The sequence below is a fragment of the Cryobacterium algoritolerans genome (assembly GCF_004402785.1).
Classification (GTDB): domain Bacteria; phylum Actinomycetota; class Actinomycetes; order Actinomycetales; family Microbacteriaceae; genus Cryobacterium; species Cryobacterium algoritolerans.
In genome coordinates this window covers 1-111,783 of the sequence record NZ_SOFP01000023.1, presented here as the reverse complement: position 1 = coordinate 111,783, position 111,783 = coordinate 1, and the positions used below count along the sequence as shown (strand labels likewise).

The window sequence follows — 111,783 nt, the reverse complement described above, 5'->3', positions numbered from 1 at the left end:
TTTCGTGATGTCCCACGTATAGACCTGGCCGGGGCCGGTGGCGACCAGTTCCGGGATCGCCCGGGCCGGGTGACGGGCCAGGCGTCGGCGTTCCTTGACTTGCTTGTTCTCGGCCAATACCCGGTAGATCGTTGAGATCGACGCCAAATACACGCCCTCATCGAGGAGCTGCGCGTAGATCTGGATCGGCGGCAAGTCCACGAACCGGGCCGAGTTCACCACCGCCAGGATCCGGGCCCGCTCGAGGANAACCGGGCCGAGTTCACCACCGCCAGGATCCGGGCCCGCTCGAGGACATCGAGCCGGTTCGCCGGCACCCGCAGCGGCCCGGCGGCCGGGGTGCGGGGCGTCCGGGTCGCGGTCGCCCGCGGCAAGCCGACCAGGCTGGCGGCCGTCCGGGTCGGAACGCCACGGTCAGCGAGGTCGCGGTAGGTGGTCATCACGGTTTCGTGTGCGGTGTTTCGTCCCGCGAGCTCTTCGAAAGATTTTCGAGTAGCTCGTGCATTTTTGACATGAACTCCAACGCCACCCCCGTCGTTTCCAACCGCCGCTCCGTCAACTCGAGCTGGCGGCGAAGCCTCGCGATCTCGGCTTGCTCGGGCGTGAGCCGGCCGATCTTCTCCTCAGGTTTCTTGCCCTGCAGCACCCCCGCATCGCGTAGTTTTCGCCACTCCGTGATCTGGGTGGAATAGATGCCCTGCTCCCGCAAATACGCGCCACCCCCATTCCGGGAAATAGCGTCCTCGTAGGCGGCGAGATGATCGAGCTTCTGCTTCGGCGTGAACGACCGCCGAGGCGTGGGACCGCCCGCGCGGGGGCCGGGACTGCTGTTGTTCATGGAACTATCGTCGCGCACGGCGATCAACGAGGGGCTGGACATGGTGGGACTTCCTGATTCTCGCCCTACGTCAAACGGCGGACTTGCTCTGAGCTAATGGCCTCAACTCACCCTGACACGTAGGGCGGCGACGCGGGAGTAGACGCCGGGGATGGTGCGTCCGCCGTGTTCTTCGAGGGTGAGTTGGCCTTTGAGGGTGTCGAAGACGGACTCGACCCATTGGGNCTGCTGTTGTTCATGGAACTATCGTCGCGCACGGCGATCAACGAGGGGCTGGACATGGTGGGACTTCCTGATTCTCGCCCTACGTCAAACGGCGGACTTGCTCTGAGCTACTGGCCTCAACTCACCCTGACACGTAGGGGAGCGCGACCGCTCGCCTCCAGAACTCGACAGGGAATGGTCGTGGCATGGAAAAGCCTCTCACAGAGAGCCCGATCTTCACACCGTTTTGGGTAACCAACCCGTAGGGCACGTCATTGAGTCAACTGAACTCGGGGCAGTCCCAACCGACAGCAGTCCCAGCCGGCCAACACGGGGTAGTTCCGGGCTTGTTTGCGGAACGAGTTAGCGTTGACGAGCATTTGCCAAGCGCTTTCGCCATGTACGGTCCCCGGATTTTGTCGGAGGCGACTTCAAACGTCTGGATGCCTGGTGGAGAGCGATCGCGACACCTGTCGTGAAGAGCATTTCGACGAGAAGCGTCGCGGCCGCAAGCCCTGTGGCGCCAAAGCGAGGGACGACAACGAGAGAAAGTGCTAACGCCCCAAAACACGCACGTAGCGTTATCTGAAGCCGAACTCGAATCCTGTTAGTTCCCATTAGGTATGCGGACAGCGCGTAGTTGCCCGATTTTGGCGCGTAGGACAACGCTACGAAAGAAAAGAGCAAGATACCAACGGGGGGCTGCTGGAAGTAGTGCTCGATCACTGGTTTCAGTGCGATTACGAAGAGGGCGACAACCGCGCCGCCAAAGAAGAACATTGCCCAATACGCCCACGGCCGAGTCTGGCGATCCCTGACACGGGGAACAAGTTGCAACGATAATGTGCCTGGCACAACGTCCAGTGCCTGAACAACTCGGTAAACGATGGCCAGCGCCGCAGTGTCCGAGATCGGCAGGTAGACAGCCGCAATAAGAAGAGGTGACTGAGAGTAGAACGCACTGAGCGCACCCGTTGCCCCGAACTCAAGTATCCGACGGTAGACGCCAAGTGCGTCGCGGTCTGTCTCAGGGAGAGCTCGATGTGTACGCCTGAACGTGACGGTAGCCACCAGCAAAGACGGCAATGGAAGGAACAGCAACATGTCTAGATTCGCCGTCAGGATTGCAGCGACAAGAATCGGTAGCTTAAGTGAAAAGAGCAGAATGTCAGGAAGTGCGTACAGCGCGTCTCTCTTTGCGACCATCGTGGGAGCCCGAGTGATACGCCCGGTGCTGTCGACTGCCTGGGTCACCGCGAGTGCAACGAGTATGAGCAGGGAGTTGGACGGGAATGATCCAGCAACAGGATATCCGATGAAGACCACCGCTACGAGCCCACCAATGGCCGCCAACGTGAAATGGAAGGCGACAGCCTTTGCGTAGACTGATTTGCCAATGCGGCGGAGCGGAATCGAAAGCAAAAAATTGCCTGCGCCGGAATCCGTAATCATAGCGAAGGAGCTTAGAAGGCCGAATCCAGCGACGAGTAGACTGCGTTCTGCTCCGCTAGCTACATTCGCAAGCACGAGCATAATCCCGAGTTGAAGGATCCTCACGAGACCAGTACTTGCGGTGGGAAGCAGGAATAGAAATGGTTTGGCAGTGAGACTCATTGGTATTCTCGATTCTCTTCAAACGCCGAATTGAGCTGCCCGCTCCTTCCTTGGGCAGGCCACGGTCGTCGCCCCCACCACGAGATGTAGATCTTCAAGATCTCGGTCTTTCCCCGCAAAGACAACCCCTTCACTCTATTCCAAGGAAGGCCTGGCGCTCGGCCCATTGAGTACCCGTCCCAGAGCTGGCTATCGAAGGCTTTAGAGGCGAATGAACCTGAATTAAGGATGGGAGAGTCCGAGATCTGGACTGCCTTCGAGGTCGACCTGTTCGTGGCCATGAAGTCACAGGCCTTTCTCCGGCTGCGACTCGGGTTCGGGCTTGTAGGCTGAACTGCAGATGGCGACAACACCAGTTTCGCGACGGTTGAATCCCCGGCCAGAATCGACGCTAGTTCTAAGCGGTCAAGGCAACGCTTGCGCGCTGAAGATCTCCTGGGGAGTCTGCATGGGCGATAGTGGCGCTCGGCCACGATCTGCTCGAGTCTGGTGGTGTCGTTCAGGTTGAGATCGGTGTCTTCGAGAGATCTTTGCGGAACAGCCCGTTGGCGTTTTCGTTGGTGCCGCGCTGCCAGGTCGAGTATGCGACGCAGAAGAACACGGGATTCCCTGTCCCTGTTGTGAATCTGCGTGCCGGGCCATCTCGTTGCCGCGGTCCCAGGTCAATGTTCGGCGCATGGACGCGGGCAGCATGTTGAAGGATTCGATGAGCGCCGGGATCACCTTCTCCCTCTTCGCCTGTGCGGGAGCGTGATGGCGATCAGGATACGGCTGTGCCGTTTGACCAGGGTCACGATGTGCGACGCGCTGTAGCGTCCGACGATCATGTTGGCCCTGACCCCGTCGAGTGGACACCTCACAAGAGAGAATGTTCACTATGGCAAGATCACGTCGGGAGTTCACTCCTGAGTACAAAGACGAGGCCGTGAAGCTGGTTTTGACCACCGGCAGAGCGGTCGCGACCGTCGCCCGAGAGCTCGGGATCAACGAGGTCACGCTGGGCCGGTGGGTGTCCGCGTTCAAGGCCCGCAACGAGACTGGGCAGACCGAGGTCACGGAGTCCGAACGGGCCGAGCTGCTGCGGCTACGCAAGGAAAACGCGGACCTGAAGATGGACAGGGCGTTTCTAAAAAAAGCGTCCATCTTCTTCGCCCAGGAAGCATCGGATACGAACGTCAAGCGTTCGAACTGATGCTGGCGGAGAAGACCAACTTCACCATCACCCGCATGGTCCGCCTCCTCGACGTCTCCCGATCCGGCTACTACGCCTGGGCCGGCCGGGCCCCGTCGCCGGCGTCGATTCGGCGGGTGCACATTGAGCAGAAAGTCACCTTCTTCCATGGTGATTCCGACGAGGTCTACGGGGCCCCGAGGATCCTGGCCGATCTTCGCGCGGACGGGGAGGTCGTCTCCCGCAAGACCGTCGCCGCGACCATGCGGCGCCTGGGTTTAGTGGGCATTTGTCCGAAGAAGTGGAAGACGACGACGATCATCGATCACGCTGACGCGTACCCGGTCGACGCGGTGAAACGGAAGTGGGATACCGGGGCGTTGAACCAGGTTTGGGTGGGCGATATCACGTATCTGAGGACCTGGGAGGGGTGGGTGTTTCTGGCGACCGTCATCGACGCTCACAGCCGCCGCGTCATCGGCTGGGCCATCGCCGATCACATGCGCACCGACCTCATCGAGGACGCCCTCACGATGGCCATGGTGCTCCGCGGGGACCGTCCGGCGACGGTGATATTCCACTCGGACCGTGGCACCGTGATTTGCTGGGATAACGCCATGGCCGAGAGCTTCTTCGCGACCCTGAAAACCGAGTTCTACTACCGCCGCGTTTGGCCCACCCGGGCCCGCGCGATCCAGGGCGTCGCGGAGTGGATCGAGGACCGCTACAACCGGCGCCGACGGCACTCCTCGATCGGGCAGGTCACACCAGTCGACTTCGAGATGCAATACTCGTCACAGGCCGCAGAGATCCAACTCGCCGCTTAACCCGTGTCCACTCTCCGGGGTCAAGGCCATGTCGCCCTCCCAGCGCCTCGGTGTCTTTCGGTCGTCCGCCTCGGCGGGACGATCTTTCATTCAGGGGGACAAGGTCCGGTATCCGAGACTTCTTCCCGCCGCAGCCACGCGTTTTTCGACGAGATCGCCTTTCTCGCAGTTGAGTTCACCTTCACCGATCGGGATTCAAGTTGGGTCTCATGCAGATCCGCGCCTTTTGTCCGCGCTATTTGAATTTGTGAGCACATGCTAGTTATGAAGTGGCGATGACATCCTGTACCTTGAGACTTGGTCACCGGGTGCTAACACCTCTGGTGCGAGGTCCTGAGCGAATTCTGCCGATTTAGCTTGGGCGCCGCGCGTGAATGAGTGCTGCGGGCGAGAGCACCTGACAGTCGCCTAACTAGTCTACTTTCGGGAGTGTTCTGGGGACTCAAACCGTAAATTCTACGAGTCTTGAGGGTGTCTTGAATCAGAAACTCGGTCGGATGCTGTGGGCAGCGTGCAGTATTCTCATCGTAATTGCCGCTGTGTGGGGCCTGCTTGTCGTAGTCGGCGGTGTTCTGAATCCTCAGGTGAGTGCATTCGACGCCCGCCCTCTACTGCTTTGTATTAGCCTTAGCGGGTTCGCGGTAGTTTCATATCTCGCCTGGCCGAGTCGATGGAATATCGTTGCGCATACTCAACTCGCATTTAGCATCGTTGCTTACGTCATACCCATCCTTTTGCTTGACGGGCTATCGAACGTGTCCGGAGCTGCATTGGACCTATACGCTCAAGTCATTGTGCTCGGATTTGTCGCCTGCACGCTCGGAGTCGCAATCGGCGGATGGGTCGGGCGTTTGGGCGACTGGTCACGCGTCCTAGACCGGATCTCGTTCGCCACATTCTCAGGCTTGGGGAATATGTCGAAGCGAACGCAAATCATTGTTGTGCTTTCGATTCTCGGAATGGTTGCCTCATTCACTGTCATGGGGTTCATTCCTGCGCTTGCGGCCGACCCTTACGCGGCCAAGTTTTTCCGGGGCGAGTATGCCGTGCGGTATGGGCCGGTGGCGCCGCTGTACCGACTGGCAACATCGGCCATTTCCCTTTTGTTTCCTCTGGTGGCAATGTACGCATGGAAATACCGAAGTGCCAAGTGGTACATGATTCTCGTTGGTTCCCTTGGCGTAATGCTGTTATCACTGCAGCGCGAGCCCGCGCTCAGCGGCATATTACTGTTTGCAGGAATTCTAGTGGCAACGCGCGGACGCGGTATGTGGATTTACTTCTTGGGAATCCTCGGCGTGTATTTCGTGGGAAGCGCCCTGTACTACGTCTTGTCACTTTGGGGGGTCGATTCCTTCGCACACGGGTCCTATGCATCGACGTCGTTTCTCGCCGAGATTGCCGCTGGTTCGCCAGACGTCGCCGATCAGATTAATTTCTTCACGAAGTGGTTGGACAGGCCGGAGTACACTCACGGTCTCACTTTTGTTGGCGGTCTGATCCCGGGTAATTTCAAGTGGAATCCGTCAGTATGGTCTTTGTCGGTTATTAATCCGGGGGTCGACGTTTCCGCAATCAGTTCGGGCGGACTCAGACTCCCAGCGCCAATCTGGGGTTTCGTCAGTTTTGGTTGGCCTGGGGTGGTCGCAGTGAGCTTCGGATATGGATTCTTCACTGGCGTCTTGGCGGGATTTGCTAGGCGATTGATTCCGAGCACTAATCTGGCTCAAGCGACCGTCCTAACCGTTATCTATGTTTCGCTCTCGGATGTGATTCCAGTCTTCTTCCGGCTCAGCTACCTCTCTATTTTGCAAGTTCTGGTTGCTGTCATCCTCGTGTATTGGCACACTTCCGGAATCCGGTCAATCGAGGGCGGGTCCCGAGAAGGTCTTCGCCAAGACGACTTGCGGGCATTCCCATCGATTCGATGATTGGTCGCGGTTCCGGCGAGTGGCGCAGGGTCGTCTTACTGTTGCCCACCGCAACGACCATCATCGGTAGGCTCATTCAGCTGGCAGTGTTGATCTTGGTCGCTTCAACAGCCACAGGGGCAGAACGTGGAATGTTGATTGCAGGGATTGGACTCCTCGGCTCGTTTGCCATCCTGACCGATTCCGGTGCAGCCAATTTCATTCTTTCTACGGCTGGTGATTCCCTCTCCCGGGGTGAGTACATTCGCGTGGTGGCCTTTCACGCCGGTCTAGCGACGATTGGCTCGGCCGTGGCAATGTCGTTCGTCTTGGTATCGACTGGCCCGCACGCAACCGTTCGCGCGATAGTCTTGCTCGGCGCGGTCGCGTTGTCACAGATATTCGACGGGACCGGACGAAGCGTTCGAGCACCATTGCTCGTTGCGCGGCGCGATGGACTCTTTTCCATTCCGGATATCGTCAATTTTCTCGCGAAAGCCCCGCTAGTGCTTGGGGCGGTAATGACAAGAGACCTGTCATGGCTGCTGGGGCTTCCCATAGCCTCTTGCATAGTCACTGGAGGAACATTCGCACTTGTGGTGCGATCTATCAGAGGTGCGTCCTTCTCAAGGAATGGTCTCTTTCGGCGCGTGCTTGAGTTCGGAGCCACGGGTTCGCTAAGTGCGTTGTACTCCCAGGCGCCCTTGGTGATCGGTTCTCTCGTTTTACCATTGAACCAGGTCGCTGCTCTGGCGCTCGTCTATCGCATTGTTCAGCCGCTGGAGATGGTGCCGGGAACTGTCTCTCAGCAACTCACACCGCGAATCCGTTCGAGACCCAACGGTCCAGGCTTCTATTGGGCATCCTTCGCATGCGCTGGCCTGCTAGTCAGCGTCCTTCTTCTCATTGGTGCCCCGCTCATCGAGAAGGCTGTCGGCGGCGCTCTCGAGCCGCGGCTAGTCTTCTTGATCATTGTCGGATCGATCTCAATTAAGTGGGGGAACTACGCTCTAGTGGCATTTGTTATGGGAATTGGACTAGTTAGAGCTCGGTTCGTGCTCACTCTATTTGTTGGGATGTTCGCTGTCACCATGAGTGCGCTGCTTGCGCCCATCTATGGTGCACCTGGTCTCGCCGCTGTCACGCTTGTGAGCGAGGTGGCTCTCTCAGCTGGGTTTGGCCTCCTTTTCGCCCGGATGGGGACTGCAGGTGCGTCAGCGTGAAACTCTTATTGGTGTCTGCCGACCGAACGACGGATTCGGGCGTGCCAACCAATCTCGGGGACGCGCTTCTCACTGACGCGCTTGCTGCGGGTGTTCGATCGAGGGGTCATGACGTGAGCGTCGCAGACTTTGGGGCGCTCAGGACTGTTGGCATTGAGGCTCGTGAGAAGTTGACGGGGCCATGGGGTCTAATTCGAGAGATTCGGAATGCCGACGCTGTCATCGTTGGGGGAGGAACTCTGCTTCAGGATGACCAGCCCAGCGAGTTATTTGGAGGCCTGCCTCGACTCATCCTTTTCGTGTCCTTGATTGGATGGATCTCGCGCACGCCCGTGGTGTATTTCGGAGTTGGGTGCGATCCCATTGCTCGTTGGACCATGCGTTGCCTTGTTCGACTTGCCGTGAAGGGTCGTCGAGTGTGGGCCCGTGACCTCGAGTCTGTTCAACGATGTGCTGACCTTCTGAAGATCAAAGTGGAACTGGCTGCTGACGTAAGCCTCCTCTTTGCAGACAGGCTAGGAGATCTGATCGCAAGCTCGAATGTCGCGCAGTCGAACCAGCTAGTTCTGGCTCTTACTGCTCTTGATGCACAAACCTTAACTAGCCACGCAGTGGCCCGATTCAAATCGGAATTCGATACCATCGTTTTCGTCCCGATGCATCAGGGTGAGGATCGCGGGGACTCGGAATCGCTCTTGGACGAAGTCGGTTCACAAATCGAGGTTCTCCGTGGACTGACGTGGGAGGACACCGTGACCGTGTTTGGGCGATCCAAAATGGTGATCGCTTCACGAATGCACGCCATGTATATTTCCGCGATGGTCGGAGTCCCAGTGGCGGCACTCGGGAGTTCGCCAAAAATCGACGCGTTTATTTCCGAATTTGGCATTTCACGGATCGAAGGTATTGATGGATGGAGCGCGATTACTCCTCTTGCAGATGCGGTTTCGGTGGCAATGGCACGTGCTCGAGTCGAGGCTCAACTCGACAGTGCCCTGCGTCACTTGGGCAGCGTCTTATGAATGTTTCTAGCTGGAAGAACGATCAAGTTTTGTTAAAGGGAGTGATTTGGTGACTCTGGCCCGCTCCGTCATTCGCCGGGCGCATAGCCGCTTACGGATTCGAAGAACCATTTTCTGGGTCTCATCCGCATCGATGATTCTCCTAGCTGCCGCGACTTGCTGGGTCGCAGTTAGGGGTCTTTTGGCGAGGGACGAGTTGGTGGCTTCCGTCCCGCTTGCTTCAGAAATCCAAAATCACGTCTTCGCGAATGAGGGAGCGGCTGCGATTAGGGCGTCGACGGAACTTGGGCATCATTCGGCAAATGCTGCGAATCTGACAAGCGACGTGGTCTGGCGGGCGTTTGAAGTGCTGCCCTATCTTGGACCTAACCTCGTTACTGTGCGTCAGCTCGCCGCAGTAGTCGACAACGTTGCAAAGAACGCGATCGTGCCCTTGGCCGATGTCGTTGGTGCCATAAAGATGAACGATTTCAAACCAGTCGACGGCGCCATCGATCTGAGACCGCTTGTCGACGCGCAATCGCAATTCGCGGCGGCTGAATCGGCGCTAAGCGCGGCTGATCGACAGCTAGCGTCGATCAACACATCAGCGAACGTACCAGAAATAAGGAACGGGGCCAACGAACTCTCGGCGTCCGTCACCCAGGCGTCCCGGAGCGTGGGAGACGTGGACCGAGCTGTCCGGCTGGTGCCGAACATGCTGGGGGCCTCTGGGCCGCGAAACTACGTGCTCTTGTTCCAGAACCCGGCCGAGTTGCGGGCGACTGGGGGGATTGCCGGCGCGGTGGCGCTCCTTCATACCGAGAACGGGAAGATTGCGCTTGCGCAACAGGCATCAAGCGGAGACTTCCCCTTCTATGAAACGCCGGTGCTGCCGCTCTCCGATGAGACGCGCGGCCTCTACGGCGACATCACCGGACAGTACATCCAAGACGTGAACCTCACCCCCGACTTTCCGCAGTCGGCGCTGCTGGCGCGCGAGATGTGGAAACGGCAGTTCGGAGTGGAGGCCGACGGGGTGGTCTCCATCGACCCTGTGTCGCTGAGCTATCTTCTCAAGGCCACCGGGCCGATCACCCTGCCGACCGGGGATGTGATGACCTCGGACAACGCCGTGAAGCTGCTGCTCAGCGACGTCTACGCCCGCTACGAGAACCCCGCCGACCAGGACAAGTTCTTCGCGGCGGCGGCAGCATCCGTGTTTTCGGCGGTGTCCAGTGGCAACGCCGACCCGGTCGAGCTGATCAAGGCGCTCGCGCAGGCCGGCAGTGAGCACCGGGTGCTGGTGTGGAGCGCGCACCCGGAAGACCAGGCCGTGCTCGCCGACACCACGCTCGCCGGCGGGCTGCCGGTCAGCGACGCCACCGGAACCCGGTTCGGGGTCTACCTGAACGACGGCACCGGGGCGAAGATGGGGATGTACCTTGACACGAAAGTGACGCTGGGGCAGGTGACATGCCGAAAAGACGGCCGCCCCAATTATGGGGTCACGGTGACACTCACCAACACGGCTCCCGCGGATGCCGCGACTAGTCTCTCTGACTACGTCACCGGCGCGGGCGTCTACGGGGTTGCCCCGGGGAACGTGAAGACGGTCGTGTCGGTCTATGGGGTGCCCGGGATGCAGAACCTAGGCGTGACGCGGGATGGCGCGGTGGTGGGCTATCACCCGGCGACCGATTCCTCTTACCCGGTGAGTGCCCTCAGTGTCGAACTGGCGCCAGGCGAGAGCACCGTGCTGGAGTTCGGCTGGCTCGGGGAGCGACCTGACAAATCCTCACTGATAGCCCAGATGACACCGGGAATTAATCAAAATGAAACACGGCTCGTAGATTCATCCTGTGAATCTGCCTTATGGTAAGAACTGTGCTTCTCGACGCGGTTCGGCGTCGGCACAACTTTCACTTCACCTAGGGGGACCTCATGATGGCCAAAAAGACTTTCGCGGTGATCGCGCTCGCGATCCTCGCAGTGTTCGCAGTACCGGCCGCGGCTAACGCCGCGGGCTACGTCGCGGCCGACAAGGTCACGACCTCAGGCGCCGTCGTCGCCGGCGGAACCGTCACGGTCGGCTTCGCCGCCGGATCGTTCACGGCCGGCGAGAGCGTCTCGTTCACCTGCACCGGATCGGGCACCGCCACCCTGTCGGCCGTCAAGGCCGCCACGGTGTCCCTCACCAAGACCGCCGACGCCTCAGGCGCCGTCAGCGTGAAGGTCACCCTTCCCGCCGACGCCACCGGCACCTACACGGTGACGGCCACCGGCCTCACCTCGGCCAACATCGGCACTGCAACCCTAACGGTTGCCGCGGCTGACGCCGGCGCCGGCAAGGGCCTCGCCCACACCGGTTACGAAGCACCCATGCTGCTCATCTGGGGTGCCGCCGGCGCCCTCCTGCTCGGCATCGCACTCGTTGTCGTCATGGGCATCGTTCGCCGCCAGCGCGCGAACGCGTAACAGGCTCCTGGCCTAACCGCCACCAAGGTTCACCCTGAATGGCCCCGCACTCACGTGCGGGGCCATTTCGCATTGGGCCGGCGGCCGGGCGCCCACGGCTAGGCTTCAGGGGTGGAGACAATCGCATGATAAGTACTTCCGCACCCGGTCTCAGACGTGCTGGAACGCGTTCATGACCAGGAGCAGCGCCGTGACCGCTGCGACCGCGATGAATGAGGGCGCGGCCGAGCAGGAACCAGCGGCTGTCCTGGTTGCGTCGACGCCAACGGCGGATGCGACGCGTCCGGCGTCGGATGCTCATGGCCCGAACCCAGCCACCCAAGGGTCGGCGTGAGACGTCCAGTTCAGGTGCCCAGCGAACCGGCGGGCATGTGCTGGTTGGGGCGATATTTCACAGTCCGGCGTACTTCGCACCATCGCCCGCAAAAAAAACGCACCCCAGTTGTCGTGCCCTGAGTTTTGGGGGCACGGGGCTGATAGCGTCGTACCATGGGGGACAAGACCTGGTTTGCACGAGCCGTTGGCCTCGTCATCGCCGCAGCGGCGAGCGGTGCGGCCGCGACCCTCTGGATTGCGATCGCCGCGGATCCGCAGGCCAGCGGGCTGGCGACAAGCAAGGGCCTCGTCTTCGGCTTTGTGCCCGTGGTCTACGACATGAACGCGCCGGCCCCTCGCGTGATTCTCGCCGCGATCGCCCTGGCTGTTCTCTGCGCGGCCGGGGTGGCGCTGATGGAAAGCCGCGTGTCGAATCGATCACGCAGATCGTCGAATCCCCGGGTCACGCCCCTGTCGCCGAAGGTCGTGATGGCTCCGACGCGAGGCATCTTCGCCGGCCCGGTCACGGTGACCGTGCTGATCCCCGCGCACAACGAAGAAGCGTCGCTCCCGGTGACTCTGTCGTCGCTGCTCGCCCAGTCTCACCGGCCGGAACGAGTGATCGTTGTGGCCGACAATTGCACCGACACCACCGTGGCCGTCGCCCGGCAGTTCGGCGTCGAGGTCTTCGAGTCCGTGCGAAACACGACGAAGAAGGCCGGCGCGCTGAACCAGGCGCTCAAGGACTTTCTTCCCGGGCAGGGCGACAACGACATCGTCATGGTCATGGACGCCGACACCTCGCTGGATGACGGCTTCCTCGAGCACGCGGTGTCCCGTTTCACCAATGACCGTGCCCTCATGGCGGTCGGTGGTCTCTTCTACGGGGAAGAGGGATTCGGGATACTCGGCCAGCTCCAGCGCAACGAGTATGTGCGGTACTCGCGGGAGATCGCCCGCCGGCGCGGTCGCGTGTTCGTGCTCACCGGGACCGCGTCCATGTTCCGGCCTGCCGCCCTGCGCGCCGTGGCCGAGAACCGCGGCGTCACGATACCGGGAGCTCACGGTGACGTCTACGACACCGCGGCGCTGACCGAAGACAACGAACTCACCCTCGCGTTGAAGTCCCTCGGCGGCCTGATGACCTCCCCCTCCCAGTGCACTGTCGTCACCGAGCTGATGCCCACTTTCGGCTCGCTGTGGCAACAACGACTGCGGTGGCAGCGGGGAGCGCTGGAGAACATCGGCGCCTACGGTGTCACACCGGCCACTTTGCGGTACTGGGCGCAGCAACTGGGCATCGGCTACAGTGTCATCGCACTGACCGCATTCATGCTGCTGATGGCCTTGACCGTGGCCGCGGTGAACAACTGGGTGTGGTTCCCGTTCTGGCAGGGTCTCGGTGCCATCTTCATCGCCGAACGCGTGGTCAGCGTCTGGAAGGGGGGCTGGCGGGCACGAATCCTCGCGCTGGTCCTGCTCCCCGAACTGCTGTTCGACATGTTCCTGAACGTGGTCTACGTGAAAGGAATCATTGACATCACCCTCGGCAGGCAGGCGACCTGGGGCCATGTCGCACATTCACCCGCGACTTCAGACGAGCTGGCGGCCTCACAATGAAAACCACGGTGATTCACGCCGGAATCCTTCTACCGGAGTCCATCCTGGCCTCGGGGTTCTTTGCCGTCTTCGCGGCCTTCGTCGGAATCAACACGGTGGTCTATGTTGCGTTGGCCATCGCGAAGATCCTTCCGATGGTGTACGTCACCGACTGGATCACGGGACGGAACCGCCGCACGGAGACCCGAAGCATTTACCCGAAGTCGGCGTCGCACGCGGTGCCGCGGGTGAGCATTCTGTCGCTCCGCAGGGCGCCTCTCCGCGACGCCATGCGACGGCTGGGTGAAAGGCGCCTGAATCGCTCTTCACCGGGACAAGGCGAGCCACCCCGATCTCGCCGGCCCTGAGCCGGTTGCGGCAGGATCGCGCCGCCTGAACCAGGAGCACGGGGTGTTGACTTTGCCCGTCCGCGGCTCACAGACGACTGCACTAAACTCGAAGGTCGGATTTGAGGGGTGTTTTTGTGGTCGACCTGGAGCTTCAGCGGGAACAGAACTATGTGGCAACGCTGTATGCGCGGCTGGACGCGCTGCAGCGTGAGGCCGAGCAGCAACTGACCGCGGTGCGGCGCCTGAACGTGGGCGGCAACCACCAGGCGCGCTCCGAGAGGGACACGTTCGCCCGCCTCTACGAGGACCGCATCGTGCAGCTGCGGGAGGTTGACGACCGGCTGGCGTTCGGCCGGCTGGAGACGGCATCCGACGCAGACGACGGCTCGATCTACCGGTACATCGGCCGGGTCGGGCTGCGCGACGAAGACCTGCAGCCGATCCTGCTCGACTGGCGGGTGCCGCAGGCCAGCGCGTTCTACCAGGCCACCGCCGCGACGCCGCTCGGCGCCCGCGCCCGCCGGCACCTGCTCTCGAAGGGGCGCAGCATCATCCGGATCGAGGATGAGATCCTCGACGCCGAACTGCTCGAGGGGGAGGCGGCCACCCACCACCAGGGCGAGGGCGCCCTGCTCGCCGCGCTCACCGCGCAGCGCACCGGGCACATGTCCGACATTGTGGCGACCATCCAGGCAGAGCAGGACCGCATCATCCGCTCCGACCTCAAGGGTGTGCTCGTGGTGCAGGGCGGCCCCGGCACCGGCAAGACCGCGGTGGCGTTGCACCGCGCCGCCTACCTGCTCTACACCCACCGGGACCGGCTCAAGCACTCTGGCGTGCTCATCGTGGGCCCGTCACCGTCGTTCCTGCAGTACATCGAGGCCGTACTGCCGTCCCTCGGTGAGACCGGGGTGGTGCTCGCCAGCGTCGGTCAGCTCTTCCCCGGCGTCGACGCGACCCACGAGGATGCCCCGGCCGTCGCCGCCCTCAAGGGCCAGACCGCGATGGCCGGCGTGATCGAGCGTGCGGTGCGCTCCCGGCAGCGCATCCCCGAGCGGGACGCGCTGCTCGAGGTGAACGGCGACCGGGTCACGCTCACCACGGAGCTGATGGCGAAGGCCATCCACCGGGCGCAGACGAGCGGCAAGCCGCACAACCAGGCCAGGGTCACCTTCGTGAAAAACGCCCTCAACGCTCTGTCGCGGGAGTGGCTCGAGACGCTGAAGGCCGATGGTGCCTCGATGGACGAGAGCGACCTGCCCATGCTGCGGGAAGACCTGCGCTCGGCCGAGGCCGTGCGGGTTGCCCTGAACACGGCCTGGCTGCCGCTCACACCCCAGAAACTGCTGCAAGACCTCTACTCCCGGCCGGAGTGGCTGGCCTCCCTCACCCCCAGGTTTTCGGCCGAGCAGCGCGCCCTGCTGCAGCGCCCGCGGAACGCTCCGTTCACGATCGCCGACGTGGCGCTGCTCGACGAGGCGGCCATGCACCTCGGCGAGTACAACGTGGTCGACGCGGCCCAGAAGCGCGAGCAGAAGGAACAGCGTAAGCGCGACATCGAGAACGCGGAGGCGGCCATCGCCAACATGGCGGTGAAGGGTCTCGTGAACGCGACATCCCTCGCCGACAACTTCGCCGAGCTGGGCGACCGGGCCACCACCGCCGAGCGCGCGGCCGCGGACCGCACCTGGACCTACGGGCACGTGGTCGTCGACGAGGCGCAGGAACTCTCACCGATGCAGTGGCGGCTGCTGCTGCGCCGCGGACCGCAGCGCTCGTTCACCATCGTCGGCGACATCGCCCAGGCGGCGTCCGCCGCGGCTGCCACGAACTGGAAGGACGCGCTCCGGCCGATCCTCGGCTCGTCCCTCGAGGCGGACCGCTGGCGGCTCGAAGAGCTCACCGTGAACTACCGCACGCCCAGCCAGATCGCGTCGGCCGCCGAGGCGATGGCTCTGGCGCACAACCTGCCGATCACCCCGGCGCGGTCGGTGCGGGCCAGCGACTGGCCGATCGAGACGGTGACGGATGTGGCCGACGCCGTGCGCCGCGACCTCGCCCTGGGCGCCGGCGGCACCCTCGCGGTGATCGTGGTCCCGGCATCCGTCGCCGCCGTCAACGCCGCCCTCACCGCGGAGATCGGTGACGCCGTCGGGCTCGGCGCGCTCGGCCTCACCCGGCAGGTCGCTCTGCTCACTCCGACAGACGCGAAGGGGCTCGAGTTCGACGCGGTGGTCGTGGTCGACCCGAACGCGATCGTGGCCTCCTCCTCCCGCGGCGTCGGCGCCCTCTACGTGGCGCTCACCCGCGCCACCCAGCGCCTCTACCTCGTCACCGACGGCCCCCTGCCGGAGGGCCTCGGCTAGCTGCCCCCGTCGTGGAGCCGGTCGGCGACCTGTAATATTTCTCTATATGACTTCGCTTCCCCGGCTCGTGGCCTTCGACCTCGATGACACCCTGGCCGCTTCCAAATCCCCGCTCGACCCCCGGATGGCGGCCCTGATGGTGCGCCTCCTCGGTGCCGCCCCGGTCTGCGTCATCTCCGGCGGCCAGATCGCCCAGTTCCACATGCAGCTGATCGACAACCTCGACAACGTCACCGACGAGGCCCTCGCCGGCCTGCACCTGATGCCCACCTGCGGCACCCAGTACTACCGGCACGTCGACGGTGCCTGGATCCAGATCTATGCCGAGCTCCTCACCGACACCGAGAAGACGAGCGCGCTGACCGCGGTGGAGGCCACCGCCCGCGAGCTCGGCTACTGGGAGAGCGACACCTGGGGCCCGATCCTCGAAGACCGCGGCTCGCAGATCACGTTCTCCGCTCTCGGCCAGGCCGCCCCGGTCGCCGCGAAGGCCGCCTGGGACCCGAGCGGTGAGAAAAAGAACACCCTCCGCGAGGCCGTGCAGACGCTCCTTCCCGAGCTCGAGGTGCGGTCGGGCGGTTCGACCTCGGTCGACATCACCCGGCGAGGCATCGACAAGGCCTACGGGATGAAGAAGCTCGCCGCGCTCACCGGCGTCTCCCTCGACGAGATGCTCTTCGTCGGCGACCGGCTCGACGAGCACGGTAACGACTACCCGGTGAAGGTGCTCGGGGTCGAGTGTGTCGCCGTCGGCGACTGGGAAGACACCGCCGCGTTCCTGGAGACCCTGATCCCGCGGCTCGAGGCCGGCGCGCGCTGACCTGACGCGCTGACCTGACGCGCTGACCTGACGCGCTGACCCGACGCGCTGACCCGACGCGCTGACCTGACGCGCTGACCTGACGCCGCCGGGTGTTCAGCTCAAGGTGCTGACGCAAACTGGGGGCGGAGCGCGTAGCGGCCGATGATGATCAGATTCGAAAGGGTATCCGCCGCGGCGGGCTTCTCGACCAGTCCGGTCACCCTCACCAGGTCCGGTCGCCGGTCGGCTCGACCGCGGCAGCATCGTAGGGCTGGAGCCGCGACGGATCCACCTCCATCAGGGCGACGATGCTCGCGTTCCATCTGCTCTATTTGGCGAGCATCTTCGCGAGCAATGGGTCGCGGGCGTCGATGATGTCGTCGCTGAGCAGCCTGGCGAATGGCTGGTCCCCGACGCGTGACAAGAGTAGGTGGACTGCTGGCCAAGCGCAGCGGATTCCCCATTCCCATCAGAGGGGTACGGCGCTATTGTGTTGTAACCGTTTACCCGAGCGGTAGCTGGAGGCAACCCGAATGCCGAACGTGTCCTACGTGTCGTCGCGCCGGAAAACACCAATTTTCCGGATCGATGAACCACCCTCAAGAACCGATCGGCGAGCCGACGCTCCGCCGAGCGACTCCTGCGCTGCTGCCCGGCGGTCCGGGGGCTCTTATGTCTGAGACGCCCCTCGCCCCGCGCAAACGCCACCCCTGGCGCATCACCTGGGGTGTCTTCGAGGCGGTCCTGCTGCTGCTCGTCTCGATCGGCGGCGTCTACGCGTTCACGCTGACCCACACCTTCGACGCCCAGACCGAGAAGATATCGAACGCCTTCCCCGCGGATGCGGTGCGGCCGCCGGCGGCGCCCGGCGGCACTGCCATCGGGCCCAGCCCGCAGCCCAACATCCGGCCCGGTTCGCCAACCCCGGCACCGGGAGCCGATGCGCCGGTGGCGCAAGCCCAGAACATCCTCTTGCTCGGCTCGGATACCCGCGGCACCACCGACCGTGACCTGGCGGGCATCCGTGGCGAACGATCAGACACCATCATGGTCGTGCACGTTCCTGCCGATCGCAAGAACCTCTACGTCATGTCGATCCTGCGGGACAGCTGGCTGGAGATCCCCGGGCATGGCACGGCGAAGATCAACGCCGCTCTTTCCTGGGGCGGAGTGCCACTGGCCGTGCAGACCGTTGAGACACTGCTCGGTGTGCGGATCGACCATGTGGCGGTCGTCGACTTCGCCGGTTTCAAGGGTGTCACCGACCTTCTCGGCGGCGTCGACATCAGCAATCCGATCGGCTTTGCCTCGTACCACATGAAGGGGCACTACTTCTCGACGGGCGCGCTGCACCTGAACGGCACGGAAGCCATGGCCTTCGCCCGGGAACGTTACGCGTTTTCCGACGGCGACTTCCAGCGGGTGCGCAACCAGCAGCTCATCATCCAGGCGGTGCTGGTGGCGATGATGCACAAGTCGGTGCTCGCCGACATCGGGAAGACGACCAGCCTGGTCAACTCGGTGACGCCCTTCCTTGCGGTTGACGAGGGCCTCAACTCCGCCTACCTGACCGGGCTGGCGTGGGAGCTGCGGGCGGTGCGTGAACCGGAGGTCGAATTCTTCACCATGCCGACCAACGGTACCGGGACCTCCAGCGACGGGCAGTCGATCGTGAACATCGACTGGTCGGCACTCGCGGCCGTGCAGAACGCTTTCAAGACCGACACCCTGGGCTCCTACCAGCCGGAGGTTCAGACAATCAGGTAGCCGGGGCGGGGGCAGAGTCGGACGGGCCTCCGCACCAGGGAGTTCCCGGGGCGCCTGGCGCCTGCGGGACAGCCGGGGAGCGCTCATCGGGTTGGGCGCTTTCCGGTCAAACCGTCCGTCGGCCGCGGCGTGCGGCCTGGGCGTGCGGCCTGGGCGTGCGGCCTGGGCCGGCCGGTCCCCGCGAATGCCGGTTAGCGGGTGGGGCCCGGGTTACCCGTCCGGTGGTGCAGCAGCAGGGCAAGCGCGGTGCCGATGATCGCGCCGGAGCTGTTCGCGATGATGTCACTGACCGTGGCGAACCGGGCCGGCAGGAAGACAAGCTGGCCCAGCTCGATTGCGCAGCTCGCACCGAATCCGGCCAGCGGGCCGAGCCACCAACGCCGGCCACCGGCCAGGATCACCAGGAACAGCCCGACCGGCACGAACATGAGAATGTTCGCCGAGAACTCGATCAGGTCATAGCGCACCCACCCCGGCGCGCCGTGCCGCTGGAGCAGGTCGAGGAGGGTGACGAGGTAGCCGTGGGCGTCCTGGTCCACCGGTGACGGCCAGAACGCAATCAGCAGGAGGGCGACCAGGTAGGCGACGCAGAGGCCGACCGTCCAGCGGTGCAGCCCAGGGCGCCCGGGTACGCCCGGAGTAGATACGAGTGGGTGCAGCCCGCCCCTGGTGCGAGAGGAGCCCCGGGCGCCCGCCGGGCCAGCTGTCGGCGGAGGCGTGAGCCGGTCAGCGGTCATGCGGTTACCTCCCCGGGCCGGGCGGTCGGCTCCAGTCGACGGCGCCGGGGAACGGACCGCAACACTGCAGATTGCCCCACCCTAGACGCGTTCGCTGGGAGGAGCACGAACGGCCCAGCTTCAGGGTTTCGTCACGACGCCGTGCCGAATCCGACCCTGGCCGGGGAATCAAAACGCCCGGCCGCGCGTTGGGGGGAGAGATGCAAACGCTACCGATCAACGTGCTCGACCTGGCCAGCCGCCCCGCGGGCGGCACCAATGCGGATGCGGTGGCCGGCAGCATCCGTCTCGCGCAGGTCGCAGAGGACCTCGGTTACGACCGCTTCTGGGTCGCCGAGCACCACAACATGCCGGCGATCGCCTCGAGCGCCCCTCCCGTGCTGATCGCGGGCATCGCGGCGCGCACGGAGCGGATCAGGGTGGGCTCGGGCGGGGTCATGCTGCCCAACCACGCTCCGCTCGTCGTGGCGGAACAGTTCGGCACCCTGCGTGCCCTCTACGGCGACCGGATCGACCTTGGCATCGGGCGCGCCCCCGGCACGGATGGCGCCACCGCCATGGCCCTGCGCCGCAGCACAGAGGGCCTCGGCGTCGACGACTTCCCGCAGCAGCTCGTGGACCTGATCGGCTTCTTCCACGGCGGGCTGGCGGAGGACAACCCGCTCCGCGGGATCACCGCCTACCCCGGCCTCGGCGACGCCCCCCAAATGTGGCTGCTGGGCTCCAGCGGCTTCAGCGCCCAGGTCGCCGGCGTGCTCGGGCTGCCGTTCACCTTCGCGCACCACTTCGCCGGCGACGGCACCGAGGCGGCGCTCGCCGTCTACCGGGACCGGTTCGAGCCCAGCAGCTTCCTCGCCGAACCGCACGCGATGATCGCGGTGAGCGTGATCAGCGACGACGACGCGGAGGTCGTCCGCCGCGAATCGCTGCCCGGTCTGATCACCTACATCCGGATGCGCCAGGGCAAGAAGCCTGCGCCCGTGTCCCTGGAGGAGGCGCTCGCCTACCGCTTCTCGCCCTACGAGCAGGACCTCGTCCAGACCCGCAACCGGCGCCAGGCGATCGGCACCCCCGACCAGGTCGATGCCGCGCTGACGACCCTGCTGGGGTCGACGGGCGCCGACGAGCTGATGGTGAGCCCGCAGGCGTCCAGCCTGGCCGGCCGCATCCGCTCGCTGGAGATCGTGGCCGGCCTGCGCACCGCCGCCTGAGTCGCGCGCTCCCGCGCTTCGGTCGCGGAGAAAGCACCTTCACCTCGCCTCCGAGGGTGCTTTCTGCGTAACTCAGTCGGGTCAGTAGCGGGCATCGACCCGCTTGGGCAGCACAAAGACGAGCAGCAGCGCGAGCACGCTGAACGCAGCGCTGACGCCCATCGCGGCGGTCGCGCTGGTGGTGAAGCCCGTGGCGAGGGCGGCCGGACCGGGACCGGCGACGACGAGGGTACCGAAGAACACGCTGCCGATCACGGCGATGCCGATCGCGCTGCCGACCCGCTGCATCACGCCGACCACACCGCTGGCCGCGCCGGCCTCGGTGCGGTCCACGGTCGCCACAATGAACTGGGCGTTCGGCGCGATGAAGAAGCCGCTGCCGAGCCCCGCGATCGCCAGCGGCGGAAGCAGCTGCCAGTTGGTGATCTCCGGGCCGATCAGCAGCAGGTCGAGCCAGATCCAGACGAGTCCGACCGTGACCAGGGCCACGCCGATGACCAGCACGGTGCGGCCGAGGCTCTGGGCGAGCCGATTACTCTGGGAGGCGCCGATGATCGTGCCGAACGCGAAGGGGATCGACACCAGCCCCGACTCGAGTGCGGTGTGGCCGAGGCCGGCCTGCCAGAGGATGGAGATGGTAAAGAAGATGCTGGTGAACGCAGCGAAGTAGACCAGGGCGAGCACGATTCCGCCGGAGAACGCCGGATGCCGGAACAACCGGGGCGGGACCAACGGGCTCTTGCCCCACCGGGTGAACATGACCTCCCAGGCGCCGAACGCGACGATGAGCAGTGCTCCGGCTCCCAGGGTGAGGTAGGTCCAGAGCGGCCAGCCCTGGTCCTGGCCCTCGATCAGCGGCACGAGCAGCGCGACCAGGCCGGCGGAGATGAGGAGCAGGCCGACCCAGTCGATGCCGGAACTGGCATCGTCGGCCTTGCGTTCGGAGCCGGACGGCAGTAACAGTGCGGCGGCGATCAACGCGGCGACGCCGATCGGGAGGTTGACCCAGAAGACCAGTCGCCAGCCGTTCTCGTTGCCGAAGGCCTGGATGATCAGCCCACCGAGGATCGGCCCGAGCGCCGTGGAGACACCGATGACGGAACCCATGATCGCGAACGCCTTGCCGCGGGCCATCGGCGGGAACAGCAACTGGATCACCGCGGTGACGGCGGGCACGAACATTCCTCCGGCGAGACCCTGCACGACCCGGGCGATGATCATCTGGAGGTCGTTCTGGGCCAGGCCGCAGGCCAGGCTGGCCAGGGTGAACAGGGCTAGACCGGTGAAGAAGACCCACTTGTGTCCGATCCGGTCGCCGAGGCGCCCGGACGGGATCAAGGCCAGGCCGAAGGCGAGGGCGTAGCCGGAGATGATCCAGGAGAGCGTCGCCTCCGAGGCATTCAGGCTCGTGCGGATCGTCGGCAGCGCCACGTTCACGATGGTCGTGTCGAGCAGGGCCATGAACATGCCGGCCAGAAGCACGACGAGGGCTTGCCACGCATGGCGAGGGATGACCGCTGCGGGGCGAGCCTCCTGGGTGGGGTGTGACATTGTCAATGGTCCTTTCGGGCGTGTTCGTCCACGATGATGTCGGGTAGGACGGTGACGAGGTGGTCATGCCATGTGATTTCGGCACGGATGCGGTCGGCCTTATGGAGCATAATGAAGCGCTCGCTGGCGGTGAGGTAGGGGAGGGCCGAAGCCGTGACGGCTTCGGCGTCGGCGAGCAGGGCGCGGAGGGCGAGCAGCCGGGCGCCGATCATCAGGGGAAGCTCGTCGAGGCGGTCTGGGTCGAGGCGGGTCATGGCGAGGTCGAATGGGTCTGGTTTGATGACGATCGTGCGCAGTCCGTCGAGCCGCAGGGCTGCCAACGCCTGTCGGCCGGTCGGCGAGACCTCATAGACCTGACGCTCGGGGTAGTTGCCTTCCCGTTCGACCCGGACGACGTCGATCATTCCTTCGGCGGCGAGCCGCTTCATGGCGCCGTAGACCGCGCCGACGGAGATGTCGGTCCACAGGTGGACGTGTTCCTGCTCGGCGAGGAGCCGCAATTGGTGGCCGTGCATGGGCCCGCGTTCGGCAAGGGAGCCGAGAATGAAGAGGCGGATGGACGACATCCGTTTACTCTCGCATGAGTAGTCTCGCCGGTCAAGACCCTGGGCGTGACGATCGAGAATGCACAAAACCCCCACTCCGCAGAGTGAGGGTTTCATGTTTCTGTCGGGGTAACAGGATTTGAACCTGCGACCTCGTCGTCCCGAACGACGCGCGCTACCAAGCTGCGCCATACCCCGATGGCTCGTAAGCCTTGTCAAGTATAACCCCAACCGGGAGGTAGGTCTCGACAAGCTCGACCACCGGGGGCGTGACCACCGCCGGTGGTGGAGCCCGTCGAGACTAGGCGGACGTGAGGGTGAGCAGCGTCGCTTCAGGGGGGCAAGCGAACCGGACCGGCGCGTAGATGGAGGTGCCGAGCCCCGCCGAAACGTTGAGGTACGCGGTGTGCAGGCCGGTATTCCAGAGGCTGAGCCCCTTGACCTGTGTGCGCGGGATGTCGCAATTGGTGACCAGGGCGCCGAACCCGGGCACGCAGACCTGGCCGCCGTGGGTGTGGCCGGCGAGCATCAGCTGCGCCCCATGGTTCACGAAGGAGTTCAGCACCCGCTGGTATGGGGCGTGCGCGACACCCACGGTGAGCGTCGGTCGGGGCGCGGCGGCTTCCTCCGGATCAGGCCAGGACTCATCGGCGAGCGGGTCGTTCGCGCGCAGGTCGTCGACGGCACGGGTGATCAGGTCGAGCCTGTCGCGCCGGATGTGCGGGTCGTCCACGCCAAACAGTTCCAGGTGCGTGCCGTTGATGTCGAGCGCCTCGGCCCTGTTGTTCAGGTTGGTCCAGCCGAGATTCGCGAAGACGCGGTGCAGGCTGTCAATGTCGAGCGTTTGGTGCATGGCACCCCGCAGCTTCGACGGCGCGGCGAAGTAACGGAACGGGTTCTTGAAGATCGGGCCGAAATAATCGTTCGAGCCGTTGACGAAGATGCCCGGTATGCCGCGGAACGGTTCCAGCGCATACTCGATGCCGGAGACTCCGTCCGCGTGGCCGAGGTTGTCGCCGGTGTTGACGACCAGGTCGGGCTGGAGGTCGGCGAGGCCACGCACCCAGTCCTGCTTGTCCCGCTGCCACGGCGCCATGTGCAGGTCGGACAGGTGCAGCACTCTGATCGGGTCGGACCCGGGAGCCAGCACCGGCACGCTCACCTCGCGCAGCGTGAACAGGCGGCGCTCGACCAGGGAGCCCCAGGCGAACGCGGCGAACCCGGCCGCGGCGACGGCCCCGACGCTCACCGCGACGGCCTTGCCGCCGACGGTGGTCATCCGTGTCCCTTGTCTTTGCCGTTGCCGGTGGCGAGCGTGCCGATGACGATCGCCACTGGGCCGCCGGGTGCCGAGCCCGTTCCGCCCGCAGGTGTCATTGCCAGCACGGTGCCGACCTGTCTGGGGTCGGTGACGTCCTGTTCGGTCTTGGTCACGGCAAATCCGCTCAGGGTGGCCCGAGCCTCGGCCTCGGTCTTACCGACCACGTCGGGCACGACAACCTGGGTCCCATTGCTCGTGAACGCGGTGACGGTCGCCCCGCGGCTGGCGCTCGTACCGCCGGCCGGGTCGGTCCTGGCGACGGTGCCCGCGGGCATTTCGGAGTCCGTCACGCCGCCGTCGGTGAAGCTGAAGCCGGCGGCCTCAAGGGTGGCCTGGGCCTCCGCGATGGACTTGCCGCGCAGGTCGGGGACCGGGATCTGAACTGCCTGGAGGACCTTGGAGGAGGCTTCCGCGAACGCGTCGCCACCGTACTTGGCGTTCGCGACGCTCATGATGTCGGGCCACATCCGGTGACGGGCGGTGGCCGCCGTGCCGCCGGGGAAGCTCACCTGGCGCTGGTTGATGTCTCCGGTGACGCTGACGACTCCGACCACGGTGGCGACCTTGGTGCTCGCCCCGCTCATCCAGGTGTCCTTGTTGCCGTCTGTTGTGCCGGTCTTGCCGATCATCGGGACCTTCGGCGACGTCGCGCGGTTCGACGCGGTGGCGGTTCCCTCCGACATCACCCGCTGCATGGCATACGTCATGCCCGCGTCGACGGCAGGGTCGACGGACTGCTTGCAGGTCGACTTCGGCGCCGCGAGCTCTTTGCCGTCGGGACCGGTGATCTTGTCGATCGCCACCGGGCTGCAGGTCACGCCGTTATTCGCGATGCCCGCGAAGGCGACGGCCATGCTCAGGGGCGCGACCTCGTTGGTGCCGAGCACCGCCGAGGCACCCTGTTCAAGCGGGTCGCCGTCGGCGCGGTGAACGCCGAACGCCTCAGCCGTCTTACGGATGCCGCACAGGTCGAGTTTCTTGGCCATCCCGATGTAGCCCGTGTTGATCGAGTTGATCGTGGATTCCAGGGCACTGTAGTTTGTTCCGGCCTCATTGGAGTCGTTCTTCGGGTTGAAGCCCGGGAAGGTCTGGGGGCCGTTGCAGCTGTCCTTGAAGGTTCCCCAGTTCGACTTGCGCCGAGAGTCGACGCGCTCGTTGAGGGAATGCCCCTCCGTGAGCCACTCGCCGAGACTGAAGACCTTGTACGTGGATCCGGGCTGGAAGCCGTGCGATCCGCCCTGGTCGATATCGGTGTTGTAGTTGACTCCGGTCGCGTTGGGGTTGGTGGCGGCGACGTTCGGGTCCTGGGTGTAGTCCTTGTTCTGGGTCATCGCCAGAACACGCCCCGTGCCCACCTGAACGCTCGTGATGACGCTTCCGACGTCCCAGCCGTCATAGCTCTTGGGCACGTATTTGTTCATCGTGTCGACGGCCGCGTTCTGCAGATCGAGGTCGATGGTCGTGTAGACGTTGTAACCACCGCGACGGAAATTCGCGAAGCGCGTCCCCTCATCCGGACCGAAGGTCGGATCGGTCTGGAGGATGTTGGTGACGTAGTCGCAGAAGTAGGCGCTGGTGCCGGCGGTCGTGCAGCCCGTGCTCGGCTCGGTGATGACCGGCTCGATCGGAGCGGCGACCGCCGCGTCGTAGTCGGCCTTGACGATCTTCTTGTACTTGAGCATCTGGCCGAGGATGTAGTCGCGGCGCTGTTTGTTCGCTGCGTAGCCGTTCGCCGAGCCGTTGGTCTCGCTCTTGGGGTTGTCCAGCTGGAACTTGACCGGGTTGTTCACGATCGCCACGAGGCTGGCGGCCTGCGGCAGGGTCAGCGCCGCCGCTGTGGTGTTGAAGTAGTAGTTGGCGGCGGATTCGATTCCGTAGACCGTGCCGCCGAAGCCCGTGATGTTGAGGTACTGGCGGAGGATGTCATCCTTGGCGTACTTCTTCTCCACGCCGATGGCGAGCCGCATCTCCTTGAGCTTGCGGTCGGGGCTGGTCTCGGTGGCCGAGTTGTAGCACAGCGTGCGCTTCTTCTGGTTGGTGAGCGCTTCGCACTTCTGCACGAGCACGTTCTTCACGTACTGCTGGGTGATCGACGAACCGCCTCGGGCCGATCCGCTGGCAAGCGTGGTGACCAGGCCGGTCACCGTGCCCTGCAGGTCGATGCCGCCGTGCTGATAGAAGCGCGGGTCCTCGCCGGAGATCGCGGCATCCTTGACAAACGGGCTGATCTTGTCCCACGCGACCTCGACGCGGTTCTGGTCGTAGAACGACGCGAGGAGACCGGTCGTGCCGTCGCTGCGGGTGGCGTAGATGTTGCTTCGCTGTGCCAGCTGGTCGATCGAGAGGTAGTCGGGAAGGTTCTCGAAGACGTTGATGGTGTTCGTCGCGGTCATACCGGACAGGGCGAGAGCGGGGGTCACAGCGGCGGTGACGAGGATGCCGGCAATGGCGCTCATCCCGACGAAGCCGAGCAACCCACCGAGCGCTCCGCTAACCGTTCGATTTTTGGCAGACATACAATTGAGGTTACGCGACAAAACCTGAAAGACCGCCTGAATCGGAGCCATATGCCTGCCTGGGAGTACCTCACGACGCCGCTGATGATTCACAATACGGCCGCAATCTTGAACAACTGGGGCTCTGACGGCTGGGAGTTGGTGCAGGTCGTCCCCGGGCCGGAGGGCGGGCTCGTCGCCTACCTCAAGCGCCAGGTCGCCGCAACGGAAGGTGCATAGTCGTGTCGCACATCGAAGCGCGCCTCGCCGAACTGGGGATCGACCTGCCGAGCGCGGTACCCCCCTTGGCGTCCTATGTGCCCGCCGTCGTGTCTGGGGCGTTCGTGTTCACGTCCGGCCAGTTGCCGATGGTGTCCGGCGCTCTTCCGGCAACGGGCAAGGTCGGCGACGGCCATGGCCTCGTGCCGGCCGGGGACGCGAAGGAGTACGCCCGCCAGTGCGCCCTCAACGGTCTGGCCGCGATCAAGGCCGTGATCGGCTCGCTCGACCGGATCACGCAGGTCGTCAAGGTCACCGGTTTCGTGGCATCCGACCCAGCTTTCACCGGCCAGCCCGGGGTCGTCAACGGTGCCTCTCAGGTTCTCGGTGAGATCTTCGGCGACCTGGGAGTGCACGCCAGGTCGGCCGTGGGCGTCGCGGTGCTGCCGCTGGACTCGCCGGTCGAGGTCGAGCTGATCGTCTCGTTCGCCTAGCTGCACTGACCCGGCGCCTGTCGTCCGGTCACAAGCGAGCGCGCCACATCCGCCGCTCCGCGCCAGGCGCACTTGGCGCGAAGCGGCGCACGTGGCGCGATCGGCAGCGCGGGCGCTAGCTGTCGGCGCGGGGCCGCTCAGCGTGCAACGGATGCGCGAACGCCCGCCCGGCCGCAGCGGCCAGTTTCAGCGAGGGCTGTTCGACCCAGCGCGTCATCAGCTGGGCGAGCACGAGGCTGAGCGGCACCGAGACCAGCGCACCGAGCCACCAGAACTCCGGCCCGAACAGGTTGCCGAAGGTGACCACGATCGGGAAGTGCACGAGGTAGAGGGTGAAGCTCACCGTGCCGAGCCAGACCAGCGGGCGCGCGGTCAACGGCCGGTGCAGCGGCGGCCAGAGCGCGACGGCGGCGACGACCAGGACGGCGCCCGGCACGCGGAGGGCGAGGGTGAGCTCGCTCCACGGGCCGGTCAGGAGCGGGCGCGCGAGCCAGTGCGCGATCAGCAGCAGCGGGCCCAGGACGGTGAGGCCGATCCACGCGGCGGTGCCCCAGCGCCGCGCGGACAGGGAGGCCGCGCCCGCCTGGAGGGACTCGAAGTTGGCCGCCAGCAAGGCGCCGAGCGCGAACGCGGGCAGGTACATCAACGGTTCGATCCCGGTGACGTAGCCGTAGGCGGAGACGGCCAGGAACAGCGCGGCCCAGAGCCCGGTCCAGCGCCGGGTGGCCGCGGCGAGCACCACGCTCACCGGGAGCAGCAGCGAGAACCACATCTCCCAGGCCAGCGACCAGAGCGGCGGGTTGACGTCGGGCCGGCTGGTCTCGGTGATGATGCTCGCCTCGCGCAGCAGGTTGCCGAGGCCGAGGCTGGGGTTGTCCTGCCTGGCCAGCCACGCGCCGCCGCCCGGGTCGCCGGTGCGCGGGAAGAAGTAGATCCACGCCGCCGCCAGCCCCACCGAGATCACGACGGGAACGAAGAGCCGGATCACCCGCCGCGGGTAGTAGGCCATCCAGTCGTAGGCGGGTGCCGCGAGGGGAGACCGCACGAGCACGAAGCCGCTCAGCACGAAGAACACCAGCACGAACTCCGGCCCCGCGAAGAGCAGCTTCAGGGGCGACAGCGTCGTCCACCAGCCGACCGACAGGAACTCGAGCCGGAGCTCGACTCGTAGGCGGCCGAGACCGCCGGTGCCGTCATCGAGACGTGGTGCACGAGAACGATCAGGGCCGCGACGCCGCGCAGGGAATCGAGGGCAACCAGACGGCCGGGCGAGGGGAGTCGGGACATTGACCCCACCGTAGGGGTGCCCCTTGTGAATTCCCTCCGCGCGGCATCCGTCACCGTCCTCCGCCGAACTGTGAGCAAAGCCGCCTTCCGGGCGGTTCGGAGGCGGCTTTTCTCACAGTTCGCCGCCGTGGCGGTGGGCCAGGGCGACGGGGCGGGCCGGGGGCTACTTCAGCGTGGACATGATCGCCGTCATCACCGAGGTGTCGGCGAGGGTGGTCGTGTCGCCGATCTCCCGGCCCTCGGCCACATCCTGCAGCAGACGCCGGATGATCTTGCCGGACCGCGTCTTCGGCAGCTCGCTGACGATGAAGATCTGCCGTGGCCTGGCGATCGCGCCGATCTGCTGGGACACGTGCGCCCGCAGCACCGCGGTGAGGTCCGCGTGGGAGGACTCCTCGAGGTGGCTGTACTTGATGATCACGAAGGCCACGACGGCCTGGCCGGTCGTATCGTCGTGCGCACCGACCACGGCGGCCTCCGCGGTCATCGGATGCGCCACCAGTGACGACTCGATCTCGGCCGTGGACAGTCGGTGCCCTGACACGTTCATCACATCGTCGACCCGGCCGAGCAACCAGATGTCACCGTCCCGGTCGAGCCGGGCGCCGTCGCCGGCGAAGTATCGCGGGTTCTCGTCGCCGAACTTCTCCCAGTAGGTCTCCTTGAACCGTTCGGGGTCACCCCAGATTCCGCGCAGCATCGACGGCCACGGCTCGGTCACCACCAGCAGGCCGCCGTTGTCGCGGCCGACGTGGTTGCCCTCATCGTCGAGCACGTCGATCACGACGCCCGGGATCGGTACCTGGGCGGAGCCGGGCTTCGTCGTGGTCACCCCGGGCAGGGCGGAGATCATGATCGCGCCGGTCTCGGTCTGCCACCAGGTGTCGACGACGGGGGCGACGTTGCCGCCGATCACCTCGCGATACCACATCCACGCCTCGGGGTTGATCGGTTCGCCGACCGAGCCGAGCAGCCGGAGACTGGTCAGGTCGAAGCCCTGGGGAATCTGGCGGCCGAGCTTCATGAAGGTACGGATGGCGGTGGGCGCCGTGTAGAGGATGCTCACCTTGTACTTCTGAACGATCTCCCACCACCGGCCGGGGTGCGGGGTGTCGGGGGTTCCCTCGAACAGAACCTGGGTGGCACCGTTGGCCAGGGGTCCGTAGACGACATAGCTGTGGCCGGTGATCCAGCCGACGTCGGCGGTGCACCAGTAGACATCCGTTTCGGGGTGCAGGTCGAACACGTTCTTGTGGGTGAAGGCCACCTGGGTGAGGTACCCGCCGCTGGTGTGCAGGATGCCCTTGGGCTTTCCCGTCGTGCCGGAGGTGTACAGGATGAACAGCGGGTTCTCCGCGGGGAAGCCCACTGCCTCGTGCTCGGCATCGACCGAGGCGAGTTCCTCGTGCCACCACAGGTCGCGCTCGGTCCACTCCACCTCACCGTTCGTGCGCTTGACCACCAGCACGTTGCGCACGGTTGTGTCATTGCCGGCCAGGGCCTCGTCCACGGCCGGCTTGAGCGCGGATGCCTTGCCCTTGCGGTAGCCGCCGTCGGCGGTGATCACGAGCACGGCGCTGGCGTCGTCGATGCGCGAGCGCAGGCTTTCGGCGCTGAAACCGCCGAAGACGACCGAGTGCACGGCGCCGATCCGGGCCACGGCGAGCATGGCGATGACGGCTTCCGGGATCATCGGGAGGTAGATCGCCACCCGGTCCCCGGCGTTCACGCCGAGCTTTCCCAGCACATTCGCAGCACGCTTCACTTCGGCCGTGAGTTCGGCGTAGCTGATGTCCCGGGAATCGCCCGGCTCACCCTCGAAATGCAGGGCGACCCGGTCGCCGTTGCCGGCCAGCACGTGCCGGTCGAGGCAGTTCCAGGCCACGTTCAGCTCGCCGTCTTCGAACCACTTCGCGAACGGCGGGTTCGTCCAGTCCAACGTCTTCGTGAACGGCTTGGTCCAGTGCAGCAATTCACGCGCCTGATCAGCCCAGAACGTGAGACGATCGGCGGCAGCATCCTGGTAGAGCTGTCCGGTTCCCACGGCCTGTGCCGCGAATTCGGGTGTCGGCGGGAACCTGCGGGTCTCGTGAAGAAGATTGTCGATCTTTACGTTCATACCTGGTTCGCTCCTTTGCGATGCATTGATGGGCGCGTAGCCAGCCCTCTGAAACCCTACTCTTCGCGACTGAACGCACGGGTTGCGGCCGATTGCGACCCCTTGCAACGTCCCCGTACGGGGGCGAAAGCGCCCTGCCGGTTCCATGTCCTCATTTGTGAGGACAAAAGGGACTTGCGCATCTTCGTTTTCCTTATACACTTGGACACGTCCGAACGAAAGTTTTGACCTGCGGTGCGTTTGGTTCCCCCCAATCAGCGCGCTGCCGAGGCGGCACCTGTTCCCCCCAATAGGTGCCGCCCCCCTGTTTTTAACGGCTTCTTGTTGCCCGGCCCTCCTCCTCCACCTCCACCGCTCCTCCACAGCAGCGTCAGGCGGCAACTGCGCCCGGTCCGTCGTCTCGCTGCGGCGCCGCCGTCCGGCCGGCCTACAGTCGGTCCATGCCGGAGCCCTTCGTCGCCGTCCCGTCCTATGCCACCCCGGGCGAGGCAGAGCCGGTGACCTTTCCGGTGACCCTTCCGGTGACGGAGCCGGTGACCGAGCCGGTGACCGAGCAGGGGGAGTGGGCCGCCGCCCGCGTGTCGGCCAGGCATGTGCGGGCGGGGGGATTCGGCGCACGCCCTCCCGTGCCGAATGCGGTCGGCCGTGTCGGCCGTGTCGGCATGGCGACTCCGGCCGCGCCGCAGCGTCCACTACCACCGGCCATGTCCCCGCCCCAGATGTCCCCGCCGGGCTCGACCTGGTCTACCGCGGCCTCTCCCGTTGCGGCCTCTCCCGCTGCGGCCTCTCCCGTTGCGGCCTCGCCCGCTGCGGCGTCGCCCGGGCCCCGGGCGGACCTGTCCGGACTGGGGCCGCTCGCCGGTTTCGCCGCCGCCGACGGCGTCACCGACCTGTTCGTCAACGGCGACACCGGACTCTGGGTCGACGCCGGCCACGGTCTCGTGCGCGAGCCCGGCTGGGAATGCAGCGAGGCGGCCGTGCGTGAGCTCGCCGTGCGCCTGATCGCCCTCGGCGGGCGGCACATCGACGAGGCCAGTCCGTGCGTCGACGTGCGATTGTCGGACGGCATCCGTGTGCACGCGGTGCTGCCGCCGGTTTCGAGCGCGGGCACCCTGTTGTCCATCCGGCTGCCGCGGGTGGAGCGGCCGAGCCTGTCATCCCTCGCCGCGGCCGGGCTGTGCGGCACAGGGGAGCCGGCCCGGCTGCTCGTCGACCGCCTCCGCTCCGCGGTGCTCGACCGGGAGAACCTGCTCATCACGGGAGCGGCGGGCAGCGGCAAGACCACCCTGCTCGCTGCCCTGCTCGGGGCGGCCCCTCCGGGGGAACGCATCGTGGCGATCGAGGACGTCGCGGAACTCCGCGTCGACCACCCGCACTTCGTCGCCCTCGAGGCGCGGCAACCCAATCTGGAGGGTGCCGGCCGGATCGGCCTGGACAGTCTGCTCCGGGAGGCGCTGCGGATGCGGCCGGACCGGCTCGTGCTCGGAGAATGCCGCGGCGGGGAGATCCGGGAGCTGCTCGCCGCCCTGAACACCGGCCACGATGGCGGCGCCGGCACCCTGCACGCGAATTCCCTCCGGGACGTACCCGCGCGTCTCGAGGCCCTGGGCGCCCTCGCCGGGATGACCGCCGAGGCCGTGGCACGCCAGGCGGTCAGCGCGATCGGCCTGGTGCTTCACCTCGAACGCCGGGGCGGTCAGCGCCGGCTCGTACAGGTGGGCCGGTTCGTTCTGGACGCCGCGGGCCGGCTGGGGACCGTCCCGGCCGGAGACGGCGGGGGAACGGTCACCGGCCGAACAAACGGTGGTGCGGGGGCCGAGCCTGGGCCTGGTTCACCGGAGGCGACCCCGTGAGCCCGCGCACTCGCGAGGCCTCCCCGGCCATCGACGATGTCGCCCGGGTCGCCCAGCGGCTCGCCGTGCTGCTCTCGGCCGGAGTCTCCCCGGCCTCCGCCTGGCAGCACCTCGTCGACGCCCAACCTCCGGGATCACCGCGACCTGGTTGGCGGGGCCCGGCTGAGGAACCGCCGCTCCCGACCGCCCGGATCATCCGCGCGGCGGCCACCGCCGGGAAGGAGGGCGACAGCATCGCGGATGCCGTGGCCGCCGAAGCCGGCGCGGTGGGCGGGCAGGTGGGCGAGGCCTGGCTCGGCCTGGCCGCGGCCTGGCGGGTGGCGACCATGGCCGGGGCGCCCCTGGCGGCCTGCCTGCGAGAGCTCGCAGCCTCCCTTCGCGAGTTGGGCCGACTGCACGCCGACCTCGCGGTGGCACTCGCCGGGCCGGCCGCGACCGCCCGCATGGTCATGTTCCTGCCCATGATCGGCCTGCTGTTCGGTGGTCTGATGGGCTTCAACACCATGCGGATGCTGTTCCTCACCGTGCCGGGCTGGATCTGCCTGGTCTCCGGAGCGGCCCTGATGCTCGCTGCGGACCGGTGGAATCGGCGTCTGGTGAGCACGGCCAGGGCCAGGGACCCGACCCCGGGGCTCGAGTTCGACCTCACGGCGATCGCCATGGGCGGCGGCGGCTCTGCGGACCGCGCCCGAGCCCTCGTGAACGACACGATCGGTCGATTCGCGCTGCACCGGGCCGACTCGGCGGCCGCCATCGGGCAGGTGCTCGAGTTGTCGGTTCGTGCGGGAGTGCCGGCTGCCGAACTGCTGCGCGCCGAGGCAGAGCAGTTGCGCCGGGATGCCCGAGCAGAGGGCCAGCGCCGGGCGGCGGCGCTCGGGGTGACGTTGATGGTTCCGCTCGGGGTGTGCGTGCTTCCGGCCTTCATGCTGGTTGGCGTCGTGCCGCTGTTGATGACGGTGCTGTCTTCGACTCTCACTGGATTCTGAGGTGGCAGCCGGGAGGGCGGACAGTGCCGGGCTGACGAAAAGAGCCGGGTCAACGAAAAGAGCCGGGCCCAAGGCCCGGCTCCCGAAGTCACGGCAACTGCCGTCCAACTGCTCTAGCTGTTCCGTGCCGTTCTGATGTTCAAGGCGGCGCGCTGTACTTTCAGAGACTCCGTTGCGACGGTCTTTCCTGTGCTCTTCTTCGGTGATTGGTCTGCCATCAGCGCCCCGATTCTCCGAGCCCCGTGGCTTCGGTGGTCAAAGACTACGCCTCGCAGGGACCGGGTGGAAGAGCCGGGCGGAAATCATCCACCAACCTACGAAAATGGCAAGCCCACGCTGCTCACCGGGGACGCCGCACCTTCGTTGTGGTGCTGTTCTCCACAGCCGGTGAGGGACGATCTGTACGCACCAGTTGGACCCGGCACGGTACCGGCCCGCCCCGGCAGGTGATTCTGGTGTCCGTCATGCCTCCCGCAACCGCGTCGAGGGACGCGAGAGGAGCCGAACAGATGTCCGGAATTGCCCAGCCCGCGCACGCCAGAGGACTTCTGCGCCGATTGCGCACCGACGTCGGAGCCGCAACCGCAGAGTACGTGATCGCGACCATGGCGGCGGTCGGTTTCGCCGGCCTGCTCATCGTGATCCTCCGCGGGGATGAGGTGCGCGGCATCCTGACCGACCTGGTGCGCAATGCCCTCACCGTCGGGTGACCGGGGCACCGTCACGGCCGAGTTCGCCGCGGTGGTCCCCGCGGTGCTGTTGGTGCTCGCCCTCTGCCTCGGCGCGGTGCAGGTCTCCGGCCAGCAGATGCGACTCACCGCCGCCGCGGCCGCCGCGGCTCGTTCCCTGGCCCGCGGCGACGGTGACGAGAGCGCCGCGGGGCTCGTTCGCCGGCTGGTCGGCGCTGCGTCGATGAGCACCGAGCGGCAGGGAGAGTTCGTGTGCGTGCGTCTCCGCGCCCCGAGCGCGTTCGGCGCCTTCGCCACGTTCGGGGTCACGGTCACGGCCGGGTCCTGCGCGCTCGGCGGTGGCGGGTGAGGACGCGGCCCGGCCCGGCGCAACGGGTGGAATTCGTTCGGCGCCGGACGGCGCCGGTTCGCCGCCGGATGGCGAACCGGCGGGACGTCTGGCATGAGGCGGAGCGAGGGTCGGGTTCGGTGCTCGCGGTCGGGGTGATCGGTGCCGTACTCGCCGTGACCGTCGTGCTGCTTCCGCTCCTGGCCGTGCTCGCCGCCGGTCAGGCCGTGCGCGCCGCCGCAGACGCGGCCGCGCTCGCCGCAGCCGACACGGCGTCCGGCCTGGTCGCCGGGGTACCGTGCCAGGCTGCCGCCACGGCGGCGGAACTGGGCGGTGCCGCCGTGACCGCGTGTGCGGTGGACGGCCTGATCGCATCCGTCACCGTGGTGCGCACCGTGCTGGGCTTCGATCTCGCCTCGCGCGCCCGGGCCGGGCCTCCACCCAGCCGATAGCCCGGTGCCGCACCGGTGCCGCGCCGGTTCAATCAGAACCGGTGCAATCAGCACCGGTGGAGTCAGTCGAAGACTGCCTCGAGGTAGCGGTAGTCGACCGCGGTCGGCCGTTCCGGAAACTCCGACGAGCCAAACTCGAGGCCGGCGCCCCGCATATAGAGGTAACGTTTGGAGCCCGTGTCCGTCGGGATCTCGAGCCGGGGCCGCGGGTCACCCGATTCCAGGAACTCGGTGGTGACGGTCTTGCCTTCGAGGGGGCCGTCCGTGAGCTTCGCGGTGTACGTGCCCGTTGCTGGTGTACCCATGCCTCCATTGTCCTCACCAGCGCACAACTGGCAAGCCCCAATGCCTGTCACCGGCGCGGCCGATTAGGCAGGCACCCGATTGCTGTGTGTATGGTGTGCTTTGGCCCCTCGTTGGGTCGTTACCTATAAAGAGGAGTCTGGTGCCAGGCACTAAGAAGCTGGTCATTGTCGAATCGCCGACCAAGATGAAGTCCATTGCGGCTTATCTCGGCGACGGCTACGAGGTTTTGTCCTCGGTCGGTCACATCCGCGACCTGATCGAGCCCAAAAACCTGCCGCCCGAGCTGAAGAAGGGCCCGCTGGGTAAGTTCTCCGTCGACGTCGACAATGGCTTCGAACCGTACTACGTGGTGTCCGACGCCAAGAAGAAAACCGTCGCCGAGCTCAAACGGGCGATGAAGAACGCCGACGAGCTCCTGCTCGCAACTGATGAGGACCGCGAAGGCGAGGCCATCGCCTGGCACCTGCTGCAGGTGCTGCAGCCGAAGGTTCCCGTCAAGCGCATGGTGTTCCACGAGATCACCAAGGAGGCCATCCTCCAGGCCAAGGACAACACCCGCGACCTCGACACCGCCCTGGTCGACGCCCAGGAGACCCGGCGCATCCTCGACCGCATCTACGGCTACGAGATCTCCCCGGTGCTCTGGCGCAAGGTCGGCCCCGGCCTCTCCGCCGGCCGGGTGCAGTCCGCGGCGACCCGGCTCGTCGTCGAACGCGAACGCGAACGCCTCGCTTTCGTCTCCGCCGGTTACTGGGACCTGATCGCGCAACTCGCGCCCGGTGCCGGTGCGACGGATCCCCCCTTCCAGGCCAAGCTCGTGCGCCTCGGCGGCGAACGCATCGCCACCGGCGGCGACTTCGACGACCTGGGCCAGCTCAAGCCGAAGGTGGCCGCGGCAACCCTCGACGAGGCATCCGCCCTCGCCCTCGCCGAGGCGCTGAAGGCACCCGACGTCGCCGTGACCGTGACGAAGGTGGCGTCCAAGCCCTACCGCCGCAGCCCGGCCGCGCCGTTCACCACCTCGACGCTGCAGCAGGAAGCGGCGCGCAAGCTCCGCTTCACCGCCCGTCAGACCATGAGCGTGGCCCAGTCGCTCTACGAAAACGGGTACATCACCTACATGCGTACCGACTCGCCGTCGTTGTCGCAGCAGGCGATCACCGCCGCACGCACCCAGGCGTCCGCGCTCTACGGCCCCGAAACGGTACCGGCCCAGCCGCGCCTCTACAAGGGAAAGAGCAAGAACGCGCAGGAGGCTCACGAGGCGATCCGCCCGTCGGGCGACACGTTCCGCACGCCGGCCTCGCTCTCGTCCTCGCTCCGTGGCAACGACTACAAGCTCTACGACCTGATCTGGAAGCGCACCGTCGCGTCGCAGATGGCGGATGCGACCGGTTCGACCGCGTCGGTCACCATCTCGGCCGGCCCCACCGGCCCGGCCGAGCACCCCGCGGCATCCGGCGCGACCGCCGAATTCTCGGCAAGCGGCACCGTGATCACCTTCCGCGGCTTCCTGCTCGCCTATGAGGAATCCCGCGATGAGGAGCGCAACGCCCCCACCGACCCGACCGAGTCGAAGCTGCCACCGCTCGCCGAGGGCCAGTCCCTGACCATGCTCGAGATGGAAGCCAAGGGCCACGAAACCACCCCGGCCGCCCGGTACACCGAGGCTAGCCTGGTCAAGAAGCTGGAGGAGCTCGGCATCGGCCGGCCGTCGACATACGCGTCGATCATCTCCACGATCACCGAACGCGGTTACGTCACGCCCCGCGGCCAGTCGCTCGTACCCAACTGGATCGCGTTCTCCGTCGTGCGCCTGCTCGAGGAGTACTTCTCCGACCTGGTCGAATACGACTTCACCGCCGAGATGGAGGACGACCTCGACCGGATCGCCGACGGCAAGGCCGACCGGGTGGACTGGCTGACCAGTTTCTACTTCGGCTCGGACAAGCACCGCGGCCTGCGCCAGGTGATCGACAACCTCGGCGAGATCGACGCCCGATCGATCAACTCGATGCCGATCAGCGACGACATCACCCTGCGGATCGGCAAGTACGGGCCCTACCTCGAGGTCCCCGACCAGGACGCCGGCCCGGATGCCCCGCCGCGCCGGGTGAACATCCCACCGAACCTCGCACCAGACGAACTGACCCCGGCCAAGGCCAGGGAACTCATTGACGCGCCGGTCATCACCGACCGTGTGATCGGGCTCAACCCGGAGAACGGCAAGTCCATCGTGGCCAAGGACGGCCGGTTCGGTCCGTACGTCACCGAGCTGGAGCCGGAGCCCAAGGTGGACGAGCCCGGCGAGACCGTCGACCCGGTCACCGGCGAGGTGACGCTGCTGGCCGACTCGGCGGCTCCGGCCGCCACCGTCACGACCGCCGCGGCCAAGCCCAAGCGCAAGGCCCCGGCCAAGAAGGCGGCCGCGGTCAAGCCGCGCACCGCATCGCTGTTCAAGTCGATGGACCTGGCCACGATCGACCTGGACACCGCCCTGCACCTGCTGGCGCTGCCGAGGGTCGTGGGAGCCGACCCGGAGACCGGCGCCCCGATCACTGCCCAGAACGGCAAGTTCGGCCCGTACCTCAAGAAGGGCGTCGACACCCGGTCGCTGACCACCGAGGACCAGATCTTCGAGATCGACCTCGCCGGCGCGCTCGATCTCTACGCGCAGCCCAAGTACGGGGCGAAGCGGGCCTCGAGTGCCCTCAAGGAGTTCGAAACCCCCGACCCGGAGAGTGGTAAGGCGATCAAGATCAAGGACGGCCGTTTCGGCGCCTACGTCACCGACGGGGTCACCAACGCGACCATCCCCAAGGCCGAAAGCATCGAAGAGGTCGATTTCGACCGCGCCGTGCAGCTGCTCGCCGACAAGCGCGCCAAGGGCCCCGTCGTGAAGAAGACGGCCGTCAAGAAGGCGCCCGCCAAGAAGGCGCCCGCCAAGAAGGCGCCCGCGAAGAAGACCGCGGTCAAGAAGGCGCCCGCGAAGAAGGCGGCCGTCAGGAGGGCGACTCCGTCGGGGGCGAGCACGACCGTGCGTAAGCCGACCACCCCGGCCCAGAAAGCGGCCACCGCGGCGAAGGCCGCAGCCACCCGGGCGGCGAACGCGGCCATCAAGGCCGAGGCGGCGAAGGCATCCGCGCAGTCGTGACCGGACTCTTCATCACGCTCGAGGGCGGCGACGGTTCCGGCAAGTCCACCCAGGCAGGGCTGCTCGCCGACTGGCTCGCCGGCCAGGGGCGCACGGTGCTGCGCACTCGCGAGCCCGGCGGCACGCCCGTCGGGGTCCTGATCCGGGACATCGTACTGCACCACCGCGGCGAGGTGGCGCCCCGCGCCGAGGCCCTGCTCTACGCGGCCGATCGAGCCCAGCACATCAATACCGCGGTGCGGCCGGCCCTGGACCGCGGCGAGGTCGTGATCCAGGACCGCTACCTCGATTCCTCGGTCGCCTACCAGGGTGCCGGCCGGGTGCTCGGCGGCGCTGAGATTCGCGACCTGTCGCTCTGGGCCGCGGAGGGACTGTTGCCGCACCTGACGATCCTGCTCGACCTGGAGGAGACCGTCGCGCGCGGTCGTCTCGACGACGCCAACAAACGGTTCGACCGGCTCGAGGCGGAGAAGGCCGACTTCCACAGCCGGGTGCGCGCCTCGTTCCTCGAACTGGCGGCCGCCGAACCGGAACGATTCCTCGTCCTGGATGCCGCGGAGCCGGTCGACACGATCGCCGCGACCATCCGGGCCCGTGTCGCCACCCTCCTCGGCTAGCCCCTCGAGGGTCGGCGCGTGCGCTCAGGAGAGTGTCAACGACGAAAGGTACTCTGGTCCGATGAACGTGTGGGATGACCTGACCGGTCAGGCAGACGCGATCGCCATCTTCCGGGCGGCGGCCGCACGGCCGAGCATGAAAACGGCCGGGACACCGGATTCCACGTCGGCGGATTCCGGGACACCGGCTTCCGGGACACCGAATGCCGGGTCAGCGGGGTCCTCGATGACGCACTCCTGGCTGATCACCGGTCCGCCCGGGTCGGGCAGGTCCAACCTCGCCTTCGCCTTCGCCACGGCCCTGCTCAGTCCCGGCACGCCGGAGGGCGACGGGAGTGCCCGCCGCCTGGTCGACGCGCGCACCCACCCCGACCTGATCGTGCTGTCGACTGAGGGCGTCATCATCAAGATGGAGTCGGTGAAAGAGGCCGTGCAGCGTTCCCAGTACTCGCCGTCGGTGGGCCGCTACCGGGTGATCGTCGTCGAAGACGCCGACCGGATGGTCGAACGCACGTCGAACGTGCTGCTCAAGGCCCTCGAAGAGCCGCCCGAGCGCACCGTCTGGATCCTCTGCGCCCCGAGCGAAGCCGACCTGCTGCCCACCATCCGATCCCGGGTGCGCTCGGTGCGCCTGCGCGTGCCCAGCGTCGACGACGTCGCCGCGCTGCTGATGAGCCGCGACGGTGTCGACGAGGCCACCGCCGAACGGGCGGCCAGGGAGGCGCAGAGCCACATCGGCATGGCTCGCCGCCTGGCCACCAACCCCGAGGCGCGGGCCAGGCGTGAGGAGACCCTGCGGGCGGCCCTCGGCATCCGCGGGGTGTCCGCCGCGGTCAATGCGGCGGCCCGTCTGCTCGCCATCGCCGGCGACGACGCGAAGGCCATCACCGTGGAGCGGGACACCGTCGAACGGGAGGGCGTGCTGCGCTCTCTCGGAGTGGAGCCGGGCCAGTCGGTGCCGCCGGGGTTGCGCGGCCAGATCAAGGCCCTCGAAGACGACCAGAAACGGCGGGCCACCCGGAGCCTCCGCGACGGCATCGACCGCATCCTGGTCGACCTCACCTCGCTCTACCGTGACGTGATCATGGTGCAGTTGGGGCGCGAGCAGAGCGTGATCAACCGCGAGCTACTCACCGAGGTGCGAGGCGCCGGCGAGACCTGCCAGCCGACCGCCACGCTCGCCACCCTGGATGCGATCGCCCTGGCCCGGCAGAGAATCGAATCGAACGTGGCGCCGGCCCTTGCCCTCGAGGCGATGCTGGTGTCGGCGATCCGCCGCACCTAGCCGGTGCAGCACCCTTCAAGGAAGAGGAACCCGTTGACCAGACGAACCCGCACGCGCACCCTCCCAGTGCTGGTGGCGACCATTGCGTCCGCGCTCGCACTCGCGATGGGGCTCAGCGCCTGCGTGCCGTTGTTCCTTCCGCAGCAGGCCCGGTCGACGTCGTCGCCGACCACGGAGAAGGTCAGCGCAGGCCTGAAACCGTTCTACAGCCAGGTGCTCAAGTGGAAGGACTGCGGCTCCGGGCTGCAGTGCACCACTGCGTCTGCGCCCCTGGACTGGACTGAGCCGGCCGCGGGCACCGTTGACCTCGCCCTGGTGCGTCACCCTGCCTCCGGCAGCCGGGTCGGTTCGCTGCTGGTCAATCCCGGCGGCCCCGGCGGTTCCGGCTATGACTTCGTGAAGGATTCGCTCGACTATGCCACGGATGCGAAGCTGCAGGCAGGGTTCGACATTGTGGGCTTCGACCCGCGCGGGGTCGGCCGGTCCTCGGCGGTGAAGTGCTACCAGCCCGCCCAGATGGACGAGTACCTCTACGGTCTGACCACGGCGCCGCGGGGAACGGATGCCTGGATCCGGGAGCTGGAGACCGCCTCCGCCGACTTCGGCGCAGCCTGCGAGAAGAACACCGGGGCGCTCCTCGGGCACGTCGACACCGTGAGCGCCGCCCGCGACCTCGACCTGTTGCGCGCCGCCCTCGGCGACAAGAAGCTCAACTACCTGGGCTACTCCTACGGCACCTTCCTCGGCGCCAGCTATGCCGACCTCTACCCCGGCAAGGTCGGCCGGCTCGCCCTCGATGGCGCGCTCGACCCGTCCACCAGCAACGCCGACGTGACCCGGGTGCAGGCGACGGGCTTCGAGAATGCGTTGCGCGCCTACCTCGCCGGCTGCCTCGATGGTGCGAAGTGCCCGTTCAGCGGCACCGTCGACGACGCCATGTCCACCATTGGAGCGCTGCTCGCCTCGGTGGACGCGAGCCCGATCACGGCCGCCGACGGCAGAAAACTCGGCGCCAACACGTTGCTCACCGCGATCATCTACCCGCTCTACCAGGCCGAGGCGTGGCCCAACCTGAGCGAGATGTTCACGACCGTGCTGCGCGGCGACGCCGCCGCGGCCTTCCAATTCGCGGACGGCTACAACGGCCGGGGCAAGGACGGCAGCTACCGTGACAACTCCACCGAGGCCTTCATGGCCATCAACTGTGTCGACTACAGCTACAACGACGACCCCGCCGCGATGCGCGCCCAGGCGGCCCAGATCGAAGCCGCCGCGCCCGTCATCGGCAAGTACATGGCGTTCGGGGACATCGGCTGCGCCAACTGGCCGCACAAGTTCACCGGTCAGCGAGCGAAGATCCACGCCAAGGGTGCCGCACCGATCCTCGTCGTCGGCACGACTAACGACCCGGCCACTCCCTACGTGTGGGCGAAGAACCTGGCCAGCCAGCTCGACAGCGGCCACCTCGTCACGTACACGGGCGAGGGCCACACCGCCTACAACAAGTCCAACGCCTGCGTCAACGACGCGGTGGACGGCTACCTGCTGAGGGGCACCGTGCCTGCGGCCGACCCTCGGTGCTGACCTCCGGGCAGGAGAATCGCCCATCCGCGGACTCCGGGGTGCAGAATTGCGCACTGTGTAAGAATTGGAGGATGTTGGCAGAATACGAAGGGCCGGGCCTGCGCGAGCGTAAGCGGTTGGCCACCAGGCGGGCCATCCAGCGAGCGGTGCTCATCCTCTCCTGCGAGCGCGGAATCGACAAGGTGACCGTGGAGGACATCAGCCGGGCCGCCGACGTGTCCCCGCGCACGTTCTTCAACTACTTCTCCTCCAAGGATGCCGCCATGGTCGGCGACGAACTGGACCTGGCCTCCGAAGACGATATCGACGCGTTCGTGCACGGCGGACCGTCAGGGGACATCCTCGCCCAGCTGGCCGAACTGCTCTCTTCGAGTCTGAAGAACACCGAGGGCGACCGGGAGATCCACCAGTTGCGCCGCACCGTGATGAAGGAAAACCCCTACCTTTTCGGCCTGCGGATGGCGACCCTGCGCAACTTCGAGGCCCGGCTGCAGGAGATCATCACTGAGCGGTTTGCCGCCGACCGGCCCGACCTCGCCGCCGACCCGGTGCGGCTGCACCAGCGCGCCCTGCTGTTCACGCTCGTGGCCGTCGCGGCCGTGCGCCACGCGTGGCGGTGCTGGGCCGAGGGCGACGCTGCCCGGCCCCTGGCCGACCAGGTCACCGAGTCATTCGCGGAACTGTACGAGATGACCCTTCGGACCAGCTAGGCTTTATTGCTGTGCCACCGTGCCCTTCCGTGAGGGAGGAATCGTGCGTCACGCCGCCTTAGCTCAGTCGGTAGAGCGTCTCACTCGTAATGAGAAGGTCATCAGTTCGATTCTGATAGGCGGCTCCAGATAAATGCCCGGTCCAAGCCTGTTTCTGAGCCGGGCAAGATTGTAGATTCGGTCGTTTCCCCAGCCCGTGCACGCAACGCCGTAGGCTGGAGAATCACGATCCCGAGCTTGTCATGAGTAACATTCGACCCCTTGCCTATTCACATACGCGATAGTCTGATTGCGTATGTGAAGAGGCAAGCGCCGGCCCTCGCGGCGCTCTTTCGCTCGAACGCACAGGGTGAGATCCTGGCCCGGCTGCACCTGAACCCCGGCGAGTCGTTCACGATCTCCGAGCTGGCTCGGGCGGCGAATGCGCCCTATGCCAGTGCGCACCGTGAAGTGACCCGCATCGTGGAGATGGGCCTCGCGAGCAGCGAGAAACGGGGCCAGGCCGTCGAGGTGCAAGCTCGCAGCGATACGCCCGCGTTCCGCCCGTTGGCCGAGTTGCTCACTCTCACCTACGGCCCCTCCGTCGTCATCCCCCAGCACTTGGCCGGAATCGATGGAATCGACGACGCCTACATCTGCGGGTCCTGGGCCGCTCGCAGGCAGAGGGAGACCGGCGACGCACCCGGCGACATCCACCTGCTCATCGTGGGCAACCTGCCCCGGGATGAGGTCAACGACGCTGTTCGCGCCGCAGGCATGCCCCTCCGCCGCAAAGTCAATCCACGCATCGTGAGCGCAGCTGACTGGGAGGCCGCCTCGACTGATCCGTTCCTCAGCACGCTCACCGAGCGCCCGCTCGTGCACGTCGATCTCCCGGAGACGCGCTCGTGATCAACCGTTGGGAACAAGGGCGCGCTCAGATCGACCAGCTCATCCAGCAGGGTCGCCTCACCCGTGTCGCGGTGTCTCGACCCGGAAAGTCGAGATCCAAGTCAAGGCCCTCGGCGCCGATACTGGCATCTCGAAGTCGGAAGTGTCACGGATTTGCGCGGATCTGGAGGGGGAAGTGGCCGCGTTCCGCGACCGGGACTTCGGCGAGACCGGCTACCCGTATGTGTTCCTCGATGCCACATACTGCAAAGCCCGCGTGAACCACCGCGTCATCTCCCAGGCCATGGTCGTCGCGATCGGTGTTGCCGCTCGGCACCGTGTTCCACGGCGCGAGCTGGCAGCGCTGCCGGGTGCACCAGATGCGTAACGTGCTCTCCATCGTGCCGCGCGCGAGTCAGGAAATGCTCGCCTGCGTGCTCCGCACCATCTTCGCCCAACCGGACGCGAAGCACGTCCAAGCCCAGTTCGATGAAGTCACCCGCATGCTCGAACGCTCCCACCCCAAAGTCGCCCAAATGCTCCGAGACGCCCGCGAAGACCTGCTCGCGTTCAGATGTCCCCACCCAAACACTGGCGCCAGATCTGGTCCACGAACTCCATCGAAGAGTAAATAAGGAAATCAAGCGTCGAACCCACGTCGTGGGCGTGTTCCCCAACCCCGCGGCCCTGCTCCGTCTCGCCGGCGCCGTCCTCGTCGAGCAACACGACGAGTGGGAGGCATCGACCCGCCGCAACCTCTCCGAGGGCCCTATGCGCCAACTGGGCACCCTCAACGACGCCCTCAACAACGACGACGCCAGCGCGCTCACGGGGGTGATTACCGTTCCCGAGCTCACTGCTGCATAACCAGAAACACTGACCTGCACCGTGTCGAGAAACTCCACTCAGCGGGACGTGAACGCCGGCGCTACCACCGTCCTCGACCTGCCCTGTCAGGCGGCGATGCCCAATGTAGACAACAATGGGGACAGTGACAATTGAAACTGCAGCGTTGAGCGAGGTCATCCCATTCGTTGATTTGGCTGGAGTGCTTGGTAACGCAATTTTGGGTGGGGTTGCCGCCCGTACTGCCCGTCTTGACATCGTCGGATTCGTGGTGCTCGCTGTGATGTCTGGCCTTGGCGGTGGGATGATTCGCGACACTCTATTGCAGCAAGGGACTCCTCTCGCTCTGATCGATCCGACCTATCTTTTGTTTGCGGTGATCGGCGGTGTTATCGCGTTCTTCGTAGCTTTCAATGGCCGATGGTCCCGCCGGGCCCTGCTGCTCGTGGACGTTCTGGCGGTGGGCTGTTGGTCGGCGGTAGGAGCTCAAAAAGCTCTGGACGGGGGTCTCGGCTGGATGCCGGCGATCATGCTGGGCATCATCACGGCTGTGGGCGGGGGCATGGTGCGCGACATCATGCTGCTCAAGGTGCCAACGATCTTCGGCGGGAACACGCTCTATGCCACGAGCGCCGTACTCGCGAGCACGGAAATGGTTGTGTTCAGCAAGCTCGGTTTGGTCGCAGTGGGCACGGCAGTGGCGATCTTGAGCGCGGCAGCGCTGTCCCTGCTCGCCCGACGGTACGGCTGGGTATTGCCGCTGAGCGATGCCCGGCGGATTCCGCGGCCGATCCTTTGGCTAAATCCGCAGATTTGGCAGGCCAGACGCGCCCAAGCACGCAGGACCGGACGCGCCCAGGGCAGTAAGAAGGACCTCTAGCCACACCCCGGACCTCTAGCCACACCCCGCCGAACGGCCGTCGTAAGCGCGTCACCCGCGCTTCACCTGCCCTTCACCTGCGATACAGCGGGAACATGCGTGGGTCGATGTCGATCAGGCCCTACGGCTGGAGCGAGCGGCGATCGATGTTCGTTTGGTGTTCGACGAACGCCACCACTCAGCGGGGGTGGCACGGTCGACCCCAACGTAAATTGTGCCCAAAGGGCGCCCGGCGAGTCGTGTGAGCGATTTTTGACTTTTGTATTTCATGGTGTCGCCTCCCAGTTCTCGGTTTCGGTGGTGTGAATCGTCGTGGCGGGCGCCTGCAGCGTCTGACGGCTGCCTGCGGCCCACGGCCGCAGGGTGGTCGTCTTCCGGGGTGTTATCCCATGGCCCAGGTCCCGTTCTGACGGGTGAGACCAAGGTTCAAGAGGCGTTTCAGGTTGATGCCAGCCGCCCGATTCACGCACCACGCGTTGTTCTTCACGACGCCCCGGTAAGGGACGCGGCGGGACTTGCGTGTCATCCAGGCGATGGAACGTTCAACCATCGGCCGGTGTTGTCGATAATCGGCTTGGAAGAGCGGATCCTGAGCCCGGACCCGGTGCTCCCGGCGGATGGCGTCATGCTCGCGGAGCAGTATCTTCTTGCCGCTGGTTGCCCTCGTGCACTGCTTCATGAGGGGGCAGGTGGCGCAGGAACTACCAAAACTTGCCCCTCCCGCAGCGCTGATCGGGCCGGTCTGGCCTGCTGGGCAGGTGACCGTGTTCGTGGTCTCGTCGATGGTGAAGTCATCCACGGTGAAGCCGCCGGGAATCGCCCGTCCCAGCGGCGGCGGCTTGATAATTGGGGTGTGACCGGCGGCGGTGATCGCGGCGAGGAGCTCGCCACTGCCATAAGCCGAATCACCGAGAACATCGACGTTCTGGGTGCCGATGCTGGTGTCTTTGGTGACTAGTTCCATCCCGCGGGCCGCGTCACTGTTGGCCGAACCGACCGCTTTCGTGAGTACCGCTGCGGTGACCAGGCCCGTGTCCGGTTCGATGATGATGTGGCTTTTGAACCCGTCGACCTTCTTCTGCCGGCTCTTGTGCGCGTGTCGGGCGTCAAGATCAACCGTGGAAATGACCCGGTCCGGGGCGCCCGCCGCGCAATTTTCCACCGCCGCTCCGTTTCGCCAGAGCCATCCGCCAGCTCAACATCCTGCCCGGCGACCAACGCGAGCAATGCGAGGGCTTCCTGCTGCGGTTCGGTCAGGACCGTCGTATCAATACTGGCCAGTAAGGACAGGGCATCGGTGACCAGTGTGGAGACGAGGTCGTCGCGGGCGGCCCGGTCATCCCAGGCGATATCTGGTTTCCCTGGTTTCGCATAGTCATGACCGGTCAAAGCAGCGACGAGCACGTTCGCGCCCGGGATCTCCAGCCCCACCCGGCGGATCTGCGCGATGAGTTGCGTGACGGTGTCCTGACGCGCGACAGCGTCCTCCAAAATGGTGGAGTCCAACGTGCGTCGCTTCCGGCCCGATAACGCCCCGGACTGCTCGATGACCTCGGTCACCGCCTCAAAAATACGGTGCGGGCGGGTGCTGGCAGCCAGGCGGCGACGCCAGTACGTCAGGACCGTCGGATGAAATGACGCCTCCGTCAACGCGAACCCGCACGCCGCTTTCCACCGGAAGTCGAACGTGACTGCCTCGGCTGTTTCCCGATCCGAGAGGCTATGCAACGTCTGCAACACCATCACTGACGCGATCACATCCGCGGGAGTGGACGGGCGTCCCCGACCCGACGGGTACAAGTCCGCAAACGCGTCATTGGGGAACAACTCATGCCGATGATCGGCGAGGAATTTGAACACCGAACCCGCCGGGAGCATATGCCCCGCCATCGACTCGACATCCAAAAGCTGATGTTGACCATCATCACGACCCTGCATGAGTCAAGTCTTAACCATCCGCCCGACGCCAGCTGAAGGCGCGCCTTAATCGCCCAGACTAATCAGCGGCGTCCTAGGAGCGGCAGGTTCGTCCCTCTCGGATGTGATGCCGACCTCACGGTGGTTCAGGTCGAAGGCTGGGCGCTCGGAACGGATCCGGGGGATCGAGTTGAAGTTGTGTCGCGGTGGGGGACAGGACGTTGCCCATTCCAGGGATGAACCGTACCCCCACGGGTCATCGACGGTGACCTTGGGGGCCTTGCGCGCGGTGATGTACACGTTGAGGAAGAACGGGACCATCGAGATCGCGAGAATGACCGACCCAACGGTCGAGAGCTGGTTCATCCAGGTGAAGCCGTCTTCAGGTGAGTATGACGCGTACCGGCGAGGCATGCCGACAACGCCGAGCCAGTGTTGGATCAGGAAGGTGGTGTGGAAACCGATGAAGAGGATCCAGAAGTGCACCTTGCCGAGGCGCTCGTTGAGCATCTTGCCGGTCCACTTGGGCCACCAGAAGTAGAAGCCGCTGAACATGGCGAAGACGACGGTGCCGAATACGGTGTAGTGGAAGTGCGCCACGATGAAGTAGGTATCGGAGACGTGGAAGTCCAGCGGCGGTGAGGCGATGATGATCCCGGTCAAGCCGCCGAAGAGGAATGTGACAAGAAAGCCCAGGGACCAGAGCATGGGGGTTTCGAATGTGATCGAACCACGCCACATCGTTCCGATCCAGTTGAAGAACTTCACCCCGGTCGGCACCGCGATGAGCATCGTCATGAGGGAGAAGAACGGCAGGAGCACGGAGCCGGTGACGTACATGTGGTGTGCCCACACGCTTATTGACAGGGCGCCGATGGAGATGGTCGCGTAAATCAGCGTCTTGTAACCGAAGATCGGCTTGCGGCTAAAGGCGGGGAACACCTCAGAAGCGATCCCGAAAAACGGCAGCGCAATGATGTACACCTCAGGATGCCCGAAGAACCAGAACAGGTGCTGCCACAGGATGGGGCCACCATTGGACGGGTCATAGATGTGAGCACCGAAAATGCGGTCCGCGGCAGCACCGAGCAGTGCGGCAGCTAGCACGGGAAAGGCCATCAGGATCATGATCGAGGTGACCAGCGAGTTCCAAGTGAAGATCGGCATCCGGAACATAGTCATGCCCGGTGCACGCATAGTGATGATCGTGGTGATGAAGTTCACGGCACCGAGAATGGTGCCGAAGCCGGACAAGGCCAGTCCCATCATCCACAGATTCCCACCAACACCCGGCGAGTAGGTCGTGCTGGCTAGGGGCTGGTAGGCGAACCAGCCAAAGGACGCCGCGCCCTGCGGGGTGAGGAAACCGGCGACCGCGATCAGGCTGCCGAAGCTATAGAGCCAGTACGTGAAGGCGTTCAGCCGGGGGAACGCGACATCGGGAGCGCCGATTTGCAACGGGATAAGGGCGTTGGCGAATCCGAAAAACAGCGGAGTCGCAAACATCAACAGCATGATCGTGCCGTGCATGGTGAAGAGCTGGTTGTACTGCTCCTTGGTCTGCACAATCTGCAGGCCGGGTTCGAAAAGCTGCGCTCGAATGATCAGGGCCATGACCCCACCGAGGCAGAAGTACAGGAAAGAGGTGACCAGGTACATGTACCCGATGACCTTGTGGTCCGTGGTGGTGACGAGGGCCACCAGCACATTCCCACGGTTGGAAGGGGCGGCCTGTGAAGTGGTCGCTTCTCGACTATCAAGAATCGTCGTCACTGATGTCTACTTTCTGGGCGATTTGTAAGCTTTCCCACAGCATACGCGTGACTTCACGATATGATGAATTTATGTATTCGTGGATTAAGGTTTCAATGAGCCAAGAACAGCCCGGCTCCACCAACCAACAGATTTTCCGGAACCTGAACGCCCATCGCGCCGCCCCAATGACTGTGCGGGAGGCCACGCTCATCGTGGCCAATGCCAACGGAGGGCTCTTCCCCGCGGCGGATATTGGCATCTTGGCGGTCATTGACGAGGCGCAGCGCACGATCCGCGCAGCGAGAAGTGCATCCAGGTCGGATCTGCTTTGCATCCACCGGGGCAGAGCCATCACCGGAGTGTTGATCGGCGCCGCGACGGTAGTGATCGGTACGGTGATTTGGTTCATCCCGATCGCGACTCATCTCGCTGGATAGTTAAAAATTTTCTCCGAGACAGCCACTCGGCAAGGCGCCCCAACACGTATCGAATCAAAGCGAATGGATGAATTGAGCAAGTCAAGAGATCATAAAGATATGGATCCGTTCTCGAATGCGCACCGCCCCCTCTATGAAATCAAGGCAAACCTCTTCAAGGGCGTCGCTCATCCGGTGCGGGTGCGCGTATTAGAAGTACTGTCCCGTTCCCCGGACGTATCCGTGGGCGACCTGATGACAGACACGGGCCTGGAAGCGTCCCACATCTCACAGCATCTTTCTGTGTTGCGACGACACCACCTTGTCGTGGCCGAACGCCGCGGAAGCCAAGTGTTCTACCGACTCGCATACCCCCAGGTCGCCGACCTTCTGACAGTGTCCCGGGTACTCCTGATGGAGATACTCGAGACGACTCAGCAGCAGTTGGAGTCGACGATGAACTTGAGCGATCTGGAATCTCCAGTTCCTGCTCCCCAACTTGATGGGGCGCGACCGTGATGGTCGCCCCCGGGGCGAGAACCGGGTTGCCCCAGGCAATCGTGCGTGCCGGACAGATTCGTTCACAACGTCGGATAGAGGGAGAACGATGGTGCACTTAGAGAAACTCCTCGACAATATGATCGCCCATGTCAAAGAGCACGACCTCCACAACTCCTACAGCATCCTCGTCGGCACCGCGCCGGCCGTGGACTGCACGTTGATCCGCGGCAAAAGGGTCTACCGGTGGATGCCCATCGCCCAGACCAGTCTGATTCCGAACGACCTCGTCGTCTCGCGCCCTGTCCTGACAACTTCCGAACCGGTGACGTTGTCGAATTCCATGGCCACTTGGGCACCATGGTCATCACCGAACACCCCCGTCCCGCTCCTCTTCACAGCCCCCAGCGATGTGGCCGCACCCCCGGTTCCGCAGGCAGATAGGCACCCACAATGATCACCACACGCATCACACCTCACGACATCGGTGTCGCACACGCCCAAAAACACGGCAAGATCACAGCACCGACGCCCCGACAGGAACAACCGATGATCGGGCACCCCGACCTCACCCCGGCGCAGAAAACCAAAGAACTCATCGACCGAATGATCGATCGTGCCCAGGACGACAATCTCCTCGCCACGTACATCATCCTTGTGGGCCACAAGTCTCGATCGTCCCTCGCCCACGATGACCTCGCGTGGCTGGGTGGACATAAAATCTACCGACGATTCAAAATCGCCCAAAGCACTCAGGTCCCGGCAGAGGCAATCCTGCTCTCACCCACCGCCGACAACTACCTCGTCGGCGAAGTGACGGAGTACACCGGCCGGATTGGCTACCCGGACATTGGACGTCACACCCTCTACGCTTAGAGGTATCGTCTGGCCGGTCCTTCCACAAGCGATGTTGAGTACTTCGAGATAATCACAGGGTCCGGCGACAGTTACGGCTAAATCCAGCCCCGAGTTGCCGCCGCGATAACGTCCCGTCGAAATGGATACGATCGATGATTGTTCGAATTTGCCCGGACTGTGGCAACAGGATCGGGCTCGGGGCTTACGCGCCCGAAACGGGACGGGGTTTGCGGAGATGGACCTATCGGTGCCCCGACGGGGTATGCGGCTGGGTGGACTCAGGCATGGAAACCAGCTTGGTGGACCGAGCATAGCCAGCATTATCTGTTAACGCCGACGGATAGCAAGGCTGATATCGCGGTCGATCGGGCCTCGGGAACAGCAGCAACAACGCCGCAGCCGCGCCGACAACTCAAGTGGTTCGACACGTTCGAACGGGCGAGCTCCAGGTCGCGTGGAAGCTTGGCAAGATAACCGGGCTGATCGAGCAGGCTGAGCAAGATCCTCGAACGGGTCGGATCGGCGACGTCGAGACGCGAAGCCATGGTCAGCATGCAGTGACCATACGGCCATCGATGACCATTGGTCGATGTCGTTGAACAAACCCTGAATGCAATATTTGGGGACGCGAGTAAGCGAGGGGACTGGTCAGGAACGGCGGATGATGAACGTGGGTATCGGAGACATGTGCTCGGTGAGATGTTTTCGGTCACGTCCCGTGGAGTGTAGTTCCCGGTCTTGGGGCGTTGGATTAACAACGTAGGAAACCATCGTGCGATGCCTCAGTGAGAACCGATCAGAGAACTCACAGAAAGACACATCACACGATGGCTTTAGATCCGTCTGCCCTGCCTGACCTCCTCGCGGAACTCAAGCTCACCCATGTCCCCGACCGCATCCGCGTCGCGATCGAAACGCTGTACCAGGAACTCGTCAACCCGGAGGCCACCGCCCTCATCGGTGCCGGCCGTTTCGAACGCTCCGAAGACCGCACCACCCAACGCAACGGGACCCGCCCGCGCGTTCTGTCGACGACGGCCGGGGACCTGAACCTGAAGATCCCCAGGCCGCCGCAAGGCTCATTTTTCCCCGCTCTGCTTGAGCGTCGCCGCCGGGTGGACCAGGCACTGTTCGCCGTTGTCGTGGAGGCCTGCCTCCACGGTGTCTCGACCCGGAAAGTCGAGATCCAAGTCAAGGCCCTCGGCGCCGATACTGGCATCTCGAAGTCGGAAGTGTCCCGGATTTGCGCGGATCTGGAGGGGGAAGTGGCCGCGTCCCGCGACCGGGACTTCGGCGAGACCGGCTACCCGTATGTGTTCCTCGATGCCACATACTGCAAAGCCCGCGTGAACCACCGCGTCATCTCCCAGGCCATGGTCGTCGCGATCGGTGTTGCCGCTCGGCACCGTGTTCCACGGCGCGAGCTGGCAGCGCTGCCGGGTGCACCAGATGCGTAACGTGCTCTCCATCGTGCCGCGCGCGAGTCAGGAAATGCTCGCCTGCGTGCTCCGCACCATCTTCGCCCAACCGGACGCGAAGCACGTCCAAGCCCAGTTCGATGAAGTCACCCGCATGCTCGAACGCTCCCACCCCAAAGTCGCCCAAATGCTCCGAGACGCCCGCGAAGACCTGCTCGCGTTCAGATGTCCCCGCTACGACGCTGGTGACGGGCGTCGCCGCTGGCGGTCCCTGGATGCGGGCTCGGTGCAAATCCAGGAAGCAATACGACCAGTTCGCCGACCTCACCCGGATCGGAATCGACGAGATCAGCTACAAGCGCGGCCACAAGTATTTGACCTGCGTCGTCGACCACGATTCTGGCCGCCTCGTCCGGGCGGCGCCGGGCCAAGACAAAGCCACCCTCGCGACGTTCTTCGACGCGTTAGGCCCGGAGCGTTCGGCGCAGATCACTCAGGTGTCCACGGACGGTGCGGCCTGGATCGCCAGCGTCGTCGAAGGAAGGCCTCCGCGTGATCTTCAAACTGCCTCTCAACGAAGCGACCGAAGCGCTCAACAAATGGGTCGGTCGGGCCCGCCGCTGCCGCATCGCTTCCTTCGTCAAACTCCAAAAAAGCATCCTGAAGCACCGCACCGCGATCCTCGCCTCTATCGAGCACAGCCTCTCCAACGGCCACGTCGAATCCATGAACACCAAGATCCGACTCATCACCCACATCGCCTTCGGCTTCAAAACACCCGACACCCTCATCGCCCTCGCGATGCTCAACCTCGGCGGGCATAAACCAGTACTCCCCGGCCGGGTTTAACCCACGGTTACGTCAGGAGAGCCCGTTTTCTGGTGATCGAGCTGAGTTTCAAATATCGTATCGACCAAGTATTTCAGATTTTTTCCGCGCCGGATCAAGGGCTCCGAGGTCACTCGTAATGAGAAGGTCATCAGTTCGATTCTGATAGGCGGCTCCATGATTCATCCGCTTCCGGGCCCCGTCGGGCGGCGATCGGCCACTCTCGCGCTGGCCGGAGTGATCGCCTACGTGCTCGTCGACGTCGTCCTCCAGCTGCTGCCGCCGCATTACAACCCGATCAGCGCCGCCGAAAGCAACCTTGCCGTCGGCCCGTTCGGCTGGGTGATGAACCTTAATTTCCTCGGCCGCGCGGCCAGCACCGGCGTCGCCGTCGTGGCCATCGGCACGGTCGGGCCGGCCTCGCGCCTTCGCCGTGCGGGCCTGGCGCTGCTGCTGTGCGGGGGTGCCTGCTCCGCGGTCCTGGCCTTCCTGCCCGCGGACGTTCCGGCGACCGGCGACCTCACCGTCACCGACCACACGCCCATCGGGATCGCGCACCTGGCGGTCGCCTCGACCGGGTTCCTGGCGGCCCTGGCCGGCGTCACCGCCCTCACCGTCTGGCTTCGCGGAAGCGGGCGACCGCGCGCCTTCCCCGCTGCGGCGGCGTTGGCGGTCGTCGCTGCCACCGGGCTGCTGACCCTGGGCCTGGCCACCGCGTTCGCCCCGGCGCTGCTCGGCCTCGCCGAGCGCGTCTGCCTGGCCGGGATTCTCGGCTGGACCTTCTCGGCGTGCGCTTTCATTCGCTTCGGACGGACCCGGGATCGGTCCCTCGCTCGGTAGGCTGAAGCCCATGACCGACGCAATCCGCTGGGGAATCCTGGCCACGGGCGGGATCGCCCACGCATTCACCAACGACCTCGACCTCGGCGGATTCCAGGTGCAGGCGGTGGCCTCACGCACGCAGGCCTCGGCCGATGCCTTCGCGGCCGAGTTCGGCATCCCCACCGCCCACGCGAGCTACGAAGCCCTCGCCGCCGACGGCGACGTCGACATCGTCTACATCTCCAACCCGCATCCGTTCCACGCCGAGAACGCCCGCCTCATGCTCAATGCAGGCAAACACGTCCTGATCGAGAAGCCGATCACGCTGAACGGCCGTGAGGCGCGGGAGATCGTCGACCTCGCCGCGAGCAAGAACCTGCTGGTGCTCGAGGGCATGTGGACCAGGTTCCTGCCGCACATGGTGCGGATCAGGGAGATCCTCGCCGCCGGCACGATCGGGGAGGTGCACACGCTGATCGCCGACCACACCCAGCTCCTCCCGGATGCCCCCGAGCACCGACTGAATTCGATGGCGCTCGGCGGCGGCGCGCTCCTCGATCTCGGCATTTACCCGCTCAGCTTCGCCTCCGAGCTGTTCGGGCGCCCGGAGACCATCCTGGCGACCGCGACGTTCAAACCGACCGGCGCCGACGCCCAGGTGGCGACGACGTTCCGCTACCCGGGCGGCCAAATCGCCCAGACTCTCTCCGCCAGCGACACGGCCGGTCCGAACACCGCGACCATACTGGGCACCGCCGGCCGGATCGACATCGACCGGGTCTGGTACGCGCCAACGACGATCCGGGTGCGCGACAGCGCGAACGAGGTGATCGAGACCTTCAGTGCCCCGATCACCGGGCGCGGAATGCATTTCCAAGCCATCGAGGCCGAGAAACTCATCCGGGCCGGGAGGATCTCGAGCGACATCCTGCCGGTCGAGGAGATGGTCGCGATCATGGAGACCCTCGACGCCGTGCGCGAGCAGATCGGCCTGCGCTACCCCGGCGAGTGACTGTCCGGGTGCCTTCGCGCGTTGGTGCCAGCACTCATTCTGGGGGTGCGTCGGGACGGAGTTAGCCGGCAGGCCGAGTCTGCGTCGCCGATATCCTGAGCTGAGCGCGCACGGGCGGACGGTGTGCGAACCGGCACGACGACCAACGTGATTCACGCTCCGTCCGCGACGACGCCAACCCGATTCGGCGACAGTGAACGAACGGATGGGGGATCACATGTCTGACCTGCGCACCGGCCAACGGGTGGAGACCATGGTCACGGGCCGGCGCGGCGACTGGCTGGTTTGGGTGATGGTGCTGATGCTCGCCGTCTACCTGGCCGGACTGGTGCTCCCCGTCGACGGCCTGCGACCGTTCGTGAACGGCTGGCTGGGCACGATCACCCAGTGGATCCCCGCGGTGCTCTGCTGGCGCGCCGTCTACCGCACCGGGTTCCGTCGGATGATTGTGCTCCTCGCCGCCGGCGCGGTGACCGTGTTCGCGTCCGCCAACAACTATTACCTGCTGGTGCTCGGCGACGGGGTGGCCCTGAGCTTCCCCTCTCCAGCCGACTTCGGTTACCTGCTGTTCTACCCGCTCATGCTCGGATCTCTCGCCATCCTGGTGCACCGCCAGCTGCGGGCGCTCCCGCCCGCGGTCTCTTTGGACAGCGCGGTCGGCGCCCTCGGCGTCGCGGCCGTGCTTGCCGCGGTGCTCAGCCCGACCCTCCTCGCGGCCCAGGCCGGCGAGTTCACCTTCGGCACAGCCTTCGCGACCGCTTTTCCCCTGTTCGACCTCGTGCTGGTCGCCGCCGTGGTGGGGGTCGCCTCCGCCAGGGGATTGGACGTCGGCGTTCGCTGGGGTATCCTCGTCTGCGGCCTGCTGGTCTTCGCCGCCACCGCCCTCATCTACGCCGAACAGGTTGCCGTCGACACCTACGCCATCGGCACGGTGCTGGACGGCGGCTGGGCCGTCGGCCTCACTTTGATCGCACTCTGGGTCGACGGACTCGCCCGCCCGCCCGGTGCGGTCGGCCGCCGGCTGACCGGCGCCCTGTCCCTGATCGTGCCCGTGGTGGCCACGGCCTCAGGCGTGCTGGTGCTCGTGATCGGCACGCAGGTGAGGCTCTCCGTCCTCGCCGTCGTCCTGGCGAGCGTGACTCTCGCCGGGGCGAGCCTGCGCACCGCCGTCGCGTTTCGGGATCTCGGCCGGATGGCCGACCTGCGACGCCAGGTGCGCACCGACGACCTCACCGGGCTGCCCAACCGGCGAGCGCTCTACCTCGACGTGCCCCTGCGCCTCGGCGCGGGAGGCCAGAGAAGCGCACTGATGCTGCTGGATCTGGACCGCTTCAAGGAGGTGAACGACAGCCTCGGCCATGATGTCGGCGACGAGCTGCTCGTGCAGGTCGGCCGAAGGCTGGCCGACCAATTGCGGCCCCGGGACCTGCTGGCACGCCTGGGTGGTGACGAGTTCGCCATCCTCCTCGATGAGGCCGGCCCGGCGGAGGCGGAGGCCCTCGCGGCGACGGTGCAGGCGGCCCTGGCCGAGCCGTTCACCCTCGCCGGGATCTCCCTGCAGACCAGCGTCTCGGTCGGGATCGCGCTCTACCCCGAGCAGAGCGACAACCTGACCGGACTGCTGCGGAAGGCCGACATGGCCATGTACAAGGCGAAGGCCGGCGGCACCGGCCACCACGTCTACCGCAGCTCCGACGACAGCCACGGGGACTCCCGGCTGCGCACCGTGCAGGAGCTGCGCCTGGCACTTCGCGAGGATCAGCTGGTGTTGCACTACCAGCCGAAGATCGACCTGGACACGGGGCAGGTGAACTGCGTCGAGGCCCTCGTGCGCTGGCAGCACCCGGCCCGCGGCCTGCTGCAGCCGGGGCGATCACCGAGGAATTCCTGATGACCGACCGGGAGCGGGCGCGGGACATCCTCACCCAGCTGCGGGAGACGGGAATCCGGATCGCCGTCGACGACTTCGGAACCGGTTACAGCTCACTCGCCTACCTGCGAGACCTGCCGATCGACGAACTCAAGTTGGACCGCTCCTTCATCTTCCCGATGGCCGACGACGCGCGCGCCGCGGCGCTCGTCTCCTCCATCATCGACCTCGCCCACAGCCTGGGCATGAGCGCCGTCGCCGAGGGAGTGGAGGATGCCGTCGCCTACGACGAGCTCGTGCGGTACGGCTGTGAGCAGGCGCAGGGCTTCCACCTGTCCCGCCCGCTCCCCGTGGCCGAACTGGACGCCTGGCTCGTCCGGCGTCGCGCGGCGGTGGCCACGGGATAACCGAGGTCGCCTCAGATGAGCGGCAGGTAAAGTACACGGGTGGAAGAACAGGACACCCCGCGGCCTGGCATCGCCTCCTTCATCGCCCGCCACCGCGCGTCGGCGCTGATCGGCGCCGGTGCGGCGGTGTTCGCCCTCCTCGGCACCGGGGCCGTCGTTGCGGGAGCCTCAACCACCTCCACCCGGGAACCCACCGCACTGCGGGTCCAGGCCACCCAGAGTCAGCCCCCGACCCTGCCGCCCACCCGGCCCGCGCCGGCCGCTGCCAGCGCGGCCAGCCGCCTCCGCACCTGCTCTGTGGCCGGGTTGGCCGCCGACCCCCGGCTCGCGAACTTCCAGGCCCAGGTACTCAACGCCACCACCGGTGAGGTTCTCTTCGATCGCGGCGGGAGCACGCCGTCCCGCACCGCGAGCGTGCTCAAGGTGCTGACTTCGGCGGCCGCGCTCGGCGTGCTGGGCCCCGACTACCGTGCCACAACGACCGTGGTCGCCGGCAGCGAACCGGGATCGGTGGTGCTGGTCGGCGGGGGAGACCTCACCCTCTCCCGCACCCCAACCGGCGACGAATCGGTGTATACCGGCGCCGCGCACCTCGACGACCTTGCCGCGAAGACCATCGCGGCGTGGCAGGCCGACCCGGCGCATCCGCCGATCACCAGGCTGGTGCTCGATTCCTCCTACTTCGGCGATCCTGGCTGGGACCCGAGCTGGAACCGCAAGGAACTCGGCGACGGGTACATGCCCGAGATAACCGCCCTCCAGGTCGACGGCGACCGGGACAGCCCGGGCCGCGGCACCTCCGCCCGCAGCAGCGACCCGATCGGGCGCGCCGGGCAGGCGTTCGCCGACGCGCTCGGCGGCAACGTGGAGATCAGTCGCGGCACGGCCACGGCAGGGGCCACAGAGCTCGCCTCCGTGCGGTCCCAGCCGGTGTCCAGCCTGATAAAACAGGCGCTGCTCGTGTCGGACAACGCGCTGGCCGAGATGCTCGCCCGGCTCGTCGCGGTGAAATCCGGGGCCGGGAACACCTTCGGGGCGCTGCAGAAGTCCACCCTCGCCGGGCTTGCCCCGTACGGCATCGACACCGCCGGCATCCTCATCGCCGACGGCTCCGGACTGAGTGACAATAACGCCGTGCCGCCGTCCTACCTGACGAAGCTGTTCGTCAAGATCAGCGCCAGGGAGGGGAACCTCGGTGTGATCTTCGACGGGTTGCCCGTCGCCGGCGGGGACAGCGGGTCGCTGTCCTACAGCGACCGGTTCACGGGGGACAATGCCGTCGCCGACGGTTCCGTCTTCGCCAAGACGGGCTGGATCGACACCGGCTACACCCTGGCCGGCGTGATCCACGCCGCAGACGGCACGCCGCTCACCTTCGCCGTATACGCGCTCGGGGATGTGGGCGATAATGCGAAGCAGGCGATCGACACCATCACCGCCGGCTTCTACCGCTGCGGTGACAACCTATCGAACACCTGATCCCATCCGGCGACCGAAGGAGCCACCTGTGACACGGGCACTGTTCATCATCGACGTCCAGAACGATTTCACAGAGGGTGGCGCGCTGGCCGTTGAGGGCGGGTCCGCCGTGGCCGCCGGGGTGAGCGCGCTCCTGGCGAAGCATCCGAACATCTACGGTTGCGTCTTCGCATCCCGGGACTGGCATGACCCCGACAGCGACAACGGCGGCCACTTCGCCCTGTCCGGCGAACCCGACTACGCAGAGAGCTGGCCGGTGCACTGCGTCGCGGGCACCCCGGGCGCCGGATACCACCCGGCGCTGACACTGCCCGAACACACCATCCACATCCGAAAGGGCCAGGGAGAGGCCGGCTACTCGGTCTTCGACGGTGTCTCGGAGGGCGGCGAGAAGACCGGCGAGTTGCTGATCACGAACGGTGTGACGGATGTCGACATCGTCGGGCTGGCCACCGACCACTGTGTGCGGGCGAGCGGCCTCGACGCCCTCGACCACGGCCAGCACCTGCGCGTGCTCACCGACCTGATCGCCGGGGTCAGCCCGGAGACCAGCGAGGCGGCCCTGGCCGAACTGGCCCACTCGGGGGCCGTCCTGGCCACGTCAGACATGGTCGCCTAGGTGGGGGCCGGACCTGCACCAGTGCCGGGCTCCTTCGCGCGTCGCCTCGACGGCCTGAGGATCGCTTACGACTTCGTGCCGGGGGATCGCCCGATCCTGCTCGTGCACGGGTTCGCGTCGACCGCCAGGGTCAGCTGGATGGGCACCGGCTGGGTGCGTTTCCTTGAGGAGGCCGGCCGCGGCGTGGTCACGCCAGACCTCCGCGGCCACGGACGAAGCGACAAACCGCACCGGGTCGCCGACTACGCCCCCCGGCAGATGGCCGCCGACCTCGTGGTCGTGCTCGACGCGCTCGGCCTGGACCAGGTCGATGTGGTGGCCTATTCGATGGGTTCGCGGGTTGCGGCGGCACTTGCCGGCCTGGCGCCGAACCGGGTGGTTCGGCTGGTGCTCGGCGGTGCGGGGCCGACCGAACTGTTCGAGTCCTGGGACCGGGAGACCATGACGCGGTTCCTGGCCGGCGAGACCCCGGCTGACCCGATGATCGCGGCCGTTCTCGCCGCCGCGATCGGTGCCGGCGGCGACCGGGCCGCCCTGCTGGCCTGCGTGGAGGGGTTCGCCGGGGCGACGCTCGACGTGCCGCCCGGCATCCCGGTGCTCTACGTGGCCGGCGGCGCCGACCCGATTCCGGCCGGGGTGGCCCAACTGGCCCGTGCCCGCGGCTCGGAATACCTGCAGCTGCCCGGCCGCGACCACGTGAACGCGCTCACCTCCCGCGAGTTCAAGCGGGCCGCGCTGGAGTTCCTGGCCTGACTCATCCCCTGTTCGGGGGGCCGTGTCAAACTTTTCTTCACGGGGGTGCATCCAAAACGACGCTTTTGTTGGAAATGGTAGCGGGAGGCCACACGGTCTCCCGTCCAACGAAATGCAGGAGGTAACCATGCACAGGACCATCGCAATTGGCACCGCAGCCGGCGTACTCGTCGCTCTCGCAGGAATCCTGCCGGCCAGCGCCGGCGAAGATCGTGGTGGCGACGGGCACCACTCCGACACAGGAACCGCCGTCCTCACCGTCTTCCACGGCGTGCCGGGTCTCACCGTCGACGTCTATGTCGACGGGAAGCTCACCCTGGACAACTTTGCGCCAGGCAGTTTCTCCGACCCTCTCACCCTCGACGCCGGGACCTACTCGGTGGCCGTCACCGCCGCGGACGCGACGGACGACAGTGACCCGGTGATCGGCCCGATCGATCTGACCGTGGAGGCGGGCGATAACTACACGGTCGCCGCCCACCTCACCGAGGCCGGCGACCCGACGGCCACGCTGTTCATGAACAACACGGACAAGGCAGGCAAGAGGAACGGACGGCTCACCGTGCGTCACATCGCCGCGGCCCCGGCCGTGGACGTTCTTGCGAACGGGCAAGCCGCGGTGACCGACCTGAGCAACCCCGACGAGGAAGAGCTGACGCTGCCCGTCGGCACGATCTCGGCCGTCGTGGCCGCGACCGGAACGACCGACCCGCTGATCGGACCGGCTGACGTCACGATTGCCAAGCGCACGAACACGATTGTCTACGCGTGGGGCAGCCTGGCTGATGACAACCTCGCATTCGCCGTGCAGACGATCGACCTGACCGGGGGCGGGCGCCAGCACCACAAGTAGGGATCGCCACCGAGCCCAGGTACGCCCCGGGCGACGGCGGACCCTCGGGGGCCGCGCGCACAGCGAATGCTGGCGCGCGGCCCTCGACGTGACTGCGGCGTGGTGCCTACGGTGTGGTCCGTGTTGTGATCCCCGTGATCTGCGGCGTGGTCGAAGGGGAAGAAGTCTGATTCGGGTGCATCCAATCCGGGGCCAGGCGCGGAAGTAGTTGGTAAGAGTGCCCCGGCACACCCACGGGGTCACCCGCGAGGTCACCCCTAACTGACACACCAGGAGGAAATGATGCACAAGTCCCTGACGATCGGCGTGACGGCCCTCTCCCTCGGCGCGCTCGTCGCCCTGGCCGGTCTCGCACCTGCCCAGGCCGTCGACCCGGTCGCGAAACTATCCGTTTTCCACGGCGTTCCCGGCCTCACCGTCGACGTGTACGTGAACGACAAGCTCACGCTCGACAACTTCAAGCCGGGCGACCTCGCCGGTCCGCTCGAACTGCCGGCCGGCACCTACAAGGTCGCGATCACCGCCTCCGACGCGGCCGACGCGAGTAAGCCGGCCATCGGCCCGGTCGACCTGCCCCTCGAGGCAGGTAAGGACTACACCGCAGTCGCCCACCTCGACGCCGCAGGCAAGCCGACCGCGACGCTCTTCACCAACGACATCGGCAAACTGGAGGCCGGCCAGGGGCGGCTGACCGTGCGCCACGTGGCGGCCGCCCCCGCGGTCGACGTGCTCGCCAACGGTGCCGCCGCCATCACCAACCTGGTCAACCCGAAGGAGTCGGTGCTGACGCTGCCGGCCGGCACCATCTCGGCGGCGGTCGCCGCAACGGGAACGACGGCCCCCGTGATCGGCCCGGCCGACGTCAACGTCGCGGAGGGCACGAACACGATCGTCTACGCGTGGGGCAGCCTGACCGACAAGAACCTGGCCCTCGGTGTACAGACGATCGCCGGACTCCACTCGAACCCCGGCAGCATCCCCGCCGGTGAGGCCGGGCTGGTCGCCACGAACAAGCCCGCCGACCAGACCGGGCTGTGGCTCGGCGGCTTCGCCGCCCTGCTGCTGGCACTGGGTACCATCGCGGTCGTCGGGCTGCGGCGCTCGGCTGCGGCCGGGCGCCGCTAGCCGGGGCGCACGATGAAGAGGACCACAGCTGGCGCGGTCGCGATGCTGGCTGTGGCCCTCGTCGTGCTCAGCGGATGCTCGGGGCTTCGGGAGTCCGCGGCATCCGCACCGGCGCCAACGGTCTCGTCCGCGCCGGATCCGGCATCCATTGCGCCCGTCCCACAGCAGACTCCCGAGGTTGCGGTGCCGACCGTGAGCGCCGCCCTCAGCGCCAACCAGGAGCCTGTGCCGCTCGCCCCCGTTCGGATCCGAGTGGACAGCCTCGGCATCGATATGGTGGTCGAGGCGGTCGGCCAGACCGCGGAGAACGTGATGGAGCTGCCGAAGAACCCCGCGGTGGCCGCCTGGTACCGTTACGGCCCGTCACCGGCCGGCAAGGTCGGCGCGACCGTGATCGCCGCGCATGTCGACTCCCTCGTCTACGACATCGGCCCGTTCGCCCGTCTCGCCGAAGCGACTGCAGGCACCCAGGTCTCGCTGACGCTGAGCGATGGAACGCAGCGGCGCTACGCGGTGACCGGCGTGCAGTCGATCCTCAAACCGGAGGTCCCGTGGGACGCGATCTTCGATCGTTCGGGCGCGGCCCGGCTGACCCTCGTGACCTGCGGCGGCGAGTTCGACTACGGGGCGAGACGTTATCTGTCCAACGTGATCGTCGCCGCGGATCCGATCCCATAATGAAAAGGTGTGGCTATGCTGAGATCGACGGTGGTCGAGGCCCGCAATCCGGTGAGGTCTGAGGTGTACGACCGGCCATCGCAGCTTTCGACCGAAGGGCACCCCGGCATTGTGAGCGCAGTCGCCGACGTAGACGACCACGCGCGGTTGGCCACCGCCTTCCGCGGTGGAGACGAACGCGCGCTCGCCGAGGTATACGCTCGCTGGGCCGCGCTCGTGCACACCATTGCCGTGCGCTCGCTCGGCGACCCGGGCGAGGCAGAGGACGTGACCCAGAAGGTGTTCATCGCCGCCTGGAAGGGCCGGTCGGGTTTCGACCCGTCCCGCGCCCGGCTTCCGGCCTGGCTCGTCGGCATCACCCGGCATGCGGTGGCAGATGCGCACGAAGCCCGCTCCCGACGCCGCCGGATCGAGGCGGCCGCGATGGGCGAACTCCGATTCAGCCAGCCCGACGAATCGGCCGAGGTGGCCGACCGGCTGATGATCAGCGACGAACTGCAACGGCTTGAACCGGTGCCGCAGCGGGTGATGCAACTGGCGTTCTACGACGACCTGACGCACGCCCAGATTGCCGATAGCCTCGGACTGCCCCTCGGCACCGTGAAGAGTCATATTCGACGAAGCCTGACCAGGCTGCGCACCAGATTGGAGGCGAACGATGGCACACATTGACCGGGACGATCTTGCGCTCATTGCCATGGCTGAGCTCGACCTCACCGAACCGGAGCGCCTCCACCTGGCCGAATGCCCCGAGTGCTCGCTCGAACTGATCTCGCTGCAGCACACCATTGCGGTCGGTCGCGCGGCGCGCAACGTCGACCTCATCGAGCCACGCGACGCCGTCTGGGGTCACATCCATTCGGCGCTCGGGCTCTCCGACGCGGTCGCGGACACGCCCCGGCGTTCCGACTATCCGGCGAGTGCGGCACCGGCGGGAGCGGCACCGGTGACGGATGCCGCGGAGCCCGACGTCCTGTCAGCGTCCGCAGCCGCGCCCGCTTCTCCTGCTGCCCGGGCGTCCGCCGCTGCGTCCGCGCCCGACAGCGGGATCCGGCCGGTTGCCCGGATCGACGGTCTCGCACGGCCGCGCCGCGTCCGCTTCTGGCTGCCGCTGACCGTCGCGGCCGGGATCGTCGGCCTGGTCGGCGGCATCGGCGGGGGCATCTGGTGGGAGTCGCTGCGGCAGGATGTGGCGCCCCCCGTCGTCGCTGAGGCGAAGATCGCCGAGGCGAGACTGGACCCGTTCCCCGGCTGGAACGCCGGCGGCACGGCCTACGTGGAGAAGGCCGCCGACGGCCACCGTGACGTTGTGGTCGACCTCACCGGGGCGACCGGCCGCGCCCCCCTCCGCGAGGTGTGGCTGATCAAGGCCGATGCGTCCGGCCTGGTCAGCATCGGGCTGCTGGGCGGCGCCGCCGGCCGGTTCTCGATCCCCGACGGGCTCGACCTGGCCCAGTACCCGCTCGTCGACGTATCCGCCGAGCCGGACAACGGCGACCCCGCGCACTCCGGCGACTCGATCGTGCGCGGCCAACTGCACAGCACCTGACCTGGAGGCCCCATTCCGGTCGAGAGTACCCGGCGGTACGGGAACCCTCGACCGGTACGGGGTGGGACCGTTTCGAGCCGCGGCCGCGGTTACAGCTGGTGGCCGAGCTTGTACTCGGGCATGTCCTCGCCCTTGCGGGTGTAGGAGAAGCCGTCGGCGCCGACGGTGACGGCCATTTCGCTCGACTGGGTGCGTTCGATCACGGGCTGGGGGGTGCCGTCGAGGTCGAGCACGAGGGAGGCATCCGTGTACCAGCTCGGCACGACCGGGTTGCCCCACCAGTCGCGGCGCTGGTTGTCGTGCACGTCCCAGGTGACGACGGGGTTGTCCGGGTCGCCGGTGTAGTAGTCCTGGGTGTAGATCTCGACCCGGTGACCGTCGGGGTCGCGGAGGTAGAGGTAGAACGCGTTGGACACACCGTGCCGGCCGGGGCCGCGCTCGATCAGGTCGGACTTGCGCAGCGCACCGAGCTTGTCGCAGATGTAGATGATGTTGTGCTTCTCATGCGTGGAGAAGGCGATGTGGTGCATCCGTGGGCCGTTGCCGCCGGTCAGGGCGGTGTCGTGCACGGTGTCCTTGCGGCGCAGCCAGGCCGCGTACGTGACACCGTCCGCGTCCTGGATGTCCTCGGTGACCCGGAAGCCGAGGTCCTCGAGGTAGCCGCGGCCGAGGCCCACGTCGGGGGTGACCTGGTTGAAGTGATCGAGGCGCACGAGCGCGCCCGGACCCTGGAGGTCGTAGCGCCAGGCGAGGCGTTCCACGTGCTGGGTGTCGAAGAAGAATTCGTAGGGGAAGCCGAGCGGGTCTTCGACGCGCACCGAGTCGCCGATCCCCTTCACGAAACCGTTCGCGCGGCGTTCGGTGCGGCAGCCGAGTTCGCGGTAGTACGCCTCGGCGAGGTCGACATCGAGGGGGGAGCGCACCCGGAAGGCGAATGCGGACACCGCGGCGACCGGGCCCTGGCGCAGCACGAGGTTGTGGTGGATGAACTCCTCGAAGCTGCGCAGGTAGATCTCGGTGTCGCTCTCCTCCGTCACGACGAGGCCGAGGATGTCCACGTAGAACTCGCGGGACGCGGCCAGGTCGGTGACGACGAGGTCCATGTAGGCGCAGCGCAGGATGTCCGGCGGGGTGGCCGCTGGGGTGGGGATGGGGGTGGTGGTCATGGGGATCCTCCTCATTGAGTGTCAGTGGTTGTGGTCTCGGCGGGCTCGACCAGCGGTGTTCGAGCCTGTGCGCCGGTGATGATCGAGCCTGCCGGGATCCAGGTCAGGCGGCGCCGAAGCGGGCGGTGTGCACGGCACCGAGGGTGATGTGCACGGCCTGCTGGTCGGTGTAGAAATCGATCGAGCGGTAGCCGCCCTCGTGCCCCAGCCCCGAGGCCTTGACCCCGCCGAACGGGGTACGCAGGTCGCGCACATTGTGCGAGTTGAGCCAGACCATACCGGCCTCGATCGCCTGGGCGAAGGTGTGTGCCCGGGTGAGGTTGCTGGTCCAGAGGTACGCGGCGAGTCCGTATTTGACGCCGTTGGCCAGCGCCAGGGCCTCCGCATCGGTGTCGAACGGGGTGATCGACACGACCGGGCCGAAGATCTCCTCCTGGAAGATGCGCGCCGTGGGCGGGACATCCGCGAACACGGTCGGCGACACGTAGTTGCCCTCGGCCAGGTGCGCCGGGCGGCCGCCGCCGGCGAGCAGGCGGCCCTCGGTCTTGCCGATCTCCACGTAGCTCATCACCTTGGCGTAGTGCTCGGGGTGCACGAGCGCGCCGACCTCCGTCTTCGGATCGTGCGGGTCGCCGACGACGATGTTCCGGGCGCGGGCGGCGTAGCGGGCGCAGAAGTCCTCGTAGACGGTGCGTTCGACCAGGATCCGGCTGCCGGCGGTGCAGCGTTCGCCGTTGAGCGAGAAGACGCCGAACAGGGTCGAGTCGATCGCGGCTTCGAGGTCGGCGTCGGCGAAGACGATGGCGGGGGACTTGCCGCCGAGTTCCATCGACATGCCCTTGAGGTTGGCGGCGCAGTTGCGGTAGATGGTCTGGCCGGTGGTCGTCTCGCCGGTGAACGAGATCAGGGGGACGCCCGGATGCTTGACCAGCGCGTCGCCGGCCTCCTCGCCGATGCCGTTGACCAGGTTGAAGACCCCGTCGGGCAGCCCTGCGGCGGCGAAGATCCCGGCCCACAGGCTGGCCGAGAGCGGTGTGAACTCGGCCGGCTTGAGCACGACGGTGCAGCCGGAGGCCAGCGCCGGGGCGAGCTTCCAACTCTCCAGCATGAACGGGGTGTTCCACGGGGTGATCAGGCCGGCGACGCCGACCGGCTTGCGATTGACGTAGTTGATCTGGCTGCCGGGGACCTTATAGGTGTCGTCGGCCTGCGCCACGATCAGGTCGGCGAAGAAGCGGAAGTTCTCGGCCGCGCGGTTGGCCTGGCCGAGGGCCTGGGTGATCGGCAGGCCGGTGTCGAACGTTTCCAGTTCGGCGAGGCGGGCATCCTGCGCCTCGATCGCATCGGCGATCCGGCCCAGGATGCGGGATCGCTCGCGCGCTTTCATCCTGGGCCACGGCCCGTTCTCGAAGGCTTCCGTGGCGGCCGCGACGGCCAGGTCGATGTCCTCCTGCTGGCCGGCGGCGGCGGTGGCGTAGGTCCGGTTGGAGACCGGGTCGAGCACGTCGAAGGTCTTGCCCGAGACGCTGTCGACGAAGCGGCCGCCGATGTAGTGCCGGATGTGGGTCGGCAGGTTGTCGGGGACGAAGTGGACGGCCGTGGTGGTGGTGTCGGTGACGGACATGGGTCAGGCTCCTGCCTTGCTGAAGCCGTCGATGGTGAAACCGTCGACGGGGGAGAGGTACTGCTCGCCGGCGGCCAGGAACCGCCTCATGGTGACGAGTCCGGCATCCGTGGGGGTGATCAGCGGTGGGCGAACGAAGCCGGATGCGATCAGGCCGCGCTGCTCGAGGACCCACTTGCCCGGCGCCGGATTGGTCTCGACGAAGAGCAGGTCGACGAGGGGGTGCAGGCCGTAATGGATCTCGCGGGCCCGGTCGAGATCGCCGGCAACCCATGCGTTGTACAGCTCCACGTGCGCGACGGGAGCGATATTGGAGGTGGCGCTGATCAGGCCGACGCCGCCGAGCGCGAGCAGCGGCAGGCAAAGCAGCTCGATTCCGCTCCAGACCAGGAGTTCCTTTCCGCAGAGGTGCAGCACCCTGGAGAAATGCTCGAAGTCCTTGGTGGTCTCCTTGACCCCGACGAAGTTGTCGAAATCGTGGTAGAGCCGGGCGATGGTCTCCGGGGCGATGTCCACGGCGGTACGGCTGGGCACGTTGTAGGCCACGATCGGCAGGTCGGGGAACTCCTCGGCCACCGTCTTGTACCAGACGTAGAGGGCCTCCTGGGTGGGCCGGGCGTAGTACGGGGTGATGATCAGGGCGGCGTCGACGCCGGCATCCCGGGCGGCGGATGTCAGCTTGAGGGTCTCGTCGAGCTTGGCCGACCCGGTGCCGGGCATGAACGGCACCCGGTCGCCGATGGCCTCGGCCGCGGTGCGGATCGCTGCGGCGCGCTCGCGGATGCTCTGCGAGCTCGGTTCCCCGGTCGACCCGCCGAGCGAGATGCCGTGGGTGCCGGAGGCCAGCTGCCAGTTGACGAGGTTGGCCAGGCCGGCATGGTCGACGGCGCCGTCGGCCGTGAACGGCGTCATGAGGGGCGCGATGGAGCCCTTGATCTGGCTGGGGTCACTGCGGAACTTCAATGGGTGTTCCCTTCGGGACTGTGGATGAATGGTCGGTGATCGAGCCGCCGGTGATCGAGCCTGTCGTTCCGTGATCGAGCCTGTCGTTCCGTGATCGAGCCTGTCGTTCCGTGATCGAGCCTGTCGAGATCGCGCCTGTCGAGATCGCGGGGGTCCCGACCGGCTCGACCACCGGGCTACGGACTGGGGGCCTTCTGGCGGGCGAGGAAGGCGTCGAGGGTGCCGAGGCGGTGGTTGCGCGCGGCGAGTTCGACCTGCAGCGGGTCGCCCCCGTCCTCGATCAGGTCGAGCAGGGCGGTGTGCTCGGCGACGGATTCGTGGGCGCGGCCCGGCACGAAGCTGAAGATGGAGTCGCGGAGGGCGCTGAGTCTGCTCCAGCCGCGGTGCACGAGGTCGAGCAGGTGCGGGTTAGGGCAGGCCTCGAACAGGGTGGAGTGGAACTCGAGATTGAGCCGGGTGAAGCTGGCCGGGTCGAAGTGGTCGAGGCAGTCGGCCATTTCCGCGTTGATCCGCCTGGCGCGTTCGAGCGTGTCCGCGTTGAGGACGGGCGCGGCGAGGGCGGTGGCGTAGCCCTCGACGAGGCTGAGTGTCTGCATCGTGTGCACATACTCCGTGGCGTCGAGCATCGCGACCTGTGCGCCGATATTGCGCTCGAAGGTGACCAGGCCCTCGGCCTCGAGCAGGCGGATGGCCTCCCGCACGGGGACCGCGCTGACGTCGAGTTCGCGGGCGATCTGGCCGAGCACCAGGCGGTAGCCGGGGCTGAAGGTGCCGTCGCTGATCCGCGACCTGATCCACTGGTGGGCCAGCTGCGCCTTGCTCAGGCCGACCGTGGCCGAGTCCGTCGAAACGGTCATCATCTCTCCTCGTGCCAGGTGCGGTAGCGGGCCTTCCAGTCCGCGTTCATCGGGTACAGCCCGTCGACGCCCTGGCCGGCGGCGACCATCTCGGCGATGAAGCTCTCCTCGCGTTCCTGTTCGATGGCGGAGGCGACGACCTCCTCGACCAGGTGCGGCGGGATCACGAGCAGGCCGTCGGCGTCGCCGACGATCACGTCACCCGGCTGCACCGCGGCGCCGCCGCAGGCGATGGCCAGGTCGGTGTCCCAGGGCACGTGGCGACGGCCGAGCACGGCCGGGTGCCCGCCGGCGTGGTAGGTGGGAATGGAGAGTGCGGTGACGGCCGCGAGGTCGCGCACGCCGCCATCCGTCACGATCCCGGCGGCGCCGCGAACCTGGGCGCGCAGGGCGAGGATGTCGCCGACCGTGCCGGTCCCGCGCTCACCGCGGGCCTCCATCACGATCACGTCGTCGGGCCCGAGTGAATCGAAGGCGCGTTTCTGGGCGTTGTAGCCGCCGCCGTGGGACGCGAACAGGTCTTCCCGGTTCGGCAGGTAGCGCAGGGTGCGCGCCCGGCCGACGAGTCGGGCGTCTGGCCTGGTCGAGCGGAGGCCGTCGATCGACACGTTGTTGAGGCCGCGCTTGCGCAGCTGAGCGCTCAGGGTGGCGGTGCCGACGCTGTTGATGCGCTCCTTCAGGGCTGCGGTGAGAACGAATGCGGGAGCCTGCGGAGCGAGCCCTGCGGCCTCCGGTGAACCCCAGGCCTCGGTGCGTTGCAGGTCATCGATGAGCGGTGCAGCGCCGTAGCCGGCCAGGGGGACGGTGCCTTCGACCACGGTGGTGCGAAGCCGGCCCGTGGTCAGAGGCCGAACCGCCGTCGGGGCGTCGACCTCGACTTCGACGACGTCGCCCGGCCGCACCACCGAGGCGCCGGCCGGGGTGCCGGTCAGGATGATGTCGCCCGGTTCGAGGGTGATCAGCTGGGAGAGGTCGGCGACGAGCCGAGCAAACGGAAAATACAGGGTGCCGGTGGTGTCCTCCTGGGCGAGGACGCCGTTGACCCAGGTGCGGATGCGCAGCGCGGTCGGGTCGACCTCGCCGGCCGGCAGCACGGCCGGCCCGATCGGCGTGAAGCCGTCGCCTCCCTTGGAGCGGAGGTTGGAGCCCTTGTCGGCGTGACGCAAGTCGTAGACTCCGAAGTCGTTGCTGGCGGTGACCCCGGCGACCGCGTTCCAGCCCTCGACGGGGTTGACCCGGCGTGCTCTCGTGCCGATGATCAGGGCGATCTCACCCTCGAAGGCGAGCAGCTCGGTGCCTGCGGGGCGTTCGATCTCGCCGGAGAGGGCCAGCGAACTGGCCGGCTTCAGGAAGTACGACGGCTGGGCCGGCACCCGTCCCCGCTGCGCGGCGCGGCTCGGGTAGTTGATGTGCACGGCGATGACCTTGCCCGGCCGGGCGCCAACGAGCGCCCTGACGGTGGATTCGGGGGGTTCGGTGGTGTCGGTCATCCCACACTCCTCTGGTTGAAAGCCCGTAGCGGTGAAGTCTGCGCTGCTCGGGTATGCCGGCCGACTCGATCGGCATGTATCAAATCATATACGATCTGCGTCGCGGGGCAATCAAACCGGGGAAGAATCTTCCCGGGCGACCGCCGCACCCGGGTCAGGCCGGCGGGCAACGGGCAAGGAACGGGGGTAGGGGAACGGCGTTCTGGCCGTTCCCCTATCCCCGTTCCTTGCCGCCGGTCTGCCGTTAGTCGCGCGCGGACACCCCGAGGTGTACTCCGCGCGTTTCCTTGACCACGGAGACCGCGGCGAAGGAAATGGCGGCGAGCACCATGATGTAGATGCCGATCGAGGGTGACCAGCTGGTCTTGTCGAGCAGCAGCTGGGCGATCAGCGGGGCGAAGGCCCCGCCGAGGATCGCGCCGAGGGCATAGCCGATCGACACGCCCGAGTAGCGCACGTGGGCCGGGAACATTTCGGCGTAGAGCGCGGCCTGGGGGCCGTAGGACAGGCCGAGGCCGACGGCGAGTACGACCAGGGCGATCGCGTAGAGCGCGATGTTCTTCGTGTCGATCAGCAGGAACATCGGGATCGCCCAGGCGAAGAGCCAGGCGTAGCCGATCTGGAAGGTGCGGATGCGGCCGATCCGGTCGGACAGGATCCCGCCGAACATCGTGGCTGCCAGCCAGAAGACGGCGGCGACCGTGCTGGCCAGCAGCACGGGGGAGCGCTCCATGCCCAGTCCGCCGACTTCGGCTGGTTTGGTGGCGTAGGAGGAGAAGAAGGCGATCAGCAGGTAGCCGGCGGCGTTGTTGGCGATGAAGATGAGGGCGGTGAGCACGACCTGGCGCCAGTTGTGCGCGAAGAGCTCCTTCAGTGGTGCGGCGGACTCCTTCTTGCGCGCCTGGAGTTCGGTGAAGACCGGGCTCTCGTTGACGGAGCGGCGGATGATGTAGCCGATTCCGATCAGGACAACGGAGAGGAGGAACGGGATTCGCCAGCCCCAGGCGAGGAAGGCCGCTTCGGTCATCGAGTTGGTCACGACGAGCATGACGGCGGTGGCGAGGATGAGCCCGGACGGCACGCCGATCTGCGGGTAGGCGCCGAAGAATCCGCGCTTGTTGTCTGGTGCGTGCTCGACCGACATGAGTGCCGCGCCGCCCCACTCGCCGCCGGCGGAGAAGCCCTGCAGGATGCGCAGCAGGATGAGCAGTAGCGGTGCCGCGACGCCGATCTGGGCGTAGGTCGGCAGCAGGCCGATCAGCACGGTCGACGCGCCCATCATCACGAGGGTGACCACGAGCATGGCCTTGCGGCCGAGCCGGTCGCCGAGGTGCCCGGCGACGATGGCGCCGAGCGGGCGGAACAGGAAACTGATTCCGATCGAGGCCCAGGCGACGAGCTGGGCGAGCGCGGCGTTGTCGCTGCCGAGCGGGGCGAAGTAGAGGCCGGCGAGTACGAGCCCGGCGGCCTGCGCGTAGATGAAGAAGTCATACCACTCGATCGTGGTTCCGACCATGGTGCCGACGAGGACGCGTCGTTCCTCGAGTCGTTTAGCGTTCGTTTTCGTTGGTTCGGTCGTCAGAGCCATGGAATACTCCCTTGTATTCGGTGCGGGTGAAGTCGGTTCGGCGGTGTGGGCGGCGCCCTGCATCACTATCTGGGAGGAACGTATCACAAATCGTATATTATGTGTGGCGTCGCGCGGGACCGAAGCCGGACCGTGACCTGGCCCGGCCCGGACCGGCCGGCCTAGCGCATCCCGGCCGTGATCGCCGCGGCGGCGAGGCGGAGGCGGGCGCCGAGTTCGGCCGCCGGGCGTGCCCCGGCCAGGTAGACCACGGCGAGGGCGGCGGGCGGTTCACCCGGCACGAGCAGCGGCACGGCAACGGAGGCCAGGCCGGGGATGACCTCGTCGTGGCTCGTCGCGAAGCCCTGCGCGCCAATGGCCGCGGCCTCGGCGCGACGGGCGGCGTCGCCGCCGAGATCGGCCCACTGGGTCGGAGAGAGCAGAGACTGGATGGCGATCCCCGGCGCGCCGACGGCGAGCGGATGCCGGGTCCCCGGCCGCTGGCCCACGGTCGCCTGCGCCTGCCGGGGCTCGACGCTGACCAGGGTGACGACCTCGAGCCGGTCGAGCACGGCGACGAAGGCCGTCATCCCGAGTTCGTTGGCGACCCTGGTGAGTTCGGGCAGCGCCGCGGCCTGCAGGTCACGGGACACACCGCGGGCGAGCGCCGCCATCCGGGGGCCCAGGCGCACGGCGCCGGCGGCATCCCGCACCACGAGGCCGTGATCCTCCAGGGTGCGGAGGATCCGGTAGGCGATCGACCGGTGCACTCCGAGGGCGGCGGCAACCTCGGCGATGGTCAGCGGGCGGTCGGCATCGGCGAGGATCTCCAGCACGCGGATGCCGCGGGAGAGGGTCTGCGAGTGCGGCGCGGCGCTCGCGCCGGTCTGGCTGGTTTGGATCGACACCGTGTCATTCTCGCATCCGGTTCACGGTGACCCGCGCTCTTGCGGCAGATCGCCGCAGCCGTGCGCCGGTTGCCGCAGCCGTGCGCCGAGAATCAACGCGGACGGGGCGGACCGGCCTATCTTGGTGCTCAATGAGCGCGATCTGGGTCTTCGTCTGCATGGCTGTCGCCGCAGCGGCGGCCGGCCTGGCTGCCTTCTGCGCGCTCGCGGCGCTCCGCACGCCGGGGCGCAGCGTCGCGGCTGCACCCGCGATGGTGGTGATGGCCGCTTCCACGGTCGACATGGTCCTGCCGAACGTGCACCTGCTCAGCCCTCTGGTCTGGGTGGCGGTGCTGGTCGGGGCCGCCCTCCTCGCGCTCCTCGACCGACGCCGGCGGGTCGCGGCCGCCCACCACTCTGCGGCGCTGTTGCTGATGGCGGTGATGTGGGCCGGGATGCTGTCGGGCCCGACGCCGGGCGGTGGGCCCGGCGGAAGTGCGGGGGCCGTCGCGTCAGCGTCCGGGCGGTCGGCCGCCGGAGCTGCGGTGGCGGGAGCCGGCGCGGCGGGGCATTCCGGGCACGGGCTGGCGTGGACCGGCAGTGGCGTGCTGCTGGGCTGGCTGGTGGTCGCGGCATCCGTCGCCCTCGCGGCCGGTGCCGTGCGGGCGGCGAAACGCCGCACCGGGTGGCGGGGAGGCGACGTTACTGACAGGCTGGAGGCGACCCAGCACGTGAGCATGGCGCTGGCGATGATAGCCATGGCCGCCGGGATGCTCCTGCCGTTGCCCTGGTCCTGAATCCGGGCCGCGGCCGGTTTGCCGAACGGCCCCGGATAGAATTCGACCGTCGCTCGACGGGCACACACAAGTATGGGAGACCCTATGACGCATGTCACCGAAGCCGAACTGCTCCAGCACATACCCAATGAGCTGTTCATCAACGGCAAATGGGTGCCGGCCGCCGATGGGGCCACCCTGACCGTGCACGACCCGGCCACCGGCAAGGTCATCAAGACGATCGCCGACGCGGGTGTCGCGGATGGCGAAGCCGCCCTCGACGCTGCCGTCGCGGCGCAGGCCGGCTGGGCGGCCACCCCGCCCCGGGTGCGTGGCGAGATCCTGCGCCGGGCCTTCGACCTGCTGCAGGAGCGCAAACAGCAGTTTGCGCTGCTGATGACCATCGAGATGGGCAAGCCGCTCGCCGAGGCCTATGGCGAGGTGGCCTACGGCGGCGAATTCCTGCGCTGGTTCAGCGAGGAGGCCGTACGCATCACCGGCCGCTACGGCACCAACCCGGAGGGCTCCGGGCGCATGATCGTGTCCCAGCACCCGGTCGGGCCGTGCTTCCTGATCACCCCCTGGAACTTCCCGCTCGCCATGGCGACCCGCAAGATCGCCCCGGCGCTCGCCGCGGGCTGCACCGTTGTGATCAAGCCGGCCGAATTGACCCCGCTGACCACCCTGTTCTTTGTCAGGCTGCTCGAGGAGGTCGGCCTGCCGGCCGGAGTCGTGAACGTGATCACGACCTCGTCCTCGGCCGCCGTGTCCGGGCCGATCATCGCCGACCCGCGCCTGCGCAAGCTCAGCTTCACCGGGTCGACGTCGGTTGGGCAGAAGCTGATCCAGCAGTCCGCACAGGGAGTGCTGCGAACCTCGATGGAGCTCGGCGGTAATGCCCCGTTCGTCGTCTTCGAAGACGCCGACCTGGACAAGGCCGTCGCCGGTGCGATCGCCGCGAAGTTCCGCAACGTGGGCCAGGCCTGCACCGCGGCCAACCGGTTCATCGTGCACCGGTCCATCGTCGACGAATTCGCCCGCCGCGTCACCGAGAAGGTCGCCGACTTCACGGTCGGCCGCGGCACCGAGGAAGGTGTCAGCGTCGGCCCGCTGATCAACGAGGCCGCCATTGAAAAGGCCGACACGCTCGTGCGGGACGCGCTCGACAAGGGGGCGACGCTGCTGACCGGCGGGTCCGCCATCGCCGGGCCGGGAACGTTCTATCAGCCCACGGTGATCTCGGGCGTCGCGCCGGGCAGCGGCATCCTGCGCGAGGAGATCTTCGGGCCGGTGCTGGCAATCGCCTCGTTCGACGACGAGGACGAGGCCGTCCGCCTCGCCAACGACACCGAATACGGCCTGGTCGGCTATGTGTTCACCCAGGACCTCGCCCGCGGACACCGGATGATCGAGCGCCTGCACACGGGCATGATGGGCCTGAACGTCGGCGTGCTCTCCAACGCGGCGGCGCCGTTCGGCGGGGTCAAGCAGTCCGGTCTGGGCCGCGAGGGTGGGCTCGAGGGCATCCACGAGTATCTCTCGACCAAGTACACGCTCCTCCCCGACCCCTTCCTCGATTAGGGCCTGCCCGCCCGGGTTGCCCCCGTGCCCCGCCGAGTCGGGGCTAACTCAGGAGATCTGCCGCGGCATCCGGGAACCATCGCACTAGTCCGGGCTCGGCCTGTTCGCCCGGTCCCGGATCTCCTGAGTTGGCCACCCGGGCACGCGGGCACCCGGGCACGCGAGAACCCGGCCACCGGGGCGCCCGCGCACCGGCGGACCGTCCAGGTCGCGCGGGGCGCCGCTAGACTTTGCGGATGCCCGTCATCGAGATCAGCGACCTCAGCGATCCGAGGCTGGTCGACTACGCCCACCTGACCGATGTCGCCCTGAAAAAGGCCAGCGGCACCGAGCACGGCCTGTATATAGCCGAATCGGCATTGGTTCTGGAGCGTGCACTGCGGGCCGGGCACCGGCCCCGGTCGGTGCTGGCGCTCGGCAACACGATCGAGGAGGCGCGGGCGCTCGTCGGCGACGACGTGCCCGTGTTCGTCGGGCCGGGGGAGTTGCTCGCGGAGTTGACCGGATACATCCTGCACCGCGGGGTGATTGCCGCGATGCACCGCCCCGAGCTGCCGGGCCCCGACGCCCTGCTCGCGGGCGCCCGCCGGATCGTCATCCTTGAAAACGTTTCCGACCCCACGAACGTGGGCGCCATCTTCCGCTCGGCCGGTGCGATCGGCGCGGACGCGATCCTGGTCACACCGCGCTGTTCCGACCCGTTCTACCGCCGGGCCATCCGGGTGTCGATGGGTACGGTGCTGCAGGTTCCCTGGACCCGGGTGGGCGACTGGCCGAGCATCCGCGCACTGTTGGACCGGCACGGTTTCCACGTGGCGGCGCTCGCCCTGGCCGAGGATGCCGTGAGCCTTCGCGACTTCCGCGGCACCGACCACGAACGGCTGGCACTGCTGCTCGGCGCAGAGGGCGAGGGACTCACCGACGACGCGCTCGCGGCATCCGACAGCGTGGTGCAGATCCCGATGAAGCACGGGATCGATTCGCTCAACGTCGCCGCGGCCAGTGCCGTCGCGATGTGGGCGCTCTCCGGCTGACCCGCACCCGCCGGTCGCCGCGCTTCGCCGTGGCTAACTCAGGGAATCCACCCGCGGCCTCGCACGGTTCCCCTGACCAGTGCGGTGCAGTGCGGATGCCGCGTCACATCTGATGAGTTGGCCACCCTCGCTGGGCGCACAGCATCGGTGACCGGGCGGAAGCCTAGGCTGAGGGCATGAGCAATGATGCTGTCATCGTCGATGTCGTCCGCACCGCGTCGGGCCGGGGCAAGCCGGGGGGTGCCCTGTCCGGTGTGCACCCGGCCGACCTGCTGGCCGGCGTGCTGCGCGAACTGGTCAGCCGCAACGGCCTCGACCCCGCGCTGATCGAGGACGTGATCGGCGGCTGCGTCAGCCAGGTCGGCGAGCAGAGCTACAACGTGGTGCGCACCGCTCTGCTGAGCGCCGGTTTCCCCGATACGGTGCCGGGAACAACCATCGACCGGCAGTGCGGCTCGAGCCAGCAGGCCGCCACCTTCGCTGCGCAGGCGGTCATGTCCGGCAGTTGCGACGTGGTCATCGCCTGCGGCGTCGAATCGATGAGCCGGGTGCCGCTGGGCTCCTCTCTCGGCACGAAGCAGGGATCGGCCCCCGGCCAGGACCCGCACGGTAGCCTGATGCACGCCCGCTACCCGCAGGGGCTGGTGAGCCAGGGCGTCTCGGCCGAGCTGATCAACCAGCAGTGGCGGCTCGGCCGCCGCGAGCTGGATGCCTTCGCCGCCCGCTCCCACCGCCTCGCCGCGGCCGCGGCCGAACGCGGCGACTTCGCCGGCGAGCTCCGGCCGACCACCCTGCCCGACGGCCGGGTCGTCATCGACGACGAGACCATTCGCCCCGGCACCACCCTTGACTCCCTGGCCGGGCTGCCGCCCGCATTCCGCACCGACGCGCTCGCCTCCCGGTTCCCGACACTCGACTGGCACATCACGGCAGGCAACTCCTCCCCGCTCACCGACGGGGCGTCCGCGGCCCTGATCATGAGCGCGAAGCGGGCCGCCGAGCTCGGCCTCAACCCGCGCGCCCGGTTCCACAGCTTCGCGGTCACCGGAAGCGACCCGAAGCTGATGTTGACCGGCGTGATCCCGGCGACCCGGCGCATCCTCGAACGCTCGGGCCTCGGCATCGACGACCTCGACGCCTACGAGGTCAACGAGGCGTTCGCCAGCGTGCCGCTCGTCTGGCTGCGCGAAATGGGCGCCGACCCGGCCCTGCTCAACCCGCGCGGCGGCGCCATCGCCCTCGGCCACGCGCTCGGCTCCTCCGGCACCCGGCTGCTCGGTACCCTACTCAACCACCTCGAACTCACCGGCGGCCGGTGGGGCCTGCAGACCATGTGCGAGGGCGGCGGCATGGCCAACGCCACCATCATCGAGAGGCTCTGATGCGCATCGACGGATGCTCCGCGCTCGTCACCGGCGCGGCATCCGGTCTCGGCCTGGCCACCGCAACCTCCCTGGCCGCGGCCGGCGCAGCCGTCGTGCTGCTCGACCTGCCCGGCTCCCCGGGAGATCAGGCGGCCGCAACGCTCGGCCGCCGGGCCCGGTTCGTTCCGGGCGACGTCACCCGCGCCGAGGACGTGCAGGCCGCGGTCGACGCGGCGACCATGCTCGGGCCGCTGCGGATCGTGGTCAACTGCGCGGGCATCGCCCCCGGGCAACGCACGGTCGGCCGGGACGGCCCGCTGCCGCTGGACGAGTTCGACCGGGTGATCCGGATCAACCTCGTCGGCACCTTCAACGTGATCCGGCTGGCCGCGGCAGCGATCCAGGCCACCGACCCGGTCGGCGGTGCAGGCGCGGGCTTTCGCGAGCACGCAGACTCCGGCTCCGCCCCCCGCTTGGGGACAGACTCCGGTGCACATCCCGCCCCGGAGCCCGGCTCAGCGCCCGGCGCGCGGTCCGGCATCCCGGAGCGCGGCGTGATCATCAACACGGCCTCGGTCGCCGCCTTCGACGGGCAGATCGGGCAGGCCGCCTACGCGGCGTCCAAGGGCGGGGTCGCCGCAATGACGTTGCCGCTCGCCCGCGAGTTCGCCAGGTCGCTGATCCGGGTGGTCGCCATCGCCCCGGGCATCTTCGACACCCCGTTGCTGCGGGGACTGCCGGAGACCGTGCGCGAGTCGCTCGCGGCATCCGTGCCGCACCCGGCCCGGCTGGGCGACCCGGCCGACTTCGCGGCCCTGGTGCGGCACATCGTGGAGAACCCGATGCTCAACGGCGACACGATCCGGCTCGACGGCGCCATCCGGATGCCCCCGCGCTGACCCGATCGCCGTCAGCGCCGCGACCGCATGCTGCGGCCGGGAAGCCACCATCGGGCCGCGGCAGGCTCGAGCGCGCCTACAGCGCCGTTGCGCGCCAGGTGTGCCAGGAGCGTTGCGGCGCAAGTGGCGCGCTCGCAGTGACGTGCCGGGTGCCGGGTGCCGTGCCGGGTGCCGCGACTGGATGCCGGGGCTGGGCCGCGGCAGGCTCGAGCGCGCCTACAGCGCCGTTGCGCGCCAGGTGTGCCAGGAGCGTTGCGGCGCAAGTGGCGCGCTCGCCGCTGCGGCGGCCGCCATCGTCACGCCGGGACGGACGGCTGCTGCTGCGTGATGCAGTGGATGCCGCCGCCTCGTGCGAACAACGGCCTGGCCTCGACCGCGATCACACTCCGGCCGGGGTAGGCCGCGGCGAGGATCTCCCGTGCGGCCTCGTCGGCGCGTTTCTCGCCGAAGCTGCAGGCGATCACGCCGCCGTTCACCACGAGGTGGTTGACGTAGCTGTAGTCCACAAACCCCTCCGAATCGGAGAGCGTGGCCGGGGCGGGCAGGTCGATGATGGTCCAGGGGCTGCCCGCGGCATCCGTCGACTCGGCCAGCATCCGGCGCAGCTCCCGGGTGACCGGATAGTCGGGATGTGCCGGGTCGTCCTGGGAGTGCACCAGCAGCATGCCGGGGGAGGGGATCGCTGCGACGATGTCCACGTGGCCCCAGGTGCCGTAACGCTCCTGGTCGCGGGTGAGCCCGCGCGGCAGCCAGACCACGTGCGTGGCCCCGATCGTGCGCGCCAATTCGGCCTCGACCGTGGCGCGGTCGGCCTGCGGGTTGCGCCCCGGGTCCAGCTGCACGCTCAGGGTCGCCAGCACCGTGCCCAGCCCGTCGACCTGGATGCCCCCGCCCTCGTTCACGAGCAGCGAGGGGATGCCGGTGGCCCCCGATGCCCCTGTGACCAGGCGGCCGATCTCGGCGTCCTTGGCCCAGCGGGCCCAGTCCTGGCCGCCCCAGCCGTTGAAGGTCCAGTCGACCGCGCCGAGTTCGACAGCGCTGGGCTCCCCCGCGCCGGGTCCGACAGCGCTGGGCTCCCCCGCGCCGGGTTCGACCGCGCCGCGTTCCCCAGCGCCGGGGTCGTCCTCGTCGAGCACGAAGCTCGGACCGATGTCGCGCATCCACGCGTCGTCGAGCGGTGCCTCGATGATCTCGACCGCCCCGGACAGGTACCGGCGGGCCACGGCGGCCTCGGCCGGATCGACGACCATCGTGACGGGCTCGAACTCGAGCACGGCGTGGGCCACGTCGGCCCAGGCCTGACGTGCCTCCGCGGCCGAGCCGGCGTCGTTGCCCAGCGTGTAGCCCGACGCGGGGAACGCCATCCAGACTCGGTCCTGCGGTGCCGTCTCGGCCGGCATCCGCCACGTCACGACCGTGCCTCGTTCGGCGAAGCGGCGACCGAAGCGGCGGCGGAACCGGCGACCGAACCGGCGACCGAACCGGCGACCGAAGCGGCGACCGAAGCGGCGGCGGAAGCGGCGGCGGAACCGGCGACCGAAGCGGCGACCGAAGCGGCGGCGGAAACGGCGGCGGAATCCACGGCGGAACCTGCGGCGAACCCCGTCGCGCCGAACGGGCGCGCCGGGTCGACCGGCGCGGTCAGACCGGCATAGCTGTCCGGCCGGCGGGTGCCGAGGAACGGGAACAGCGCGAGCCACTCCTCGCGCTGGGCCAGGTCGAGGTCGGCGACCAGCACGACGGACTCGTCCCGCGGCGCCTGTGCGAGCACGCGGCCGTAGGGGTCGGAGATGAAGGACGAGCCGTAGAAGGTCAGGTCGCCCTCGTCGCCGTGCCGGTTCGGCACCACCATGAACAGGCCGCTGGTGATGCCGTTGGCCACGATCACGTGCTGCCAGATCGGTTGGGTGTCGAAGGCCGGGAACCCCGGCTCTGAGCCGATCGCCGTCGGGTAGACCAGCAGCTGCGCGCCGGCGAGGCCGTAGAGCCGGGACACCTCGGGGAACCACTCGTCCCAGCAGGTCGGCAGGCCCAGGCGCGCACCATCGAGCTCGTCCGGTGCGTAGACCGGGTAGGCGTCCTCGGCCGGGCCCGGCCGGAACCAGGTGTCCTCGTAGTAGCCCTCGGTGACCGGGATGTGCAGCTTGCGCGTGCGGCCGAGCAGCGCGCCGGCCGGCGAGACGAGGATGGCCGTGTTGTAGCCGCGCGGGTCGGCCGGGGTGTCGTCGTCGTCCGGGCGTTCGTAGAGCGAGGCGTGCACGACGATGCCGTGTTCGCGCGCCTGCGCGGCCGCGAACGCGAACGTCGGTCCGGTCAGCAGATCCTCGGCGCCGAGCTTGGGGACACCCGTTGCCCGCTCGTTTCCCGGGTAACGGGACAGGGTGAGCTCGGGCAGGAACACCACCTTCGCACCCTCCGCTGCGGCGAGACGGATGCCGTCGGCCAGCTCCCCGGTGAGCGCCGCCGGGTCGGCCTGCCACCGGTGCTGCACGAGTGCGACCCGGAGCGGGGCGGCGGCCTCGGGGCTGACGCGGGTGAGCGGGACGGCGATGTCGGGGGCAGGGATGAGGCGCATGAGATCTCCGGTGAGGCTGCGAGGGTTAATTGATCGCATGATCAACAAGGTAGAAGCAAAGCTATATACACTGAGGTCCCATGTCAACCGTCCAGAGCGATCCTCGGCCAGGCGCCCGCCGCAAGTCGCCGGCCGACCGTGCGGCCGAGGTCGCCGCGGCCGCGCGGGAGATTGCCCTGGCCGACGGTCTGGCCGGCATCACCCTGCGCGGCGTCGCCGCCCGGATCGGGGTGACTCCCGCGCTGGTCAGCCACTACCAGCCGAGCATGGATGTGCTGGTCGCCGACACCTTCGCCGCCATCGTTGCGGCTGAAATCGGCGAGGTCGCCGAGGAACTGGCGTCGTGCGCACGCCAGGTCGCGGCGCTCGGCGCCCTGATCGACTCCCTGCTCGGGCCGGACCGCAGCCCTGTCACCGCCCTCTGGCTCGACGCCTGGAGCTTTGGCCGGCGCAATACCGCCCTGGCCATCGAGGTGGGCGTGCAAATGGATGCCTGGCAGGCCTTCGTCTCCGGCCTTCTGCGCTCAGGTGTCGCCGCCGGCGAGTTCACCGTCGACGACCCCGATGCGGTCGCCTGGCAGCTGCTCGGCATCATCGACGGGCTGAACGCCCACGCCGTCGTGCGCTACGGCCACGCCGGATCCCTGCGCGGGCTCGTGCGCACCGTGGCCGAACACGAACTCGGCCTCGCCTCCGGGGCTCTCGGCACCACGACAACGACCTCGATGGATTAGGGTAGGCTTACCTAATAATATCGCGGGCGCTGCCCGCACGACAGACGGGGCATCCGACACGATGAGACTGACACGCAGATGGGCCATGATCGCCGGTATCGCCGGGGTGACCGTGCTGGGCGCGACCGCCTGCAGCGCGAACGGCGCGGCATCCGGCCCCGAGGCAACGTCCGGCGGGAAGCCGTCCGGGTCCATCACCGTCTACAACGCGCAGCACGAGGAACTCACCCAGGCCTGGGCCGACGAGTTCACCAAGAAGACCGGCGTCGAGGTCACGCTGCGCAACGGCGACGACTCCGAGCTCGGCAACCAGCTCGTGCAGGAGGGGGCGGCGTCGAAGGCCGACGTCTTCCTCACCGAGAACTCGCCGGCGATAAGCCTCGTCGACAACGCCGGGCTCTTCAGCCCGGTCGATGCGGCGACCCTCGCCCAGGTGCCGGCGCAGTTCCAGCCGAGCACCGGCAACTGGACCGGCATCGCGGCCCGCTCGACCGTGTTCGCCTACAACCCGGCGCTCCTCACCGAGGACCAGCTGCCGAAGTCGCTGCTCGACCTCGCCGACCCGAGCTGGAAGGGCCGCTGGGCGGCCTCGCCGTCCGGCGCAGACTTCCAGGCCATTGTCAGCGCCATGCTCGAACTCAAGGGCGAGTCGGCGACGACTGCCTGGCTCAAGGCGATGAAAAGCAACACCGTCATCTACAAGGGCAACAGCACGGTGATGAAGGCCATCAACGCGGGCGAGATCCCCGGCGGCGTGATCTACCACTACTACTGGTTCGGCGACCAGAAGGGCACCGGCGAGAACAGCTCGAACACCAAGCTGCTGTACTTCAAGAACCAGGACCCGGGCGCGTTCCTCAGCCTCTCCGGCGGCGGAGTGCTGGAGTCCAGCCCCAACCCGGTCGCGGCGCAGGCGTTCCTTGCCTTCATCACAGGGAAGGCCGGCCAGAGCATCCTGCAGACCGGTACCTCGTTCGAATACCCCATCGTCGACGGTGTCGGCGCGAACCCCGCGCTCGTGCCGATCAGCGACCTCGACGCGCCGAAGATCGACCCGTCGAAGCTCAACAGCACCAAGGTCACCGATCTGATGACCCAGGCCGGCCTTCTGTAAACTCAACAGTGATGACCGTCACCCTGCCACCCGCGAGCCCGGCGCCCGAACGCCCGGATTCCGCGTCCCCGCTGCCGGAGAGCCCGGCGCCCGCCGCGACTCCGGTGCGCCCGGATGTCGTCGGCCGGGTGAACAGGCGCCCCTCCGCGTTCATCGTCGCGGTGGCGTGCACGGTGTCGCTGCTCGGACTGCTCCCGCTCGGCTACGTCATCGTCACCGGCATCCTCACCGGCTGGCCCGAACTCTCGGCGCTGGTGTTCCGGCCCCGCGTCGGCGAGCTCCTCGTCAACACGGTCGGCCTGGTCCTGATCACGGTCCCGCTCTGCGCGGTCATCGGGGTCGGCGCGGCCTGGCTGGTCGGCCGCACCTCGCTGCCCAGTGCACGCGTGTTCGCCGTGCTGCTGGCGGCGCCGCTTGCGGTGCCGGCGTTCGTGAACAGCTACGGCTGGGTGAGCGCCATCCCGTCGTTGAACGGGCTCTGGTCCGGCGTCCTGATCGCCACCCTCTCCTACTTTCCCCTGGTCTACCTGCCCTGCGCGGCGGCGCTCCGGCGGCTGGACCCCACCGTGGAGGAGGCGGCCGGCTCGCTCGGCAGTGGCGTCTGGGGTGTCTTCTTCCGGGTGATCCTGCCCCAGCTGCGCCTGCCGATCCTCGGCGGGTCGCTGCTGGTCGGCCTGCACCTGCTCGCCGAGTACGGCGCCTTCGCCATGGTGCGCTTCGACACCTTCACCACCGCCATCGTCGAGCAGTACCGGTCCACCTTCAACGGCCCGGCGGCGAACGCGCTCGCCGGGGTGCTCGTGCTCTGCTGCCTCTTCCTGCTCGTTGGTGAGTCCGGTGCCAGAGGTCGTGCCCGCTATGCCCGGATCGGTTCCGGCGTGGCCCGGATCGCCCCGCGGCGGTCCCTCGGCCGGTTCACGCCGCTCGGCTATCTCGTCCTCGGCGGCCTGTTCGTGCTTTCGATCGGCGTGCCGTTCACGAGCGTGATCCGCTGGCTGGTCCAGGGCGGCCCCGCGGTCTGGACCGACGGCGTCGTCGGCGAAGCGTTCCTGCAGACCGTGGGCTACGGCCTCATCGGCGCCGTCGCCACCTGCCTGCTCGCGTTCCCGATCGCGTTCCTCGCGGTTCGTTACCCCAGCCGGCTGGCGCGCGGTCTCGAGTCGGTCAACTACCTCACCAGCTCGCTGCCCGGCATCGTGACCGCGCTCGCCCTGGTGACGGTGAGCATCCGTTTCGTGCAGCCGCTCTACCAGACCGTGGTGCTGGTGATCGCGACCTATGTGCTGATGTTCCTGCCGCGGGCGCTCGTGAACCTGCGGGCCGGGCTCGCCCAGGTACCGGTGGGTCTGGAGGAAGCCGCTCGTTCGCTCGGCAAGCACCCGATCGGGGCGTTCCTGAACGTGACCGCCCGGTTCTTCGCCCCGTCCGCGCTCGCCGCCGGCGCGCTCGTCTTCCTCGGAATCGTCACCGAGCTGACCGCCACCCTGCTGCTCGCCCCGAACGGCACCCGCACCCTGGCGATCCAATTCTGGTCGAAGGTGAATGACATCAACTACGTCGGCGCCGCCCCCTACGCCCTGCTGATGATCGCGCTCAGCCTGCCGGTGACCTACCTCTTGTTCGCCCGCTCCCGCCTGACGAGCGGCTCGTGACCGCCGTGGACCTGGCCGGCGCGGCCGAGGGCGCGGCGGGGGGCGTCGCGGGCGAGCGGATGCCGGTCGGCAGGACCGCGATCGAACTCGCCGGCGTCAGCAAGAGCTTCGGCGGTACGACCATCCTCGACCGGGTCTCACTCACCGTGCCGGAGGGCAGCCGCACGGTCATCGTCGGCTCCTCCGGCTCCGGCAAGACCACGCTCCTCCGCCTGATCAGCGGTTTCGAGCTTCCGGATGCCGGCACGATCACCGTCAACGGCCGCCTGGTCGCGGGCCCCGGCGTTGCCGTCGCGGCGCACCGGCGCGAAATCGGCTACGTCGCCCAGGACGGCGCCCTATTCCCGCACCTCACGGTCGGGCAGAACATCGCGTTCGGCCTTGGCCCGGCCCTCCGCGGCGGTACCCGCCGGGAGCGCAAGAAGGCCGTCGCCGAGCTCCTCGGCATGGTCTCGCTCGACCCGGGCTTCGCCGACCGTCGCCCCGACGAGGTGTCCGGCGGGCAGCAGCAGCGCGTCGCCCTGGCCCGCGCGCTCGCCCGGCGCCCGAAAGTGATGCTGCTCGACGAACCGTTCTCCTCCCTCGACGCCGGGCTGCGTGCCGCCACCCGGGACATCGTCGCCGCCACCCTCGAACTCGCCGGCATCACCACGGTGCTCGTCACCCACGACCAGGCAGAGGCGATGAGCTTCGCCCACCAGCTCGCGGTGCTCCGTGACGGCCACCTCGGCCAGGTCGGTTCGCCGCGGGAGCTCTACTGGCGGCCGGTGGACCTGTTCACCGCACGGTTCCTCGGCGACGCCGTCGTGCTGCCCGCCACCATCGGTAACGGGGTAGCCACCTGCGCCCTCGGCCAGGTTGCGCTCGCCCCGACCACCCTGCACGGGGACGCGTGCATCATGCTGCGCCCCGAACAGATCGTGGTGGAGCCCTGCGACGCCGACGTAACCGGCACGGGCACGGGCACGGGCACCTGCACCGGCCAGGTCGAGGCGGTCGACTTCTACGGCGCCGAGGTACAGCTCGCCGTGCGGCTGCATGTGGCCGGCAGCCCGGGGACCATCGTGCACGTCAGGCAGCACGGCACCACCGGCACCGTCGTCGGCAGCCGGGTCAGCCTCCGGGCGCGCGGCACGGCCACGGCGTTCACGGCGGCCGCCCTGGCCGCGGCGCAGCGGCATCCGTCGCTGCCCGCCGCCCTTTGACATCGTCGGGCCTGCCGCGCCTCGGGGGGCTTTCCGCAGTGCATAACTCCTGCAATCTGCGTCCTGCTCGCGCGCGCCCTTGGAAATCACGCGGATCTGCCGGCCGGGCGTGCCAATCTGCAGGAGTTATGCCAATCTCCGTCTTCCGTCGGCCGGGGAATAGCGGCTACTCGGCGGCGTGTGCCTCGAGGAACTCGTAGACCTCCGTGTCGTCGACGCCGGGAAACGTGCCGCTCGGCAGCGGCGACAACACATGCGCGTGCAGACGGGCGCTCGGCCAGGACTTCCCGGCCCAGCGGGACGAGATGTCCGACGCCGGCCGGCGGCAACAGGACTCGTCCGGGCAGCGGGAAATCGCCCGCTGGGTGGTCTCCCGGCCGCGGAACCACTTGGCCTGCACGAAGGGCACGCCGACGCTGATCGAGAACTCGCGGGCATCCGTCGCCCCGGTCTGGGTGGCGCACCAGAACGTGCCGGCGGGGGTGTCCGTGTACTGGTAGAACTCGGTGGTGCGGTTGGTGTGGGTGAACGCGCTGCGGGCGCTCCACTGCTTGCAGACGAACTGGCCCTCGATCGAGCCGGTCACGTCGGCCGGCAGCGGGAGGCCATCGTTCTCGTAGCCCTTCTGCAGGGCGCCGTCGCCGGTGACCCGGAGGAAGTGCAGGGTCATGTCCAGGTGCGAGGTGGCCAGGTTCGTCAGCCGCAGCGCCGCGGCCTCGTGGGTCACTCCGAAGGCGTCGCGGAAGTCCTCGACCGAGAGCTCGCGCTCCCGTTTGGCGTTGGCGAGGAACGCCACCGAGGCATTCCGGGGCATCAGGCAGGCCGCCGCGAAGTAATTGATCTGCAGCCTTTGCCAGAGGAACTCGGCGTAGCTGGCCGGCCGCTCGTGTCCGAGCAGCCGGTGCCCCATCGCCTGCAGCGCCATCGAACGCAGGCCATGGCCGCCGGGGATCGACGCCGGCGGCAGGTAGATGCGGTGGTTGACCAGGTCGGTGACCGACCGGGTCGAGCCGGGCAGGTCGTTCACGTAGATGAGGTTGAAGCCGAGCTGCTCGGCCATCACGCTCACCTCGCGGTGGGTGAGCGCGCCGGACACATGACCGGATGCCTGCACCTGGTCCTCGGCGAGCTGCTCGATGTCGGGCATGTAATTGTCCTGCTCGCGCATGAGCTCGCGCAGCTCGGTGTTCGCCCGTCTGGCCTCCTCCGGTGTGGCGATTGCCTCGCTGGCCCGGCGGGCGAGTTCCCGGTGCAGGCCGAGCAGGGATTCGAGCGCCGCAAGCGGCATGCCCTTGGTCACCTTCACCGTCGGCAGGCCGAGGGCACCGTAGAGCGGGTTCTTCTGCGCCCGGGCGAGCTCGATCTCCAGGGCCGCCCGCGTGTTGGGAGCCTCGCCGTTCAACAGTTCGGTGATGGGAACGGCCAGGGCGGTGGCGACATCCTGCAGCGTTGACAGTTTGGGTTCGCGCCGTCCGTTCTCGATCAGGGAGAGCTGGCTACCGGCCAGGCCGACCCGATCGCCGAGCTGGTCGAGGGTGAGCCCGTGCTCGCCACGGAAGTGACGGATGCGCAGGCCGAGGGTGACGAGGTCCGAAGCACGTGTGGGCATTCCTTAACATTACCGAAAGAATCGTGATTCTTAACGGAAAGATATCCCACGGAAGGCGGGAAATAGGCGCATTCTTGACTTACCGGGCAAAGTTATCTGTCAGTTGTACCGGATCGACCATGAAAGGCCAGGAGATGACCATCGCGAATGTCTCAGTTCAGACCGGCGGGGGCGAGTCCCGCAACGCCGTTGGAACCACCGACCCCAACCTCCAGGCCTGGGTGGACGAAATCGCCCGGTTGACCCAGCCCGACGCGATCGTCTGGTGCGATGGATCCCTGCGCGAGGCAGACGCCCTCGCCAAGCAGCTCGTCACCGAAGGCAAGCTCATCCGGCTCAACCCGGAGTGGCGCCCCAACAGCTACCTCGCCCGCACCAGCCCGTCCGACGTCGCCCGGGTTGAGGACCGCACCTTCATCTGTTCGACCAAGCCGGAGGATGCCGGCCCCACCAACAACTGGGCCGACCCCGTGTCGATGCGCGCCGAGCTGACCGAGGTCTTCGCCGGCAGCATGCGCGGTCGCACCATGTACATCGTGCCGTTTTCGATGGGTCCGCTCGGCGGCCCCATCTCGCAGCTCGGCGTCGAGATCACCGACTCGCCCTACGTCGTGCTCAACATGGGCATCATGACCCGGATGGGCCAGAAGGTGCTCCACATGATCGAGGCCGGAGCACCCTGGGTGCACACCGTGCACAGCGCGGGATACCCACTTGTCGACGCCGACGGGCACCGCCGCGCCGACGTCGAATGGCCCTGCAACGACACCAAGTACATCGTGCAGTTCCCGGAGACCCGCGAGGTCTGGTCCTACGGCTCCGGTTACGGCGGCAACGCGCTGCTCTCGAAGAAGTCGTTCGCGCTGCGGATCGCATCCGTTATGGCCCGTGACGAGGGCTGGCTGGCCGAGCACATGCTGCTGATCAAGGTCACCTCGCCGGAGGGCGGCGTGTCCCACCTGGCCGCCGCGTTCCCATCGGCCTGCGGCAAGACGAACCTGTCGATGCTGCGGCCGACCATCCCCGGCTGGAAGGTCGAGACCATCGGCGACGACATCGCCTGGCTGCGGCCCGGTACCGATGGCCGTCTGTGGGCGATCAACCCGGAGGCCGGCTTCTTCGGCGTCGCCCCCGGCACCGGCGAGGTCACCAACCCGACGGCCGTCGCCACGGTCTGGGGCAACACGATCTTCACGAACGTAGCGCTGCGAGACGACGGAGACGTCTGGTGGGAAGGCCTCACCGAGACGCCGCCCCGACACCTGATCGACTGGGAAGGCAACGACTGGACCCCCGCCTCGAGCACCCCGGCCGCGCACCCCAACTCCCGGTTCACCGTCGCCGCGGCCCAGTGCCCGTCGATCTCCGACGACTGGGAGGCGTTCGGCGGCGTGCCGATCGACGCCATCCTGTTCGGTGGCCGTCGCGCGACCAACGTTCCGCTCGTCGCCCAGGCGCGCAGCTGGAAGCACGGCGTGTTCATGGGTGCCACCATCGCCTCGGAGAAGACGGCGGCGGCGGAAGGCATCGTCGGCGAACTGCGTCGCGACCCGTTCGCGATGCTCCCGTTCTGCGGCTACAACATGGCCGACTACTGGGCACACTGGCTTTCGGTCGGCAGGGGACTCGGCGCCAAGGCTCCGTCGATCTTCCAGGTGAACTGGTTCCGCAAGGGGCACGACGGCAGCTTCCTCTGGCCCGGGTTCGGCGAGAACTCGCGCGTGATCGAGTGGATCGTGCGCCGGGTTGAGGGCAAGGCGCAGGCCGTCGACACCCCGATCGGACGCCTCCCCGTCGAGGGTGGCCTCGACCTGGACGGCCTGGACCTGTCGACGGACAAGGTGGAGCAGCTCTTCCACATCGACCACGCATCGTGGCTGGCCGAGTGCGACCTCACCGAGGAGTACTTCGCCCAGTTCGGCGACCGCGTGCCGCCGGCCCTTCAGGCCGAGCTCGCCAGCGTGCGCTACAACCTCCGCGCCTAGCCTCCCGCCTAGCCTCCCGCCCGCTCACCCCGCCCCGCCCCCGCCCCGCCCCACCCCGCCCCGCCCCGGCCCCACCCCACCCACGCACCTCTTCCCATCCAAGTGGGTGCGTGGGTTGCGCGAGAGTGCAGTTTTGGCCCCCTCAGCCTGCTGAGGGGGCCAAAACTGCACTCTCGCGGCGGAGGGAAGGCGTTTCCCGTGGGGAAGTGGGGGAAGAGGGGAAGAGCCGCGGTCGTATGATGCAGGCATGCATGACGACAGCGGGCTCGTTCAACTGCGGATCGACCGGTTCGTCCGGGAGCGGCTGGTCCCGTCGATCCACCGTGCGTCCATGCCGCTCACGCTCACCGCGTGGGTGGCGCCGGGCGAACCGGTCAGCTTCGACGACGCCGCCGAGCAGGAGTACCGACCGTTCCAGATCGGTCGTCCGTGGGGACGCCCGTGGGGCACCACCTGGTTCCACGCCACGGGTACGGTCCCGGCCGGCTGGTCGATCGACGCGTCCAGCCGGCTCGAGGTGGTCGTCGACCTGGGCTTCAGCGCCGCCACCCCCGGGTTCCAGGCCGAGGGCATTGCCTGGTCGCCCGCGGGCGTCATCCTCAAGGCGATCTCACCCCGCAACCGCAGTGTGCCCCTCGCCCTGTCAGCCGGCGGTACCGTGGATGTCTATCTTGAGGCGGCGTCCAACCCGGATGTCACGAGCGGGTTCACCTTCGTGCCCACCGTCGAGGGTGATCCGGCAACAGCCGGGACCGAACCGATCTACACGCTGCGCCAGGTCGACCTGGCCGTGAGAGACGAGACCGTCTGGGAACTGGTGCAAGACTTCTGGACCCTCAACGGCCTGCAGCGCCAGCTGCCGGAGGCGCTGCCACGGCGGGCGGAAATCCTGCACGCCCTGGAGCGGTGCATCGACGCGATGGACCCTGACGACGTCTCCGGCACGGCGGCGGTCGGTCGGGCCGCGCTTGCCCCGGTGCTCGCTCTCCCGGCCTACGCGAGCGCGCACCGGCTGCACGCCGTCGGCCACGCGCATATCGACAGCGCCTGGCTCTGGCCGGTGCGGGAGACCGTGCGCAAGGTCGCACGCACCTTCTCGAACGTGCTGGCCCTGATCGAGGAAAATCCGGACTTCGCCTTCGCCGCGTCATCCGCCCAGCAGTACGCGTGGCTGAAGGAACATTACCCGGAACTGTTCGAACGGGTGAAGGCGCAGGTTGCCGCGGGCAGGTTCGTGCCGATCGGGGGCATGTGGGTGGAGTCGGATACGAACATGCCCGGCGGCGAGGCGCTGGCGCGCCAGTTCGTGGCCGGTAAGCGGTTCTTCATGGAGGAGCTCGGCGTGGAACCGCTGGAGGTCTGGCTGCCCGACTCCTTCGGGTACTCGGCGGCGCTGCCGCAGATCGTTGCGGCGGCCGGGTCGCGCTGGTTCCTGACCCAGAAGACCTCGTGGAACGAGACCAACCTGATGCCGCACCACACCTTCCTCTGGGAGGGCATCGACGGCAGCCGCATCTTTACGCATTTCCCGCCCATCGACACCTACAACGCCGAGCTGTCCGGGGAGGAGCTGGCCCGCGCGCAACGCAACTATGCCGAGAAGGGCACCGCCAACACCTCGCTGGTGCCGTTCGGCTGGGGTGATGGTGGGGGCGGCCCGACCGGCGAGATGATCGCCGCCGCCCGCCGCACCGCGTCACTGGAGGGGTCGCCCACGGTCGAGTTGTCGACACCGCGACGGTTCTTCGAGACGGCGGAGGCCGAATACCCGGAGCCCCCGGTCTGGTCGGGCGAGCTGTACCTCGAGTTCCACCGTGGCACCTACACCTCGCAGGCCCGCACCAAACGCGGCAACCGGCGCAGCGAACACCTGCTGCGGGAGGCGGAGCTGTGGGCGAGCACTGCGGCGGTGCGCACGGATGCCGCGTACCCCTACGATGCGCTCCAGCGGGCCTGGCACACCGTGCTGCTCCAGCAATTCCACGACATCCTGCCCGGTTCGTCGATCGCCTGGGTGCATCAGGAGGCCGAACGTCACTATGCCGAGGTCGCCGACGCCCTGCACGGCGTCGTGTCGGACTCGGTGACGGCGCTCTGCGGCGCGGGTGACGGCTCGATCACCCTCAACGCAGGCCCGTACCCGGTGCGGGGCATCGCGGGGCTCGGTGCCGGGGCCATCAGCCGCCCGCGGTTCTCCCCGCCGGCGGCGCCCGAATCGGGCCCGGGCGCCGCGGCATCGCAGGTCCGGCCGGTCACGGTCGAACGCACCGCAGACGGCATCGTGCTCGCCAACGGCCTCGTCGCCGTGACCATCGACGCCGACGGGCTGTTCTCCTCGCTGCGCGACCTCGTCGCCGGCCGCGAGCTGATTCCGGCCGGACAACGCGGCAACCTGCTCCAGCTGCACCGGGACACCCCCACTCAGTGGGACGCCTGGGACATCGACCAGCACTACAAACGCACCGCGACAAGCCTGACCGCTGCGGATGCCGTCGATGTCGTCCTGGCCGACACCGAGGTTGCCGAGGTGAGGATCAGCCGGGCGTTCGGCGCCTCGCACGTGGTGCAGCTGATCACCGTGGCGGCCGGCGCGCGGGGCATCGATCTGGCCCTGAGCATCGACTGGCACGAGCGGCAGAAGCTGCTCAAGCTCGCGTTCCCGCTCGACCTGCACGCCGAACGCGCGGCGTCCGAGATTCAGTTCGGCCACGTCTACCGGGCTACACACGCGAACACTTCCTGGGACGCGGCCCGTTTCGAAACCTGCGCCCACCGCTGGGTGCACGTCGGCGAGCCGGGTTACGGCGTGGCCGTAGCCAACGACTCCACCTACGGCCACGACATCACCAGGGACACCGATGCTGCCGGCTACAGCGCCACGACCGTCCGCCTCTCGCTGCTGCGCGCGGCCGTGTTCCCCGACCCGACGGCCGATCAGGGCGAACACGCCCTGCGGGTATCCCTCCGGCCGGGCGCGAGCATAGCCGACGCGGTTGCCGAGGGCTACCGGCTCAACCTGCCGCTCCGCACCGTGCCCGGGGTGGCGGCCGACCGGATCGAACCGTTGTTCGAGGTCGACAATCCCGCGGTCGTGATCGAGGCCGTCAAACTCGCCGAAGACCGCAGCGGGGATGTCGTGGTGCGGCTCTACGAGGCACACGGCGGCCGGGCGACGGCGCGGATCATCCGTCGCTTCGACGCGACGGACGTCACCGAGACCGACCTGCTCGAGCGCCCGCTCGCGCGGCTGCGCGCCACTCTCTCGGTCGACGGCGACTCCCTGACGCTCGGACTTCGCCCCTTCCAACTCGTGACCCTGCGCTTCGCCCGCTGACCTGCCACCCACCAGCCGCCCGCTCGCCGCCCGCCGCCCGCTCGCCGCCCGCTCGCCGCCCGCTCGCCGCGGTCCCCAGACCCTCGTCCCGAGTTCCGCGAGAGTGCACCTTTCGCCCCCATGCGCTTCGCGAAGGGGCGAAAAGTGCACTCTCCCGGCCAGGACGAGGCCAGGACGAGGGGAGGGGGAGTGGCAGGGGGAAGGGGGCAGGGGGCAGGGGGCAGGGGGCAGGAGGAGGGAGCGCGGTTAGACGAGGAGCTGGTGCTTGGCGAGCTCGCGGTAGAGCGGCGTGGAGGCCACGAGTTCGGAGTGGGTGCCGGTGCCGATGACCTGGCCGTGGTCGAGCACCACGATCTGGTCGGAGTCGACCACGGTCGAGAGCCGGTGCGCGATCACGATCAGCGTGCGGTTCACGGCGACGGCGTCGATCGCGGCCCGCATCATCTGCTCGTTGACCCCGTCGAGGCTGGACGTGGATTCGTCAAGCAGCAGGATCGGCGGTGCCGCGAGCAGCGCCCTGGCGATCGCGAGGCGCTGGCGTTCGCCGCCGGACAGCATGACGCCGGACTCGCCGACCGCCGCGCCGAGCCCCGCCGGGTCGCGGTCGAGCACCTCACCGAGGTTGACGGCGTGCAGCACGGCGATGCATTCCTCGTCGGTTGCATCCGGCGTGGCCAGGGTGAGATTGTCGCGCAGCGACCCGGCGAGCACGGGCGCGTCCTGCTCGACGTAGCCGATCTGCGAGCGCAGGGCCGTGCGGTCCAGGGTGCGGATGTCCAGCCCGCCGAGCCGCACAACGCCGGCGTTCGGGTCGTAGAACCGCTCGATCAGGGCGAGGATCGTGCTCTTGCCGGCGCCGGATGGTCCGACCAGGGCTGTGCGCAGCCCGCGCTGGGCACTGAAGGAGACCCCGCGGAGCACCGGACGAGGCTCGGCGGTCTCGAGCGTGGCCGCGGGGACGCTGGCCGGCGTGGCCTCAGCCGTGGGAATGGGGGCCGGCGCGGGGCCAGCCGTGGGAACCGCCGAGGGCACGAGAACAGCCGCAGTCAAGGCTGTGGGTGCCGCCGCGGACACGGCAGCTTTACCGGTAGCGACGGCCGGTCCACCAGCGGAGTTCGCGGCTGGCGGCGAGGCATCGAAGCCTTCGGTCGGGGCTGCGGTACCGGTCGGGTCAAGGTCGTCGGGCGGGATCGCGCCGAACAGGTCGGTGGCCGTCGGCAGCCGATGCGTGCGGCCGTCCACGCCGGTGGCCGTGTCCAGGGCCGCCGGGGCCGAGGTAACGGTCGAGGCACCAGCCGCCGCCGCCGCCGCGAGATCGGCCGCGAGATCGGCCGCGAGAAGGTCAGGCTCGGCGAGCACGGCCGCACGGAGGACCGGTGACGCGACATCGGTCTCGAGCACGGACGGCACGGACGGTACGGACGGCACAGCGTCGACGGCGTCGGGTACGACCTCCGCGGCGACCGCATAGCTGAAGTGCACGTCCTCGAAGGAGATCGCCGGGGCATCCGGTCGCACCGATTCGTTGGCCGCGCCGACGGTGATCGCCAACGGGGCGATGTCGCGGTCAAACTGGTCCTCAGCGGGCAGGTCGATGATCTCCTGAATCCGGCCAAGGGCGCCGAGCGCTGAATTCACCGATGTGATCGCCCCGAACGCCTGGCCGAGCGGCACGATCATCAGGAACAGGAAGAGGATGAACGCGATCAGGTTCGCGACCGTGATGGTTCCGCTCGCCACCCGGAAACCACCGACGCCGAGCACGACGAGGAACGACACCTGCATGGCGATCCCGGCGATCGGAACGACCAGGGCGGAGATCTTCGCGACCTGGATGCCCATCTTCCACGCGCCGACGGCGTCTTCCTCCACCGCGGCGATCTCCCGGTCGGTCGCATTGGAGGCGCGCACCGTGCGCACCGCGCTGATGGCCCGCTCCACGCTGGCGGCCAGGTCGCCGACCTTCACCTGTGCCGCGAGGCTGGCCACCCGGATCCGCTGTGAGAGCAGGGTCACCGTGACCACGGATGCCGCGATCACCAGCACGGTCAGCCCGAGCAACACCGGGTCGATGACGAGCATCGCGATCAGCGCGCCGAGGAAGGTGAGCGATCCGCCGATCGCTTCGACGAGTCCCTGGGTGAGCACCGCCCGCAGAAGGGTCGTGTCGGAGCCGACCCGGGAGACGAGGTCCCCGGTGCGGCGGGTGTCGAATTCGCTGATCGGGAGGCGCAGCATCCGGCCGATCAGCTTGCGTCGGCTGGAGAGCACCACGCCCTCGCCGGTGCGCTGCAAGAGGTAGTGCTGGTAACCGCTGATCAGACCGGAGACGACGACGAGGGCGATCAGGCCCCAGACGAGGGCGCCGAGCGGGTTTCCCTTCTGGACGACCGTGATGACCTGGCTCACGAGCAGCGGCTGGGCCAGACTGGCCAGGGCGCCGAGGACGCTCAGTACGATCACGACGCTGAGCACGCGCTTGTGCTCGAGGAGGTAGGGGAGGAGCTGGCTGAATTTCGCTCGTGGGCCGGACACGGGCCCGGTTCGACGGCCCAGCCGACCCAAGCGGGCCCGGCGGGTGGTCGGGGCGGCTCCGGGGCTGCCGGCCGTGCTGGTGCTGTTCGTACTGTTGATCGGGGTGCTCACCAAATGAGCCTAACCGCAACGGCCGGTTGCGGTCGTGCCGTCTCCAGTGGGAAACTGCGCCGGAGCCTGTGACTGTCGCCGAGAACCTCGCCAAAAAATACCAGGAATTCGCCGCCGTCGACGGCGTCTCCTTCGAGGTTGCCGACGGCGAGTCATTCGGTCTCCTCGGGCCCGATGGGGCGGGCAAATCGACGCCCAGGCGTATGGTCGGCGCGGTGTCCACGCGCACCGATGTTCTGTTCTCGCCCACGTTCTGCCCGCTGAGCTTCTGCCCGCTGAGCTTCTACCCGCAGCCGATCCAGGACCTGACCCAGGCGTTGCCGCTCTGGCACGTGCTCTACCACGTGGCCATGATCCTCTGCGGCCTGGTCGACACCACCCGCCGAGGGTTGAGTTGCGCACAAAATGTCCTCCCACACCCTCCCACGACGTGGGAAGGCGGGAAGGTGTTTTGTGCGCAACTCAACGGCCAGGGCCGCGACATTCGATCGAGCTACGCCTCGATGTCGATGTTGCGGGTCTCGCGGCTGGCGAGCAGCGCGACGAGCGTGAGCACGGCCATCACCGACAGGTAGACGCCGACCCAGAACGGGCTACCCCCACCGAGCGTCCAGAGCCAGATCGCGATGAACGGGGCCACGGCCGCGCCGAGGATCGAGCTCATGTTGTAGGCGAACGCGGAACCCGTGTAACGCACGTTCGTCGGGAACAGCTCGGGCAGCAGTGCGCCCATCGGTCCGAAGGTCATGCCCATCAGGGAGAAGCCGACGATGAGGAAGACCATCACGCCCACGAAGCCGGCCCCGAGCAGCGGCACGAACAGCAGGCCGAACCCGATTATGGCGATGGTCACGATGACCAGGGTCTTGCGGCGGCCGTGCCGGTCAGCCCACGGTCCTGAGGCGAGGGTGAAGACCCCGAAGAACAGCACGCCGACGATCATCATCAGGATGAAGTTGTTGTAGCTGTAGCCGAGCCCGGGCACCGGGGCATCCGTCGCGGCGCGACCGTAGCCGAGCGTGAACGTGGTCATCAGGTAGAACAGCACATAGGTGGCCAGCATGATGAAGGTGCCGAGAATCAGCTCGCGCCAGTTCGACTTGAACACCGCGGCCAGGGGCAGCTTCTCCACCCGCTTGGCGGCGACGACCTTGGTGAACGCATCGCTCTCGACCAGGCGCAGCCGCACCCAGAGGCCGACGATCACCATCACGGCCGAGAACAGGAACGGGATGCGCCAGGCCCACTCGAGGAACGCGTCGGAGGGACGGGTCGGATCGGTGGACGGCAGGGCAAGGGCGATCGCGAGGAACAGGCCGTTCGCGATGATGAAGCCGAGCGGGGCGCCCACCTGTGGGAAGGTTCCGTACCAGGCCCGTTTGCCGGCCGGCGCGTTCTCGGTGGCGACCAGGGCCGCACCGCTCCACTCCCCGCCGAGCGCGAAGCCCTGGGCGAGCCGCAGCACGACGAGCAGCAGCGGGGCGAACCAGCCGACCTGGGGGTAGGTGGGCAGCAGCCCGATCAGGAAGGTGGCGATGCCCATGGTCAGCAACGCGCCGACCAGGGTCGCCTTGCGTCCCTTCCGGTCGCCGAAGTGGCCGAAGACGAGGGCGCCGATCGGGCGGGCCACCATGGCGGCGCCGAAGACCGCGAACGACGCGAGCAGCGCCGTGGTCTCGTTGCCGGTGGGGAAGAACAGGTGCGGGAAGACGAGAACGGCGGCCGTGGCGTAAACGTAGAAGTCGTAGAACTCGATGGTCGTGCCGATGAGGCTGGCGAGCACGACCCGGCTGCGCGGGTTCGTGGGCGCCGCGGATGTTACAGGGGTGGCCGACGTGGTGGGTGCTGACATTGAGGAGTCGCTCCGGAAGGTTGACGCGAAGCGGAACCCGGCCGGCAGGTGCGACGCCGATCGGGCGCCGGCGGCTGCCCCCCGGGACCGCGCGATGAGGTGAGCGCTTGTGGCGGCCACAGTGCACCCTACGTCCGGGCGCGTCCGGGAGCCAATCCCCGGCTAACGCTCAGGTAACGATCCGCGCGTGCGGTTTCGCCTGGGGTCGCCGCGGGCTGATTTTCGCGGCGCACCTTTACGTTCGCGGCGCGCGGTGCTCCGTGCGCCGAATTCCCCAAGGTGCGCCGCGAGGGTGCCTAGCCCGCAGTGCCGGACCGCAGCGACCGCAGCACCTGGGCGGTGGCGATCGCGGCGGATGCTGCTTCCTCTCCCTTGTCCTCCTTCGACCTGGGCAGGCCGGCCCGGTCGAGGCCCTGCTGCTCGTCGTCGAGGGTGAGCACGCCGAAGCCGACGGGCTTGCCCGTGTCCAGGGCGACGCGGGTCAGGCCGTCCGTGGCCGCGGTCGAGACGTATTCGAAGTGGGGCGTGCCGCCACGGATGATGACGCCGAGGGCGACCACGGCATCCGCCCCGTTCTCCAGCGCCACCTTGCAGGCCACCGGCAGTTCGAAGCTGCCCGGCACCCGAACCAGGCTGAAGTTCGCGCCGGAGGCTTCGAGCACCCGGGTGGCGCCCGCGATCAGCCCGTCGGTGATCACGTCGTGCCACCGGCCGGCGACGATCACGATTCTCAGCCCGGTGCCGTCGACAGCGATCTGGGGTGAACCTGCTCCGCTCATAGTGCGATGCCCTTCAGGATTTCGGTGTCTGCGATGTGGTGGCCCATCCGGTCGCGTTTCACGGCCAGGTAGTCCTGGTTGTGGCTGCCGACACCCACGATCAGCGGCACCCGTTCGGTCACGGTGACGCCGTGTGCCTCGAGCTGGCGCAGTTTCTCGGGGTTGTTGGTCAGCAGGCGCACCGAGGAGATGCCCATCTGATGCAGGATGGCGGTGGCGGCGCCGTAGTCGCGGGCGTCGGCCGGCAGGCCGAGGGCGAGGTTCGCGTCAAAGGTGTCCAGCCCGTCCTCCTGCAGCTTGTAGGCGCGCAGCTTGTTGATCAGGCCGATGCCGCGACCCTCCTGGCCGCGCAGATAGACGACGATGCCGCCCTCCTCCTGGATCGTCTCGAGTGCGGCGTCCAGCTGGGGGCCGCACTCACATTTGAGCGAACCGAACGCCTCCCCGGTCAGGCACTCGGAGTGCACCCGCACGAGGGCGCCGTCGCGCGGTGTGCCCGAGACGATGGCGACGTGGTCGGCCCCGGTCATCCGGTCCCGGTAGGCGCGGATCTGGAAGGCTCCGTGGCGAGTGGGCACCGTGGTCTCCACCTCGAAGTCGACCCGGGGGGATTCGAGGATCGGGCGCACCGTCGGCAGGTCGGTGTCGCAGTGGAATTCCTGCAGGTAGGCGATCAGGTCCTTGATCGTGATCACGAGCACCCCCTCGCGCTCGCCGAGTTCGAGCAGCCCGGGCAGGCGCATCATCTCGCCGTCCTCTGCGACGATTTCGCTGATCCCGGCGACGGGAACCAGGCCAGCCAGCTTCATCAGGTCGACCGCGGCCTCGGTGTGGCCGTCGCGTTCGCGCACGCCGCCGTCCACCGCGCGAAGCGGCATGATGTGGCCCGGACGGTGCAGGCTCGCCGGGGTGGAGGCCGGGTCTGCGAGCACGCGCAGCGTGTGGGCACGGTCGGCGGCGCTGATTCCGGTGCTGAGGCGGTCGGCCGCATCGACCGACACGGTGTAATTGGTGCCGCGCGGGTCCTCGTTGTTGAGCACCATCACCGGCAGGTCGAGCGTGTCGGCGAGGTCGTTCGTCATCGGGGCGCAGATGAATCCGGACGAGTACCGCACCGTCCAGGCGAGCCACTCCTGCGTGGCCATCTGGGCGGAGATGATCACGTCACCCTCGTTCTCCCGGCCTTCGTCGTCGGCGACGATGACGGGTTTTCCCAGCCGCAGGGCGTCCAGGGCGGTGGGGATGTCGGCGAGACTCATGACAGGCTCCTTTTCGATCCTGCGGCCGCCAGATCGAGCATGCGCTCGACGTGACGGGCCAGGATGTCGGTTTCGATATTGACGTGATCGCCGACCGAACGCTCTCCGAGCGTCGTTGCGGTGAGGGTTTCGGGGATGAGCGAGACGTCGAACCACTGTTCGGCGTCGCTGGCGGGGCTGATGTCGCTGACCGTCAGCGACACGCCGTCGACGGCGATGGACCCCTTGCTCGTGACGAGCGGGGCGAGTTCGGGGGAAAGGCTGAACCGGAGCACCCGCCAGGCCTCCCCGGGGGTGATCGCCAGCAGCGTGCTGGTGCCGTCGATGTGGCCCTGCACGATGTGCCCGCCCAGCCGACCGCCGACCAGCGCGGCCCGTTCCAGGTTCACCGGGGTTCCGGCGGTGACGCCGGAGAGCGTCGACATCGCCAGAGTCTGGGCCATCACATCGGCCGTGAACGTCTCGCCGGTGCGCTCCACGACGGTGAGGCAGACACCACTGACCGAGATCGAGTCGCCGTGGCCGGCGTCGGCGACGACCAGCGGGCCGCGCACGGTGAGGCGCACGGCATCCGTCGACTGTTCGACCCGCTCGACGCGGCCGAGCTCCTCGATGATTCCGGTGAACATGGTGATTCCTTATCTCGGTCGGGCGACGACGAGGAGGTCCTCGCCCAGCCGGCCGCAGTGTTCGATGGTCAGGAGACGTTGTTCGTCGATGCCGGACACGCCGATCTCGCCGAGGGCGAGCCGCCCGCCGCCGAGCAGGGTCGGGGCCAGATAGACGAGGTATTCGTCGACGAGCCCGGCCGCCACGAAGGCACTCGCCAGGCGCGGGCCACCCTCGATGAAGGCGTGACGGATGCCGCGTCCGTGCAGGTTCGCGAGCACGGCCGTGAGGTCGTCGGTGGGGAAAAACAGCGGCGGGCGTGGGTGGGAGCGGAGCGCGGCATCCGCCGGGATGCGTCGGCTGCCGATCACGACGGGAATCGGCTGGCTGGGCAGGAGTTCTCCGGCGGCGTCGCGGGCGGTGAGCGCCGGGTCGTCGGCGAGGGCCGTGCCGGTGCCGACGATGATCGCGTCGGCCGCGGCCCTGCGACGGTGCACGTCCAGGCGCGCCTGCGGACCGGTGATCCATCGGCTGGTGCCGTCGGCCGCGGCGGCGCGGCCGTCAAGGCTGGACGCCCACTTGAGGGTGACGAACGGCCGGCCCAGGCGGGCCGCGGTCAGCCAGTCGGCGAGGAAGGCCGAGACCTCGGCCTCGAGGAACCCACCGAGCACGTCGATTCCGTGCGCGCGGAGTCGTTCGGCGCCGCCGGACGACTCCCGGCCGGGATCGGACACCGCGTAGACCACCCGGGCGATGCCGGCGTCGATCAGGGCGAGCGCGCAGGGGCCGGTGCGGCCGGTGTGGTTGCAGGGCTCGAGTGTGACCACGGCGGTCGCGCCACGAGCGGCGCCGCCCGGCAGCTTTCCGAGCGCGTCCACCTCGGCATGGGCAGTCCCGGCGCCGCGGTGCCAGCCCTCGGCGAGCACCTCGCCGTTGGCGGCCAGGAGGACGCAGCCGACCCGGGGATTCGGCCCGGTACTCGGTCCGTGTGCGGCCAGTTCGAGGGCGCGCCGCATGGAGCGTTCGAGTGCCGCGTCCTGGTCCATTCCCGTCCTCGTTCGTTTCTGGAACGAACTCCGGGGAGTGGTGCCTGAACACCGGGTGGGTCGCGCGCAGGGCGAAACCCGTCGATCGATCCCTGACGGGATTTTTCGACTCGTGCGCCTCTCATCCGGACTTTAACCGTCGGTGCTGGAATTTCACCAGCTCAACCGATCCACCCTGAGGTGGAACGGGTCGCGGACTTTCACCGCCGGTTCGGAATTACACCGACCCCGGAGCACGTTTCTTGGTACTGCTACTACTAGTTATAGCTCAACGTATCCCGTGCCAAAGAATTCCCGTTCACGTTTCCGGTCGGGTAAGCGGCTCTGGGGACTTCGGATGCACGAGGACCGTCGGTTGGGGTGCCCGCGGCGGCCACGTGCTGGCTCCGAGTTCCCGGGAGATGTTCCGGGCCGTTTCGCGCAGGCTGTTGAGCACGTCGGGTTCTGGAGGCCACTGGCTCGATGGAATGACAACGGCGACAGCGGCAATAACGTTGCCGCGGGTGTCGACCACGGGCGCGGCAACCGACGACTCGCCCAACACGGCCTCGTCCTCTTCGGTCGCGATGCCGAAGTCCGCGATCGAGGCGAACTGAATGGCCAGCTGGGTCGGGTCGGTGATCGTGGCACCGGTGAGGGTGCGAAGTGACCGCCCCAACAATCCGGTGGCGTACTCGGGGTTGTACGCGAGGAGGACCTTGCCCATGGCCGAGGCGTGGGCGGGGACGGACAGGCCCGTCTCGGGCATCTGCTGGCTACCGTCCGGCCGCTGGTTATGGTGGATGATGATGACCTCGTCGAACAATTGCACCCCGAGACGTGTGGACAGTCCGGTTCTGCGCGCGAGTTCGAGGGTCCAGCGCATCGCCCGGGCGCGCACGTCGAGCGTGTCGAGATAGACATTCGAGAGTTTGAGCAGGGCAGGGCCGAGCATGTACCGGTTGCCACCGGGCTCCTGGGCGACGAGACCGTGGCCCTGCAGCGATTTGACGATGCCGTGCACAGTCGAGGCCGGCAGCCCCAGTTCGGCAGAAAGCTCCGTGATGCCGAGGTGGCGCGCGCCCTGCAGCGACGACAGCACCTTGGCCGCACGATCGATGGCTTGAATCACTTTGCACCTCCAGCTGATCTTCTACACTATGCCGTTTCAGCGAGATGCGTTCGCAGATCACCTTGACATTTACCACCCATTCGAGGGATATTCGACATTATCGAATTGCATTCTGTATTTCTATTGAGTTGCAGGCGAAGTCGACCTGCGGATCACACCTCGACAAGTTCAACGGAGAGCAACCATGAAGGTCAATCAGGAGGTCCCAGACATGAAAAAACTCATCAATTCCCCGGAGACAGTTCTCGCCGATTCCCTCGCCGGTGTCGCAGCCGCACACCCGGATCTTCGCGTTGACCACGCGAATCGGATCATTTTCCGAGCTACCCCGAAGGCGGCAGGCAAAGTCGCCTTGCTCTCGGGTGGCGGCACTGGCCACGAGCCCCTCCATGGAGGCTTCGTCGGTGAGGGCATGCTCGATGCAGCGTGCGCTGGCGCTATCTTCACCTCGCCAACGCCCGACCAGATGCTGGAGGCAACGAAAGTTGTCGATCGGGGAGCCGGCGTACTGCATATCGTCAAGAACTACACCGGCGATGTAATGAACTTCGAGATCGGCGCTGAGCTGGCTGCGGCAGAGACCGGGATCAAGGTGGCGGTCGTTGTTGTCAACGATGACGTCGCGGTCGAGGATTCGAGCTTCACCGCGGGTCGCCGAGGCGTCGGCACCACCGTCCTGCTCGAAAAGATCGCGGGAGCTGCTGCCGAGGAAGGTCGCGACCTTGCTGCCGTCGCCGCGGTGGCGCAGAAGGTCAATGAGTCGGGTCGCTCAATGGGCGTCGCTCTCACCAGCTGCACCGTACCGTCAGCGGGAAAACCGACCTTCGTACTGCCCGACGACGAGATGGAGATCGGCGTGGGAATTCACGGCGAGCCGGGACGCCGCCGTGTGCCTCTGGCCGGGGCCGCCGAGGTCGCCCGTCAACTCGTCGAGCCGATCCTCTCTGATTTGGACTTCACCGGCGCCCCGACGATCGTGATGCTGAACGGGCTGGGCGGAACCCCGCTGATCGAGCTCTATGTCATGTATGCCGAAGTCCGGAAGATCCTTGACGCCGCCGGCATCACGGTCGCCCGCTCTCTCGTGGGCAATTACATTACGGCGCTGGACATGGCGGGTTGCTCCGTCACGATCCTCAAGGCCGACGATGACCTGCTGCGCCTGTGGGATGCGCCGGTGAATACCTCCGGACTGCGTTGGGGGATCTAGCACCATGACGAATGAGACGATCAGCGTTGACCAGCTCTCCGGCTGGCTGACCCGCTTTAACGACCTGGTCACCGAGCAGGTCTCCTATCTCACCGAACTCGATTCAGCCATCGGCGACGCGGACCACGGTTCGAACATGACCCGCGGCATGAGCGCGGTCGTCGAGAAAATCCAGGCCTCACCGGCCGGCACCGTCGACGAGTTGTTCACGGGAGCGGGCATGACCCTGGTGACGTCGGTGGGCGGTGCCAGTGGCCCCCTGTACGGCACCTTCTTCCTGCGGATCGGCGCGACGGCGGGCCCGGTGGGAACCCTGGACGCGCCCGGCCTGGCGTCGGCGCTCCGTGCAGGGTTGGGCGGTGTCGTCGCCCGTGGCAAGGCTGAGGTCGGGGACAAGACCATGTTCGATGTCCTCGCTCCCGCGCTCGACGCGTTCGATGCCGCTCTCGCCGGCTCCTCCGATATCCCCTCGGCAGCCCGGGCTGCGTACTCCGCCGCACAAACCGGGCGGGATGCAACCCAAGCCCTGCTCGCGCGCAAGGGCAGGGCGAGTTACCTCGGGGAGCGCAGCATCGGCCATATCGACCCGGGGGCCGCGTCGACATCGCTGCTGTTCCAGGCCCTGGCCGAGACTCTGGGCAAGGAGTAGCTCATGATCGGAATAGCAGTGGTATCGCACAGCCCCCGGCTCGCGCAGGCAGCCGTGGACCTCGCGCTGGAGATGGTCGGCGATGGCGGGCCCGCCATCGCGATTGCGGCCGGTGCCGGCGAAGGCGTGACGGGAACGGATGCGTTCAAGGTCGCCGAGGCCATCACCGAGGTTTCCTCTCCCGAGGGCGTGCTCGTGATGATGGATCTCGGCTCGGCCGTGATGAGCGCGGAAATGGCGCTGGAATTCCTGGCGGATTCCGAAGTGCCCGTGAAACTGACGAGCGCGCCCTTCGTCGAGGGCCTCATGGCGGCAGTGGTGCGCGCAGCCGGCGGCGCAAGCCTGGATGACGTGGAAAGGGAGGCCAGGGGTGCCCTCCACGCCAAACGGACCCACCTGGACGACGACGAGCAGCCTGAACCATCGTTTGACGTCGGCCCGGTGGCAGAGCATGCCATGGAGGTGACCCTCCGCAACCCCCACGGCTTGCACGCGAGACCCGTGTCGATGCTCGTCAAAGCCATCAGTGCCTTCGAGGCCACGGTGACGGTTGCCAACATCCGCTCCGGCGGGCCCCCGGTGCCGGCGAACAGCCCGACCGCACTGCTCGGCGTCGGCGCTCGGCAGGGCGACACGATTTCCATCGCGGCTGCGGGGAGGCAGGCCAGGGAGGCTCTCGAAGCAGTGGGTGAACTGGTGCGCGGCGGGTTCGGGGAGGTCGAGACCACACCCCCGCCCGGGACTGCATCCGAGCAGTCCGCAGCGCGACCAGACGCGCGGCCGTCGAAGGAGGCCCTGTCGAGCGGGCCCCTCGGGGTCAGCCCCGGCCTCGCGGTCGGACCGATCGTTCGGATGCCGGACCAGCTGGAGGAACCGGTCGATGCTCCTGAGCTCTCCGAGCAGGAGCGTTCGGAGGCCGTGGGCCGGATCGAGGCGGCCTCGGCATTCGTTGCCGGTGCTCTAATGGACAAGGCCGGCCGCGTATCGGGTCCGGCGGCGCGGGAGATCCTGGAAGCAACGGCCCTGATGGCGACCGATCCCGGGCTGATCGGTGATGCCTGTGCCCGGGTGACCGACAAAGGGCAGACCCCGGAACGGGCCGTTTGGGCGGCGGTCGGCGACATCGCGGTAGTGTTCAGGGAGCATGGGGGGCTTCTCGCTGCGCGCGTCGCCGACCTGCACGATGTGCGCAACCGCATCGTGGCCGAACTGCTCGGGCGACCGGCGCCGGGACTGCCCGACCGGACGGAGCCCTACGTTCTTGTGGCGCGCGATCTGGCGCCCGCCGACACCGCGCTGATCGATCCAGCGGTGTGCCGAGCGATCGTGACCGTTGAGGGCGGCCCGACTTCCCACACGGCCATCCTCGCCCGTGCCCTTGGCCTGCCCGCCGTAGTGGCTGCTCGGCATGCGCTGGAGATCAGGGCGGGCAGCGTTGTAATCGTTGACGGCACGACCGGCGTGATCGTCGTCGATCCTACCGACGAGCAGGTCGTGCAAGCCGAGCAGGAAAGTAGTCGGGTGACCATGTTCGATGGGACGGGAAGAACGAAGGACGGGCAACGCGTGCAGCTCCTCGCGAATGTCGCCTCGCCCGACAGCGTGGCTGAGGCAATCAAGGCGAAGGCCGAGGGAGTCGGGCTCTTCCGCACCGAATTCTGCTTCCTCGATCAAGAGGAGGCTCCCGGCATCGAGGAGCAAGTGCGTGCCTATCGCCGGGTGTTCGCGGCTTTTCCCGGCAGGAAAGTCATCATCCGAACCCTGGATGCGGGGGCGGACAAACCACTCGCCTTCGTGTCCGAAGTGAACGAAGTCAACCCTGCGCTCGGCATCCGGGGGTATCGCACTGCGTGGCGGAGACCGGAGCTGCTCGACACTCAGTTGCAGGCCATCGCGATGGCGGCAGCCGCCGAGACCGCCGACGTGGGCGTGATGGCGCCGATGATCGCGACCGTCGAAGAATCGATTGCGTTCGCGGCCCGTTGCTTCGAGCACGGCTTGCGCAGTGTTGGTGTCATGATCGAGACTCCGGCCGCGGCGATCACCGCCGGGGACATCCTCCAGACGGTGGACTTTGCGAGCCTGGGGACCAACGATCTGGCTCAGTACACGATGGCGGCCGATCGGTTGATGGGGGAGCTGGCCCTGCTCAACGATCCGTGGCAGCCGGCGGTGCTCCGGATGATCAGGGAGGTGTCCCGGGCCGGGATCGCGACCGGCAAACCGGTCGGCGTCTGCGGTGAGGCCGCAGCTGATCCTCTTCTCGCCGCAATTCTGGTGGGTCTCGGCGTGACCAGCCTGTCGATGTCTCCTCGTGCCCTGGGTGGCGTTGCAAAGCTCTTGAGCAGCGTCACCGCCCAGCAGTGCCGGGATGCCGCCGCCTCGGTAGTCGCCGCGTCAAGTTCGAGCATGGCTCGGGCAGCCGCCGTCGCGCTGCTGGCCCCAGGGCAGCTCGCCTGATCGGAGACGCCGTGTCGATGGGCTGAGGACCAGACCTGGTTTTCCGCACCCGCAATGCCCGCCGAATCGTTCGACGGACGCTCGAAAAGGAGCGTCCGTCGGGCGGTTCCGCGGGCATTTCCCGGTTGCACGGCAGCGTGTGGAAAGCAATCTGCACAAACGTGCATGGACGATTCGCAAACGAAGCCCCACGGTCCGATAAATCCTGAATGGCATTCACAAAAAACGCCCGAAGTCGCGATTTGCTGCGGTGGGGGCGGCGATGACGGAGGGACCTCCGCTAGTGGGCATACGTGCCGGATGGGGCTGGGGGCCCCATCCGAGTGTCATTCCGGCCGGGATCCCCGTGAGACTGCCACAACTGCGGGCATAGTGTGAAAACCGTGAGCCAGGCAGGTTCGCCGTTACCGTCCCACAAAGATGTAGACGCAGTTCGACTAGGAAGAAGGTCTACGATGACCACTCCAATCCGCACAGTAATGAGTCCAGGACGCTACGTCCAAGGCAAAGGAGCGATCGAGCGCCTCGGCGAGTTCGTTGCCCAGATCGGCAGTTCGCCCCTGATCGTCTCTGATGACGTCGTCTGGGGTTTCGCCGGTGAGCAGGTGACGGCGAGCTTCGCCGCGGCCGACCTTCGGGTAGAGCGGGTCGCGTTCGGCAAGTTTGCAACGGCTGCCGTCGTCGACGCCCTGGTCGAGAAAATTCTCGAAACCAAAGCCGATGTGATTGTCGGCGTCGGCGGCGGAAGCACCGTCGACGCGGCCAAGGCGGCCGGATACCTCGCCGGCATCCGTTGGGTCAGCGTGCCCACAGTGGCGTCGACGGATGCTCCCACCTCCGCTCTCGCGGTTATCTACAACGAAGAGGGAGAGTTCGTCGAGTACCGTTTCTTCCCCCGTAACCCCGACCTCGTGCTCATCGACACCCAGATTGTCGCCAATGCGCCGGTTGAATTCCTGATCGCGGGAGTCGGCGATGCTCTGGCAACCTGGCTTGAGGCGCGAGCGACGGCCGCGGCCAACGCGACGACGATGGCGGGAGGGCTGCCGACTCAGACCGGAACGGCGCTCGCCAAGCTCTCCTGGGACGTGATCTGGGAAAACGCCCTGCCGGCTCTCGATGCGGTTCGTGACAACCTGGTCACCCCGGCGCTGGAGAAATTGGTCGAAGCGAACACGCTCCTGTCCGGACTCGGTTTCGAATCGGGCGGCCTGGCGGCGGCTCACGCCATCCACAACGGTCTGACTGCCGCTCCGCAGACCCACGGTCTCACTCACGGTCAGAAGGTGAATATCGGTTCGATGGCTCAGCTGGTTCTCGAGGGCGCACCCCGGGCCGAGATTGAGGACTTCATCGAGTTCACCACGCTGGTCGGTTTGCCTACAACGCTCACGGAGATCGGCCTCACGCTTGACGACGAGAAGGAGTTGCAGGCCATCGGCAAGGCAGCGACTCTGCCGGGTGAGACGATCCACAACATGCCGTTCGTGGTCACTGCTGACGATGTCGTGGACGCTCTCAAGTCGATCGAGCGGCTCTCCCGCTCCGTCCGCAAGGCGCGCGGTTTGCCGGCACCGGTGAAGTACGTACAGAAGCACGCACCAGTGCTCGTCGGAGCTCACTGACTTTCAGCCCCGTCGCCCTGTCGGAGTCCCCGGCGGATGAGACGCAACGGAGGAGAAACCACGTTGAGTGGCTGATTGAGGCGGCGCCCTGGTGCAATATCGCGGGCGCCGCCTCAATTTGTCAGGTCCGCCGGGCCGCCCGCCGACGCGCTCAGGAATCCGCCAGGGCCCTGGCGGTCCCCTCGTCGATGAACAGATCCGTGATCAGCCGGGCGGACAGCGCCCCGCGCAAGCTGGCGAGTTTGGAGCTGCCGGACACCACGCAGATCCGGCGGGGGGTGCGGCGTAGGACCGAGAACTCCGGTCCGGTGCTGCGCTCGTTCAGTGCGATTCCGTCGGTCGAGCCGTCGGCCCGGAAGAAGATCGTCGCAACGTCGCCGACGGCACCGTCGCGACTGAGGGCGTCGTAGTCGCCGTCCTCCAGGTACCCGCCGGCGTAGACGTGACTGGGGACATCCGAGAAGGGGGAGCCCAGCCCGAACAGGGCAACGTCCAGGCGGCCCTGCATCTCCAGCAGTCGGGTGACACCGCGCTCCCGCCAGAACGCCTGCCGGGTCGCCGGGTCGTCAAAGAAGGCGGGTACCGGGAATTGCTCGACGTGGGCGCCGTATGCGTCGCCAAATCGGCGCAGGATCTCGCTGGCGTAGTCGAGCCCGGTGGTGCGCATATTCCCGGCGCCGTTGAGCTGCACGATGTGAGAGTTATGGGTTGTTTTCGGAGTCACATGCCGGCTGATCGCGCTCATCGTGGAACCCCAGGCGATTCCCATGGTCATATTCGAATCGAAGAACTGACCGAGAATCCGTGCCACCGAGAGGGCAACCCGTTCTAACCGGTCGACGTCGCTGGCGTGATCGGGAACGGGAACGACGTGTGCGGTGACACGGTAACGGTCGAGGATGACCTTCTCCAGACTGCTCGTCGCGTCGAGGGGAGAGCGGATCTGAATGTCGACGAGCCCGGTGGCCCTGGCCTGGCTGAGCAGGCGGGAAATCGAGGACCTGGACGTGTGGAGTTCGTGGGCGATGGCATCCATCGTCAGGTCCTGCATGTAGTACAGGTGCGCAGCCGTCAGCGCGTCGCTGGTCCGGTCGGAGAGCGCCGGATCGTTCGGGAGAGTCATGTCCGCTCCTTGCACATATGTTCAGCCAGCTTGACCGTTTGTGTAACGGTAGTCAAGCTGTATTGACCCACAAGGTTTGCCCTGAGTGCAAATCGACGATGAGCAGGCTGTGAGTGCGTCACGGCTGCGAACCCACACAGAAGTGAGCGAACAGTGAATAATACAGCGATCCAGGCCCAGGCCGCCGTCCAGGCCGATCCCCGCGCGCGGGTCCTCATCATCGGGGCAGGCATCAACGGCATCGCCACCTTCCGCGACCTCGCGCTGCAGGGCGTCGACGTGGTCATCGTCGACAAGGGCGACTACGTCTCCGGAGCATCTGCCGCCTCCTCGCACATGATCCACGGGGGTGTGCGCTACCTGGAGAACGGCGAGTTCCGGCTGGTGAAGGAGTCGGTCGAGGAGCGCAACAGCCTGCTCAAGATCGCCCCGCACTACGTCAAGCCGTTGAAGACCACCGTGCCGATCTTCTCCACCTTCTCCGGGGTGCTGACTGCGCCGCTGCGCTTCCTCACCCACCGGCAGGGGGCGGCGCAGGAGCGCGGCGCCCTGCTGATCAAGGTCGGCCTCACCCTGTACGACTCCTTCTCCCGCGACGGCGGCAGCGTGCCCCGGCACGAGTTCCGCGGGGCGAAGGAGTCGCTGCGCCAGCTGCCCCGGCTGAACCCCTCGCTCAAGTACACGGCCACCTACTACGACGCCTCGATGCACGACCCGGAGCGACTGGCCCTCGACGTACTCGGCGACGGCCTCGCCGCCGGCCCGCACGCCCGCAGCGCCAACTACCTCGAGGCGGTGGGGATGGATGCCGACGGCGTGCGCCTGCGCAACACCGTCACCGGCGAGGAGTTCAGCTTCCAGGCCGACGTCGTCGTCAACACCTCCGGGCCGTGGACGGACCTCACCAACGCGGCTCTCGGCCAGGCCAGCGCCTACATGGGCGGCACCAAGGGCTCGCACATCGTGCTCGACAACCCCGAACTGCTCGCCGCGACCGACGGGCGCGAGATCTTCTTTGAGCACAAGGACGGTCGCATCGTGCTGATCTACCCGCTCGCCGGCCGGGTGCTGGTTGGCACCACCGACCTCGAACACGACATGACGCGGCCGGCCCGCTGCACCGAAGACGAGGTCGACTACTTCTTCGAGCTGGTCACGCACGTATTCCCAGATGTCGCCGTCGACCGGTCGCAGATCGTCTTCCGGTTCGCCGGGGTGCGCCCGTTGCCCAGGCACGACGACGAACAGCCCGGTTTCGTCTCCCGCGACTATCGGATCGAATCCCGGCCGCTCGGCGCCCGCCCCGGCACGCTGCTCAGCCTGGTCGGCGGGAAGTGGACCACCTTCCGCGCCCTCGCCGAGCACCTGAGCGGTGACATCCTCGCCCTGCTCGGCCTGCCCAGGGTGGTGTCGACCGTCGGGCTCGCCATCGGCGGCGGCCGTGACTTCCCGGTGACGGATGCCGCGCACCAGGTCTGGGTCACCGCCCACGGCGATGAGGTGGGTGCCGAACGAGCCGCAGCCCTGCTCACCCGGTACGGCACCCGCGCCGCCGATGTGATCGACTGGCTCACCGAGGAAGCGGACGCCCCGCTGGCCAACCACACCGGCTACACCCGACGGGAGATCGAGTACCTGGCCGCCACGGAATCCGTGATGCACCTGCTCGACCTGGTTCTGCGCCGCACCAGCCTGGCCTTCCGCGGCGAACTCAGCCTTCCGCTTCTCGGTGAGCTGGCGGCCGTTCTCGCGCCGGTGCTCGGCTGGGATGCGGCGACCCGTGAGAATGAGGTCGCGCTCGCCGTGGCAATGCTCCGCGAGACGCACGGGGTTCAGCTGTCGGCCGTGTCGGAGACGTCGGGCTCGATCGCCTGAGCCCGGTTCGGGCGCACACTACTGCCCTGCTGACCGGCGCATGCTTCCTGCCGGGCGACCCGGATTTGCACGGACGTGCAGCCGAAGGTGCCCCTTCGACCGGGCCGAGTCGATAGGTTTTTGAAGATTCGTTTTCTCTCGGATCCTCCGGTTCCACCAAACAAGGGTGTCACAGTGGACAATCTCGGTATCGTTTTTCTCTCGGAACTGGTGGGCACCGCCCTGCTCGTCCTCCTCGGCTGCGGAGTGGTCGCCAACGTGGCCCTGGCTAAAAACAAGGGTGCCGGCGGGGGCTTCCTGATGGTCACCATCGGCTGGGGCCTCGCGGTCTTCTCGGGTGTCATCGTGGCCTACAACTCCGGCGCCCACCTCAACCCTGCCGTCACTCTCGGCCTGGTGGCCTCCGGCGCGACCGAGTTCGGCTCGGGCGTTCCCGTGAACGCCGTCTCCGTCCTGGCCTACATCGGGGCGCAGATGCTGGGGGCACTGCTTGGCGCCGTCTTCGTCTGGCTGGCCTACAAGCAGCACTTCGACCAGGAGCCGAGCGCGGCCAACAAGCTGGGCGTGTTCTCGACCGGCCCGGCCATCCGTTCCTACGGTTGGAACCTCGTCACCGAGATCATCGGCACCTTCGTGCTGGTGTTCGTGGTGATCGCGTTCGGCGGTGGACGCCAGGGTGAGAGTGGCGGCCTCGCCGCCCTCGGCGCCCTGCCCGTCGCGCTGCTGGTCATCGTGATTGGCACCTCGCTCGGTGGTCCGACGGGGTACGCGATCAACCCGGCGCGTGACCTCGGGCCCCGGATCGCGCACTTCCTGCTGCCGATCAAGGGCAAGGGATCCTCCGACTGGGCCTACTCGTGGGTTCCCGTCGCCGGACCGATCATCGGCGGACTGCTCGCCGGCTGGGCGTCCGCGGCCCTCCTGCCCATCCTGGCCTAGCCGGGGACCGGAGCCGCGGCATCCGCCGACGGATGACGCGCACACTCGACACTCATTTCGCAACCTGAATCACACGATCAACAAAGGAGTTATCAATGGCCCAGTACATCATTGCCATCGACCAGGGAACGACGAGTTCCCGCGCGATCATCTTCGACAAGGCAGGGTCGATCGTCTCGACCGGCCAGCTCGAGCACGCCCAGATCTTCCCCCGGGCCGGCTGGGTCGAGCACGACCCGATGGAAATCTGGAACAACACCCGTGAGGTGATCGGCCAGGCGCTGTCCAAGGCCAACCTCACCCGCCACGACATCGCCGCCGTC

The 111,783-nt window shown here is 67.3% G+C and carries 88 protein-coding genes, 3 tRNA genes, 9 pseudogenes and 1 riboswitch; of the genes and pseudogenes, 65 read left to right on the top strand and 35 right to left on the bottom strand.

Features of this window, described 5'->3' with window-relative positions; all coding sequences use genetic code 11:
• The 4 genes and pseudogenes from E3O19_RS05225 to E3O19_RS05210 all read right to left on the bottom strand — a co-directional run.
• Positions 1–201: pseudogene (locus E3O19_RS05225) on the bottom strand (IS3-like element ISAar46 family transposase); the annotation flags it as partial.
• Positions 202–439: 238 nt separating this feature from the next.
• On the bottom strand, positions 440–880 hold the full coding sequence (locus E3O19_RS05215; protein ID WP_134565847.1) for a hypothetical protein: 441 nt from the start codon (positions 878–880) through the stop codon (positions 440–442).
• A gap of 81 nt (positions 881–961) precedes the next feature.
• Positions 962–1,060: pseudogene (locus tag E3O19_RS18770) on the bottom strand (IS982 family transposase); the annotation flags it as partial.
• A 345-nt stretch (positions 1,061–1,405) separates the two neighbouring features.
• Positions 1,406–2,494 (bottom strand): lipopolysaccharide biosynthesis protein, encoded by a 1,089-nt coding sequence (locus E3O19_RS05210; RefSeq protein WP_166804470.1) that lies wholly within the window; start codon positions 2,492–2,494, stop codon positions 1,406–1,408.
• Positions 2,495–3,524: 1,030 nt separating this feature from the next.
• Here E3O19_RS05210 and E3O19_RS05205 point away from each other — a divergent pair.
• The 11 genes and pseudogenes from E3O19_RS05205 (at position 3,525) to E3O19_RS05160 (ending at position 18,465) form a co-directional block, all read left to right on the top strand.
• Positions 3,525–4,654 (top strand): annotated as a pseudogene (locus E3O19_RS05205) (IS3 family transposase).
• Positions 4,655–5,238: 584 nt separating this feature from the next.
• The gene (locus E3O19_RS05200) at positions 5,239–6,585 is read left to right on the top strand and encodes a hypothetical protein (RefSeq protein WP_166804469.1); all 1,347 of its coding nucleotides are present in this window, start codon (positions 5,239–5,241) and stop codon (positions 6,583–6,585) included.
• Complete coding sequence (locus tag E3O19_RS17685) at positions 6,582–7,787, top strand: polysaccharide biosynthesis protein (RefSeq protein WP_166804468.1); 1,206 nt, start codon at positions 6,582–6,584, stop codon at positions 7,785–7,787. The genes E3O19_RS05200 and E3O19_RS17685 overlap by 4 nt, the downstream gene beginning before the upstream one ends.
• Entirely contained in the window at positions 7,784–8,809 is a 1,026-nt protein-coding gene (locus E3O19_RS05195) for a polysaccharide pyruvyl transferase family protein (RefSeq protein WP_338145073.1), read from the top strand. Before E3O19_RS17685 ends, E3O19_RS05195 begins: the two co-directional genes overlap by 4 nt.
• A gap of 199 nt (positions 8,810–9,008) precedes the next feature.
• Positions 9,009–10,670: a DUF4012 domain-containing protein gene (locus E3O19_RS05190; protein ID WP_166804466.1), complete on the top strand. Its 1,662-nt coding sequence runs from the start codon at positions 9,009–9,011 to the stop codon at positions 10,668–10,670.
• A 62-nt stretch (positions 10,671–10,732) separates the two neighbouring features.
• Positions 10,733–11,266: a hypothetical protein gene (locus E3O19_RS05185; RefSeq protein WP_134565837.1), complete on the top strand. Its 534-nt coding sequence runs from the start codon at positions 10,733–10,735 to the stop codon at positions 11,264–11,266.
• A 489-nt stretch (positions 11,267–11,755) separates the two neighbouring features.
• On the top strand, positions 11,756–13,201 hold the full coding sequence (locus tag E3O19_RS05180; RefSeq protein WP_134565835.1) for a glycosyltransferase family 2 protein: 1,446 nt from the start codon (positions 11,756–11,758) through the stop codon (positions 13,199–13,201).
• On the top strand, positions 13,198–13,548 hold the full coding sequence (locus E3O19_RS05175; protein WP_134565833.1) for a hypothetical protein: 351 nt from the start codon (positions 13,198–13,200) through the stop codon (positions 13,546–13,548). Before E3O19_RS05180 ends, E3O19_RS05175 begins: the two co-directional genes overlap by 4 nt.
• Positions 13,549–13,664: 116 nt before the next feature.
• The gene (locus E3O19_RS05170) at positions 13,665–15,896 is read left to right on the top strand and encodes a HelD family protein (RefSeq protein WP_134565831.1); all 2,232 of its coding nucleotides are present in this window, start codon (positions 13,665–13,667) and stop codon (positions 15,894–15,896) included.
• A 46-nt stretch (positions 15,897–15,942) separates the two neighbouring features.
• A complete protein-coding gene (locus tag E3O19_RS05165; protein ID WP_134565829.1) occupies positions 15,943–16,716 on the top strand; it encodes an HAD-IIB family hydrolase in 774 nt (257 codons plus the stop codon).
• 654 nt (positions 16,717–17,370) lie between these two features.
• A complete protein-coding gene (locus E3O19_RS05160) occupies positions 17,371–18,465 on the top strand; it encodes an LCP family protein (protein WP_166804465.1) in 1,095 nt (364 codons plus the stop codon).
• A 191-nt stretch (positions 18,466–18,656) separates the two neighbouring features.
• Here E3O19_RS05160 and E3O19_RS05155 read toward each other — a convergent pair whose 3' ends face one another.
• On the bottom strand, positions 18,657–19,202 hold the full coding sequence (locus E3O19_RS05155) for a VanZ family protein (RefSeq protein WP_134565825.1): 546 nt from the start codon (positions 19,200–19,202) through the stop codon (positions 18,657–18,659).
• A gap of 200 nt (positions 19,203–19,402) precedes the next feature.
• Between E3O19_RS05155 and E3O19_RS05150 the strand changes: the two genes are divergently transcribed.
• On the top strand, positions 19,403–20,413 hold the full coding sequence (locus tag E3O19_RS05150) for an LLM class flavin-dependent oxidoreductase (RefSeq protein WP_134565823.1): 1,011 nt from the start codon (positions 19,403–19,405) through the stop codon (positions 20,411–20,413).
• An 81-nt stretch (positions 20,414–20,494) separates the two neighbouring features.
• Here E3O19_RS05150 and E3O19_RS05145 read toward each other — a convergent pair whose 3' ends face one another.
• From E3O19_RS05145 to E3O19_RS05125, 5 genes are all read right to left on the bottom strand, one after another.
• A complete protein-coding gene (locus E3O19_RS05145) occupies positions 20,495–21,964 on the bottom strand; it encodes a DHA2 family efflux MFS transporter permease subunit (protein WP_134565821.1) in 1,470 nt (489 codons plus the stop codon).
• A gap of 2 nt (positions 21,965–21,966) precedes the next feature.
• Positions 21,967–22,530 (bottom strand): PadR family transcriptional regulator, encoded by a 564-nt coding sequence (locus E3O19_RS05140; protein ID WP_166804464.1) that lies wholly within the window; start codon positions 22,528–22,530, stop codon positions 21,967–21,969.
• A 103-nt stretch (positions 22,531–22,633) separates the two neighbouring features.
• Positions 22,634–22,707, bottom strand: a tRNA-Pro gene (locus E3O19_RS05135).
• Positions 22,708–22,810: 103 nt separating this feature from the next.
• Positions 22,811–23,788 (bottom strand): metallophosphoesterase, encoded by a 978-nt coding sequence (locus tag E3O19_RS05130; RefSeq protein WP_134565818.1) that lies wholly within the window; start codon positions 23,786–23,788, stop codon positions 22,811–22,813.
• Positions 23,785–26,346 (bottom strand): transglycosylase domain-containing protein, encoded by a 2,562-nt coding sequence (locus tag E3O19_RS05125; protein WP_166804463.1) that lies wholly within the window; start codon positions 26,344–26,346, stop codon positions 23,785–23,787. The genes E3O19_RS05130 and E3O19_RS05125 overlap by 4 nt, the downstream gene beginning before the upstream one ends.
• Positions 26,347–26,397: 51 nt before the next feature.
• On the opposite strand from E3O19_RS05125, the gene E3O19_RS05120 reads away from it, so the two are divergent.
• Both E3O19_RS05120 and E3O19_RS05115 read left to right on the top strand, forming a co-directional pair.
• Positions 26,398–26,565 (top strand): Sp36 family protein, encoded by a 168-nt coding sequence (locus tag E3O19_RS05120; protein ID WP_134565814.1) that lies wholly within the window; start codon positions 26,398–26,400, stop codon positions 26,563–26,565.
• Positions 26,566–26,567: 2 nt separating this feature from the next.
• A complete protein-coding gene (locus tag E3O19_RS05115) occupies positions 26,568–27,038 on the top strand; it encodes a RidA family protein (RefSeq protein WP_134565812.1) in 471 nt (156 codons plus the stop codon).
• 115 nt (positions 27,039–27,153) lie between these two features.
• Here the strand turns inward: E3O19_RS05115 and E3O19_RS05110 are convergent, their stop codons facing one another.
• From E3O19_RS05110 to acs, 3 genes are all read right to left on the bottom strand, one after another.
• Positions 27,154–28,119, bottom strand: a complete 966-nt coding sequence (locus E3O19_RS05110; RefSeq protein WP_241981204.1) for an acyltransferase family protein — start codon at positions 28,117–28,119, stop codon at positions 27,154–27,156.
• A gap of 26 nt (positions 28,120–28,145) precedes the next feature.
• On the bottom strand, positions 28,146–28,325 hold the full coding sequence (locus E3O19_RS18240) for a hypothetical protein (RefSeq protein ID WP_241981203.1): 180 nt from the start codon (positions 28,323–28,325) through the stop codon (positions 28,146–28,148).
• A 163-nt stretch (positions 28,326–28,488) separates the two neighbouring features.
• Positions 28,489–30,444 carry an acetate--CoA ligase gene (gene acs / locus E3O19_RS05105; protein WP_134565808.1) on the bottom strand — a complete coding sequence of 652 codons (1,956 nt, stop codon included), beginning with the start codon at positions 30,442–30,444 and terminating at the stop codon, positions 28,489–28,491.
• A 719-nt stretch (positions 30,445–31,163) separates the two neighbouring features.
• On the opposite strand from acs, the gene E3O19_RS05100 reads away from it, so the two are divergent.
• The 5 genes from E3O19_RS05100 to E3O19_RS05080 all read left to right on the top strand — a co-directional run bounded on the left by E3O19_RS05100 (position 31,164) and on the right by E3O19_RS05080 (position 34,752).
• A complete protein-coding gene (locus E3O19_RS05100; RefSeq protein WP_420898584.1) occupies positions 31,164–32,297 on the top strand; it encodes a TadA family conjugal transfer-associated ATPase in 1,134 nt (377 codons plus the stop codon).
• Positions 32,294–33,283, top strand: a complete 990-nt coding sequence (locus E3O19_RS05095; protein ID WP_241981202.1) for a type II secretion system F family protein — start codon at positions 32,294–32,296, stop codon at positions 33,281–33,283. Before E3O19_RS05100 ends, E3O19_RS05095 begins: the two co-directional genes overlap by 4 nt.
• 509 nt (positions 33,284–33,792) lie before the next feature.
• Positions 33,793–33,993: a DUF4244 domain-containing protein gene (locus tag E3O19_RS05090; protein WP_134565806.1), complete on the top strand. Its 201-nt coding sequence runs from the start codon at positions 33,793–33,795 to the stop codon at positions 33,991–33,993.
• Positions 33,974–34,321 carry a TadE family type IV pilus minor pilin gene (locus E3O19_RS05085; protein WP_134565804.1) on the top strand — a complete coding sequence of 116 codons (348 nt, stop codon included), beginning with the start codon at positions 33,974–33,976 and terminating at the stop codon, positions 34,319–34,321. Before E3O19_RS05090 ends, E3O19_RS05085 begins: the two co-directional genes overlap by 20 nt.
• Before the next feature lie 26 nt (positions 34,322–34,347).
• On the top strand, positions 34,348–34,752 hold the full coding sequence (locus E3O19_RS05080) for an Rv3654c family TadE-like protein (RefSeq protein ID WP_241981201.1): 405 nt from the start codon (positions 34,348–34,350) through the stop codon (positions 34,750–34,752).
• 62 nt (positions 34,753–34,814) lie between these two features.
• Here E3O19_RS05080 and E3O19_RS05075 read toward each other — a convergent pair whose 3' ends face one another.
• Entirely contained in the window at positions 34,815–35,057 is a 243-nt protein-coding gene (locus E3O19_RS05075) for a hypothetical protein (protein ID WP_134565802.1), read from the bottom strand.
• Positions 35,058–35,197: 140 nt separating this feature from the next.
• Here E3O19_RS05075 and topA point away from each other — a divergent pair, with 140 nt between their 5' ends.
• The 9 genes and pseudogenes from topA to E3O19_RS05020 all read left to right on the top strand — a co-directional run bounded on the left by topA (position 35,198) and on the right by E3O19_RS05020 (position 45,004).
• Positions 35,198–38,212 (top strand): type I DNA topoisomerase, encoded by a 3,015-nt coding sequence (topA, locus tag E3O19_RS05070; protein WP_134565800.1) that lies wholly within the window; start codon positions 35,198–35,200, stop codon positions 38,210–38,212.
• Complete coding sequence (gene tmk, locus E3O19_RS05065) at positions 38,209–38,829, top strand: dTMP kinase (RefSeq protein WP_241981200.1); 621 nt, start codon at positions 38,209–38,211, stop codon at positions 38,827–38,829. The genes topA and tmk overlap by 4 nt, the downstream gene beginning before the upstream one ends.
• A gap of 61 nt (positions 38,830–38,890) precedes the next feature.
• Positions 38,891–40,114, top strand: coding sequence for a DNA polymerase III subunit delta' (locus E3O19_RS05060; RefSeq protein ID WP_134565796.1), 1,224 nt, complete (start codon positions 38,891–38,893; stop codon positions 40,112–40,114).
• 33 nt (positions 40,115–40,147) lie between these two features.
• On the top strand, positions 40,148–41,698 hold the full coding sequence (locus tag E3O19_RS05055) for an alpha/beta hydrolase (RefSeq protein WP_338145071.1): 1,551 nt from the start codon (positions 40,148–40,150) through the stop codon (positions 41,696–41,698).
• A gap of 71 nt (positions 41,699–41,769) precedes the next feature.
• A complete protein-coding gene (locus E3O19_RS05050; protein WP_134565794.1) occupies positions 41,770–42,408 on the top strand; it encodes a TetR/AcrR family transcriptional regulator in 639 nt (212 codons plus the stop codon).
• Positions 42,409–42,460: 52 nt separating this feature from the next.
• A tRNA-Thr gene (locus E3O19_RS05045) sits at positions 42,461–42,536 on the top strand.
• A gap of 169 nt (positions 42,537–42,705) precedes the next feature.
• The gene (locus tag E3O19_RS05040) at positions 42,706–43,299 is read left to right on the top strand and encodes an ArsR family transcriptional regulator (protein WP_134565792.1); all 594 of its coding nucleotides are present in this window, start codon (positions 42,706–42,708) and stop codon (positions 43,297–43,299) included.
• A 70-nt stretch (positions 43,300–43,369) separates the two neighbouring features.
• Positions 43,370–44,145 (top strand): annotated as a pseudogene (locus E3O19_RS18550) (transposase); the annotation flags it as partial.
• Between the two features lie 124 nt (positions 44,146–44,269).
• Positions 44,270–45,004 carry a trimeric intracellular cation channel family protein gene (locus E3O19_RS05020; protein ID WP_241981199.1) on the top strand — a complete coding sequence of 245 codons (735 nt, stop codon included), beginning with the start codon at positions 44,270–44,272 and terminating at the stop codon, positions 45,002–45,004.
• Positions 45,005–45,386: 382 nt separating this feature from the next.
• Here the strand turns inward: E3O19_RS05020 and E3O19_RS05015 are convergent.
• Both E3O19_RS05015 and ctaD read right to left on the bottom strand, forming a co-directional pair.
• Positions 45,387–46,942, bottom strand: a pseudogene (locus E3O19_RS05015) (IS1182 family transposase).
• Between the two features lie 45 nt (positions 46,943–46,987).
• On the bottom strand, positions 46,988–48,628 hold the full coding sequence (ctaD, locus tag E3O19_RS05010; protein WP_420898583.1) for an aa3-type cytochrome oxidase subunit I: 1,641 nt from the start codon (positions 48,626–48,628) through the stop codon (positions 46,988–46,990).
• Between the two features lie 26 nt (positions 48,629–48,654).
• Between ctaD and E3O19_RS05005 the strand changes: the two genes are divergently transcribed.
• The 3 genes from E3O19_RS05005 to E3O19_RS04995 all read left to right on the top strand — a co-directional run bounded on the left by E3O19_RS05005 (position 48,655) and on the right by E3O19_RS04995 (position 50,466).
• Entirely contained in the window at positions 48,655–49,113 is a 459-nt protein-coding gene (locus E3O19_RS05005) for a hypothetical protein (RefSeq protein WP_166804459.1), read from the top strand.
• A 63-nt stretch (positions 49,114–49,176) separates the two neighbouring features.
• Complete coding sequence (locus E3O19_RS05000; RefSeq protein WP_241981198.1) at positions 49,177–49,611, top strand: ArsR/SmtB family transcription factor; 435 nt, start codon at positions 49,177–49,179, stop codon at positions 49,609–49,611.
• Between the two features lie 432 nt (positions 49,612–50,043).
• Positions 50,044–50,466: a hypothetical protein gene (locus E3O19_RS04995; protein ID WP_134565782.1), complete on the top strand. Its 423-nt coding sequence runs from the start codon at positions 50,044–50,046 to the stop codon at positions 50,464–50,466.
• Between the two features lie 341 nt (positions 50,467–50,807).
• On the opposite strand, the pseudogene E3O19_RS04990 reads toward E3O19_RS04995, so the two are convergent.
• A pseudogene (locus E3O19_RS04990) lies at positions 50,808–51,002 on the bottom strand (helix-turn-helix domain-containing protein); the annotation flags it as partial.
• A gap of 273 nt (positions 51,003–51,275) precedes the next feature.
• Here E3O19_RS04990 and E3O19_RS04985 point away from each other — a divergent pair.
• The 15 genes and pseudogenes from E3O19_RS04985 to E3O19_RS04915 all read left to right on the top strand — a co-directional run.
• A pseudogene (locus E3O19_RS04985) lies at positions 51,276–52,089 on the top strand (transposase); the annotation flags it as partial.
• A pseudogene (locus E3O19_RS04975) lies at positions 52,070–52,715 on the top strand (ISL3 family transposase); the annotation flags it as partial. The pseudogenes E3O19_RS04985 and E3O19_RS04975, both read left to right, overlap by 20 nt.
• A gap of 88 nt (positions 52,716–52,803) precedes the next feature.
• A tRNA-Ile gene (locus E3O19_RS17675) sits at positions 52,804–52,872 on the top strand.
• Positions 52,872–53,534, top strand: coding sequence for a DUF998 domain-containing protein (locus E3O19_RS04970; RefSeq protein WP_134565776.1), 663 nt, complete (start codon positions 52,872–52,874; stop codon positions 53,532–53,534). Before E3O19_RS17675 ends, E3O19_RS04970 begins: the two co-directional genes overlap by 1 nt.
• A gap of 10 nt (positions 53,535–53,544) precedes the next feature.
• On the top strand, positions 53,545–54,528 hold the full coding sequence (locus E3O19_RS04965) for a Gfo/Idh/MocA family protein (RefSeq protein WP_134565774.1): 984 nt from the start codon (positions 53,545–53,547) through the stop codon (positions 54,526–54,528).
• 217 nt (positions 54,529–54,745) lie between these two features.
• The gene (locus E3O19_RS04960) at positions 54,746–56,419 is read left to right on the top strand and encodes a diguanylate cyclase domain-containing protein (RefSeq protein WP_134565772.1); all 1,674 of its coding nucleotides are present in this window, start codon (positions 54,746–54,748) and stop codon (positions 56,417–56,419) included.
• Entirely contained in the window at positions 56,419–56,805 is a 387-nt protein-coding gene (locus tag E3O19_RS04955) for an EAL domain-containing protein (RefSeq protein ID WP_134565770.1), read from the top strand. The genes E3O19_RS04960 and E3O19_RS04955 overlap by 1 nt, the downstream gene beginning before the upstream one ends.
• Before the next feature lie 39 nt (positions 56,806–56,844).
• The gene (locus E3O19_RS04950; protein WP_241981197.1) at positions 56,845–58,284 is read left to right on the top strand and encodes a D-alanyl-D-alanine carboxypeptidase/D-alanyl-D-alanine-endopeptidase; all 1,440 of its coding nucleotides are present in this window, start codon (positions 56,845–56,847) and stop codon (positions 58,282–58,284) included.
• A 28-nt stretch (positions 58,285–58,312) separates the two neighbouring features.
• Positions 58,313–58,903, top strand: coding sequence for an isochorismatase family protein (locus tag E3O19_RS04945; protein WP_134565769.1), 591 nt, complete (start codon positions 58,313–58,315; stop codon positions 58,901–58,903).
• Positions 58,904–59,656 (top strand): alpha/beta fold hydrolase, encoded by a 753-nt coding sequence (locus E3O19_RS04940; RefSeq protein WP_198413854.1) that lies wholly within the window; start codon positions 58,904–58,906, stop codon positions 59,654–59,656.
• A gap of 127 nt (positions 59,657–59,783) precedes the next feature.
• The gene (locus E3O19_RS04935) at positions 59,784–60,509 is read left to right on the top strand and encodes a DUF4397 domain-containing protein (RefSeq protein ID WP_134565767.1); all 726 of its coding nucleotides are present in this window, start codon (positions 59,784–59,786) and stop codon (positions 60,507–60,509) included.
• 279 nt (positions 60,510–60,788) lie between these two features.
• A complete protein-coding gene (locus tag E3O19_RS04930) occupies positions 60,789–61,634 on the top strand; it encodes a DUF4397 domain-containing protein (protein WP_134565765.1) in 846 nt (281 codons plus the stop codon).
• Between the two features lie 12 nt (positions 61,635–61,646).
• The gene (locus tag E3O19_RS04925; RefSeq protein ID WP_134565763.1) at positions 61,647–62,312 is read left to right on the top strand and encodes a class F sortase; all 666 of its coding nucleotides are present in this window, start codon (positions 61,647–61,649) and stop codon (positions 62,310–62,312) included.
• A 15-nt stretch (positions 62,313–62,327) separates the two neighbouring features.
• Positions 62,328–62,984: an RNA polymerase sigma factor gene (locus E3O19_RS04920; protein WP_134565761.1), complete on the top strand. Its 657-nt coding sequence runs from the start codon at positions 62,328–62,330 to the stop codon at positions 62,982–62,984.
• Positions 62,971–63,861, top strand: coding sequence for an anti-sigma factor domain-containing protein (locus E3O19_RS04915; protein WP_134565759.1), 891 nt, complete (start codon positions 62,971–62,973; stop codon positions 63,859–63,861). The genes E3O19_RS04920 and E3O19_RS04915 overlap by 14 nt, the downstream gene beginning before the upstream one ends.
• A gap of 89 nt (positions 63,862–63,950) precedes the next feature.
• Here the strand turns inward: E3O19_RS04915 and hpaD are convergent, their stop codons facing one another.
• The 7 genes from hpaD to E3O19_RS04880 all read right to left on the bottom strand — a co-directional run bounded on the left by hpaD (position 63,951) and on the right by E3O19_RS04880 (position 72,430).
• Positions 63,951–65,027: a 3,4-dihydroxyphenylacetate 2,3-dioxygenase gene (gene hpaD, locus E3O19_RS04910; RefSeq protein ID WP_134565757.1), complete on the bottom strand. Its 1,077-nt coding sequence runs from the start codon at positions 65,025–65,027 to the stop codon at positions 63,951–63,953.
• A gap of 103 nt (positions 65,028–65,130) precedes the next feature.
• Complete coding sequence (gene hpaE / locus E3O19_RS04905) at positions 65,131–66,651, bottom strand: 5-carboxymethyl-2-hydroxymuconate semialdehyde dehydrogenase (RefSeq protein WP_134565755.1); 1,521 nt, start codon at positions 66,649–66,651, stop codon at positions 65,131–65,133.
• Positions 66,652–66,654: 3 nt separating this feature from the next.
• Positions 66,655–67,614, bottom strand: a complete 960-nt coding sequence (dapA, locus tag E3O19_RS04900; RefSeq protein ID WP_134565753.1) for a 4-hydroxy-tetrahydrodipicolinate synthase — start codon at positions 67,612–67,614, stop codon at positions 66,655–66,657.
• Positions 67,615–67,790: 176 nt separating this feature from the next.
• Positions 67,791–68,474 (bottom strand): GntR family transcriptional regulator, encoded by a 684-nt coding sequence (locus E3O19_RS04895; protein WP_134565751.1) that lies wholly within the window; start codon positions 68,472–68,474, stop codon positions 67,791–67,793.
• Positions 68,471–69,961, bottom strand: a complete 1,491-nt coding sequence (locus E3O19_RS04890; RefSeq protein WP_134565750.1) for a fumarylacetoacetate hydrolase family protein — start codon at positions 69,959–69,961, stop codon at positions 68,471–68,473. Before E3O19_RS04890 ends, E3O19_RS04895 begins: the two co-directional genes overlap by 4 nt.
• A 244-nt stretch (positions 69,962–70,205) precedes the next feature.
• Entirely contained in the window at positions 70,206–71,549 is a 1,344-nt protein-coding gene (locus E3O19_RS04885; protein ID WP_134565748.1) for an MFS transporter, read from the bottom strand.
• 161 nt (positions 71,550–71,710) lie between these two features.
• Entirely contained in the window at positions 71,711–72,430 is a 720-nt protein-coding gene (locus tag E3O19_RS04880) for an IclR family transcriptional regulator (protein WP_134565857.1), read from the bottom strand.
• Positions 72,431–72,567: 137 nt separating this feature from the next.
• On the opposite strand from E3O19_RS04880, the gene E3O19_RS04875 reads away from it, so the two are divergent.
• The 5 genes from E3O19_RS04875 (at position 72,568) to E3O19_RS04855 (ending at position 78,069) form a co-directional block, all read left to right on the top strand.
• Positions 72,568–73,212, top strand: a complete 645-nt coding sequence (locus tag E3O19_RS04875) for a hypothetical protein (RefSeq protein ID WP_134565746.1) — start codon at positions 72,568–72,570, stop codon at positions 73,210–73,212.
• An 84-nt stretch (positions 73,213–73,296) separates the two neighbouring features.
• Positions 73,297–74,772: an NAD-dependent succinate-semialdehyde dehydrogenase gene (locus E3O19_RS04870; protein WP_134565744.1), complete on the top strand. Its 1,476-nt coding sequence runs from the start codon at positions 73,297–73,299 to the stop codon at positions 74,770–74,772.
• 236 nt (positions 74,773–75,008) lie between these two features.
• Positions 75,009–75,806, top strand: coding sequence for a TrmH family RNA methyltransferase (locus E3O19_RS04865; RefSeq protein WP_134565742.1), 798 nt, complete (start codon positions 75,009–75,011; stop codon positions 75,804–75,806).
• A 176-nt stretch (positions 75,807–75,982) separates the two neighbouring features.
• Complete coding sequence (locus E3O19_RS04860) at positions 75,983–77,188, top strand: thiolase family protein (RefSeq protein ID WP_134565741.1); 1,206 nt, start codon at positions 75,983–75,985, stop codon at positions 77,186–77,188.
• Positions 77,188–78,069 (top strand): SDR family NAD(P)-dependent oxidoreductase, encoded by an 882-nt coding sequence (locus E3O19_RS04855; RefSeq protein ID WP_134565739.1) that lies wholly within the window; start codon positions 77,188–77,190, stop codon positions 78,067–78,069. The genes E3O19_RS04860 and E3O19_RS04855 overlap by 1 nt, the downstream gene beginning before the upstream one ends.
• A gap of 296 nt (positions 78,070–78,365) precedes the next feature.
• Here E3O19_RS04855 and E3O19_RS04850 read toward each other — a convergent pair whose 3' ends face one another.
• Together E3O19_RS04850 and E3O19_RS04845 are read right to left on the bottom strand one after the other, a co-directional pair.
• Complete coding sequence (locus E3O19_RS04850; RefSeq protein WP_134565737.1) at positions 78,366–79,481, bottom strand: agmatine deiminase family protein; 1,116 nt, start codon at positions 79,479–79,481, stop codon at positions 78,366–78,368.
• Positions 79,478–80,683 carry a nitrilase-related carbon-nitrogen hydrolase gene (locus tag E3O19_RS04845; protein ID WP_241981196.1) on the bottom strand — a complete coding sequence of 402 codons (1,206 nt, stop codon included), beginning with the start codon at positions 80,681–80,683 and terminating at the stop codon, positions 79,478–79,480. Before E3O19_RS04845 ends, E3O19_RS04850 begins: the two co-directional genes overlap by 4 nt.
• Before the next feature lie 41 nt (positions 80,684–80,724).
• Here E3O19_RS04845 and E3O19_RS04840 point away from each other — a divergent pair, with 41 nt between their 5' ends.
• From E3O19_RS04840 to E3O19_RS04825, 4 genes are all read left to right on the top strand, one after another.
• Positions 80,725–81,378 (top strand): TetR/AcrR family transcriptional regulator, encoded by a 654-nt coding sequence (locus tag E3O19_RS04840; protein WP_134565735.1) that lies wholly within the window; start codon positions 80,725–80,727, stop codon positions 81,376–81,378.
• An 85-nt stretch (positions 81,379–81,463) separates the two neighbouring features.
• Positions 81,464–82,492, top strand: a complete 1,029-nt coding sequence (locus E3O19_RS04835) for an iron ABC transporter substrate-binding protein (protein WP_241981195.1) — start codon at positions 81,464–81,466, stop codon at positions 82,490–82,492.
• Between the two features lie 11 nt (positions 82,493–82,503).
• Positions 82,504–84,144: an ABC transporter permease gene (locus E3O19_RS04830; RefSeq protein ID WP_134565731.1), complete on the top strand. Its 1,641-nt coding sequence runs from the start codon at positions 82,504–82,506 to the stop codon at positions 84,142–84,144.
• Positions 84,141–85,349, top strand: coding sequence for an ABC transporter ATP-binding protein (locus E3O19_RS04825; protein WP_241981194.1), 1,209 nt, complete (start codon positions 84,141–84,143; stop codon positions 85,347–85,349). The genes E3O19_RS04830 and E3O19_RS04825 overlap by 4 nt, the downstream gene beginning before the upstream one ends.
• A gap of 166 nt (positions 85,350–85,515) precedes the next feature.
• On the opposite strand, the gene E3O19_RS04820 is transcribed toward E3O19_RS04825, so the two are convergent.
• Positions 85,516–86,958, bottom strand: coding sequence for a helix-turn-helix domain-containing protein (locus E3O19_RS04820; protein WP_134565729.1), 1,443 nt, complete (start codon positions 86,956–86,958; stop codon positions 85,516–85,518).
• A gap of 134 nt (positions 86,959–87,092) precedes the next feature.
• Here E3O19_RS04820 and E3O19_RS04815 point away from each other — a divergent pair, with 134 nt between their 5' ends.
• Together E3O19_RS04815 and E3O19_RS04810 are read left to right on the top strand one after the other, a co-directional pair.
• Complete coding sequence (locus E3O19_RS04815) at positions 87,093–88,943, top strand: phosphoenolpyruvate carboxykinase (GTP) (protein WP_134565727.1); 1,851 nt, start codon at positions 87,093–87,095, stop codon at positions 88,941–88,943.
• Between the two features lie 247 nt (positions 88,944–89,190).
• The gene (locus E3O19_RS04810; protein WP_134565725.1) at positions 89,191–92,277 is read left to right on the top strand and encodes an alpha-mannosidase; all 3,087 of its coding nucleotides are present in this window, start codon (positions 89,191–89,193) and stop codon (positions 92,275–92,277) included.
• Positions 92,278–92,523: 246 nt separating this feature from the next.
• On the opposite strand, the gene E3O19_RS18230 is transcribed toward E3O19_RS04810, so the two are convergent.
• Positions 92,524–94,842 (bottom strand): ABC transporter ATP-binding protein, encoded by a 2,319-nt coding sequence (locus E3O19_RS18230; RefSeq protein WP_241981205.1) that lies wholly within the window; start codon positions 94,840–94,842, stop codon positions 92,524–92,526.
• Between the two features lie 107 nt (positions 94,843–94,949).
• Here E3O19_RS18230 and E3O19_RS04795 point away from each other — a divergent pair.
• A pseudogene (locus tag E3O19_RS04795) lies at positions 94,950–95,153 on the top strand (hypothetical protein); the annotation flags it as partial.
• A 263-nt stretch (positions 95,154–95,416) separates the two neighbouring features.
• Here E3O19_RS04795 and E3O19_RS04790 read toward each other — a convergent pair.
• The 6 genes from E3O19_RS04790 to E3O19_RS04765 form a co-directional block, all read right to left on the bottom strand.
• Positions 95,417–96,775: an MFS transporter gene (locus tag E3O19_RS04790; RefSeq protein WP_134565723.1), complete on the bottom strand. Its 1,359-nt coding sequence runs from the start codon at positions 96,773–96,775 to the stop codon at positions 95,417–95,419.
• Between the two features lie 296 nt (positions 96,776–97,071).
• Positions 97,072–97,554 (bottom strand): 6,7-dimethyl-8-ribityllumazine synthase, encoded by a 483-nt coding sequence (gene ribH, locus E3O19_RS04785; protein ID WP_134565721.1) that lies wholly within the window; start codon positions 97,552–97,554, stop codon positions 97,072–97,074.
• The gene (ribA, locus tag E3O19_RS04780; protein ID WP_134565719.1) at positions 97,551–98,813 is read right to left on the bottom strand and encodes a GTP cyclohydrolase II; all 1,263 of its coding nucleotides are present in this window, start codon (positions 98,811–98,813) and stop codon (positions 97,551–97,553) included. The genes ribH and ribA overlap by 4 nt, the downstream gene beginning before the upstream one ends.
• Positions 98,810–99,442, bottom strand: a complete 633-nt coding sequence (locus E3O19_RS04775; RefSeq protein WP_134565717.1) for a riboflavin synthase — start codon at positions 99,440–99,442, stop codon at positions 98,810–98,812. The genes ribA and E3O19_RS04775 overlap by 4 nt, the downstream gene beginning before the upstream one ends.
• 9 nt (positions 99,443–99,451) lie before the next feature.
• Positions 99,452–100,468: a bifunctional diaminohydroxyphosphoribosylaminopyrimidine deaminase/5-amino-6-(5-phosphoribosylamino)uracil reductase RibD gene (gene ribD, locus E3O19_RS04770; RefSeq protein WP_134565715.1), complete on the bottom strand. Its 1,017-nt coding sequence runs from the start codon at positions 100,466–100,468 to the stop codon at positions 99,452–99,454.
• Between the two features lie 109 nt (positions 100,469–100,577).
• A riboswitch (FMN riboswitch) is annotated at positions 100,578–100,708 on the bottom strand.
• Between the two features lie 58 nt (positions 100,709–100,766).
• Positions 100,767–101,579: an IclR family transcriptional regulator gene (locus E3O19_RS04765; RefSeq protein WP_134565713.1), complete on the bottom strand. Its 813-nt coding sequence runs from the start codon at positions 101,577–101,579 to the stop codon at positions 100,767–100,769.
• 211 nt (positions 101,580–101,790) lie between these two features.
• Here E3O19_RS04765 and dhaK point away from each other — a divergent pair, with 211 nt between their 5' ends.
• The 4 genes from dhaK to E3O19_RS04745 all read left to right on the top strand — a co-directional run bounded on the left by dhaK (position 101,791) and on the right by E3O19_RS04745 (position 107,523).
• A complete protein-coding gene (gene dhaK / locus E3O19_RS04760; protein WP_134565851.1) occupies positions 101,791–102,789 on the top strand; it encodes a dihydroxyacetone kinase subunit DhaK in 999 nt (332 codons plus the stop codon).
• Positions 102,790–102,793: 4 nt separating this feature from the next.
• The gene (gene dhaL, locus E3O19_RS04755; protein ID WP_134565711.1) at positions 102,794–103,438 is read left to right on the top strand and encodes a dihydroxyacetone kinase subunit DhaL; all 645 of its coding nucleotides are present in this window, start codon (positions 102,794–102,796) and stop codon (positions 103,436–103,438) included.
• Between the two features lie 3 nt (positions 103,439–103,441).
• The gene (gene ptsP / locus E3O19_RS04750; RefSeq protein ID WP_134565709.1) at positions 103,442–105,898 is read left to right on the top strand and encodes a phosphoenolpyruvate--protein phosphotransferase; all 2,457 of its coding nucleotides are present in this window, start codon (positions 103,442–103,444) and stop codon (positions 105,896–105,898) included.
• A gap of 479 nt (positions 105,899–106,377) precedes the next feature.
• A complete protein-coding gene (locus E3O19_RS04745) occupies positions 106,378–107,523 on the top strand; it encodes a glycerol dehydrogenase (RefSeq protein WP_338145069.1) in 1,146 nt (381 codons plus the stop codon).
• Positions 107,524–107,674: 151 nt separating this feature from the next.
• On the opposite strand, the gene E3O19_RS04740 is transcribed toward E3O19_RS04745, so the two are convergent.
• Positions 107,675–108,646: a sugar-binding transcriptional regulator gene (locus E3O19_RS04740; protein ID WP_134565705.1), complete on the bottom strand. Its 972-nt coding sequence runs from the start codon at positions 108,644–108,646 to the stop codon at positions 107,675–107,677.
• Between the two features lie 153 nt (positions 108,647–108,799).
• Between E3O19_RS04740 and E3O19_RS04735 the strand changes: the two genes are divergently transcribed.
• From E3O19_RS04735 to E3O19_RS04725, 3 genes are all read left to right on the top strand, one after another.
• The gene (locus tag E3O19_RS04735) at positions 108,800–110,521 is read left to right on the top strand and encodes a glycerol-3-phosphate dehydrogenase/oxidase (protein WP_134565703.1); all 1,722 of its coding nucleotides are present in this window, start codon (positions 108,800–108,802) and stop codon (positions 110,519–110,521) included.
• A gap of 174 nt (positions 110,522–110,695) precedes the next feature.
• Positions 110,696–111,460, top strand: a complete 765-nt coding sequence (locus tag E3O19_RS04730) for an MIP/aquaporin family protein (RefSeq protein WP_134565701.1) — start codon at positions 110,696–110,698, stop codon at positions 111,458–111,460.
• Positions 111,461–111,555: 95 nt separating this feature from the next.
• Positions 111,556–111,783, top strand: a 228-nt coding sequence (locus E3O19_RS04725; protein WP_241981193.1) for an FGGY family carbohydrate kinase, incomplete at its 3' end; no start/stop codon positions are given.

What these genes read in the sequence shown, in the direction of transcription:
- E3O19_RS05210 (WP_166804470.1), bottom strand. Translation starts at nt 2,494, where the DNA reads ATGATTACGGATTCCGGCGCAGGCAATTTTTTGCTTTCGATTCCGCTC.
- E3O19_RS04820 (WP_134565729.1), bottom strand. Translation starts at nt 86,958, where the DNA reads ATGCCCACACGTGCTTCGGACCTCGTCACCCTCGGCCTGCGCATCCGT.
- hpaE (WP_134565755.1), bottom strand. Translation starts at nt 66,651, where the DNA reads ATGTCCGTCACCGACACCACCACCACGGCCGTCCACTTCGTCCCCGAC.
- acs (WP_134565808.1), bottom strand. Translation starts at nt 30,444, where the DNA reads ATGAACGTAAAGATCGACAATCTTCTTCACGAGACCCGCAGGTTCCCG.
- E3O19_RS04925 (WP_134565763.1), top strand. Translation starts at nt 61,647, where the DNA reads ATGAAGAGGACCACAGCTGGCGCGGTCGCGATGCTGGCTGTGGCCCTC.
- E3O19_RS05090 (WP_134565806.1), top strand. Translation starts at nt 33,793, where the DNA reads ATGTCCGGAATTGCCCAGCCCGCGCACGCCAGAGGACTTCTGCGCCGA.
- E3O19_RS04960 (WP_134565772.1), top strand. Translation starts at nt 54,746, where the DNA reads ATGTCTGACCTGCGCACCGGCCAACGGGTGGAGACCATGGTCACGGGC.
- E3O19_RS05145 (WP_134565821.1), bottom strand. Translation starts at nt 21,964, where the DNA reads ATGTCACACCCCACCCAGGAGGCTCGCCCCGCAGCGGTCATCCCTCGC.
- E3O19_RS04920 (WP_134565761.1), top strand. Translation starts at nt 62,328, where the DNA reads ATGCTGAGATCGACGGTGGTCGAGGCCCGCAATCCGGTGAGGTCTGAG.
- E3O19_RS05050 (WP_134565794.1), top strand. Translation starts at nt 41,770, where the DNA reads ATGTTGGCAGAATACGAAGGGCCGGGCCTGCGCGAGCGTAAGCGGTTG.
- E3O19_RS04955 (WP_134565770.1), top strand. Translation starts at nt 56,419, where the DNA reads ATGACCGACCGGGAGCGGGCGCGGGACATCCTCACCCAGCTGCGGGAG.
- dhaK (WP_134565851.1), top strand. Translation starts at nt 101,791, where the DNA reads ATGAAAAAACTCATCAATTCCCCGGAGACAGTTCTCGCCGATTCCCTC.
- E3O19_RS04915 (WP_134565759.1), top strand. Translation starts at nt 62,971, where the DNA reads ATGGCACACATTGACCGGGACGATCTTGCGCTCATTGCCATGGCTGAG.
- E3O19_RS04870 (WP_134565744.1), top strand. Translation starts at nt 73,297, where the DNA reads ATGACGCATGTCACCGAAGCCGAACTGCTCCAGCACATACCCAATGAG.
- E3O19_RS18240 (WP_241981203.1), bottom strand. Translation starts at nt 28,325, where the DNA reads ATGTCCCGACTCCCCTCGCCCGGCCGTCTGGTTGCCCTCGATTCCCTG.
- E3O19_RS05180 (WP_134565835.1), top strand. Translation starts at nt 11,756, where the DNA reads ATGGGGGACAAGACCTGGTTTGCACGAGCCGTTGGCCTCGTCATCGCC.
- E3O19_RS04775 (WP_134565717.1), bottom strand. Translation starts at nt 99,442, where the DNA reads ATGTTCACCGGAATCATCGAGGAGCTCGGCCGCGTCGAGCGGGTCGAA.
- E3O19_RS04790 (WP_134565723.1), bottom strand. Translation starts at nt 96,775, where the DNA reads ATGTCAGCACCCACCACGTCGGCCACCCCTGTAACATCCGCGGCGCCC.
- E3O19_RS05100 (WP_420898584.1), top strand. Translation starts at nt 31,164, where the DNA reads ATGTCCCCGCCGGGCTCGACCTGGTCTACCGCGGCCTCTCCCGTTGCG.
- E3O19_RS05155 (WP_134565825.1), bottom strand. Translation starts at nt 19,202, where the DNA reads ATGACCGCTGACCGGCTCACGCCTCCGCCGACAGCTGGCCCGGCGGGC.
- ribD (WP_134565715.1), bottom strand. Translation starts at nt 100,468, where the DNA reads ATGGACCAGGACGCGGCACTCGAACGCTCCATGCGGCGCGCCCTCGAA.
- E3O19_RS05215 (WP_134565847.1), bottom strand. Translation starts at nt 880, where the DNA reads ATGTCCAGCCCCTCGTTGATCGCCGTGCGCGACGATAGTTCCATGAAC.
- ptsP (WP_134565709.1), top strand. Translation starts at nt 103,442, where the DNA reads ATGATCGGAATAGCAGTGGTATCGCACAGCCCCCGGCTCGCGCAGGCA.
- E3O19_RS04840 (WP_134565735.1), top strand. Translation starts at nt 80,725, where the DNA reads ATGTCAACCGTCCAGAGCGATCCTCGGCCAGGCGCCCGCCGCAAGTCG.
- ribH (WP_134565721.1), bottom strand. Translation starts at nt 97,554, where the DNA reads ATGAGCGGAGCAGGTTCACCCCAGATCGCTGTCGACGGCACCGGGCTG.
- E3O19_RS05075 (WP_134565802.1), bottom strand. Translation starts at nt 35,057, where the DNA reads ATGGGTACACCAGCAACGGGCACGTACACCGCGAAGCTCACGGACGGC.
- E3O19_RS04745 (WP_338145069.1), top strand. Translation starts at nt 106,378, where the DNA reads ATGAGTCCAGGACGCTACGTCCAAGGCAAAGGAGCGATCGAGCGCCTC.
- E3O19_RS05085 (WP_134565804.1), top strand. Translation starts at nt 33,974, where the DNA reads ATGCCCTCACCGTCGGGTGACCGGGGCACCGTCACGGCCGAGTTCGCC.
- E3O19_RS04995 (WP_134565782.1), top strand. Translation starts at nt 50,044, where the DNA reads ATGATCACCACACGCATCACACCTCACGACATCGGTGTCGCACACGCC.
- E3O19_RS04835 (WP_241981195.1), top strand. Translation starts at nt 81,464, where the DNA reads ATGATCGCCGGTATCGCCGGGGTGACCGTGCTGGGCGCGACCGCCTGC.
- E3O19_RS04865 (WP_134565742.1), top strand. Translation starts at nt 75,009, where the DNA reads ATGCCCGTCATCGAGATCAGCGACCTCAGCGATCCGAGGCTGGTCGAC.
- E3O19_RS04860 (WP_134565741.1), top strand. Translation starts at nt 75,983, where the DNA reads ATGAGCAATGATGCTGTCATCGTCGATGTCGTCCGCACCGCGTCGGGC.
- E3O19_RS04895 (WP_134565751.1), bottom strand. Translation starts at nt 68,474, where the DNA reads ATGATGACCGTTTCGACGGACTCGGCCACGGTCGGCCTGAGCAAGGCG.
- E3O19_RS04845 (WP_241981196.1), bottom strand. Translation starts at nt 80,683, where the DNA reads ATGCGATCAATTAACCCTCGCAGCCTCACCGGAGATCTCATGCGCCTC.
- dhaL (WP_134565711.1), top strand. Translation starts at nt 102,794, where the DNA reads ATGACGAATGAGACGATCAGCGTTGACCAGCTCTCCGGCTGGCTGACC.
- E3O19_RS05130 (WP_134565818.1), bottom strand. Translation starts at nt 23,788, where the DNA reads ATGACCACCGTCGGCGGCAAGGCCGTCGCGGTGAGCGTCGGGGCCGTC.
- E3O19_RS05140 (WP_166804464.1), bottom strand. Translation starts at nt 22,530, where the DNA reads ATGTCGTCCATCCGCCTCTTCATTCTCGGCTCCCTTGCCGAACGCGGG.
- E3O19_RS05175 (WP_134565833.1), top strand. Translation starts at nt 13,198, where the DNA reads ATGAAAACCACGGTGATTCACGCCGGAATCCTTCTACCGGAGTCCATC.
- E3O19_RS04965 (WP_134565774.1), top strand. Translation starts at nt 53,545, where the DNA reads ATGACCGACGCAATCCGCTGGGGAATCCTGGCCACGGGCGGGATCGCC.
- hpaD (WP_134565757.1), bottom strand. Translation starts at nt 65,027, where the DNA reads ATGACCACCACCCCCATCCCCACCCCAGCGGCCACCCCGCCGGACATC.
- E3O19_RS05000 (WP_241981198.1), top strand. Translation starts at nt 49,177, where the DNA reads ATGGATGAATTGAGCAAGTCAAGAGATCATAAAGATATGGATCCGTTC.
- E3O19_RS04930 (WP_134565765.1), top strand. Translation starts at nt 60,789, where the DNA reads ATGATGCACAAGTCCCTGACGATCGGCGTGACGGCCCTCTCCCTCGGC.
- E3O19_RS04830 (WP_134565731.1), top strand. Translation starts at nt 82,504, where the DNA reads ATGACCGTCACCCTGCCACCCGCGAGCCCGGCGCCCGAACGCCCGGAT.
- E3O19_RS04740 (WP_134565705.1), bottom strand. Translation starts at nt 108,646, where the DNA reads ATGACTCTCCCGAACGATCCGGCGCTCTCCGACCGGACCAGCGACGCG.
- E3O19_RS05150 (WP_134565823.1), top strand. Translation starts at nt 19,403, where the DNA reads ATGCAAACGCTACCGATCAACGTGCTCGACCTGGCCAGCCGCCCCGCG.
- E3O19_RS05120 (WP_134565814.1), top strand. Translation starts at nt 26,398, where the DNA reads ATGCCTGCCTGGGAGTACCTCACGACGCCGCTGATGATTCACAATACG.
- E3O19_RS04970 (WP_134565776.1), top strand. Translation starts at nt 52,872, where the DNA reads ATGATTCATCCGCTTCCGGGCCCCGTCGGGCGGCGATCGGCCACTCTC.
- E3O19_RS04935 (WP_134565767.1), top strand. Translation starts at nt 59,784, where the DNA reads ATGCACAGGACCATCGCAATTGGCACCGCAGCCGGCGTACTCGTCGCT.
- E3O19_RS05160 (WP_166804465.1), top strand. Translation starts at nt 17,371, where the DNA reads ATGTCTGAGACGCCCCTCGCCCCGCGCAAACGCCACCCCTGGCGCATC.
- E3O19_RS04885 (WP_134565748.1), bottom strand. Translation starts at nt 71,549, where the DNA reads ATGGCTCTGACGACCGAACCAACGAAAACGAACGCTAAACGACTCGAG.
- E3O19_RS05165 (WP_134565829.1), top strand. Translation starts at nt 15,943, where the DNA reads ATGACTTCGCTTCCCCGGCTCGTGGCCTTCGACCTCGATGACACCCTG.
- E3O19_RS05185 (WP_134565837.1), top strand. Translation starts at nt 10,733, where the DNA reads ATGATGGCCAAAAAGACTTTCGCGGTGATCGCGCTCGCGATCCTCGCA.
- E3O19_RS05125 (WP_166804463.1), bottom strand. Translation starts at nt 26,346, where the DNA reads ATGTCTGCCAAAAATCGAACGGTTAGCGGAGCGCTCGGTGGGTTGCTC.
- E3O19_RS04810 (WP_134565725.1), top strand. Translation starts at nt 89,191, where the DNA reads ATGCATGACGACAGCGGGCTCGTTCAACTGCGGATCGACCGGTTCGTC.
- E3O19_RS17685 (WP_166804468.1), top strand. Translation starts at nt 6,582, where the DNA reads ATGATTGGTCGCGGTTCCGGCGAGTGGCGCAGGGTCGTCTTACTGTTG.
- E3O19_RS04875 (WP_134565746.1), top strand. Translation starts at nt 72,568, where the DNA reads ATGAGCGCGATCTGGGTCTTCGTCTGCATGGCTGTCGCCGCAGCGGCG.
- E3O19_RS04890 (WP_134565750.1), bottom strand. Translation starts at nt 69,961, where the DNA reads ATGACCGACACCACCGAACCCCCCGAATCCACCGTCAGGGCGCTCGTT.
- E3O19_RS04855 (WP_134565739.1), top strand. Translation starts at nt 77,188, where the DNA reads ATGCGCATCGACGGATGCTCCGCGCTCGTCACCGGCGCGGCATCCGGT.
- E3O19_RS05060 (WP_134565796.1), top strand. Translation starts at nt 38,891, where the DNA reads ATGAACGTGTGGGATGACCTGACCGGTCAGGCAGACGCGATCGCCATC.
- E3O19_RS04815 (WP_134565727.1), top strand. Translation starts at nt 87,093, where the DNA reads ATGACCATCGCGAATGTCTCAGTTCAGACCGGCGGGGGCGAGTCCCGC.
- ribA (WP_134565719.1), bottom strand. Translation starts at nt 98,813, where the DNA reads ATGAGTCTCGCCGACATCCCCACCGCCCTGGACGCCCTGCGGCTGGGA.